The following is a 109,614-nucleotide window of genomic DNA, read 5'->3' as shown; positions in this document are numbered from 1 at the left end:
TCGAGGCCGAGTTGACCGGCCTGCGCGAAGACGCCCAGCAGGCGCGTGAGCGGCTCCTCGCGGAGGCGAAGCAGAGGGCGGACCGGGATCGTGACGAGGCTCGCCGGGCCGTGGAAGAGGCGAGTCGGCAACGGATCAGGATTCTCGAGCAACTGATGGGCGTATACCGCGACCTGGAAACAGTTCCGGACGCTCTCGAGGATGCCTACGAAGAACAAAAGAATGCGTCCGAGGCGGACTCTGCGGTGCTCTCGGACGAGAAAGTCAGCGCGGGCTCAGCGTCGTAAGGCAGCACGTCGGACACGACCGGTATTCTCGGCGCCGTGTCGACTCGCAGGCTATCGGCAGCCCAAGCTCGGCGGATAGCCGTTGCGGCCCAAGGATTTACCGACCCCCGGCCCCAAGCTGAGATCACCCGGGCACACCTCAAGCGGCTCATCTCCAGGATCCAAGTGCTGCAACTGGATTCGGTCTCGGTGGCGGTGCGGGCACACTACGCTCCGGTGTTCAGCCGGCTCGGCCCCTACGACCGTGACGTGCTCGACCGGGCCGCCTGGGGGCCCCGGTCGTCGCGGCTGCTGGCGGAGTACTGGGCGCACGAGGCCGCGCTGATGGCCGTCGAGGACTGGCCCCTGTTGCGCTGGCGGATGCGCCAGTACCGGCATGGCCGGTGGGGCACCCACATCGTCAAGGCCAACCCGCGGCTGGCCGACGAGATCATCGCCGCCATCGCCGAGCTCGGACCGAGCACGGCGGGCCAGATCGAAGCGCACCTGGCCGCCGAACCGCGCCGGAAGAAGGGCACCTGGTGGACGCGCAGCGACACCAAGTGGGTCGCCGAGGCGTTGTTCTCCGCCGGGGTGCTCACCACTGCCACCCGCGTGGGCTTCGCTCGCCACTACGACCTGGTCGAACGGGTACTGCCGGCCAGCGTGCTGGCCCGCGAGGTCGACGACGACGAGGCGATCCGCGAACTGACGCTGCGGGCGGCCACCGCGCTGGGCGTGGGCACCGAGGCCGACATCCGCGACTACTTTCGGCTGTCGGCCCAACAGGTCAAACCGGCGCTCGCCGCATTGGAAGCCGGTGGCGACATCGAGCCCGTCGACGTCGACGGCTGGTCCGCACCGGCCTATCTGCGGGCGGGCCGCACGGTGCCCCGCACCGACCGCGGCACCGCGTTGCTGTGCCCGTTCGACCCGCTCATATTCTTCCGCCCGCGCGTCGAGCGACTATTCGAATTCCATTACCGCATAGAGATTTACACCCCCGCAGCCAAGCGGCAATACGGCTACTACGTGTGGCCGCTGCTCATGGACGGACGATTGGTGGCGCGCGTCGACCTCAAGGCCGACCGCGCCGCCAACAGGCTGCAAGTCCTCGGTGCCTTCGGCGAGGCTCATCTTGCCGGCCGCGCCCCACGGCAAGGCGTCGCCGCGGCGCTGGCCGGTGAGCTGGCGTCCATGGCGTCCTGGCTGGGCCTAGGCGGTTTCAGCGTCGCCGGTCGCGGTGATCTGTCCGGCGAGCTGCACGCGGCCGCCAAGCGGGTCAGAGGCGCCGATCCGGTCGGCACGCTTTAAGGTGAGCGCCGTGGCCGAGATCGCGCCGCTGCGCGTGCAACTGATCGCCAAGACCGACTTCTTGGCGCCCCCCGATGTGCCGTGGGTCACCGACGCCGACGGTGGGCCCGCGCTGGTCGAGTTCGCCGGGCGCGCCTGCTACCAGAGCTGGTCGAAACCCAACCCCAGGACCGCGACCAACGCCGGCTACATCAAGCACATCATCGACGTCGGCCACTTCTCGGTCCTCGAACACGCGAGTGTGTCTTTTTACATCACCGGCATCTCGCGGTCGTGCACCCACGAGCTGATTCGGCATCGGCACTTCTCCTATTCGCAGCTGTCGCAGCGCTACGTCCCCGAGAGGGAATCGCACGTCGTCGTGCCGCCGGGCATGGAAGACGATGCGGAACTGCAGCAGATCCTGGCTGCCGCGGCCGACGCCAGCCGCGCCACCTACGCCGAGTTGCTGACGAAGCTGGAAGCGAAGTTCATGGTGGGGGAGCCCGGCGAAAAGCTAGGGGTGTTGCGTCGCAAGCAGGCCCGCCAGGCCGCCCGCGCCGTGCTGCCGAACGCGACTGAAACCCGCATCGTCGTCACCGGCAACTACCGAGCGTGGCGCCACTTCATCGCGATGCGCGCCAGCGAGCACGCCGACGTCGAAATTCGGCGGCTCGCCATCGAGTGCTTGCGCCAGGTGACGGGGGTGGCGCCCGCGGTGTTCGCCGACTTCGAGATCTCCACCCTGGCCGACGGCTCGGAGGTCGCGACCAGCCCACTGGCGACCGAAGCCTGACGCGCCGGCGCGCAGCTACATGGATGCTAATTGCCTTGCCGGCGCCAGGTAACCTGAACACCGTGAGCACGGTCGGATTCGACGCCCCAGCACGGTTGGGGACCTTGCTGACCGCCATGGTCACACCGTTTGGCCACGACGGCTCCGTTGACACCGCCGCTGCCGCACAGCTGGCCAATCACCTGATCGACGCGGGCTGTGATGGGCTGGTGGTCTCCGGTACCACCGGCGAATCGCCGACAACCACGGATGACGAGAAGCTTGAGCTGCTGCGCGTAGTGCTCGAGGCGGTCGGCGACCGGGCCCACGTCGTCGCCGGCGCGGGCACCTATGACACCGCGCACAGCGTGCGGCTGGCCAAGGCCTGCGCGGCCGAGGGCGCCCACGGGCTGCTGGTGGTCACGCCCTACTACTCGAAGCCACCCCAGAGCGGGCTGATCGCCCACTTCACCGCCGTCGCCGACGCGACCGAGCTGCCGGTGGTGCTCTACGACATCCCGCCGCGTTCGGTGATACCCATCCAGCCCGAGACGATCCGTGAGCTGGCCGCCCATCCGAACATCGTCGGAATCAAGGACGCGAAGGCCGACCTGCACAGCGGTGGGCAGATCATCGCCGAGACGGGCCTGGCCTACTACTCGGGCGACGATGCGCTGAACCTGCCGTGGCTGGCCATGGGCGCCACCGGATTCATCAGCGTGATTTCTCACGTGGCCGCCGGACAGCTGCGGCAAATGTTATCCGCATTCAGCTCCGGGGACATCGCCACCGCCCGCAAGATCAACGGCACCGTCTCCCCGCTGTGTGATGCGATGGCCCGCCTGGGCGGGGTGACGCTGTCCAAGGCGGCCCTGCGTCTGCAAGGTATCGACGTCGGCGATCCGCGGTTGCCCCAAATGCCCGCGACGCCAGAGCAACTCGACGAGTTGACCGTCGACATGCGTGCGGCCTCGGTGCTGCGGTGACCCAAGGAGTTTCCCGGAAGTGGATGTAGACCTCGCCCCGCCAGGCCCTTTGGCCACGGGAGGGTTGCGGGTCACTGCGCTTGGTGGCATCAGCGAAATCGGCCGTAACTTGACGGTTTTCGAGCACTTGGGCCGGCTGTTGATCATCGACTGCGGTGTGATGTTCCCCACCCATGACGAGCCCGGGGTCGACCTGATCCTGCCGGATCTGCGTCATATCGAGGACCGACTCGACGACATCGAGGCGCTGGTGCTCACCCACGCCCACGAGGACCACATCGGCGGCATTCCGTTCCTGCTCAAGCTGCGCCCCGACATCCCGGTAGTCGGTTCCAAGTTCACGCTCGCGCTGGTCGCGGCGAAGTGCCGCGAGCACCGCCTCAAACCGGTGTTCGTTGAGGTCGCCGAGGGCCAGAAGAGCAGTCACGGCGTGTTCGAATGCCAGTACTTCGCCGTCAACCACTCCATTCCCGACGCGCTGGCGATCGCCGTGCACACCGGGGCGGGGACGGTGCTGCACACCGGTGACATCAAGCTCGACCAGCTTCCTCTGGACGGCCGCCCGACCGACCTACCCGGCATGTCCCGGCTCGGCGACGCCGGCGTGGATCTGTTCCTTTGCGACTCAACAAATTCCGAGCATCCCGGCGTCGGGCCGTCGGAAAGCGAAGTGGGCCCGACGCTGCACCGTTTGATCCGCGGTGCCGACGGCCGGGTCATCGTGGCGTGCTTCGCCTCCAACGTGGACCGGGTGCAGCAAATCATCGATGCCGCAGTAGCGTTGGGTCGCCGGGTTTCGTTCGTCGGCCGATCCATGGTGCGCAACATGGGGATCGCCCGGGAACTCGGATTCCTGCGGGTGGCCGACTCGGACGTGATCGACATCGGCGCCGCCGAGATGATGCCCCCCGACCGGGTGGTGCTGATCACCACCGGCACCCAGGGCGAACCGATGTCGGCGTTGTCGCGGATGTCGCGCGGGGAACACCGCAGCATCACGCTGACCGCGGGTGACCTGGTGGTGTTGGCGTCATCGCTGATCCCGGGCAACGAGGAAGCGGTCTACGGCGTCATCGACGAGCTCGCCAAGATCGGCGCGCGCGTCGTCACCAATGCCCAAGCGCGCGTGCATGTTTCGGGTCACGCGTACGCGGGGGAACTGTTGTTCCTGTACAACGGTATTCGGCCGCGTCACGTTATGCCCGTGCACGGGACGTGGCGCATGCTGCGTGCCAACGCCAAACTTGCGGCCCGCACCGGCGTGCCGGAGGAGTCGATCCTGCTGGCCGAAAACGGGGTGAGCGTTGACCTGGTCGCGGGCAAGGCCTCGATCGCGGGCGCGGTGCCGGTCGGCAAGATGTTCGTCGATGGGCTGATCAACGGCGACGTCGGCGACATCACCTTGGGTGAGCGGCTCATTCTCTCGTCGGGCTTCGTGGCGGTAACCGTGGTGGTCGCGCGCGGTACCGGGCGTCCGGTCGGCCCGCCGCACCTGCATTCGCGCGGATTCTCCGAGGACCCCAAGGCCCTCGAGCCCGCGGTGCGCAGGGTGGAGGCCGAGCTGGAAGCGCTGCAGGCGGAAAACATCACCGATCCGAGTCGCATCGCCCAGGGCGTGCGGCGGACCGTGGGGAAATGGGTGGGCGAAACCTACCGAAGGCAGCCGATGATCGTGCCAACGGTCATCGAGGTTTAGTGGCGATCACGAGCGCGCCCGCGGCGATCACGAGCGCGGCCGCGGCGATCGCAAGCGCGGCCGCGGCTATCGCAAGCGCGGCGTAGCCGGGCGCAGCGGGTCGCCGCATCGTCCGAGCCGGGCGAATGGACGCACCTCCCGTTGTGGGCAGGGTCGCCATCATCAGGTCTGCGACTCCGTCAGATCTTCTCGGCGTAGGCCGACCACTCCAGTTGCGACGCTTTGAGTTTGCGGCCGGTGGGCTCGACATAACGATGGGCGAGCTCGTCGGGACCGGCCTGCTCCACCAGCCGCCAGCCGTACTCGTCGAGAAACGCCGCGACTTCGTCGGGCTCCAAGCCGAACTGCCATAGTTGCCGGCGCTGGCGCACATTGCGGTACAGCGTGCGGGTGCCATACCGGTTGGTGCCATCGATGAAATCGCTACGGACGTAGGTGAACACCAAACGGCTGCCGGGTGCGGTCGCGCGCAACCCGTCCAGCGTGCGCCGGACCGTCGCCTCAGAGAGGTATTGGGTGACGCCTTCGCAGATGAAGAACACCCGGTAGTCGGTGCGATAACCGTGCTCGGCCAGCGACGTGAGCAGGTCGTCGTGCTCAAGGTTCAACGCCACCAACCGAACCGACAGTGGCGGCTCGCCGAGCACCCGGCGGACCGTTTTGAATTTCCTGGCGACGTTCACCGGCAGATCGACCTCGAACACGGGGATGCGCACCCGCCGCGTCAGCAGGTACGCGCGGGTGTCCAGGCCCGCTCCGAGGATGACGACGGCGTCGATGTCGTCGCGCGACTCCGTGAGCTTGTCGGCGATGAAGCGCTTGCGGCAGGCCAGATTCGCCCACAATCCCGGGCCGGTGAACTCCGAACCGCGGATCATCAGCCGGCGAATTGGCGCGAACCGGGTCGCCCCGACGAGCCACCGCAGCGGTGCGGGCAGAAACAGTTCGGCGAGGTCGTCGTCGACCAGGCGGCGGCCTGCAGGCTCGTTCTGTTCGACGGCGGCCAGCACCATCGGGCCAAAAGCTGTCTGCGCAACCGGGTTCCGTGCCATGGCGATTACTTGTTCAAGAATCCCGCGTCGACGGGCAGGGTGACACCGGTGATGTAGCGCGCCTGGTCCGACACCAGCCACGCCACCGCATTGGCGATGTCCTCGACGTCCAGCACCTCCACCGGCATGGCGTTGCCCATGGCGCCCGGTGTCTGGGTCGCGGCGGCCATCTTGGCCAGCCACTCCCGGGTGAACTCGTTGTTGATCATCGGAGTCTCGACGCCGGACGGGTGAATCGAATTGACCCGAATCATTTGCCCGGCAAGCAGATTCGCGTAAACCCGCATTAGCCCGACCACCCCGTGCTTGGCGGCGGCGTAGCCGACGGAACCGGGATCCGGGCTGCCGACCCCGGCCAGCCCCGCGCTCGAACTGATCAGCACGATCGACCCGCCGGTGCCCTGCTTGACCATCGTGGGTATCGCGACCTTGATGGTGTGGTACACGCCGGTGAGGTTGACGTTGATGACGTCGTGCCAGCCGTCGTCACCGGATTGCATGGGTGCGATACCGGCGTTGGCCACCACGATGTCCAGGCGGCCGAACTCGTCCAGGCCCGCCTGCAAGGCGGCCGCCAGCGATTCACGGTCGCGGACGTCGCCACGAGCGGCCACGATGCGAGCGCCGGTGTCTTGCACCAGCTTCACGGTGGCGGCCAGGTCTTCGGGTGTGGCCAGCGAGTAGGGGACGCTGGCGATCTGGTCGCACAGGTCGACGGCGATGATGTCGGCGCCGTCGCCCGCCAGCCGCACCGCGTGCGCGCGGCCCTGCCCGCGGGCGGCGCCGGTGATGAAGGCGACCTTGCCCTTCAGCGGGCCTACCGGCGAGCGGGCCATCAGGGCCGCAACTGTCCTTTGGCCGGATCGCCCGCCGGGACCGGCTGCAGCATCTTGATGTCGGGGGCACCGGCCAGGTGCTCACCGGCCGCGGTGAACATCTTGGTGACCGCCGGCGCGGTGCTGTGCGCCTTGAGCGCCTCGGCGTCGGCCCACTGCTCGACGAAGACGAAGGTCTCGCCCGACTGGTGTAGCGAATACACCTGGCAACCCGGCTCGTCGTGCACTTCTTCGACCGCCCGCGTGAGGATGTCACGAACGGTGTCTACCGACTCAGGTTTGACAGTCAGGGTGGCGACGACAACGACGGCGGGCATTGATGGCCTCCTGGGGCGCTGTGGGGGTGAGCACGGCTTCTCGCAACCGAATGTCACCCTACTCACGCGATTTCGCACCCGAATAGCACCATGCCTGACAAGCGACACCGTTACCAGTGTGGCGGGTGGTGTAGATGATGTCGTTGCGACTACTCTTGCCGTCATGCCCAGTAAGACCGCCGCCCGCTCCAGAAGCCGAACGAGCAGGTCAAAGGCCACTTCACGCGCCACCGGAAACCGGGGTGCTCGGCCGGCGGCGCCCCGCAAGAAGGTCAGGAAACCGGCCGCCAGGCGGCGCAATCACGCGCCGCTGGTCGGGGCCGGCCTGACCTGCGGTCGCGCCATGCGCGCGGTCTGGCTGATGGCCGCCCGGGGGACCGGTGGCGCGGCTCGCTCCATCGGGCGGGCCCACGACATCGATCCCGGGCATCGCCGCGACGGCATCGCGCTGCTGTTGCTGGGCTTTTCCGTGGTGGTCGCCGCGAGTTCGTGGTTTCATGCCGCCGGACCAGTCGGCACCTGGGTCGACACGCTGCTGCGGACCTTCATCGGTGCTGGTGTGCTGGCGCTGCCGGTCGCCACCGCCGCGGTGGCGGTGACCCTGATGCGCACCGAACCCGACCCGGATGTGCGCCCCCGGCTGATCCTGGGCACCAGCCTGATCACGCTGTCGGTACTCGGTTTGCGCCACCTGTGGTCCGGGTCGCCGGGGGACCCGGAAGCGCGCCGCCGCGCGGCCGGTTTCATCGGATTCGCCATCGGCGGCCCGCTTTCGGACGGGCTGACGCCCTGGATCGCCGCGCCGTTGTTGTTCATCGGGTTCATGTTCGGTCTGTTGCTGCTGACCGGGACCACCATCCGGGAGTTGCCCGACGCGGTTCGCGCCATGTTCGGCACCCGGCTGGTCGGCGACGACGAGCCGTACGACTACGCGGACGAGTTCGACGACGGCGCCGAAGCGGACAACTACTACGACGACGCGTCTTCGATCCCCGAGGACGAGCCGCCGGCATGGTCGCCGGACGACGATGCCCAGGCCGCGCTGCAGGACGACATTCCGACCATGCCCGAACCCGCCGTCCAGTCCGCCCTGCCGGCCTTGCGGAGCCGCAAGCGTGGACGGTCGGCGGGCAAGCACGACACTGTGGAACTGGACCGCATTGTCGAGGGGCCCTACACGCTGCCCTCGCTCAGCCTGTTGGTGGCGGGCGATCCGCCCAAGAAACGCAGCGCCGCGAACAACGTCATGGCCGACGCCATCACCGAGGTGCTGACCCAGTTCAAGGTCGACGCCGCCGTAACCGGATGCACCCGCGGGCCGACCGTCACCAGGTACGAGGTCGAGCTGGGACCGGGCGTGAAGGTCGAGAAGATCACCGCGCTGCAAAAGAACATCGCCTACGCAGTGGCCACCGAGAGCGTGCGCATGCTGGCGCCGATCCCTGGCAAGTCGGCCGTGGGCATCGAGGTGCCCAACACCGACCGGGAAATGGTGCGGCTGGCCGACGTACTGACCGCCCCGTCGACCCGGCGCGATCACCACCCGCTGGTGATCGGGCTGGGCAAGGACATCGAGGGCGACTTCATCTCGGCCAACCTGTCCAAGATGCCGCACCTGCTGGTGGCCGGTTCCACCGGATCGGGTAAGTCCAGCTTCGTCAACTCGATGCTGGTATCGCTGCTGGCACGCGCCACCCCGGAAGAGGTCAGGATGATCCTGATCGACCCCAAGATGGTGGAACTCACGCCATACGAGGGCATTCCTCACCTGATCACCCCGATCATCACCCAACCCAAGAAGGCGGCGGCGGCACTGGCGTGGCTGGTCGAGGAGATGGAGCAGCGCTACCAGGACATGCAGGCGTCCCGGGTGCGACACATCGACGACTTCAACGAGAAGGTGCGGTCCGGTGTCATCACCGCGCCGCTGGGCAGCCAGCGTGAATACCGGCCCTACCCGTACGTGGTGGCGATCGTCGACGAGCTGGCCGACCTGATGATGACGGCGCCGCGCGACGTCGAGGACGCGATCGTCCGGATCACCCAAAAGGCCCGAGCCGCAGGCATTCACCTGGTGCTGGCGACCCAGCGCCCGTCGGTGGACGTCGTCACCGGTCTGATCAAGACCAATGTGCCGTCGCGGCTGGCGTTCGCCACGTCGTCGCTGACCGATAGCCGCGTCATCCTGGACCAGGCCGGTGCGGAGAAGCTGATCGGCATGGGCGACGGCCTGTTCTTGCCGATGGGCACCAACAAGCCGATCCGGTTGCAGGGCGCCTTCATCACCGACGAGGAGATCTACGCCGTCGTGACCGCCTGCAAGGACCAGGCCGAACCCGAGTACACCGAGGGCGTCACCACCGCCAAGCCCACCGGGGAGCGCACGGACGTCGACCCGGACATCGGCGACGACATGGACGTGTTCCTGCAGGCCGTCGAGCTGGTGGTGTCCAGCCAGTTCGGCTCCACCTCGATGCTGCAGCGCAAGCTGCGCGTCGGGTTTGCCAAGGCCGGACGGCTAATGGACCTGATGGAGACCCGCGGCATCGTCGGACCGTCGGAGGGTTCCAAGGCCCGCGAGGTGCTGATCAAGCCCGACGAACTCGCCGGAACGCTGGCATTGATCCGGGGCTCGGACGGCTCGGACGACGGGTCCGAATAGCGCCGAACGTGAACGCAGGGCGAGAAATCGGCTCAAATCGCGGCCTCAGATCACGCTCGGCGGGTTACAACACCAGCAGCATCCGCGAGTTGCCGAGGATGTTCGGCTTGACGTAGCTGAGGTCCAGGAATTCGGCGACACCGATGTCGTAGGAGCGGCACATCTCCTCGAACACCTCGGCCGTCACCGGCGTGCCCTCGATCTCGGTGAATCCGTGCCTGGCGAAGAACTCGGTTTCGAACGTCAACACGAACAGCCGCTTCAACTGCAGCTCGCGGGCGACCTCCAGCAGCCGGTCGACGATCGCATGGCCGATGCCGCGGCCGGTCAGCGCCGGGCTGACCGCCACTGTGCGAATCTCGCCCAGGTCCGACCACAGCACGTGCAGCGCCCCGCAACCGACCACCTGGCCCTCGTGTTCGGCCACCCAAAATTCCTGGACGGCCTCGTACAACGTCACGAGGTTCTTCTCCAGCAAGATCTTTCCCGCGTAGGTGTCGACCAACTGCTTGATCGCGGGAACGTCCGACGTTCGCGCGCGCCGAACCAGCGGCCGATGACGCTGCGGACTTTGGGTCACGGCTAACAGTATGGACATCTGCGACGGCTGCGCTGGTCAACCGTTATTCTGTTGCCGTGTCGGGGCAGCCGCAGACGGGTCCGGTGGCAGGCCGCGCAAACATCGCCAACCTCGCCAATACGCTGACCCTGCTGCGCCTGGTGCTGGTGCCGATCTTCCTCCTCGCCCTGTTCGCCGGGGACGGCCACCAAAACGGTTTCCGCGTGGTGGCTTTCGTCATCTTCGCGGCCGCGTGCATCACCGATCGGTTGGACGGCCTGCTGGCTCGCAACTACGGCATGGCAACCGAATTCGGCGCTTTCGTCGATCCGATCGCGGACAAGACCCTGGTGGGGTCGGCGCTGATCGGGCTCTCGATGCTCGGTGAACTGCCGTGGTGGGTCACGGTGGTTATCCTGGCCCGCGAATTCGGGGTAACAGTGCTGCGGTTGGCCGTGATCCGCCGCGGCGTCATTCCGGCCAGTTGGGGCGGCAAACTCAAGACCGTGGTGCAGGTCCTGGCCATCGGATTGTTCGTGCTGCCCCTGGCGGGGTCGTTTCGGGTGGCCGCGGAGGTGGTGATGGGCGCGGCGATCGTGCTGACCGTGATCACCGGTATCGACTACGTCGTCTCGACCATCCGGGAAGTGCGCCGCACGCCCGGCTGATTCCGGCGGCGCTGATCGGGAACCAGACCACCGCTGCCGGCGTTCACCTAATGAGCACCTGCCGGAGGCAAGCTGAGTACGTGCCGCGCAGGGCTGACTGGACGAAGGAGGGCGGGATGCCGCCATTGGTGCGCGAGGTCATCGGCGACGTGCTGCGCGAGGCGCGCACGACACAGGGCAGGACGCTGCGGGAGGTGTCCGATTCGGCGCGGGTGAGCCTTGGATACCTGTCCGAGGTGGAGCGCGGCCGCAAGGAGCCTTCCAGCGAGCTGCTGAACGCGATCTGCGATGCGCTCGACGTCCCGCTGTCGTCTGTTCTGACCCACGCGGGCGAGCGGATGGCCAGCGAGGAACAGGCGGCCGTCGGCGCCCCCACGGATGGGGCGGGCAGCACCAGCATCAAGGTCGTGATCCCGCCGGTCGCGTCGTTGGCGCTGGCCTGAGCGACGGGGACCGATCCCGGGTAAGGGGTGGGGCGATCGGCGCCGACCCGTTAAATTGAGCGACAGGCGCACAGCCCGTTCAGGCCCATCCGGGGACCATCCGGATCCTCAATAAGCGAAGGTGGAGCTAAGTCATGGCCAATCCGTTCGTCAAGGCGTGGAAGTACCTCACGGCGCTGTTCAACGCCAAGATCGACGAGCACGCAGACCCCAAGATCCAGATTCAGCAGGCCATCGAGGAAGCGCAACGCACGCATCAGGCGCTGACCCAGCAGGCCGCGCAGGTCATCGGCAATCAGCGCCAACTGGAGATGCGCCTCAACCGTCAGCTGGCGGACGTGGAGAAGCTGCAGGTCAACGTGCGGCAGGCGTTGACGCTGGCCGATCAGGCGACCGCGGCCGGTGACGCCGCGAAAGCCACCGAGTACAACAACGCCGCCGAGGCGTTCGCCGCCCAGCTGGTAACCGCCGAGCAGAGCGTCGAAGACCTCAAAACGCTGCACGACCAGGCGCTGGGCGCGGCCGCGCAGGCCAAGAAGGCCGTCGAGCAGAATGCCATGGTGCTGCAGCAGAAGATTGCCGAGCGCACCAAGCTGCTCAGCCAGCTCGAACAGGCCAAGATGCAGGAGCAGGTAAGCGCTTCGCTGCAGTCGATGAGCGATCTCGCCGCCCCCGGCAACGTTCCCAGCCTCGACGAGGTGCGCGACAAGATCGAGCGGAGGTATGCCAACGCGATCGGGGCCGCCGAGCTCGCGCAGGGCTCGGTGCAGGGCCGGATGCTCGAGGTCGAGCAGGCCGGCGTCCAGATGGCCGGCCATTCCCGGCTGGAGCAGATTCGCGCCTCGATGCGTGGCGAGGCCCTGCCGACCGGTGGGACGCCGGCCGCGGGGACCACCGCCGCCACTCCTGCGCCCGCCGAAAGCGCGGGCGGCTCGGTCACCGAGAAACCGCTTGGCCAGTAGTCGGAGCGTCGTGGCCGTGAAAGCGACACAGCCCGGCGCGTGGCGTGCACTGGTGCACCGCGGGCTGGCGACCGCGGCCGACCTCTCGGACCTGGTGGCCCGCCGGATCAGCGCGATCGCGGATCCGCGCGCACGCCAGCTGCGTCGCCGGCGCCGCGCGCTTCGGTGGGGCCTGATCTTCAGCGCCGGGTGCGTGTTCTGGGCGGCGGTGACGATGCTGCTCGCCGCCTGGGGATGGTTCGCATTGCTGCTGGAAATCACCGGAGGCATCGCGGTTTTCATGGCCATCCCGGCGACGCTGTTGCTCATGCGCTATCGCTGGCTACGATCCGATCCGTTGCCGGCGCCGGCCACTGTCGGCGTGCGCCGACTGCCGCCGCCGGGTTCGGCGGCGCGGCCTGCGATGTACGCACTGGGTGCCTCGGAGCGCGGATTTACGTCGCTGGTGGCCGTGATCGAGCGGGGCGCGATGCTGCCGGCCGCCGAGATCCGGGACCTGACCGCGGCGGCTACCAGGACCTCGGCGGCCATGGCGTCCACCGCCGCGCAGGTGGTGTCGATGGAGCGGGCGGCGCAGGCCAGCGAAGGATCGCGGTCGTATCTGGTGCCCACCATCAACGCGTTCACCGCCCAGCTCAGCGCCGGCGTCCGCCAGTACAACGAAATGGTCACCGCGGCAGCGCAATTGGTGTCCTCGGCGAACGGCGACGGATCCGCCACGTCGCAGCAGTATCGCGCCGAACTGGCCGACGCGACGGATCGCCTGGTTGGCTGGGCGCAGGCGTTCGACGAACTCGGCGGATTGCCGCGCCATCAGTGATCGGGCGACGCGGACAGATCAGAGAGTCTGTCTGAGCGACGGTATCGCCAATGCGGCCAGACCGCGCAGCAGCGCCTTAGTCATGTCGAACACGTCGACGTAGTCGCGCCACAGCGTGATCCGCCCGTTGTGGACCTCAAAGATCCCGCAGGCCCAGAACTGCAGCCGTAGTGGTCCGAGGATCAGCACGTCGGTGCGTTCGGTGAGCACCGCGGCGCCGTCTGCGGCGATACGGTGGATCTTGACCTCGAACCCGATGCGACCTTCCATGCGGCGCAGCAGTTTCGCTGTTCGGCGACCGCCGCGGACCCTCGACAGTCCGACATTCTCGTAGACGAGGTTGTCATCGAATGACGCTTCGACGGTTTCGAAGTCCGCGTCCTGCAGGGCGTTCAGAAAAGTCTCTACCGTGCGCGTGTTCGCGACGGCTGTGCCAGTTAGCTCGGTCATCTGGTCAGCGTAGGCGCGTGGCAATCGGGCGCTGTGGCAGGGTGAGCACGATGCGCGTCGCCGTGGTCGCCGGGCCGGATCCCGGGCATTCGTTCCCGGCGATTGCGCTGTGCCGGCGCTTCGCCGAGGCCGGCGACGAACCCACCCTGTTCACCGGTGCCGAATGGCTCGACGCCGCCCGTGGCGCCGGCATCGACGGCGTCGCGCTGGACGGGCTGGCGGCCACCGACGACGACGTCGACGCCGGGGCCAGAATTCACCGGCGCGCCGCGCGAATGGCCGTGCTCAACGTGCCGGCGCTGCGCGACCTGGCGCCCGACCTGGTGGTGTCGGATGTCATCACCGCCGGCGGCGGCATGGCCGCCGAGCTGCTGGGCATCCCGTGGATCGAACTCAACCCGCATCCGCTCTACCTGCCGTCGAAAGGACTGCCGCCGATCGGCAGTGGGCTGGCACCGGGCACCGGCATCCGGGGCCGGCTGCGCGATGCCGCGATGCGCGCGTTGACGGCGCGATCCGTGCGCACGGGCCTGCAGCAGCGAGCGGACTCGCGCGTCGAGATCGGGCTGCCGGCGCGCGATCCCGGGCCGCTGCGGCGGCTGATCGCAACGCTGCCAGCGCTGGAAGTTCCCCGCCCCGACTGGCCCGTCGAGGCCGTCGTCGTCGGGCCGTTGCATTTCGAGCCGACCGACCGGACCCTCGAGGTCCCGCCCGGGTCCGGGCCGGTGGTGGTCGTTGCGCCGTCGACCGCCGTGATCGGGACCGAGGGCCTCGCCGAGGTCGCGTTGGCGTGTTTGACGCCGGGCCAGACATTGCCGCCGGGATCGCGGCTGCTGGTGTCGCGGTTGGACGGACCGGAACTGACGGTGCCGCCGTGGGCGACGGTCGGGCTGGGACGTCAGGACGAATTGTTGGCGCATGCCGACCTGGTGATCTGCGGCGGCGGTCACGGCATGGTGGCCAAGACGCTGCTCGCCGGTGTGCCCTTGGTGGTGGTGCCAGGCGGCGGTGATCAGTGGGAGATCGCCAACCGGGTGCTGCGGCAGGGCAGCGCGCGGCTGATCCGGCCGCTGACCGCTGACGCGCTGGTGGCCGCAGTCAACGAGGTGCTGTCCTCGCCCCGCTACCGGGCGGCGGCGCGGACGGCGGCCGCCGGCATCGCCGACGTCGCCGATCCGGTCCGGGTGTGCCGCGACGCGCTCGCGGTGGCCGGATGACTAACGCACAATCCCCGCCGATTTATGCTTCAGCGGGAGGCACCCGATGAAGATCATCACGACGATCGCCGGCGCCGCCCTGCTGGCGGGGACCCTGGCCGGTGCGGCCGTCGCACGCGCCGACAGTCCCGAGGAACACCAGGCGTGCCAGTTGATGGACGATCCGTCCGCCGCCGAACAGGGACTCGCGCCGGCCGAATACGCCTTCATGCAGTTGCGCGCGACCATGTCGGCCCAACGCGCACGCGACGTGATGTCCATCGCGGTGCAGGAGGACTGCCCAAACCACATCATCGACCTGCCGGCCAGCTGGAGGTAGCCGGTTTCGGCAGTCCGAGGACTCAGGCTGGGTATGTTGACTGACGTGCGGCTGACTGAGTTTCACGAACGGGTAGTCCTGCGCTTTGGCGCCACCTACGGGTCCTCCGTGCTGGTGGATCACGTATTGAGCAGATTCGGCGGACGCACGGCCGCTCAAGCCATCGAGGCGGGGGTCGAGCCCCGCGACGTATGGCGGGCGTTGTGCGTGGACTTCGACGTGCCTCGGGAACAGTGGTGAGCGCGGCGAACTATTCGTATGCCGGGTAGGTGTTCTGCCGCAACACCGTGGCCAGGTGTACGGCGTTGCGGACCGCATTGCCGGTAGCGGATGCCACGGCTTCCGGCACGTCGTCCAGGTCGGTGTAGTCCGTGCCCTGCATGGCCTCGCCGTTCCAATAGGTGCATCCTTGCGCGGCGATCGAGAACCCGATGTCGTTGAGCGCCTGAAACAGGTCGGCGACGATCTTGTGCGCCCCGTCCTCGTTTCCGACGACCGCGGCCAGGGCCACCTTGCCCACCATCCGCGGCCTTCCCGCGTCGTCGGTGTCGGACAGCTCGGCATCGAGGCGCTCCAGGACGCGCTGCGCCACGCTGGACATGTGACCGACCCAGGTGGGCGTCGACACAATGACGATGTCGGCCGCCTTGATTGACCGGCCACTCATCACCCGGCCCCATGTCGGCTTCGACCCCCGGCAGCAGGGTCAGGTCGACGCACCGCACCTTCTCACCCTCGACGCCCGCGCTTCGCAGCTGATCGAGCAACTGGTCGGCGAGTAGTTCACTGCTGGACGGCGCCGGGCTTTTCTTCAATGAGCAGACCAGGGCGATGGCGCGCAGGGATTGCGTTGCGGCTGAGGACATGCCGGCCACATACCCTGACACGGCGACGCCAAACGGCCCGGGTCGTCCGATCGGCCCTACCGCCGCGTGCGGTGCAGACCGCAGTCGCCACACAACGAGCCCCCGGGCAGACGGTAAAAAAGGCAGCAGCTGCGACGCCTGAAGGCCGGCTGCGGACCGCGCAGGACACCGGATCCGGCCATCACGCCGGTGTCCAGCAGCGACCGGATCGTCCGCACAATCGCCGGCCGCAGGTCGGGCCGCGCCGAAAGCAGGGCCTGCCCGGCTCCGACCAGCGCCGAGGCGATGTTGCCCGCGAGCAGGGCGGGTGCCAGCTTGACCGGGAGCCCGCGGGCGAGCGGGCGCATGTGTTCGGTCACCACGATGCGATACAGCGCCTCGACCGCGGGAGAGGTGACGGGTTTTCCGACGGGTCGGGGCAGCCGCAGCTCTGCGCCACCGTCGGCGCGTTGCAGGTTTTCGAGGTCGGGCAGTACGCCGTGGGCGATCGCGCACGCGAGCACCGGTGACCACAGCCTGGCGGCGTGGCCGAGGTGAACGAGCGAGGCGCCGATCCGCAGGTCGTCGCTGCGGTAGCGCTGGACGGTGGCATCGATCAGGTCCGCGCAGCCGTCGGCGTAGGACCGCGCGACCGGATGCCATCCCGCCGCGTCACCACCCACGGTTAGCGCGAAAAAGCCACCGTAGGAGGCGATTTCGGCTAACTCGGTGGAGATGTCCATCGTTTCGCGACCCTCTTGGGAAATCCGGCCCCCGGTTGTCGTGAGCCGCGTCATGAGGGAGGCGCCGACGGCCGCACCGCTTTCCTCAGGCGTGCCGCTCGACGTCTTTCGGTAGCCGATGCTGCCACATCGGTGGCGCACGCGGCGTGTCGAACTTGAATCGAACACCTGTTCGGCTACTGTGGTGATCGTTCGCCAGCCAACTTGTCGGTGCCCTTCTCTAGTGTCACCGCCAACCGACCGATACCGGTCAGACGAACACCGACCATAGGAGAGGACCATGGCGCAAGCCCCCGACCGCGAGAAGGCTCTCGAACTGGCGATGGCCCAGATCGAAAAGAGCTACGGCAAAGGCTCAGTGATGCGTCTCGGCGACGAGACACGTCAGCCGATCTCGATCATCCCGACCGGATCCATCGCACTGGACGTGGCCTTAGGCATCGGCGGGCTGCCCCGCGGCCGGGTCGTGGAGATCTACGGCCCGGAATCCTCGGGTAAGACCACCGTCGCCCTGCACGCGGTGGCCAACGCCCAGGCCGCCGGCGGCGTCGCCGCCTTCATCGACGCCGAGCACGCCCTGGATCCGGAGTACGCCAAGAAGCTCGGCGTGGACACCGATTCCCTGCTGGTCAGCCAGCCCGACACGGGGGAGCAGGCCCTCGAGATCGCCGACATGCTGATCCGCTCCGGCGCGCTCGACATCCTGGTCATCGACTCGGTGGCCGCGTTGGTGCCACGCGCCGAGCTCGAAGGCGAGATGGGCGACAGCCACGTCGGACTGCAGGCCCGGCTGATGAGCCAGGCCCTGCGGAAAATGACTGGCGCGCTGAACAATTCGGGCACCACCGCGATCTTCATCAACCAGCTGCGCGAGAAGATCGGCGTGATGTTCGGCAGCCCCGAAACCACCACGGGTGGAAAGGCTTTGAAGTTCTACGCGTCGGTGCGCATGGACGTGCGCCGGATCGAGACGCTCAAGGACGGCACCAACGCGGTCGGCAACCGCACCAGGGTCAAGATCGTCAAGAACAAGGTGGCGCCGCCCTTCAAGCAGGCCGAGTTCGACATCCTCTACGGCCAGGGGATCAGCCGGGAGGGTTCGCTGATCGACATGGGCGTGGAGCAGGGTTTCATCCGCAAGTCCGGTTCCTGGTTCACCTACGAGGGTGAGCAGCTCGGCCAGGGCAAGGAGAACGCCCGCACCTTCTTGATGGAAAACGACGAAGTCGCCAACGAGATCGAGAAGAAGATCAAGGAAAAGCTCGGCATTGGCGCGGTCGTGACCGATGACGACGTCCTGCCCGCCCCCGTCGATTTCTGAGCCCTCCCGCGAAGAGCAGGCGCGGGCGCTGTGCCTGCGCCTGCTCACCGCGAGAGCGCGCACCCGGGCCGAGCTCCATGGCCAGCTGGCCAAACGCGGCTATCCCGACGACGTCAGTGAGCGGGTGCTCGACCGGTTGACCTGCGTCGGGTTGGTCGACGACGCCGACTTCGCCCAGCAGTGGGTGCAGTCGCGCCGATCGAACGCCGGGAAAAGCAAGCGCGCTTTGGCCGCCGAGCTGCGCAGCAAGGGCGTCGACAACGACGTGATCACCTCGGCGCTGGCCGGGCTCGACGCCGGCGCCGAACGGGATCGGGCGGAGCAATTGGTCCGGTCCAAGCTGCGCCGGGAGACGCTGGACGGCGACGATGCGCGGGTGGCTCGCAGGCTGGTGGGAATGCTGGCGCGCCGTGGTTACAGCCAGAACTCGGCGGGCGAGGTCGTTTTTGCCGAGTTGGCCGCCGAGCGGGAGCGCCGCCGGGTCTAGGCCCTTGACGTGCGGTTTCCCGTGCACCGACCCGTCGCCGTACCATGGCCCCGTGACTTCGATGGTGGCGCAGGCCGGCCGGACCGCGGATGCGGCGACCCACGCCGCCTCGCCGCGCACCTACCAAGTCCGCACCTACGGCTGCCAGATGAACGTCCACGACTCGGAGCGGTTGGCGGGCCTGCTGGAAGCGGCCGGATATCGGCGCGCGGCCGAGGGCGTCGACGCCGATGTCGTGGTGTTCAACACCTGCGCGGTACGGGAGAACGCCGACAACAAGCTTTACGGCAACCTCAGCCATCTGGCTCCGCGAAAGCGCGGCAATCCCACGATGCAGATCGCCGTCGGCGGCTGCCTGGCCCAAAAAGACCGGGATGCGTTGCTGCGCAAGGCGCCCTGGGTCGACGTCATCTTCGGCACCCACAACATCGGGTCGCTGCCAACGCTGCTGGAGCGCGCCCGGCACAACAAGGTCGCCCAGGTGGAAATCGCCGAGGCGCTGCAGGAGTTCCCGTCGTCGCTGCCGAGCGCGCGCGAATCCGCCTACGCTGCTTGGGTTTCCATCTCGGTCGGATGCAACAACAGCTGCACCTTCTGCATCGTCCCGTCGCTGCGGGGCAAAGAGGTTGACCGCAGCCCGCACGACGTCCTGGCCGAGGTTCGGTCGCTGGTCGACGACGGCGTACTCGAGGTCACGCTGCTGGGACAGAACGTCAACGCCTACGGGGTGTCCTTCGCAGACCCGGCCTTACCCCGCGACCGCGGCGCCTTCGCCGGCCTGCTGCGGGCCTGCGGCGACATCGACGGGCTGGAGCGGGTGCGGTTCACCTCGCCCCATCCGGCCGAATTCACCGACGACGTCATCGAGGCGATGGCGCAGACGCCGAATGTCTGCCCCGCCCTGCACATGCCACTGCAGTCCGGATCCGACCGGGTGCTGCGCGCGATGCGACGGTCCTACCGCGCCGAGCGCTACCTCGGCATCATCGACCGCGTTCGGGCCGCCATGCCGCACGCCGCCATCAGCACCGACCTGATCGTGGGATTTCCCGGAGAGACCGAAGAGGACTTCGCCGCCACGCTCGACGTGGTGCGCCAGGCTCGGTTCTCGGCGGCCTTCACCTTCCAGTACTCCAAGCGGCCCGGCACCCCGGCCGCCGACCTCGACGGGCAGATACCGAAAGCCGTCGTGCAGGAACGGTACGAGCGCCTGATCGAACTGCAGGAGGCGATCTCGCTGGAGGGTAACCAGGCCCTGATCGGACAGACCGTCGAACTGCTGGTCGCCACGGGCGAAGGCCGCAAGGACAGCCGCACCGCGAGGATGACCGGGCGGGCCCGCGACGGCCGATTGGTGCACTTCGCCGTCGACACGCCCGACGACACCACGGTACGGCCCGGTGACGTCATCACCACGGTGGTCACCGAGGCCGCGCCGCACCACCTGATCGCCGACGCGGGCATCGTCACGCATCGCCGCACCCGAGCGGGTGATGCTCATGCCGCCGGGCAGCGCCCGCGCGGCATCGGTCTTGGCATGCCCGCCGTCGGGCCGCCCGTCGGCCCGCCCGAACCCCTTGGATGTGCACTGTGAAAAAAGAGATGAACAACGACGACATGCAGCTCGGCGCCTTGCGGACCGAGATCGAGGCCGCCGAGCGCCGGGTGGCGCGCGGAATCGACCCCGGGCCACGGGCCTTCTTCGTGTCGATCCTGGTGTTCGTGCTGCTGGCGTCGTTCATCCTGCCGCACACCGGCGACGTCCGCGGCTGGGATGTGCTGTTCGGCAGCCACCACGCCGGCGCGGCCGCTGTGGCCCTGCCTTCGCGGGTGTTCGCCTGGCTGGCACTGGTGTTCGGTGTGGGCTTCTCGATGCTGGCGCTCGTGACGCGGCGCTGGGCACTGGCCTGGGTCGCGTTGGCGGGCACCGCCATTGCGGGCGCCGCGGGCATGCTGGCGATCTGGTCGCGTCAGACCGTTTCCGCCGGGCACCCGGGTCCGGGCTGGGGCCTGATCGTCGCCTGGCTCACCGTGCTCGTGCTCATCTACCACTGGGCCCGCGTGGTCTGGTCGCGCACCATCGTGCAACTCGCCGCCGAGCAGCAGCGCCGCCGCGTCGCGGCGGCGCACCAGTCGATCACCCTGCTGGATGGTCTGGACAACCCGGCGGCGCCCGCAGCCCCGGAAACCCGGGACGATCCCGGCACTGCGGGATCTGACCGCCGCTAGGGCTTGCGGGTCAGGGCCTCGACGGCCGCCTGGGCCCACTGTCGCCACTGCTCGGCGTTGGCTTTGGCCTCTTCGGCTTCCTTGGTTCGCCCCGCCGCCGCTGCCTTCTGAGCCTGCTGCTCGTATTGTTCGGCGCGGGCCTGGAATTGCTCGGCCCGGGCCTGCGCCTGCGGGTCTGACCAACCGGCGTCGCCGGCGTCGCGCACCTTCTTCTCGACCGCGCGCAGCCGCCGCTCCAACTCGGCGGACCGCTCGCGTGGGACCTTGCCGATTGCGTCCCACTTCTCGGTGATCGTGCGCAGCGCCGCGCGGGCTGCGTCGTGGTTGCTGGTGTCCAGCGTCTCCGCCTCGGCCAGCAGCGCCTCTTTGGCGGTCGCATTGGCGCGGAACTCCGCGTCCTTTTCCGCCGTCACAGCGTTGCGCGCGGTGAAGAACACGTCCTGAGCGGCCTTGAAACGACGCCACAGGGCGTCGTCGACCTCCCGGCTGGCCCGCCCGGCCGCCTTCCACTCGGTGAGCAGCTTGCGGAATTCGGCGCTGGTGGCGGTCCAGTCGGTCGAGTCGGACAGCGCTTCAGCCCGCTCGCACAGGCGTTCCTTGGCCTGGCGTATCCCCGAGCGCTCCCGGTCCAGTTCGGCGAAATGCGATCCGCGCCGCCTGTTGAAAGCCTCCCTGGCCGCGGAGTAGCGCTTCCACAACGCGTCGTCGACCTTGCGGTCCACTCCGCTGATCGTCTTCCACTCGTCGAGGATCGCGCGGAACCGGTCACCCGCCGCCTTCCATTGCGTCGCGTTGGCGGCCAAGTCCTCGGCCTCCGCGGCCAGCGCCTCCTTGCGGGCGGTCTGGGTGGCCCGATGCTCCTCGCGCCGCGAGCGGTCCGCGGCGATGGCCGACTCGGCATGTTCGACGATGGTGGCCAACCGGGCCGCCAGCGCGTCGATATCGCCGAGCACTGCAGCCGTCGGCAACGTCTCGGTCAACTCGGCCGCATGAGCCCGGATCTTGCGCGCGTCACCGGACCCGGAGGCCAGGCGCTCCTCCATCAGGGTGACCTCGGTGGCCAGGTCATCGAAGCGGCGGCCAAAATGGGCGAACGCCGCCTCCCGATCGCCGGCCTGCCAGGAGCCGACGACGCGCTCGCCGGCGGAGCTGACCAGCCATACCGTGCCGTCGTCGTCCACGCGCCCGAACTGGTGGGGATTGCTGGGCGGCGGCATCACCAGCGGGTGAGCGGTGGTGGGCCGCGCTGCCGGCCGGGGACCGGGACGGGGTCCCGGGCGCGGCGCGGGCCGAGCTGAATCGTCGCGAGGCTGGTCAGCCGTCATGCGCTCGTCACTACCCTTTCAACCGTTCCGCGCGGTCCATGTCCCGCGCGCCTGCCGCGCGTAGCGGCACCGTTTTCTGCGTCTGCCGGGTGCCCGTGGCCGGGTTCTCCCAATAGGTGCTTCAACAGTATTCAAGCAGCTTGCTCTGGTACGCGCCGCCACCTTGCCATTCCCGACCGGCCCGACGGCGGCGCGGCCACTTCGCCGGGTCCGCGCCGGCAGAGGGCCGTCCTGCTATCGCGTCGCGGCGTCGCAGTTTGTCGGACGCTGGTGAGTCGTCTTCGGTCTTTGGGGCATCGCACAGGAGCAAGCCGCTTCCGGCGAAACGCGGACGACTCGCCGACGATCAAGCCGATGTTTGTGACGCTTATCCCATTGCGCAGAGTGAGCCAAGCCCAAACGGCTGGCAGCGAAGGAGCTAGCGGGCGCACACAGCTACCTGTGTAGGTCTCTTAGAGTAATCCCACGAGTTACATAGATTGCTGAAGTAATAGTTGAACGGTTACCCGCGGCGCAACCAGCCAGGTGCTGAACGTCATAACTTTGTAGTTGAACTGAACGCGAATTGTGCGTGTATTTGCTTGCGCCACGGGGAAAGCTGGGTCGGACGGGTGTAAGCGGAGGGATCGATCATGTCAAAAGTTGATGTCGCGGCGTTACTTGCGTTGTGCGCGGCGCTGGCATCGGCGGTTGGCGACGTGATTCGTCAGCGTTCCGCGCACGAGATCACCGACAAGCCGGTCGGCCACCTGGAACTATTCCGCATGTCGCTGCGGGACACCCGGTGGTGGCTGGGCGGACTGGCCGCGATCACCAACTACAGCCTGCAGGCAGCCGCCCTGGCATGGGGTTCGGTCGTCATGGTGACCGCCCTGCAGGTGACGGCCCTGCTGTTCGCGCTGCCCATCTACGCGCGGCTCGTCAACCGCCGGGTGACGCCAAGGGAATGGACGTGGGCGCTCACCCTGGCCGCCGCATTGGCCGTCGTCATCACCGTCGGCGACCCAGCCGCCGGTCACCAGCGCGCGCCGCTGCAAGCCTGGATCATCGTCGCCATGGTTATGGTGCCGCTGCTGGTGGCCTGCGTGGTGGCCGCGCGACTGCGGGCCGGCAGCCCATTCTCGGCCGTGCTGCTAGCGGTGGTGGCGGGTTCGTCGTTGGCGCTGTTCGCGGTGCTGACCAAGGGCATCGTCGAGATCTCCGAGAACGGCCCGCTGGGCGTGCTGACATCGCCCGAATTCGTGCCCTGGCTGTTGGTGGCTCTGGCCGGGATGATCTTTCAGCAATCGGCTTTCCGCGCCGGCGCGCTGACCGCGTCGTTGCCGACGATGACGGTGGCCAAGCCGGTGGTCGCCGGCCTGCTCGGGGTGCTGGTGTTGGGCGAGACGCTGAACGCCAGCGGCCCCGAGGCCTTCCTACTGGTCGCGGCGGTGGCGGTGGTCTTCATCGCCACCATCGCACTGGCCCGCGGCGAGGCCGCCACCATCGACCGGGCCGATCGGGGGTCCGGTGGTGCCCCGCGAGAAATACCGGCCCGGACGGTGACCGAAGACGACGACTTCGGCCCACCCAGCGATCGTCTGATGGTGGCGGACGCCTTCCGTCATTGAGGTCCGGCGCTCGGACGGCCCGGCCAGCGTGAACTGATGCCCGGCCGCCAGCGCGGTCACGTTAGTTTGGTGGCGTGCTGAGCGCGATTGCGATCGTCCCGTCGGCGCCGGTCCTCGTCCCCGATCTCGCCGGAACGGCCACCGCCGAGGTGGCCGACCTGACCGCGGCGACGCTTGCTGCGGCCGCCCTGCTGCCCGACCGCTGGGTAGCAATAGGGACGGGGCCCGACGACCGGGTACTGAGTCCGGACCTGGTGGGCACCTTCGCAGGTTTCGGCGTGGACGTGCGCGTCCGGCTTTCCGCGCGAAGCGACGAGGCGGTCCCGCCGGTCGAGTTTCCGGTCTGTGCGCTGATAGCCGGGTGGGTGCGCGGCCAGGCGCAGCCGGACGCCAGCGCGCAGGTCCGGATTTACCGCACCGATCGCGAATCCGACGCAGCGCTGAGTCTCGGCAGACATCTACGCGCCGAGATCGATCGGGTGGCCCAGCCGGTCGGGGTGCTGGTGGTCGCCGATGGCGCCAACACGCTCACACCGGCGGCCCCTGGCGGATACCACCCCGAGTACGCCGACGCGCAAGAGGCCCTGGACGACGCGCTCGCCCTCGGCGATATCGCCGCGCTGCGCCGCCTGCCACCCCAGATCCTGGGGCGGGTCGCGTTTCAGGTGCTCGCCGGGCTGGCCGAGCCCGGACCGCGATCAGCCAAGGAGTTCTACCGCGGGGCGCCCTACGGGGTGGGCTACTTCGCCGGCGCCTGGCAGCTGTGACGGCCGCCGTGCGCCCCCTGGCCATCATCGGCCCAACCGGCACCGGCAAGTCGCAGTTGGCCCTCGACCTTGCAGAACGGGTCGAGCGGCTCGGCGTGGACGCCGAGGTCGTCAACGCCGACGCGATGCAGCTCTATCGCGGCATGGACATCGGCACCGCCAAGCTGCCCATCGACGCCCGCCGCGGCATCCCACATCACCAGCTCGATGTCCTCGACGTCACCGAAACCGCGACGGTCGCCCGCTATCAGGCTGCCGCCGCCGACGACGTCGAAGCGATCGCGGGCCGGGGCGCACTGCCGATCATCGTCGGTGGCTCCATGCTCTACATCCAGTCGCTCCTCGACGACTGGTCGTTTCCCGCCACCGACCCCGCGGTGCGCGCGCGCTGGGAGCAGCGGCTCGCCGAGATCGGGGTGGGCGAGCTGCACGCCGAGCTGGCCCGGCGCGATCCCGCCGCGGCCGCGTGGATCCTGCCCACCGATGCCCGCCGCACCGTGCGGGCCCTGGAAGTCGTCGAGCTGACCGGCCAGCCGTTCGCCGCCTCCGCACCGCAGATCGGCGCCCCCAGGTGGGACGCCGCAATCGTCGGGCTGGACTGCGACACAACACTTCTGGATGAGCGGCTGGCCCGGCGCACCGATGCCATGTTCGACGGGGGGCTGGTCGGCGAAATGATCGCGCTGCTGGACAAAGGCTTGCGCGACGGGGTCACCGCCTCGCGCGCGCTGGGCTACGCCCAGGTGCTGACGGCGCTGGATGCAAGCGGTCCGGCGGGCCCCAGCGCAGATCAACTGCGGGACGCGCGCGAGCAGACCTTCGTCGGCACCCGACGCTACGTCCGGCGCCAACGGTCGTGGTTTCGTCGGGATCACCGCGTGCAGTGGCTCGATGCCGGCGCGGAGGGCGGCGCACTCGTCGACGCCGCCATGCGGGCGTGGCGCCACGTATCCTGAGCAGGTGATCTTCGCGAAGGGCCACGGTACCCAGAACGACTTCGTGGTGCTGCCGGACCCGCAGGCGGAGCTGAGCCTGACCGAGTCGCGGGTGGCCGCGCTCTGCGACCGGCGCCGCGGCCTGGGCGCCGACGGGGTGCTGCGCATCACCACCGCCGGTGCGGCGCTGTCGGCCGGCGTGCTCGACCGGGTGCCCGACGGAGTGGGGGTCGGGGATTGGTACATGGACTATCGCAACGCCGACGGCTCCGTCGCCCAGATGTGCGGCAACGGCGTGCGAGTCTTCGCGCACTACCTGCGCGCCTGCGGCATGGAATCTCGCGACGAATTCGTGGTCGGGTCGCTGGCCGGCCCGAGGCCGGTCGCGGTGCATCGGGCCGATGCGACCACCGCCGACATTAGCGTCGACATGGGCAAGGCCAATGCCTTGGGCCCCGGCGAAGCGGTCGTAAGCGGCCGGCGGTTCGCGGGCCTGGCAGTGGATGTGGGCAATCCGCACCTGGCCTGCGTGGACCCACAACTGACCGCCGAGGCGCTGGCGGCACTGGACGTTGCCGCGCCGGTGAGCTTCGATCCGGCCCAATTCCCCGATGGGGTGAATGTCGAGATCCTCACCGCACCAGTCGATGGGGCGGTGCACATGCGCGTGCATGAGCGGGGAGTGGGCGAAACCCGCTCGTGCGGCACCGGAACGGTCGCCGCCGCGGTCGCCGCACTGGCCGGTGCCGGTGTGGCCACCGGCACCCTGACCGTTAGGGTGCCCGGCGGTGAGGTCGTCGTGACCATCACCGACGCCACCAGCTTCCTGCGAGGACCGTCCATACTGGTAGCCGAGGGAGAAATCAGCGAGGAATGGTGGGGCGAACAGCAGCGTTAATCAGATGCGCGACACCGTTTTCGCGTGCATCATCTCTTATTGCCTATGACAGAACCTGAATTTCATGACCGCGCTTCGGCAATCCCGGAGCCCAGCACGGGCGAACTCGCCCTCGAAGACCGGTCGGCGCTGCGCCGCGTGGCCGGCCTGTCCACCGAACTCACCGACGTCTCCGAAGTCGAGTACCGCCAGCTCCGGCTCGAGCGGGTCGTCCTGGTGGGCGTGTGGACCGACGGCAGCGCCGCCGACAGCGAGGCCAGCATGGCCGAACTCGCGGCCCTGGCCGAAACCGCCGGCTCCGAGGTGCTCGAGGGATTGATCCAGCGCCGCGACAAACCGGACCCGTCGACCTACATCGGTTCGGGCAAGGCCGCCGAACTCCGCGAAGTAGTGCTGGCGACCGGCGCCGACACCGTCATCTGCGACGGTGAACTCTCCCCGGCGCAGCTGACCGCGCTGGAAAAGGCGGTGAAGGTCAAGGTCATCGACCGCACCGCGCTGATCCTCGACATCTTCGCCCAGCACGCCACCAGCCGAGAGGGCAAGGCGCAGGTCTCGCTGGCCCAGATGGAATACATGCTGCCGCGGCTGCGTGGCTGGGGTGAGTCGATGTCGCGCCAGGCTGGTGGCCGTGCCGGCGGCAGCGGGGGAGGCGTGGGCCTGCGCGGTCCCGGTGAAACCAAGATCGAGACCGACCGGCGGCGGATCCGCGAGCGCATGGCCAGGCTGCGCCGCGAGATCAAGGACATGAAACAGGTCCGCGACACCCAGCGCAGCCGGCGGGTGCGCAGCGACCTGCCCGCCATCGCCATCGTCGGCTACACAAACGCCGGCAAGTCGAGCCTGCTCAACGCGCTGACCGGGGCCGGGGTGCTGGTACAGGACGCGTTATTCGCCACCCTGGAACCCACCACCCGACGAGCCGAGTTCGATGACGGCCGGCCGTTCGTGCTCACCGACACCGTCGGGTTCGTCCGGCACCTGCCCACCCAACTGGTCGAAGCCTTTCGCTCCACGTTGGAAGAGGTCGTCGACGCCGATCTGCTGGTGCACGTCGTCGACGGCTCCGACGTCAACCCGCTCGCGCAGATCAACGCGGTCCGCCAGGTTGTCTCCGAAGTCGTGGCCGACTATGGGGCCGACCACGACGGCGACGCGCCGCAGGAGCTGGTGGTGGTGAACAAGGTTGACGCCGCAAGCGATTTGACGCTGGCCAAGCTTCGCCATGCCCTGCCGGGCGCCATGTTCGTGTCCGCGCGCACCGGCGACGGAATCGACGCCCTGCGCCGCCGGATCGCCGAACTCGCCGTCCCCGCCGACACCGCCGTCGACGTGGTGATCCCGTATCACCGCGGCGACCTGGTGGCCCGGCTGCACGCCGATGGGCGCGTACAGCGGGAGGAGCACAACGCCGAGGGCACCCGCATCAGGGCCCGGGTTCCGCTCGCGCTGGCCGGCCGGCTGCGCGAGTTCTCCGCGCACTGAACGCGCATTCCCCCAGTTGAGCCGCGCGGAGCAGTGCTGCCCGACGCACCCGAGCCGACAATAGGTCAGCCCGCCGGCTGCCTACCAACCGTCTGGTTGGTATATGTTGGGCTGCAGTAACCCCAGTCGCCGGAGGTCTTTTATGAGCAGCGCCATCAAATACCAGCGCACTCTTTTCGAGTCAGAGCACGACCTGTTTCGTGAGTCCTACCGGGGCTTTCTCGAGCGTCACGTCGCGCCCTACCACGACGAGTGGGAGAAGGAGAAGATTGTCGACCGGGGTGTGTGGCTCGAGGCCGGCAAGCAAGGCTTCCTCGGCATGGCAGTGCCGGAAGAGTACGGCGGCGGCGGCAACCCCGACTTTCGGTACAACGCGATCATCACCGAGGAGACCACCGCCGGCCGGTACAGCGGCATCGGTTTCGGCCTGCATAACGACATCGTGGCGCCGTACCTGTTGGCGCTGGCCACCGAGGAGCAGAAGCAGCGCTGGTTGCCGAAATTCTGCACCGGAGAGCTGATCACGGCGATAGCGATGACCGAACCGGGAACCGGTAGCGACCTGCAGGGCATCAAGACCCGTGCGGTCAAGCAGGGCGACCACTACGTGCTCAACGGCTCAAAGACGTTCATCACCAACGGAATCAACTCCGATCTGGTGCTCGTGGTCGCGCAGACCGACCCGGAAAAGGGCTCTCAGGGTTTCTCGCTGCTCGCCGTCGAGCGGGGCATGGAAGGCTTTGAGCGCGGGCGCCACCTGGACAAGATCGGGCTCGACGCCCAGGACACGGCCGAGTTGTCGTTCACCGACGTCAAGGTGCCGGCCGAAAACCTGCTGGGCCAGGAGGGCATGGGATTCATCTATCTCATGCAGAACCTGCCGCAGGAACGCATCTCGATCGCCATCATGGCCGCCGCGGCCATGGAGCAGGTGCTCGAGCAGACCCTGCAATACACCAAGGAGCGCAAGGCTTTTGGTAAGCCGATCGGCAGCTTCCAGAACAGCCGCTTCGTGCTCGCCGAGCTGGCGACGGAGGCTACCGTGGTCCGCATGATGGTCGACGAGTTCGTCCGCCTGCACCTGGACCACAAGCTGACCGCCGAGCAGGCCGCCATGGCCAAGTGGTACTGCACCGAAAAGCAGGTGCATCTGATCGACCGCTGTCTGCAACTGCACGGTGGTTATGGCTACATGCGTGAATACCCTGTGGCCCGTGCCTATCTGGATGCCCGGGTGCAAACGATCTACGGTGGCACGACCGAGATCATGAAGGAAATCATCGGCCGCAGCCTCGGCGTCTAGCCTTTCGTTTTGCTGGATAGCAGACGCGCGATTCGGATAGGCGCGACGCTGTCGGCGCAGGGGCCTCCGGCACTGGCGGGACGCGATGGACATTCGTTCGTTGACTCGCACGTCGCTATTGCCGACGAACCGACCAATGCGTGCAATGGTCGGTTGTGCCGGGGTAGAGCGTGAATGCGCCGATGGCTCACGTACCGTCGGCCCATGGATTTCGGATATACCGACCGCGTGAGCACGCGTAGTCAGGCCCGCTATCGCGCCGTCCGCTCATGCGCGCCGCGCAGCCGCGGCCGGCGCAATTCTGCTGCGCGAGTCGGCAGTCCGGCCTCGTTATTCGATTTTGCCTTCCCGCCGCGTTGCCGTGCGGTATCCGCAACACCGCACGAACGGTGCCACGGCGGATCGCGATCGAGCCATGGGTCGGCATCATTTCGACATCGGTGTGGTATCCGTTTTTGTAAAATTCGTGATTTGACTTCGCATTTCTTGGCGGTTGGAGCAAAGTTATGCGAGCCCGACGATAAGGCTGGTTGTGCGCGGGTCCATTTCCGGCGCAAGTACCGCCCGCTCGCCGGTTATGCAGGCAAGGGCATAGCCGCAGGATGGGCCATGTCCGCCGGCTGGGAGGCTTGGTGAAGTGCAGAGAGGCCATATGCGCAAGCTGATCGGAAGCGCGCTGGTCAGCCTGACGACGACGGCATTGGCCGCGGTATTGCTGGCGCCCACCGCGATAGCGAGTCCGATAGGCGACGCCGAGGCCGCGATCATGGCCGCATGGGATAAGGCCGGCGGCGACACCTCGCCACTGGGCGCCCGTAGGGGCGACGTGTACCCGGTCGCTGATGGTTTCGCTCTGGACTTCGACGGCGGCAAGATGTTCTTCACCCCGGCCACCGGAGCCAAATTCGCCTACGGGCCCGTCCTGGACAAGTACGAGTCGCTGGGTGGACCGGCCGGCAGCGATCTGGGCTTCCCGGCCATCGACGAGGTTCCAGGCCTCTCCGGTCCGGACAGCCGGGTGATCACCTTCTCAGCCAGCGACAAGCCGGTGATTTTCTGGACGCCCGAACACGGCGCGCACGTGGTGCGTGGCGCACTCAACACCGCTTGGGACAAGCTGGGCAGCTCGGGCGGGGTTCTCGGCGTACCGGTCGGCGACGAGACCTACAGCGGCGAGGTGTCCTCCCAGAAATTCAGCGGCGGCCAGGTCTCGTGGAACCGGCAGACGAAGCAGTTCACCACCGAACCGCCGGCACTGGCCGACCAGCTCAAGGGCCTACAGGTAGCGATCGATCCGACCGCCGCGATCAACACCGCCTGGCGCGCGGCCGGGGGACCCACGGGGCCGTTGGGCGCCAAGCAGGGCGGGCAATATCGGGTCGGCGGGGACGGGATCGCCCAGAACTTCGCCGGCGGCAAGGTGTTCTTCACCCCAGCGACCGGCGCGAACGCCCTCGAAAGCGACATACTGGCCAAGTACGAGTCACTGGGCGGACCGGTCGGCAGCGACCTGGGCTTCCCGACCACCAACGAAACCGACGGCGGCATAGGGCCTTCCAGCCGTATCGCCACCTTCTCCGCGGCCGACAAGCCGGTCATCTTCTGGACTTCCGACCACGGCGCCTTCGTCGTACGCGGGGCGATGAAGACTGCGTGGGACAAGCTGCGCGCTCCGGCCGGAAAACTCGGTGCCCCCGTCGCCGACCAAGCCGTCAACGGCGATGTCATCTCCCAGCAGTTCACCGGCGGCAAGATTTCGTGGAACCGGGCAAAGAACACGTTCAGCACGGAGCCGGCCAACTTGGCGAAGCTGCTGTCCGGCCTGCAGGTGTCGGGTCAGGACCAGCCGAGCAACTCGGCTATGCCGCCGCACGCGAAGAAGTCCACCTGGCACTGGTGGTGGCTGGTTGCCGCCCTTCCGGTGGTGGCGCTGATCGTGCTGCTGGCGTGGGTGCTGTTCGTATGGCGGCGCCGCCGGCCCGACCACGAGGACGCCGCGGCCTACGCGCCCGGCCACGAGGGGTACTTCGGCTACGACGCCGACGAGCGCTGGGGACACGACGATTCCGACGTCACCGCCGACTCGTTTGGACAAGCCGCGCCGCGCCAGCCCGAACCGGAGCCGGAGGCCGGGCCGGTCGGCTGGCAACGTCAAGTTGCCGTCGGAGGCGACCACGGGTTCGACGAGGAAGACCCCGACGCGGTCGACACCGACTCGATCCCGGTCGTCTCCGAGGAGATGCTGCCGGAGGCCGCCTATCCCGATGCCGGGGACGACTACACCGACTACACCGACGCCGTTCCGGATGTCGCCGAGCCCGAGACGGCGGACGACGCCGCCTATCTCGACGCCGAGGATCCCGATGCCGGTTATGTGGAGGAGACGTATCCGGAAGACGAGTACCCAGACGTCCTTCCCTCCACCCCAGCGGACGACGATGCCGTGGCCAGCGCCCTGGAAACCGCTGAGCCAGAAGACGAATACCTCGACCTCCCGGAACCGGACGTCGAGCCCGCACCGGATGCCGCGGCCGACGCCGCGGTAGGAGCCGCCGTGGTCGCCGAGGCGGGCGTAAAGACTCCGTCACGAAGCGGTCGGCACGCCGCCGAGGACGCCTCGGAGAACGGTATGGCGGGACCGGACGGGCGACCCACCATCCACCTGCCGCTCGATGACCCGTACCAGGCGCCCGACGGATATCCCGTCAAGGCGAGCGCGCGTTACGGCTTGTATTACATGCCGGACAGCGACCTGTATCAGGACACGCTCGCCGAAATTTGGTTGTCCAGCGAAGAAGTCGCGCAGGCGAACGGCTTCACCAGGGCCGACTGACTGGGTCCGCTCCCGCGTCAGACCTTGCGAATAACCGTGACGACCTTGCCCAGCACGCTCGCGTCGTTGCCCGGGATGGGATCGAACGCCGGGTTGTGCGGCATCAGCCACACCTGACCGCCGGCGCGTTTGAAGGTCTTGACCGTGGCCTCACCGTCGAGCAGCGCCGCGACGATGTCGCCGTTGTCGGCGACGTTCTGCTGACGCACCACCACCCAGTCGCCGTCACAGATCGCGGCATCGACCATCGAGTCACCGACGACCTTGAGCAGGAAAAGCGTGCCTTCACCGACCAATTCGCGCGGCAGGGGAAAGACGTCTTCGACGGCCTCTTCGGCGAGGATGGGCCCGCCGGCCGCGATGCGCCCGAGCACCGGGACGAACGTGGGTTCGGGCAGGGCGTCCGAGCCGGCCACCTCCGTGGCGGGCACGGCCACGTCGTCGTCGGCGCCGCGGACATCGACGGCGCGCGGGCGGTTGGGGTCGCGGCGCAGGTATCCCTTGCGCTCCAGGGTCCGCAGCTGGTGCGCCACCGATGACGTCGACGTCAGACCGACGGCGTCGCCGATCTCCCGGATGCTGGGCGGGTAGCCGCGGCTGGTGACCGAGGCGCGAATGACATTCAGAATGGTTCGCTGCCGTTCGGTCAGCGAGGGATCCACGGAGTGCAGCCGGGCCTGGGGACCGGCCGATGAAACGTCGTTGATGTCGCCCATGCACTGAATGTAGCCGCAGCGCGAGCAAGAATCAAACATGTGTTCGAGTAGCGTGTCGCCGCTCGGTTCAGCTCGCTTAAAAGGCCCGAGGCCGATGAATCACAAGTGTGTAACTCTTCGGGATATCGGGTATTTGTTGCCTCGTGACAGTGGTAGAGGCCGACGAACTTGTCGGTGGTGTGATCTAGCGTTTGCTCGTGCGACACGCTTCGCTCAAATGTTCGGTTTCGAACATACAGGCGATTAGGGTCGAACACACGAGCGAGAGTTAGTTGACCGGAGGAACGAAGATGACAGTCATCCACCCGCCTGCGCCGCATACCAGCAGTCTTCGGCGCCCGATCAATGGACCCGTCCAGGGTGCTCGCTACGGACGGGACGGGCTGGCCCGGACCCGCCGGCCCACGCCGACGCGGCCGACGAATGCGGCCACGCGCTACGGCGGCACCGGGGTGGCGATGTCCGTCGCTCGCCACGGCAGGCGCGCCACCACCTGGGCATCGACCATCGGGCTGGCGCTGGCCGCCGGGGCAATCACGCTGTGGCTGGGTCTCGTCGCCAATGTCGGGCAGGTCCTCAACGGCGACTCCACGAACTCTGCGGCCCACGTTCCCGACCGGCTCGCCATCGTCCGCGTCGATGCGGGCGAGTCGCTTCAAGACTTCGCGCATCGCGTGGCGCCCGACGCGCCGACCACCCAGGTCGCCGACCGCATCCGCGAACTCAACGATCTACACTCGTCGAACCTCATGGCGGGACAGACCCTGATCGCTCCGGTCGGCTGAGCAACGTTGTGAAAAAAGGGCTATGGGCTGCGGATCCGGGATGCCAATGCCGAGTTCGTACGGCCGGCGGCTTCATTAGCTGTGTAGTTCGACGCGCGGGTACGCTCAAAGTCCAGCGGTACCTTGTCGGCGCGATGAAGGAGCGGTCATGCACTGTCCGTTCTGCCGCCATCCCGATTCGCGGGTGATCGATTCGCGCGAGACCGACGAAGGGCAGGCCATCCGGCGCCGCCGATCCTGTCCCGAATGCGGGCGACGCTTCACCACCGTGGAGACCGCGGTGCTGGCGGTGGTCAAGCGCAGCGGCGTCACCGAACCGTTCAGCAGGGAGAAGGTCATCAGCGGCGTGCGCCGGGCGTGCCAGGGGCGCCAGGTCGACGACGATGCGCTGAACCTGCTGGCCCAGCAGGTCGAAGACACCGTGCGCGCCGCGGCCTCACCCGAGATACCCAGTCATGAAGTCGGCCTGGCCATTCTGGGTCCGTTGCGTGACCTGGACGAGGTGGCCTACCTACGATTCGCCTCCGTGTATCGGTCGTTTGAGTCCGCGGACGACTTCGAACGCGAGATTCAGGCGCTACGCGAACACCGCGGAGTAGCAGCCCCAGGCTGACGGGTCGGCGTCCTCGGATTGCCCGGCTCCTCAGCGGGCTAGGCTCGGCTTCATGCCTCCTGACTTGCATCCCGACCTTGCGGCGTTGGCCCCGCTCCTTGGGACCTGGTCCGGCCAGGGTGCGGGCAAGTACCCCACCATCCCGCCCTTCGACTATCTCGAAGAAGTCGTGTTCGGCCATGTCGGTAAGCCGTTTCTCACCTACGGGCAGAAAACCAAGGCCGTCGCCGACGGCAAGCCGTTGCACGCCGAAACCGGTTTTCTTCGCGTGCCACAGCCGGGTCATCTCGAAATAGTTCTGGCGCATCCCAGCGGTATCACCGAGATCGAGGTCGGCACCTACTCGGTGAGCGGTGACCGCATCGAAATGCAGATGTCGACCACGGCGGTCGGTTTGACACCCAGCGCTAAAGAGGTGACCGCGCTTGGCCGTTCGTTCCGCATCGACGGTGACGAGCTCTCCTACACGGTGCAGATGAGTGCGGTCGGGCAACCGCTGCAGGACCACCTCACCGCCGTGCTGCACCGGCAGCGCTGAGCACGCAGGCGTCAGTCAAGTTGTCTCACACCGTCGTTGACGACCCGGCCGGTCACCCGGACCCAGCCCTCGGCGCTCCAGGTCGTGTCGATGACGGAGCCCTTGCCCTGGGTAATCCGCAGGCTCTGACTCAGGTAGTCGGTGATCCGCATCGCCGCCGAGCCGGTCGCCTCGTCCTCGACCACACCGAGGTTGGCCGCGAACATGCGCGCCCGCAGCGAGCCTGCCGCCCGGTCGGTCCAGGCCCACAGGTAATGCGCGGTGTCATCGGGATAGTCGGCCGGGTCGGCGGCGAGAACCTCGCCGGCCGAAGTGAATTCGTGCAGCGCGATGTCGGGCGCCCATTCCGCGCGAGCGTTGATGCTGGCGCGGTCGTCGTCGTAACCGACCGGCACGATCCCGGCCCGCACCCGCAGCGTGTTGATCGGCGAACCGATCTCGCGCAGCCACCACGTCGCGCCGACGGTCGGGTGGCCGGCGAACGGCAGTTCGGTTCGCGGGGTGTATATGGTGGCGTGCGCCGTGGTGGAGCCGGGGGCCGGGAGGTCGACGAAAACGGTCTCGCTGTAGCCCAATTGGGTTGCCAGCCGCTGCCGGTGCGCGGGCTCGACCTGGCCGGCGTCCACCACGCCTAGGGGATTACCGAAGTCGCCGTCCGAATCGGTGAACACCCGCAACACCGTCACGCCGATTCCCATGGGCCGACTGTACGGCGCCGCATCGGCCCACATCGATCGAGGTGATCAGGTGGCGCTGCGTTCGTCGGAACCGATGGCGTTCAGCACGGCGACGCGAGTGGGCGCGGGACCCGAGACGGCCTGCTCGCCACCGCCGGTGCGAAGCAGTTCGCGAAGACTGGCCTGGTCGTATTCGGCGGGGTCGGTGGAATCGATGAAGCGCTCGACGACATCGATGAAGCGGGCCGGGTCATCGTGGAAGGGGAAGTGGCCGGAGCCTTCGAAGATTTCGAGACGCGAGCCCGGCATCGCGGCATGCGCCATCCACGCATGCCGAACCGGAACCACCACATCCTTGGTGCCCCAAACGATCTGCACCGGGATGGCTTCGGTCAAATAACATCGGTCGAGCATGGTGACGATTTGACCGCGCCAATCCACCACGGCGCGCAGCGTCCGGCTGAACGCCGCGGACGCCGTCGGCTCGGGCAGGTCGTCGAGGATGCGCAGCACGTTGGGTAGATCGCGGCCCAGCCCGCTGCTGCCCAGCGCCATGCCCAGGACACGTCCCATGATCTGAACCGCCGGCAGCACCAGGGGCAACCGCAGCAGGGCGATCGCCTCACTGCCCATCGGCAGCGAGGCCCAGCGTAAGACGAAGTTGACGTCCTTGGTCACGCCGCCGGCGCCCACCAGGATCAGCCGTTCCACCAAATGCGGGAATTGGTAGGCGAATTGCATAGCCACACCGCCACCCAACGAGTGACCGATGATTGTGACCCTCTCGATGTCGAGCACGCTGAGCAGGTCACGCATCCCATTTGCGTACGCGGCCACCGAGTAGTCGGCGCGCGGCTTATCGGATTGCCCGTGGCCGAGCAGATCGGGGGCGATCACTGTGAACCGCTGGGCGAGCTTGGCCTGCACGGTATTCCACGTCGTGGAGTTGTCGCCGATGCCGTGGATCAGCAGAATCGCCGGTCCGGAACCGGCGATACGGTAGGCCCGGCGGTAACCGTGAATGGTGCGGTACTCGAGCTTGGGTGCGGTGACTTCACGCACCGGGCGGAGCGTGGCATTGCGCTTCCGCTCGGTCATATCGCCAACCTTGGTGTCGGGCCGGGCTAAGGGCGGTCTGGCTAGGGCGTCACGATGAATGGGTCAGGACTTGTCGTCGTCGTCGTACTTCTTCTCCGCCTGCTGGGCCAGAAATCGCTCGAACTCTGCGCCTAGCTCATCGCCGCTAGGCAGATCCTCGTCGCGAGTCAGTAACGATCTGTTCTCCTGAGCGTCGATGAAGGCATCGTACTGGCGCTCCAGCGCGGCCACCACTTGAGCGACCTCGGTGCTCGCTTCCACCTGCTCGTCGATCTTGGCCCGAATCACCTCGGCCGCTTCGGTTAACGCGGTCAGCGGAAGTTCTAGCGACGCGGTCTTGGCGACCTGCTCGAGTAACGCTTGCGCGGCGGCCGGGTAATCGGTCTGCGTGAGGTAGTGGGGGACGTGCACCGTGAAGCCCACGACCTCGTGCCCGTGCTGACCCATCCGGTATTCCAGCAGGTTGGAGGCACTGCCCGGCACCTGGATCTCGGCAATCCACGGCTGGAAGTTGGCGATCAACTCCGGGTTGTTCGAGTGTGCGGTCATGGTGGTCGGCCTGGTGTGCGGGACCGCCATCGGGACCGTTCCCAAGCCGATGGTCTGGCGCACGCCGAGGCGCTCGGCCAGCAGCCGCACCGCGGTGATGAAGCGCTCCCACTTGAGATCCGGTTCCATGCCGGCCAGCAACAGGAACGGTGTGCCGATCGTGTCGCGCATCGCGTACAGGCTCAGCTCGGGATCCTCGTAGTGGGTGAAGTGATCGGTCTTGAACGTCATCAGTGGCCGCCGCGAACGGTAGTCCAGCAATTCGTCGATCGCAAAGGATGCGACCAGCTCTGTGTCGAGCACCGCCTTGAGGTGCGCGGCCGCCAGCTTGATGGCATGGCCGGCGTCGGAAAAGCCCTCCAGGGCGTGCACCAGCACGGGGCCGCGGCCGTCGGACGTCGACAACTGCGGCGCCGGCAACTCGAGCTCGTACATGCCAGCCTGCCCTTGCTGGTACTGATCGTCTGGGTCCTGATGGTGAGCCATCTTCAATCGCCTCCTCTCGAGGGTCTCTTCAGGGTGCCCTACCAAGTGTCCCCCGAATCGGGCGGCACCAACATCTATCAGCGAACTTCGCATTCACGCTGTTAGCTGGAACGGGATAATTCTCACTCGTAATCCGCAAACGAGACCTCACGCGGGCCGCCCCCGACCCCCATACGCCGGCAACCCACGTGACGCACCACGATGTGCGCAAGTCGGCCTGCAGTGCATTGGTCAGGCATGATGAAGGCGATGCGCATTCGGATCCTGATGCTCTGCACGGTGGTGGGGGTGGCGATGTCGCTGACGTCGTGTCACCGTCCGGTCGATCACGTTTCGGGTGCGCCGGTGTCCCCTCCGCGCGTCGGCGGCCCGGTGCAGCGGCTCAGCCAGCCCGAGCAAAAGGCCGTCGCTGGTCCGGTCGAGCCGGATCGTCGCATCGGGGCAATTTTCATCGACGGCGGCCCGCTACACGTGTGCACCGGTTCGGTGGTGCATTCGCCGGGAGGCAACCTGATCATGACCGCCGCGCACTGCCTGGCCGGTGCTTCGCTGATCACCTTTGTTCCCGGTTTCGCCGGGGATGCCGCACCCGGCCCCGCCGATGTGTGGAAGGCCGACGCGGTCTACCTCGACCCACGCTGGACGGCCAGTAAAGATCCGCGCGCCGACTATGCGATTGCGCGGGTCAGCAATGACGCCCGCGCTCCCGTCGAGTCCAAGGCCGGCCTGGCGCTGACACTAGGTGTGACGCCGCCGCCGGGCAGCCGCGTCACCGTGCTGGGCTATCCGGCCGGGGTGGGCGGCTCGCCCATCGGGTGTCAGGCCAGCACGTCAGTCACCGACACCGGGTTTCCGGCCTTGGCCTGTGAGGGGCTGGTGGACGGCACCAGCGGTGCGCCCTGGGTCAGCGGCACCACACTGATCGGGGTGATCGGCGGCCTCGAGCGAGGCGGCTGCGCCGCCAACATGTCGTACTCGGCGCCGTTCGACGCGCAAACCGGCCAGCTACTGGCCCGCGCCGAGGCCGGCGGGCCCGGCGATCCGGTCCCGAACGACCTTCAAGACACCTGTTAGTGGTGATCGCCAGCGCGGCGGAGCCGGGCGTAGTGGGTCGCCACCCTGGGGTTAAATCCGGAACTGGTTGAGCGCCCGGACCTTATTCATCACATCGAGCGCCGCCACCTTGTACGCCTCGGAGAACGTGGGGTAGTTGAATACAGCGTCCACCAGATAATCGACGGTGCCGCCACACCCCATCACGGCCTGCCCGATGTGCACCATTTCGGTGGCGCTGGTGCCGAAAATGTGCACGCCGAGCAACTTGAGGTCCGTGGTGGACACCAGCAGTTTGAGCATCCCGTAGGAGTCGCCGGCGATCTGGCCGCGCGCCAGCTCCCGGTATCTGGCCACACCGACCTCGTAGGGGACTGAGTCCTTCGTCAACTCCACCTCGGTGGCGCCGACGTAGGAGACCTCCGGGATGGAGTAGATGCCGATGGGTTGTAACTCGGTGATGCCGTCGGAGGCTTCCCCGAACGCGTGATAGGCGGCCAGGCGTCCCTGTTCCATCGACGTCGCGGCAAGCGCGGGGAAGCCGATCACGTCGCCGACGGCATAGATATGGGGCACTTTGGTCTGGAAATTGTCGTCGACGAAGATCCGGCCTCGGTTGTCGGAATCCAGCTCGGCGTTGTGCAGATCGAGATGATCGGTCTGGCCTTGCCGCCCGGCCGAATACATCACCGTCTCCGCGGGAATCTGTTTGCCGCTGGCCAGGGTGGTCACGGTGCCCGCCGATCCGACGTCGACCGCGGTCACCTCCTCCCCAAACCGGAACGTCACCGCCAGGTCGCGCAGGTGGAACTTCAGCGCCTCGACGACCTCCGGGTCGCAGAAGTCGAGCATGTCGTCGCGCTTCTCCACCACCGTGACCTTGGTGCCCAGCGCGGCGAACATCGAGGCGTACTCGATGCCGATGACGCCGGCGCCGACCACCACCATCGAGGCGGGCAGTGATTTGAGATCGAGGATCCCGTCGGAGTCGAGCACCCGGTGTTCATCGAACTCGACGCCGGAGGGCCGCGCGGGCCGGGTGCCGGTGGCGATGACCACGTATTTACCCGTAATGGTTATCTTTTCGCGCCGCGACGGGTCCTCGACTTCGATGGTGTGCGGGTCGACGAAACGCCCGTGACCGATCAGCAGGTCGATGCGGTTGCGCATCAGCTGGTTGCGCACCACGTCAACTTCCTTGCCAATCACGTGCTGGGTTCGGGCCAGCAGATCGGCCGGAGTGATCTTCTCCTTCACGCGATAGCTCGCGCCGTAGAGTTCGCGCTGGCTCATCCCGGTGAGGTACAGGACCGCCTCGCGCAACGTTTTCGACGGGATGGTGCCGGTCTGGACGCACACACCGCCGAGCATCTGTCCGCGTTCGACGACGGCGACCGACTTACCGAGCTTGGCCGACGCGATGGCGGCCTTCTGTCCGCCGGGCCCGGACCCGATCACCACCATGTCGTACTCTTGCGCCGAACTCATGGCTTAAACATTAAGGCAGCACAACGCACAGTGCTGGGTTCATCCACAGGTCGGTTGCCGGGTCCGCGCACGTGTGCGCCGCTTGACGGTGGCGGCCGTCAGCGTGGGTGCTCATGACGACGCATCGAGAAGACTTCGAACTTTCCCGCCCCGGCGCACTCATCGCCGCGCTGCCGGCCGTCCTCGGCTTCGTTCCCGAAAATTCATTGATATTAGTGTCTTTGGGCGACGGGAGGCTCGGTTCGGTGATGCGGGTCGACCTTTCCGACGAGCTTGTCGATCGGCTGGGGCACCTGGCGGAGGTCACCGCCGCGGCGGCCCCCGAGGCCGTGATCGCGGTGATCGTCGACGCGGACGGGGCCTACTGTCCGAGTTGCAACGAGGAATACCGGCAGCTGTCCGCCGTACTCGATAAAGCGTTGTCGCAGCACAACATCGAGCTGTGGGCCACACATCTGGTCGACAAGGTGGCCCTGGGCGGCCGGTGGCATTGCGCCGAGGGCTGCGGTTCGAGCGGCCTGGTCGATGATCCCGCGGCCTCCCCGCTGGCCGCCGCGGCGGTCCTGGAAGGCAGACGGCTCTATCCGCGTCGCGCCGACCTGGAAGCGGTCATCGCGCCCGGCGATCCGGCGCGCAGCGACGCGCTGGTCGGCGCGCTCCGGCGGCAGGCCGCCCGGCGTCGCGCAGCGCATCGGGCGCATCCGATCCGCTGCACCCGTGCCGACCTAGAGACGGCGATGTCCGCCGCCACCCGGGTCGCGGCCGGGGAATCGCTGTCCGAAACGGAGTTGGCGACGCTGGGCTGCGCACTGAGCGACGCGCAGGTGCGCGACATGCTCTATGCCCTTGCGGTCGGGGAGAGGGCCGGCGAAATTGAATCGCTCTGGGCGCTGCTGGCGCGCACGTTGCCCTCGCCGTGGCGCGTCGAGGCGCTGGTGTTGATCGCGTTCAGCGCGTATGCCCGCGGCGACGGTCCGCTCGCCGGGGTGTCACTGCAGGAGGCGCTGCGCTGTGAGCCCGACCATCGGATGGCCGGCATGCTGGACACCGCCTTGCAATCGGGTCTGCGGCCCGAGGACATCAGGGACCTGGCGTTAACCGGTTACCGCCTGGCAAAGCGGTTTGGGGTGCAGCTACCGCCGCGCAGGCAGTTCGGGCGCAGGGCGGGGTAGGTGGCAGGAACAGCCCGGCTCAGACCTTCTCGACCTTGACCGCGTGCGCCATCTCGTGCGGCAGCGTGACGTTCTCGTGGCCAGGAATGACGATGGTCACCCCGGCGGAGCTCGTCTCGACGGTGACGCGCGCGTTGGGGACGACGCCGGCGTCCTTCAGCCGTGATATCAGGTCGATATCGCCCTGGACGTGTTCGGTCAGCTGGCGCACCACCACCGCCGCGGGCGCGCCAGGCGGCAACTCGGTCAGCCGGACCAGGGGACCGTCCTCGGACCAGGACTCGGGGCCCACGCCCAGGTCCAGAAGCCCGGGGATCGGGTTGCCGAAGGGTGAGGTGGTCGGGTTGTTGAGCACCTTCACCAGGCGACGCTCGACGTCCTCGCTCATCACGTGCTCCCAGCGGCACGCCTCGGCGTGGACCTCTTCCCAGGGCAGGCCGATCACGTCGACCAGCAAGCGTTCGGCGAGGCGGTGCTTGCGCATCACGGAAATGGCCAGCGCCCGGCCCTTGTCGGTGAGTTCGAGGTGGCGGTCACCGGCCACGTGAAGTAGACCGTCCCGCTCCATGCGCGACACGGTTTGGCTGACAGTCGGCCCGCTCTGATCGAGACGTTCGGCGATTCGGGCTCGCAACGGCGTAACGCCCTCTTCTTCGAGGTCGTAGATGGTCCGCAGGTACATCTCGGTGGTGTCAACCAGGTCGTTCATTCAGCACCCTCCGTCGACGCTGAGTCTACTTGCCCAGCTGCGCGAATGGTTGCAACGCCTCCCAGGCAAGCAGTATGCCCGCCGCTGGCGCGGCGGGCATACTGTCTGCTACCTAGCTTGGGTGGGCCTTAGCTCGCGTACGACCGTAGCCTGTCGGCGCGCTCACCGTTGCGGAGTTTCGACATTACGTCCCGTTCGATTTGACGGACCCGCTCGCGAGACAGGCCGAACAGCTTGCCGATCTGGTCCAGCGTGCGCGGCTGGCCGTCGTCCAGGCCGAAACGCAACCGGATCACCTGGTGCTCACGCTCGTCCAGAGTCGCCAACACGCTGCGGATGTCGGTGTGCAGCAGCTCGGCGATCACCGCGTTCTCGGCCGACATCGCTTCGGCGTCCTCGATGAAGTCGCCCAGCGGGGCTTCCTCCTCGGAGCCGACCGGCATGTCCAGGCTTACCGGGTCGCGGCTGTGCTCGAGCAGGTCATTGATTTTTTCGACCGGAATGCCGGATTCGGCGGCCAACTCCTCGTCGGTGGCCTCGCGTCCCAGATTCTGGTGCATCTCGCGCTTTATCCGCGCCAGCTTGTTGACCTGCTCAACCAGGTGAACCGGCAGCCGGATGGTGCGGCTCTGGTCGGCCATGCCGCGGGTGATGGCCTGACGGATCCACCACGTCGCGTAGGTCGAGAATTTGAATCCCTTTGTGTAGTCGAACTTTTCCATCGCGCGGATCAGCCCCAGGTTGCCCTCCTGGATCAGGTCCAATAGTGGCATACCGCGGCCCGTGTAACGCTTGGCCAGCGACACCACCAGACGCAGATTCGCCTCTAGCAGGTGGCGGCGCGCCGCCTGGCCATCACGAACCACGGCCTGCAGATCGCGTTTACGGTTCTCCCCGAGGCGCTTACGCGTTGCGAGCAGGTGTTCGGCATAAAGCCCGGCTTCGATGCGCTTGGCAAGTTCAACTTCGCCGGCGGCGTTGAGAAGTGCCGTCTTACCGATTCCGTTCAGATATACGCGCACTAGGTCCGCTGCGGGGCTTTGAGCATCCAGATCGCCGTCAAATCTGCTCGTGCTGGCGTTCGCCATAGCGACCTCCCGTTCGGCTTTGTTCTGTCATCGAGTTCAACGACAGATCAGCACTGAGAGTTCCCAGCGATTCCGTATCTCACACGCGTTGACGTGCAGAAATGTGCCGCTGACCTGAGAATGTCCTGAGAAGTCCGGTCGGCGGCACCATCGTCAGGGGAAACGGCGGCTAGCTGTGATCGGTTCCTTCACGGCCATCCGTCGGCCACTCCGGCTGCGGGTGGCGGAGTGGCTCCAGCGCGCGCCGTTCGCCCCGGGGGAACAGGGGGGCATGTCGGCGGGCACTGTCGAACCGGCGAGGCTCGTCGGCGCTGCGCGGCGGCCGATCGTTGGCGATCAGCACGGCCATCCAGGGCAGCGGGATTGACAGCGCGACGATCGCCAAGGAGATCAGCCCGTTGTGCCATGCGCCGTAAGCGACCGCGGCCAAGATGAGCGCCGGAATGCGGAAAGCCATCAAGGTCAGGTATTTACGGACCCGTGCACGGTGCTGCTCCTCATACGAGGTCGCCGCGGCGGTGATGAGCACTGGGCGGCTTTTGTTGCCGTCAAAGTCATCGAACCCCGGATCGGAGCCGTGCTTCATTTCTCCACTGTCCCACAACTCACCGATTCCGGCTCAGCCGGTTTCAGGGCCTGCAGGGCAGTGCACAATGTCAGGTATGCAGACCCAAACGATCGAACGCACCGACACCGACGAACGCGTCGACGACGGGACCGGCAGCGACACCCCGAAGTACTTCCACTACGTCAAGAAGGACAAGATCGCCGAGAGCGCGGTGATGGGCAACCACGTTGTCGCCCTGTGCGGCGAGGTGTTTCCCGTCACCAAAGCGGCCAAGCCGGGCTCACCGGTCTGTCCGGACTGCAAGCGGATCTACGACCGGATGAAGAAGGACTGATCAGCCGGGAGGCTCCGCCGGCGCGACGTCGCGTTGCGCGGTGATGGGATTCTTGGTCACGGGATTCGACAGCGTGTCCGCCGCCTTCGCCAGCGCGGGCGAGCGCGACAGCAGCCATCTGCGCAGCCGGTGCGCATGCGTCCTGGGCGCGGGGTATTCCTCCTGGATGGCGGCATTGAGTTCGGCGCCGATCATGATCGCGAAGCCGCCGAAGAACGAGAACAGCAGAAATGCGATCGGCGTGGACAGCGCGCCGTAGGTGTAGCCCGTACTGGTGATCCACTGCAGGTAGATCCGCAGGCCCAGGGTGGCGACCACGAACACCGCGGTGGCCAGCGCCGCACCGAAGATCAGCCGATGCGTCGGCAGCGGTTCCGGCAACGACACGCGGTACAAGATCACCACCCCGAACATCAAGGCGAGGATCAAGGCCGGGTAGTAGCCGTAGCGCAACACGTTGGCCAGGCTGACCGGGATGTGCTCACCGACCTTGCGCGGTCCCAAGACCACCAACGGCGCCGTCGCCACCACGAACACCAGCCCCACCACGTAGAGGAACAACGCGAACAGGCGCTGGCGCACCGGGTGGCGCAACGGCGTTTGGTCGTGCGCTTCGACCACGGAGTCAACGAACGACGAGATGGCCGACGACCCCGCCCACAACGAGATGATGAAACCCAGCGACACCACCTCGCCGCGGGCGTGGTTGGCGATGTCACGCACGGTCGGCTCGATGATCTCGTTGACCACGCTGCGAGAGAACACGCTGTGTGCCGTCGAGATCAGCTGACGCAGGATGCTGGGCAGCATGTCCGGCCCGAACAGCGGAGCCACATACGCCAGGGTGCCCAGCAGCCCGAGCAACAACGGCGGAAGTGACAACGCCGACCAGAAACCAGCCTGAGCCGACTCAGAGAAAATCGAGTCGTCCCAACTCTTAGAAAGAGTCCTCAGAGTGATTCGCCAAATGTGGTGGCGCGACGGTTTTGCGACCTGCTCGCTCATACCCGTCCAGCATTACCGAAGAACGCTCGCATCGCCCACATTGGCGATGGGCGAGTTCGTTGCGGACTAACTTTCGCTTATCTCCAGCACCGCGTCCTGCTCGGTCAGCTTCGCCTCGTGCTCGTTGGCGTGGTGTTGGCAAAAGAGAAGCTCTAGTCCTGAAGGCAGCTTGGCGCGTACACGAGCCGCGGCACCGCAGCGGTCGCAGCGGTCGGCTCTGGTCAGTTCTGGACTCGTCAGAGTTGCATTCATGGCTTCTCCGTTCTCGTACATTCACTTTCTCAGACGTATGGCGTTTTCGCCTTGTTCCCCGATCGTTATCGGGTGTGTCGTTTCTCACGGCGTGGTCAGGTTTGGTTTAAGCGGTGTCTAGGGTGTCCGGTTGTGACCTTCGCCCCCGATGTCCTGGTGCACCTGTGCGGCACCGAAGAGTGGGCGCTGGCCCGTCAGCGCGGCGGGATTCACCCGGGGACCGCTAGTGGCGGCGAGTTCATCCATCTGTCGACGCCGGAGCAGGTGCACCTGCCCGCCAACCGTCTCTACCGCGGTCGTGACGACCTGGTCCTGTTGCACATCGACCCGGCCCGGCTCGACGCGCCGCTGCGATGGGAGCCGGGAGTGGCAACGGATCCGGAGTCAATGTTGTTCCCGCATCTGTACGGTCCGCTGCCGGTGGCCGCTGTGGTCCGGGTCACCGCCTACCCGCCGGCAGACAACGGCGCATTCGCACCGATCGTGGGCGGCGAATCGGGTCAGCCGACATAGGCGTCGGCCTCGATCTCCACCAGCAGCTCGGGGGCGATCAGCGCCGACACTTCGACCATAGTGGCCGCGGGGCGTATCGAACCGAAGATTTGCTCGTGCACGGCCCCCACCTCGTGCCAGCGCGAGATGTCAGTGACGTAGATGCGGGTGCGCACCACATCGCTGAGCGTCGCGCCCGCTTGATGCAACGCGATCTCGATGCGGCGCAAAGCATCTCGTGTCTGAGCGACGATGTCCCCGGCGGGTCCGACGCCGGTTGTTCCGGCCACCGCGACATGCGGGCCGATCCGCACCGCGCGCGAATAACCCACCGCCGACTCGAAGGCGGATTCTCCAGAGACCAGGTTGCGGTTGGTTGACATGGGAGTCACCGTACGTCGGGGGTGCCGGTGGCGCAGCCGAATTCTCTGCTGGCAGCGGCCGTTCGACTGAGGCGCCGCAGTGAAAGTCGAAATAGACTGCACGCCAAGCATTCTGGAGTAGCAGCCGAAATTTGCTTGGCCGTCAGGGCCGGACGAGTGCAGCGGCCGAACATATCGGTTTCTCATCATGGCCGCTCATGAGTTACCTCTGATCGCCACCCGGACCGACAAGCATCGATTGAGCATCAGTTGTGTGGCGCATACATACCCATTTCTCGCTGGACGTGGCGCGGGAGAATCCGTGGCCTCAACATCGATTCATGTCGACTACGTTGCTATGTCCTGATCTCTGCCCCGAGTGCAGCTATCCCACGCTCGAGCCAGGTCTGTGCTACTTCTGCATCCCCACAGTTGATTCGTCAGTCATCGTCGTCACGACCCGTCAGGCCGGTTCGCGAAGCGTGCACTGACGTGCAATGTCGCTTGGCCGGCAGCGCGATCAGTACCTTCGCTGTGGCCGGCTGACTCAAAACGGCCCGCCTAGGGCCGCTGCGACGGCGATACCTGCATGTCCGCCGCTCAGTCCAGGTAGTCGCGCAACACCTGGGAGCGGCTGGGATGGCGCAGCTTCGACATGGTCTTGGACTCGATTTGGCGGATGCGCTCACGGGTCACGCCGTAAACCTGCCCGATCTCGTCAAGCGTGCGCGGTTGACCGTCGGTGAGACCGAAACGCAGCCGCACGACGCCCGCCTCACGCTCCGACAGGGTCTCCAGCACCGACTGGAGCTGGTCTTGGAGCAGCGTGAACGACACCGCGTCCACGGCCACCACGGCCTCGCTGTCCTCGATGAAATCGCCCAGCTGGCTGTCGCCCTCGTCACCGATCGTCTGGTCCAACGAGATCGGCTCGCGGGCGTATTGCTGGATCTCGAGCACCTTTTCGGGCGTGATGTCCATTTCCTTGGCCAGCTCTTCAGGCGTGGGCTCGCGGCCCAAGTCCTGCAGCAGCTCGCGCTGGATACGGCCCAGCTTGTTGATCACCTCGACCATATGCACCGGGATGCGGATGGTGCGGGCCTGGTCGGCCATGGCGCGGGTGATGGCCTGACGGATCCACCACGTCGCGTAAGTGGAGAACTTGTAACCCTTGGTGTAGTCGAACTTCTCGACCGCGCGGATCAGGCCCAGGTTGCCCTCTTGGATGAGGTCCAGGAACGCCATGCCCCGCCCGGTATAGCGCTTCGCCAGCGACACCACCAGTCGCAGGTTGGCTTCCAGCAGATGGTTCTTCGCACGGTCGCCGTCGCGGCAGATCCACACCATGTCGCGACGCTGCGCAGCGGGCAGTTTATCGCCGCGCTCCGTCATCTCGGTCATCAGCTGTGTCGCGTATAGTCCGGCCTCGATCCGCTTGGCCAGCTCGACCTCTTCTTCGGCGTTGAGCAGCGCGACCTTACCGATCTGCTTGAGGTAGGCGCGAACCGAGTCGGCGGAGGCCGTCAGCTCGGCGTCCTTACGGGCCTGCCGCAGCGCCTCGGACTCATCCTCGTCCCACACGAAATCGCCGGAGGCTTTGTCCTTTTCGCTGGGCTCGGCGATCTCCTCGTCGTCCTCTGCCGCAGCCTCGCCGCCCTTGGCGGACTTCGCAGCGGCCTCTTCCTCGCCCTCGCCGGCGTCCGCCTCGCTCTCATCGGAGTCTTGGCCGTCGGGCGCTACGTCGTCCTCGAGGTCGTCGAGGCTCAGGTCGGCCTCGATGTCGAGGTCTTCGACGGGCTCGACATCGAGGTCGGGTTCGCCGTCGAGATCCTCGACGGCGCCGTCGGCATCGAGGGCCTTGGGATCCGCCGGCCCATCCTTGGCCGCTTTGGTTCCGCGCGCCGCCGGCGCCTTGGCGCCGGCGCCCTTGGCAGCGGCGCGGGTCTTCTTGGGGTCGGCCGCTGGGTCGGCCTTGGACTTAGGGGTCGGCGATGCCGTCTTGGCGGCGCGTTTGGCGGGCGCCGAGCCGTTCGCAGCCTTGGCAGCCGGTCGCTTGGCGGGGGACGACGACGACTTCGTGGCGGTGCGTTTCACCGGCCCATCCGTCGCCGGGCTTGCTTTCGTCGCTGCCACTTACACCCCTTCGTTTGGGCTCACCTTCGGTGGGTATTGGGCATGGTTAACCGAAAGTGTCTGCTATGTCGATGTCGGCGTTGGTATCAGCGTGAGTAGTCGCACGCTGTCGGTTGGGCGTTCGCCGAGCACCATTGTAACGACAGTGCGCGGTACTACGGCTCTGCCGGGCGAAATCAGTGGGTCACGTCCGAGGTCGCGGCCATCGCCGCGCCGACGATCCCGGCGGTGTTGAGCAGGGCCGCGGCCACGACCGGGGTGCGGTTGGTCAGCAGCGGCAACCATTTGTCGGCCTTACGGCTGATTCCGCCGCCCGCGATGAACAGATCGGGCCAGACCGCGTTCTCGATGCTCACCAGCACCTTGGTCACCTGCTTGGCCCACCTTTCGTAGGACCAGCCGTTCTTCTCCTTCACCGAGGACGCCGCCCGCTGTTCGGCCTCCTTGCCGCCGACCTCGAGATGGCCGAACTCGGTGTTGGGGATCAGCGTCCCGTTGTGAATCACCGCAGAACCGATCCCGGTGCCGAAGGTCAGCAGCACCACCAGGCCCGACTGGTTTTTGCCCGCACCGTAATGCTCCTCAGCCAGCCCGGCCGCGTCGGCGTCGTTGAGGACGATGACGTCTTGACCATTCAGCTCAGCGCTGATGACGTCGCGCGCGTTGGTGCCGATCCACGCCTTGTCCACGTTGGCCGCCGTCTGCACGACACCGTGCGTGACGACTCCGGGATAGGTCACTCCGAGCGGGCCGGTCCACCCGAAAGTGTTGACCACCTCAGCGATGGTTTTGGCCACCGCCGACGGCGTCGCGGGCTGCGGGGTGAGCAGCTTGACCCGCTCGCCGATCAACCGTCCGGTGTCCATGTCGACGATGCCGCCCTTGATGCCGCTGCCGCCGACGTCGATGCCGAACCCGCGACGCTGTGGCCTGCCATCGCCGGCAGCGGTACCGGGCGTATCCGTGATCGAGTCGGTGCTGGTCATCGAATCTCCTCGGCGTGACTGGGCTGTCCGCTCACCTTAGCGCCGCGGCGGTGCGGCCCGTGGGCCTCTGCGCGAGCGTGGCGGCTGTGATCCGATAGACCGGTGACCCCTTCGAATGACGAGCTCGTGCGGCTGCGTTCCGTCGCTGAAACCTTGGCCGCGGAGGCCGCCGCGTTCGTGAGGCGTCGGCGGGCAGAGGTTTTCGGCGCCGACGCGGCCAGTGATGACAGTGGCGCGGTGCGATCGAAGAGCACCCCGACCGATCCGGTGACCGTCGTCGACACGGAAACCGAACGGCTCTTGCGCGACCGGCTGGCCGAATTACGGCCTGGGGACCCGATTCTCGGCGAGGAGGGCGGCGGGCCTGCCGATCCGGCGGGCACACCGGCCGGATCGGTCACCTGGGTGCTCGATCCCATCGACGGCACTGTGAATTTCGTTTACGGCATCCCCGCCTACGCCGTGTCGGTCGGCGCACAGATCAACGGTGAGTCGGTCGCCGGGGCGGTCGCCGACGTCGTCGGAAACCGGGTGTACTCGGCGGCGGTGGGGCTGGGTGCGCACGTCACCGATGACGAGGGGACGCAGTCGCTACAGAGCGCCGCCGTCGACGATTTGTCGATGGCGTTGGTGGGCACCGGTTTCGGCTATTCCCGGCAGCGCCGCGCGGCGCAGGCGGCACTGTTGGCGCGCATGCTGCCGGTGGTCCGCGATGTTCGTCGGATCGGCTCGGCGGCACTGGATCTGTGCATGGTCGCCTCGGGCCGCCTGGATGCCTTCTACGAACACGGTCTGCAGGTGTGGGATCGCGCCGCGGGTGCGCTGATCGCGGCGGAGGCGGGAGCCCGGGTGGTTCTGCCCGCGCCCGGCGTGGCCGGGGCCGGCCTTGCGCTGGCCGCCGCGCCCGGAATCGCCGACGAACTGCTGGCCGTTCTGGAGCGCTTCAACGGCACAGATCCGATTCTGGATTGACCGTCGGCGTCAGCAGCTGCTGGCGTGAATCTTGGCCAGCAGCGTGGGATCTGAGGGTTCGGTGGCGCCCGGACGCAGGGTGGCGAGCACGGCGTCGATGTCGTCGTTGTGGGCCAACGCGCTGAAGTCGGTGCCCAGGGAGAGGTCGACCGAGTCGTCGGCGCGGTTGTCGTTGAACAGCTCTGTGCACGGCGCGACCAGCCACACGGCGGCCGCGGTGGCCTGTCCGGCCGTGCCGAAACGGATTTGGCCCTGACAAGTGAGTCTGGTGCCCGCGTAGAGGGGGTCATTGGCGGCGGTGGGTTGCGCGAAGCCGAGGTCTTTCATGGCGCCCGCGACGTCGCCGGCCTGGCCGCCCCGGCCGCTGGCGTTGAGGACGCGAACTTTGGTGTCCGCCAGCTTGGCTGGCGTGACGTCCATCATGGCGCTGCGTGACACCTGCTCACCGAGCTGGGCCGGTGCCGAGCCGGCCGACTCCGGCGGCGGATTGCACACCGCGGCTTCGTGCACCCTTGCGGGGCGCGTCAGCGCGATCGTCCAGATCACCGCGGTGGCCACTGCGAGAACGACCACCGCGACGATCGCGGGCCGGGGGTTGCGGCGCCGAAAAGGCCGACCGTGCTTGTCAAACGCTGTACCCTCGGTGATTTGCGTGACCACAGGTGCACTCTAACCGCACGCTAAACCCACTGTTCAGAGACGAGCGCAAGGGTAAGAATAGGAGTGTGAGGTAAATCACACCTTAATGCACCGCGATACGGGCACGAATCATTTGGTGGATGCGTTCGACGCTGGTACAAAGCGATGCTTGGATATCGCGGGGATGCAGAGGCAATAGGGCAGGGGAAGAGATATGCCTACCGACTATGACGCTCCACGGCGCACCGAGACCGACGACGTTTCGGAGGACTCGCTGGAGGAGCTCAAAGCGCGACGGAACGAGGCGGCTTCGGCCGTTGTCGATGTCGACGAATCTGAATCCGCTGAGAACTTTGAGCTGCCGGGTGCCGACCTGTCCGGTGAGGAACTGTCGGTGCGAGTGATTCCGAAGCAGGCCGACGAGTTCACCTGCTCGAGCTGTTTCCTGGTGCAACACCGCAGTCGGCTGGCCAGCGAGAAGAACGGCGTGATGATCTGTACCGACTGCGCGGCCTGATAGCCGCACTCACCGTGTCAGTGCCGACAGCACTCGTTCGGGGTGACGGCAGCTCACCAGCCAGTACGGCGTCGGATCGTCCGGATCGTCGAGGACCGCAAGGATCATCGGTCCCACCCATGCCCTATGGAGGACGTAGGCCGCCGGGTCCAGCTGACGGCCCAACGCGGCGGACTTGGCCGAGGGCGCGATTTCCGCGGACCGGGAGATCGCGGTGATCGGCAGATGCGCCGGCCCGGCCCACAGCTGTGTTTCGCCCGGCGCCGCGGGGTCTTCGGTGACGCGGATCTCGATGCGGCCCAGCCACAGCAGCGCCGCGGCCGCGACCGCGAACAGCGTCGCGTACGGCCACCAGGTCGAGTGGCGGGTGACGCCCATGTTGAATTCGAAAGCGATGATGCCCGCCAGCGCGAAGGCCGGGGGCCACCACCACCACGGAACCCACAATCGTTCGCGATACCGCACGTTGTGCGGCGCGACGCGCGTATCGGACACGCAGTCAAGGGTAGTCTGTGGCCCCGTGTCGACCAGTTTGGCCATCGTCCGTCTTGATCCGGAGCTTCCGCTGCCCAGCCGCGCCCATGAGGGCGACGCCGGGATCGATCTCTACAGCGCAGAAGACGTGAAACTGGAGCCCGGGCGCCGCGCCCTGGTGCGAACGGGGATCGCGGTGGCCATTCCGTTCGGGATGGTCGGCTTGGTGCATCCACGGTCGGGACTGGCTGCGCGAGTTGGACTTTCGATCGTCAACAGTCCCGGTACCGTCGATGCAGGCTATCGCGGCGAGATCAAGGTTGCGCTGATCAACTTGGACCCGACTGAGCCGATCGTGGTGCACCGCGGCGACCGGATCGCCCAGTTGTTGGTGCAGCGAGTCGAATTAGTGGAGCTGGTCGAAGTCTCGTCGTTCGACGACGCCGGGCTGGCCGAAACATCCCGTGGCGACGGCGGTCACGGTTCCTCCGGCGGACATGCGAGTTTGTGATGGCATTCGGTAAACGCACACCCAAAGACGACGACACCCCCGGTGCCGACACATCAGCGGCGGACGAGGTCGCGACCCGCGACGCCGACGAGCCGGCGCCCGAAGAGCTCGAGGGCCCCTTCGATATCGAGGACTTCGACGACCCCGCGGTCGCCGAGTTGGCCCGGCTTGACCTGGGCTCGGTGCTCATTCCGATGCCGGAGGCCGGCCAACTGCAGGTCGAGCTGACCGAAACCGGTGTGCCCAGCGCGGTCTGGGTCGTCACGCCGAACGGCCGTTTCACCATCGCCGCCTACGCCGCGCCGAAAACGGGTGGCCTGTGGCGTGAAGTGGCCGGCGAGCTCGCCGAATCGCTGCGCAACGACTCCGCCCAAGTGAGCATCAAGGACGGGCCGTGGGGTCGCGAAGTGGTGGGCACCGCCGCGGGCGTGGTGCGCTTCATCGGGGTCGATGGCTATCGATGGATGATCCGCTGCGTCATCAACGGCTCGCAGGAGACGATGGAAGCCCTGGAGCAGGAGGCGCGAGCGGCCTTGGCGGACACCGTGGTTCGGCGTGGTGACACGCCGTTGCCGGTGCGCACACCGCTGACCGTCCAGCTACCCGAGCCGATGGCGCAGCAGCTGCGCGAAGCTGCCGCTGCCCAACAGGCCGCACAGCAGGACGACGCCCAACGGGCCGAAGGGCAACAGGCGCCGCCCAGCGAGCCGGCCGCGCGCCGCAGCGCCGACGGGTCGGCGATGCAACAACTGCGCACCACGACCGGCGGCTGACCGGCTACAGGTCGGCCAGCGCGCTCAGGCAGGCTGCGCCCAGGGCGGCGGGATCCGTCCCGATCTGATCCAGCGTCACCGTTTGCAGCGCCGCCCGCGGCGCTGCCGCGACCCAGTCGAGGCCGGCCTGCAACGGGTGGATCGGATCGTCGACCGCGGAGGCCACGCCCAGCGGCACCGCCAGTCCGGCCAGCTCGTCGCAGCTCGGCGCGACGTAGGCGGCCGCCTCTTCCATCGCATCCGGCAGATGTGGCCACTGCGCGCCCCAAGACCGGGTCAGCTCGTCGGCCAGCCACGGCGGGCTGGACGCCCGCATCTGGGTAGTGGTCGTCGCCAGCCCGTCGGTGCGTAACTGCGCCGCCGAATACCGCGCCGCAAGTGCCGCGGGCGCCGCCCCGGGCGCGCCCGTCCAGGCCGGCAGCGCGGCCAGCACCGCGACTGCCCGGTCGGGATGGGTCAGCGCCCAGGCAGCCGCCACCGCGGCGCCGATCGAAACCCCGCCCACGGCGATCGGCTTCGCACGCGCAGCGTCATCCAGCGCCGCCCGGTAGCCCTCGATCAACCGCTCGGGCCGCGGCCGCGGGGTCACCAGCACCGCGCCGATCTCGGACAGGGGGCGGGAAAATGCCCGGTGAACGTAGTCGTCGTCGGAGCCGGTCCCGGGCAACAACACCGTCGTAACACCGCGTAGATCGACCACCACCTCTAGATAGTGCCCCGCCGTTCACCGGCCCTCCAACACGACGTTTGAGTCAGTTGGCGCCGGGGAACCAACAGGTCTACGGTGTCCGTTGGCATAGATGGAAGCGTCGGGGCTTATCAGCATTTGTCAGGAGTGGCCATGGGGGCCCAAGGGTATCTACGCCGGCTCGGCCGTCGGTTGACGGAGGATCCGGAACAACTCGACTCGGAGGAGCTATCCGACGAGGTCGCAAGCACCGGCGCGCAACGCGCGGTTGACTGCGAGCGTGGCCAAGAAGTCACGATGGTGGGAACGCTTCGTAGCGTCGAGTGCAACGGCAGGGCCTGCGCCGGCGGGGTGCGCGCCGAATTGTTCGACGGCAGCGACACCGTCACGCTCGTGTGGCTGGGACAACGCCGCATACCGGGCATCGACTCTGGCCGTACCCTGCGAGTGCGCGGGCGCCTCGGCAAGCTGGAGAACGGAACCAAAGCGATCTACAACCCGCACTACGAAATTCAACGGTGACCGACCCTCAGCATCTGGGGTCAACCCCGCGCGAGTCGGGTTCGTCGGAACAAATGACCACCAACCGCATGAACCCGGAACGTCTGCTGGCTCAGGCAGGCGGGGTCAGTGGAGTCATTTATTCGTCGCTGCCGGTGGTGGTGTTCGTCGTCGTTTCGAGCGTGTCGGGATTGGTTCCCGCGATCGTGGCCGCGCTGGGGGTGGCGGCGCTGATCTTGGTGTGGCGGCTCATGCGCCGCGACTCGCCTCAGCCGGCGTTCTCCGGCTTCTTCGGCGTCGCGCTATGCGCGCTGATCGCCTATGTGCTGGGGGAGTCCAAGGGCTACTTCCTGCTCGGCATCTGGATGTCGTTGGTGTGGGCGGTGGTCGTCGCGGCGTCGGTCGTGATCCGCCGGCCGATGGTCGGCTACGCGTGGAGTTGGACCACCGGGCGGGGTGACGGTTGGCGCGAGGTGCCCCGGGCCGTCTATGCGTTCGACATCGCCTCGGTGGGCTGGGTGCTGGTGTTCGCAGCCCGGTTCGTCGTTCAGGGTTTGCTCTACGACGCCGATCGGACCGGCTGGCTGGCGGTGGCACGGATCGCGATGGGCTGGCCGCTGACCGTGCTGGCCGCGTTGGCGACCTACGCGGCGATCAAGTCGGCGCGACGGGCCATCGCCGCTGCGGGCGTCCCCGCGGTCGAGATCGAACCCGGTGCCGTTACCGACTGACCAATCCTGATGGTGGCGAACCGCTGCGCCCGGTCCGCCGCGCCGGCGATCGCCACTACTCGCCGGACGGACTGTGGCTGCCCAGTAGCAGCTTCTGCAGGTCCTCTTCCGCCTCGGCGACGGCGACGAACAGCAGCTCGTCGCCGCCCTCCAGCGGCTCGTCGTCCTCGGGAACGATCACCCGGGGCCCGCGCAGGATCGTCACCAGCGAGGTGTCCCGCGGCAGCTGCAGCTTGCGCACGGGCTTGCCGCCCCACGGGGTGTCGTCGGGCAGGGTGATCTCGACCAGGTTGGCCTGACCCTTGCGGAATTCCATCAGCCGCACCAGATCACCGACGGCGACGGCCTCTTCGATGAGGGAGGCCAGCATGCGCGGCGTCGACACCGCCACGTCAACCCCCCAGGCGTCGGTGAACAGCCATTCGTTGCGGGGATCGTTGACCCGGGCCACCACCCGCGGCACGGCGAACTCGGTTTTGGCCAACAAGCTAAGGACCACGTTGGCCTTGTCGTCACCCGTCGCGGCGACTACCACGTCGAACTCCTGCATGCGTACCGACTCGAGCAAGCTCAGTTCGCAGGCATCGCCCAGCCTCCAGTGCGCGGCCGGGATGGCGTCGACGTCGACGTGATCGGGATTACGTTCGATCAGCGTCACATCGTGGCCGTTGCCGATGAGTTCGCGGGTGACCGAGCGGCCGACGGCGCCGGCGCCGGCAACAGCTACCTTCATGTACGCCGCTCCTCGAGCCGCTCGTTCGAATTCGTCACAAGTCTTCGCTGGGCGGCAGCGCGGCGATGGCCACCGCCTCGGCGGCGCGGCCGGAGATCGCGGCGACGTACACCTGGTCGCCGGCTTGGATAACCGACTTGGGCTCTGGCAACACGCCGGCCCCGAAACGGATCAGGAACGCGACCCGGGCGCCGGTGGCCTGTTCGAGATCGGTGACGCGATGCCCGATCCAGTCCTCGTGCAAGACGACCTCGGACACGGCGACCGTGCCGGTGGGATCGCGCCACTTGGCCGTCTCGGACTCACGCAGCAGCGCGTTGAGCAGCCGGTCGGTGGTCCAGGGCACGGTCGCGATGGTGGGAATGCCCAACCGCTCGTAGACCTCGGCGCGCTTGGCGTCGTAGATGCGCGCCACGACCCGCTTGACGCCGAACGTCTCGCGGGCCAGCCGCGCGGAGATGATGTTGGAGTTGTCGCCCGATGACACCGCGGCGAACGCGTCCGCTTCCTCGATGCGTGCCCTCAGCAGTACATCTCGGTCGAATCCCTGCCCCAGCACCCGCTCGCCGGCGTATTCGGGGCTGAGCCGGTTGAAGGCGGTGCTGTCACGGTCGATGACCGCAACGTCGTGACCGATGCGCGAGAGCCCGTCGGCGACCGAAGAACCGACCCGCCCGCAGCCCATCACCACTACTCGCAACTTGAGGTCCTCTCGACCGCGTCCTGCGCCCTTCTCCGGTAACCCAACGTCGGCCAGCCGTTTCGGTCGGCAAACATTCTCCTACGAACGCTACCGCCAAACCCGTCTGGGCTTACTCTTGGCTCTCGTGTCCAAACTTTCAACCGCCACCCGTCGGTTGCTTATCGGTCGGCCGTTTCGCAGCGACCGGCTGAGTCACACGCTGCTGCCCAAGCGGATCGCCTTGCCGGTGTTCGCCTCCGACGCGCTGTCCTCGGTTGCGTATGCGCCCGAGGAGGTCTTCCTGATGCTCTCGGTGGCCGGGGTGACCGCGTACGCGCTGACGCCGTGGATCGGGCTCGCGGTGGCCGGAGTGATGCTGGTAGTGGTGGCCAGCTACCGGCAAAACGTCCATGCCTACCCGTCCGGCGGCGGCGACTATGAGGTGGTGACCACCAATCTGGGCGACACGGCCGGCCTCGTGGTCGCCAGCGCGCTGATGGTGGATTACGTTCTGACCGTTGCGGTCTCGACGGCCTCCGCGATGGCCAACATCGGCTCGGCGATTCCGATCGTGGCCCAGCACAAGGTCTTTTTTTGCGTGGTGTCCATCCTGCTGGTGATGGCGCTAAACCTGCGCGGCGTGCGCGAGTCCGGGTTGGCGTTCGCCATCCCGACGTATGCGTTCATCGTCGGAGTCCTGGTCATGATCGGCTGGGGGCTGTTCCGGATCTTCGTGCTGGGCAATCCGCTGCGGGCCGAGTCGGCGGGTTTCGAAATGCATGCCGAGCACGGCCAGGTCGTCGGCTTCGCGTTGGCGTTCCTGGTGGCGCGGTCGTTCTCGTCGGGCTGCGCGGCGCTGACCGGTGTCGAGGCGATCAGCAATGGCGTGCCGGCGTTTCAGAAACCCAAGTCGCGCAACGCCGCGACGACGCTGCTGATGCTGGGCGGCATCGCGGTGACCCTGCTGATGGGCATCATCGTGCTGGCCGAGAAGATCGGAGTCAAACTCGTCGAGGATCCCGCGAGGCAATTGGGTGGCGCGCCCAAGGGTTACTACCAGAAGACCCTGGTCACCCAGTTGGCCCAAACGGTGTTCGGCAGCTTTCACATCGGGTTCCTGCTGATCGCCACCGTGACCGCCCTAATTCTGGTGCTGGCGGCCAACACCGCGTTCAACGGCTTTCCCGTGCTTGGCTCGATCCTGGCGCAGCACAGCTACCTGCCCCGCCAATTGCACACCCGCGGAGACCGATTGGCGTTCTCCAACGGAATCCTGTTCCTGTCCGGGGCAGCGCTGCTGGCGATCATCGCGTTCCGCGGTGAGGTGACCGCGTTGATTCAGCTGTACATCGTCGGCGTGTTCATTTCTTTCACGTTGAGTCAGATCGGCATGGTGCGGCACTGGACCCGGTTGCTGCGCACGGAAAGCGATCCGCGGGTGCGGCGTAAGATGATGCGCTCGCGGGTGGTCAACACGGTCGGATTGCTATCGACGGGCACGGTGTTGCTGGTGGTTCTGGTGACCAAGTTCGTGGCCGGAGCGTGGATCGCCCTGTTCGCGATGAGCCTGCTGTTCGGACTCATGAAAATGATTCACCGGCACTACAACACGGTGAACCGGGAATTGGCGGAGCAGGCGGCTGCCCAGGAGAATGTGGTACTGCCCAGCCGTAACCACGCCGTGGTGCTGGTGTCGAAGCTGCACCTGCCGACGCTGCGTGCGCTCGCCTACGCGAGGGCCACCCGGCCCGATGTGCTGGAGGCCGTGACAGTCAGCGTCGACGACGCGGAAACGCGCGATCTGGTGCGCAAATGGGAAGACAGCGATATCAGCGTCCCGCTCAAGGTCATCGCGTCGCCGTATCGCGAAGTGACCCGTCCCGTACTGGAATACGTGAAACGGGCCAGGGAGGAGTCGCCGCGCACCGTGGTGACGGTGTTCATTCCGGAGTACGTGGTCGGCCATTGGTGGGAGCAGGTGTTGCACAACCAGAGCGCCCTTCGGCTCAAGGGCCGCCTGCTGTTCATGCCGGGCGTCATGGTCACTTCGGTTCCGTGGCAGTTGAGTTCGTCGGAGCGGCGTAAAACCCTGCAGCCGCACATGGCGCCGGGTGACGCTCGTCGGGGAATCTTCGATTGACCCGCGAATCGGCACGCGCGCCGCGCGCGGCGCCACCCCCGATGGGGGAGCTGACCCTGACCACCGATGCCCCGGCCAACGGCGGCAGTTGCGTCGCGCACCACGAAGGGCGGGTGGTGTTCGTCCGCTACGCCTTGCCTCGCGAGCGGGTTCGTGTCCGCGTCACCGCGGATCGCGGATCTTATTGGCACGCAGAGGTTATCGAGGTTATCGACCCGGCGGCCGGTCGCATCACATCGCTGTGCCCCATCGCCGGGGTCGGCGGCGCCGGCTGTTGCGATCTGGCGTTCGCCGCCCCCGAGGTGGCCCGCACACTCAAGGCCGAAATCGTGGCCAATCAGCTCGAGCGCCTCGGCGGGCATCGCTGGAGCGGAGAGGCCGAACCGCTGGCGGATTCCGCGCCGACGGGGTGGCGCACCCGCGTTCGGCTCGGCGTGGGCCCCGACCGCCGCCCGGGGTTTCACAGATACCACAGCGAGGAATTGGTGAGCGATTTGCGGTGTGCCCAGCTGGCGGGCGGCATGCTCGACCGGATCGCCGAAATCGATTGGCCGCCGGGCGCCCAGCTGCACGTGGCCGTCGACGACGACGGCGTGCGCCACGTGGTGCGCACGCTGCGGCAGGGCAGGCAGACCGCGACCAAGGTGGTGGAGGGCCGCTACGAGGCGGTGCAGCGCGTGGCCGGGCGAAGTTGGCAGGTGCCGGTGACCGCCTTCTGGCAGGCGCACCGCGATGCGGCCAACGTGTACAGCGAGCTGGTCGCCGACTGGGCGCAGCCCGCCGCGGGGATGCGCGCGTGGGATCTGTACGGCGGCGCAGGCGTTTTCGCGGCGGTGCTCGGCGCTGCCGTCGGGCACTCCGGGCGCGTGCTCAGCGTGGACACCTCGCGCGCGTCGACCCGGGCCGCCCGGGCCACCTTGGCCGATCTGACCCAGGTGCACATCGTCACCGACTCGGTGCGCCGCGCGTTGACGGCGCAGCGAGGGCGCGCCGACGTGGCGGTGCTGGATCCGCCGCGGGCGGGCGCCGGTCGCGAGGTCATCGACCTGCTGGCCGCCGCCGACGTCCCGCGGGTGGTGCACATCGGTTGTGAGGCAGCATCTTTCGCACGCGACATCGGAATCTACCGCGGCCACGGTTACACCGTCGAGAAGATCAAGGTGTTCGACGCGTTCCCGCTGACCCATCACAGCGAATGCGTCGCGCTGCTGACGCGCTAGGGAGGTTCTGGCGGCCCAGCGGGCGCGTCACCGCAATGGGGAGCGAGTGACTCTCACGACCGGTTAGACTGCGTCGCGGTGTGCCGGGAAGTCTGGTCGGCGATGTCGTTATCGACCGATCGAAAGGCGCGCGTGCTTACCCTCACAGAACGGCCCGTGGCTGTCGAGTCATGTCGATTGCGCGCGCGGCACGTCCTCACCCGGTCTCGAGCGCTGACATCGTGACCGAAACTCTGCGCTACGCGCTGATCATCTTGTTCTCCAGTGCGGTCGGTTTGGTTGCGGTGCTGGCGAATCGACTAACCGAGCGGGTCAAGATCCCGGTGCCACTACTCGTGCTGGGCGGAGCCGCCCTCGTGGTGCACGCCGTGCCCGCGGTGCAGCCTCCGTCCGAGCGAATCGTGGAACGGGTGATCACCATCGCGCTGGTGTTGGTGTTGTTCGACGGCGGCATGCACATCGGTCCTTCGCGCTTCCGCGCGGCGGCCGTCCCGATCCTGTCGGTGGGCGTCGTGGGCACCGCCCTCACCGCGGCAGGGGCGGCGCTGGTGCTGCACTACGTATGCGGAATCAGCTGGTTTCCCGCGGTGCTCGTGGCCACAGCAGTGGCTCCGACCGATCCGGCCGTGGTTTTCTCTGTGCTGGGCAAACGCGAGATCCGCGGCCGCAGCGGCACCATCCTGGAAGGCGAGTCAGGTGCCAACGATCCGGTCGGCATCTCCTTGATGTCCAGCCTGATCGCCGCCGGTGGTCTCAGCGCAGCCGGATTCGCCAGCGTGGGAACACAATTCGCTCTGCAGATGGCGGTCGGCCTGGCCGTCGGGGCGCTCGGCGGCCGTGTCCTACTCGTCTTCATGCGCCGGGTCGCGTTGCCGAGCGAGGGCCTCTACTCGTTACGAACGCTGGCATTCTGTCTGATGTTGTACGGCATCACGACGCTCGCGCACGGCTCGGGATTTTTGGCCGTGTTCGTGGCCGGCATCGTGATCGGCGACGCCCGCGCGCCCTACAAACCCGAGATCAAGCAATTCCACGCCGCCCTGGCGGGCCTGGCGGAAATCGTCGCGTTTGCCGTTCTCGGTTTGACCGTCGACCTCGATGTCCTTGGCCACCCCGAGGTATGGATTCCCGGGGTTGCCCTCGGTGTGGCGCTGACAGCGGTCATTCGTCCGTTGGCGGTGGGCTCTTGTTTGGTTCCCGTCCGATTAGAGCGAAACGAACGCATCTTCGTTCTGTTCGCCGGGCTCAAGGGTGCCGTGCCGATCCTGCTGGGCGAGTTCCTCCGAGCCGCACACGTCGCCGACGCCGAACGGCTGTACGGCATCGTCGTCGTCGTCGTCATCTTCTCAGTGCTGGTGCAGGGCAGCTCGGTACCCGGCGTCGCCAGACTGCTGCAGCTGCCCATGCGCACCGTCCAGACCCGGCCCTGGCAGATAGGCGTGCGACTGGCCGACGAACCGCAGGGGGTCCACCGCTTCAGCGTCGCGGCCGGCTCCGTTGCCGAGCGCTCCACAGTCGAAGGTCTCGGCGACCGGGTCGGTGACATCTGGGTGAGCATCGTGGTCCGCACCACCGGCCTGGTGCCGGTGCGAGGCGACACCGAACTCGAGGCCGGGGACGAAGTCGTCATCCTGGCGGATCCCGACCTCCATGACACGCTGGCGGATCTGTTCGGCCCCGCGCGGGAGCGGTGAATCCTGTTGTTCTCGTAAGCGCTGCGTAGACTGACTGGATGCTGGAACAGATCCGCGGGCCCGCTGATCTGCAGCACCTTTCCCAACATGAACTTCGCGAGCTGGCTGCCGAGATTCGCGAGTTCCTGATTCACAAGGTTGCTGCCACCGGGGGGCATCTGGGGCCGAATCTGGGCGTGGTTGAGCTGACGCTCGCCCTGCACCGGGTGTTCGATTCACCCCACGATCCGATCATCTTCGACACCGGTCATCAGGCCTACGTCCACAAGATGCTGACGGGCCGTTGCCTCGAGTTCGAGAGCCTGCGCAAGAAGGGTGGACTGTCCGGGTATCCGTCGCGAGCCGAGAGCGAGCACGACTGGGTCGAGTCCAGCCACGCCAGTGCGTCGTTGTCCTACGCCGACGGTCTGGCCAAGGCCTTCGAACTGAGTGGGCACCGCAATCGCCACGTTGTCGCGGTGGTCGGCGACGGCGCGCTCACCGGCGGCATGTGCTGGGAGGCGCTGAACAATATCGCCGCCTCGGGCCGGCCGGTCATCATCGTGGTCAATGACAACGGCCGCAGCTATGCCCCGACGATCGGCGGTGTCGCCGACCATCTCGCCTCGCTGCGGCTGCAGCCGGCCTACGAGCAGGCCCTGGCGAAGGGCCGCGACGCGCTGCGCGCGCTGCCGCTGGTCGGCAAGATCGCCTACCGCGTCATGCACAGCGTCAAGGCCGGCATCAAGGACTCGTTGTCGCCGCAGCTGATGTTCACCGACCTGGGGCTGAAGTACGTTGGCCCGGTCGACGGGCACGACGAACGCGCGGTGGAGGCGGCGCTGCGACACGCCCGCGGCTTCGGTCGCCCGGTGATCGTGCACGTGGTGACTCGCAAGGGGATGGGCTTCGCCCCCGCCGAGGACGACGAAGCCGAGCAGATGCATTCGTGCGGCGTCATCGACCCGGTCACCGGACAGGCGACCAAGGTCGCCGGACCCGGCTGGACGGCGACGTTTTCCGACGCCCTCATCGGCTACGCCAGGAAGCGCCGCGACATCGTGGCGATCACCGCGGCCATGCCCGGCCCGACCGGGCTGACGCCGTTCGGGCAGCAGTTCCCCGACCGCTTGTTCGACGTAGGCATCGCCGAACAACACGCGATGACGTCGGCGGCCGGCCTCGCCATGGGCGGCATGCATCCCGTGGTGGCGATCTATTCGACATTCCTGAACCGGGCCTTCGACCAGATCATGATGGACGTGGCGTTGCACAAGCTCCCGGTCACCATGGTGCTCGACCGGGCCGGCATCACCGGTTCGGACGGCGCCAGCCACAACGGCATGTGGGACATGTCGATGCTGGGCATCGTGCCCGGCATGCGGGTGGCCGCACCCCGGGATGCCTCCCGATTGCGCGAAGAACTCGGCGAGGCGCTCGAGGTCGACGATGGCCCCACGGCACTGCGCTTCCCCAAAGGTGATGTGGGTGAGGATATTCCGGCGATCGAGCGCCGCGGATCGGGCATCTCCGGTGTCGACGTGCTCGCGGTCCCGGCCAGCGGGTGCAACCACGACGTGCTCCTGATCGGCGTTGGCGCGTTCGCGCCGATGGCACTGGCCGTAGCCGGGCGACTACAGGACCAGGGGATCGGCGTCACCGTGATCGACCCGCGTTGGGTCCTGCCGGTTTCAGAGCGCGTTCTGGAACTGGCGGCCGAGCACAAGCTCGTCGTCACCTGCGAAGACAACGGGGTCAACGGCGGGGTTGGCTCGGCGGTGTCCGCGGCCCTGCGCGGCGCCGAGATCGACGTCCCGTGCCGCGACGTCGGACTGCCGCAGGAGTTCTACGAGCACGCCTCCCGCGGTGAGCTGCTGTCGGATCTGGCGCTGACAGACCAAGACGTGGCCCGCCGCATCACCGGCTGGGTCGCGGCGCTGGGCAGCGGTGTCACCGAAGCGGAGATCCGCGAGCACCTGGACTAAGTCGCGAGCGCGACGGGTCCGGGGGAGCGGCTGGCCCCCATTCGAAATCGACGCTGCCGCGGCCCTTACTCGAACTTTTCCGCGCTGGCGTCGATTTCGACGTCACCGTCCTGGGCGGGCGCGGGCGGCGCCTGCAGGGCCCGGGCCAGGGCGGGATCCACCAACTCCCGCTGCCAGGGCCGGGCCTGACCGGCACGCAGGAACGTCTCGACCGCGTCCAATGGGTCGGGCGTGGCCGTCCAGTCCCAGCAGAGCCGTCGCACCAGGTCCGGCGAGACCAGATTCTCGGTGGGAACGTGGACCCGCTCGGAGACCTGGGACAACGCCGAGCGGGCGGCCTCCAGCCGGGCGGCGGCCTCCGGTTTGCGCCTGCTCCACCGCGCCGGCGGCGGCGGACCGTTCGGCGGCTCGCTTTCCGGGGGTGGGTTCTTGGTCCGCCGGGCCTCATCCAGCGCCGCCAGCCACGTCGCGGCGCTGCGCCGCTGGTTGCGCCCACCGAACACGGGCAGCGCGACGAGCTCCTCGACGGTCGTCGGGTTGGCCAGCGCGGCATCGATGATGGCCGAGTCGGGCAGGATGCGGCGCGGCGCGATGTCGCGGCGCTGCGCGATGCGGTCGCGCGTCAACCACAATTCGCGGACCGCGGCCAGGCGACGCTGATCGCGCACCCGATGGATGCCCGACGTTCGCCGCCACCGGTCCCGTCGCACGGCGCCTTGGTCCGTCAAACCGACGTCGCGCAGGTAATCGAATTCCTGTGCGGCCCAATCGGTTTTGCCCTGCGCGGCCAGGACGTCGGCGATCGCCGTACGCAGCTCGATGAGCAGTTCCACATCCAGGGCGGCGTAGTTGAGCCATTCGGCGGGCAGGGGCCGCTTGGACCAGTCCGCCGCGCCGTGGCCCTTGGCCAGCCCGAAGCCCAGCAGCCGCTCGACCATGGTCGCCAGGTTCACCCGTTCGAACCCGGCCAGTCGTCCGGCCAGTTCGGTGTCATACAGCGCCGGCGGCCGCATGCCCACCTCGGCCAGACACGGCAGGTCCTGATCGGCGGAGTGCAGGATCCATTCGTCGTTGCTCAGCACCTCGGCCACCGGCCGGAGGGCCTCGAGCGGGTCGCCGCCGTGGCTCACCGGATCGATCAGCACGGTGCCGGAGCCGGCCCGCCGGATCTGGATCAGGTAGGCCCGGTTGGAGTAGCGGAAACCCGATGCACGTTCGGCGTCCACCGCGAAGGGCCCGTGCCCGCGATCCAGCCGCTGCGCGGCGGCCTCGATTTCGTGGACGCTCACCGAGATGGGCGGGACGCCTTCGGAAGGATGCGGCAGCGGGGTGGGTTCGGCGTCGGTGTCTGTGTCGCCGGGCGCGCTGCTACCCGGCCCGTCGGCCGACGGTTCACCCATGCTAGGCGCGTGACCGTGAGCTCAGGTCGGTGACTCCGGCTGGCGGTAGGCCCGCGGCATGCTCCAATACCTCACAGAACGCCTCGACATGCGCACCGACCGCCGGCGACGTCGCGGTCCAGGACGCGCGCAGCTCCAGCTGGTGGGCGCGCGGCGGCCCGGAGATGTCTCCGTAGCGCACCGATGTGGTGGCGGTGACGGTGCCGCCCAGGGCGACTACTTGTTCCATGCGTGACTCCAGTGCCTCGACTAGCCAGCTCCACGCTACTTCGGGCAGCAGCGGGTCGACCGCCTCGCTGGGGTCAAGGTCGGCCTGGATGTAGGCGACCATGCGGATGGTGCCGTCCCACGCGTCGGCCCCTTCGGGGTCGTACAGCAGGATCAACCGTCCGAAGGCGTCGCCTTCGGACCGCTCGGGGATGATGTCGCGATCGGGATGTTTGACCTCGGCGCCCAGCGCGTAACTGTGGGGGGCCAAGCGTTGCGGCGGCCTGATGGGTCCCAACTCGATCTCCGGCCGCACGACGACGGCGTTCATCGCCGCTACCGCCTCGCGGAATGGGGCCGGTTCGGATGAGGTCACTTCGCGCCGCTCCTGTTCATCCCGACCGCTTCGCGTCGTCACGGCACGGGTCACAGGGATCGACGGTAGACCTACTGCCCGACACGCCGCGACAGGCGCGCCGCGTTCAAACCCGCCGCGACCAAGCCGTTACCAGGCCTCCACCAAAGCTATATGTGCAGCTCAGGACGCAGTCAGCGGGCGAAACGAGCCTGGCGTTTCTCGCGGTGCGCGGCCAGGCCTTCCTGCACGTCGGGTCCGCTGAAACTGAGGAATTCCAGGCCCACCGAGGTCTCGAAGGTGGGGCCCATCATGCGATACCACTGGTTGAGGCTGCGCTTGGTCCACTGGATCGCGTTCTGCGCTCCCTGCGCCAGGTTCTCGGCGATGCCGGTGGCGGTGGACAGCACGTCGTCATCGTCGACGCAGACCGACACCAGCCCGATCCGGTCGGCCTCCTCGCCCAGCAGCGTCTCGCAGGTCAGCAGGTAGTACTTCGCCTTGGCCATGCCGACCAGCAGCGGCCAGCAGATCGCGGCGTGGTCACCGGCGGCGACGCCGAGCTTGGTGTGCCCGTCAATGAGCTTTGCGGTCCGGCCCGCCACCGAGATGTCGGCGAGCAGGGCCACCACCAGACCCGCGCCCACCGCGGGCCCGCGGATCGCCGAGACGACGGGCGTGTCGCAGTTGATCATGTTGTGCACCAGGTCGCGGGCTTCGCGCATGATGCGGATGCGGCCTTCATAGTCGTTGATGGTTTCGTCGATCAGGTCGAAACTGCCGCCGGAGGAAAAGGCCTTGCCTTCACCACGCACCAGGACGGCGCGCACGGCGGGATCTCGGTCGATCACCGGCCAGATGTCGGCGAGGTCGCGGTGCATCTGCGGCCCCACCGAATTCAGCCCGGGCGAGTCGAGGACGAGGGTCAGCACGCCGTTCTCCCCGAGCTCGCAGCGCAGGCTGGGAAACTCGTCGTAACTCGCAGGGGGCTGACTCACTGGCATTTCCGAGCTCCTGACGTCAAACGGTTGCGGTCGTCGATAGTACGCAGCGGCGTCGGGTGTTCTTCGGTCATGGCAGCATTGGGGCTGATGAGTACTCGCCGCGACCTTCCAGAGTCGCCGTATCTGGCGGCCGTGACCGGCCGCAAACCCAACCGGGTGCCGGTGTGGTTCATGCGGCAGGCGGGACGTTCGCTGCCCGAATACCGGACGCTGCGGGCCCAGACCGACATGCTGTCGGCATGCTTGGACGCCGAGTTGGTCTGTGAGATCACCCTGCAACCGGTGCGCCGCCACGACGTCGACGCGGCGATCTTGTTCTCCGACATCGTGGTGCCGCTGCTCGGTGCTGGTATCGACCTGGACATCGTCGCCGGGGTCGGCCCGGTCATCGAGTCGCCGGTGCGCACCGCGGCCGATGTGGCCGCAATCAAACCCCTTGAGCGGCAACGCGTTGTGCCGGTTTCCGACGCGGTGTCGTTGCTGGTGTCCGCGCTCGGCGACGTTCCGCTGATCGGCTTCGCCGGTGCCCCGTTCACCTTGGCGTCCTATCTGATCGAGGGCGGTCCCAGTCGACACCACGCGCGCACCAAAGCGATGATGCTTGCGGAACCGGACACCTGGCATGCGCTGATGGAGAAGCTGACCGCCATCACCGTCGGGTTCTTGCGGGTGCAGCTGGAGGCCGGGGTGGACGCCATTCAGGTGTTCGACTCGTGGGCGGGGGCGCTGTCGCTGGCGAATTACCGCACCTACGTGCAGCCGCACAGCGCCCGGGTGTTCGCCGCGCTGGCTGATTACGGGGTGCCGATGACCCACTTCGGGGTCGGCACGGCCGAACTGCTGGGCGCCATGTCATCGGTCGGTGCGAATGTGGTCGGCGTGGATTGGCGAACTTCCCTGCCCGACGCGGCCATCCGTGTGGCCCCGGGCACGGCGTTGCAGGGCAACCTCGATCCGGTGGCGGTGTTGGCGGGCTGGCCGGTCGTGGAACGCGCGGCGCGCGCTGTCGTCGACGACGGCCGCCGCGCTGTCGACGCCGGCGCGGCCGGTCACGTTTTCAACCTCGGCCACGGCGTGCTGCCCGAAACGGATCCCGGCGTGCTGACCAACCTGGTGTCGCTGGTCCACTCCCTATGAGTCCTCCCTCGTATTGCGTTGTGGGGGGCGGTATTTCGGGCCTTACCGCGGCGTATCGGCTCCGCATGGCCAGCGGCGGCGATGCGTCGATCACGCTGTTCGATCCGGGCGACAAGCTCGGCGGGGTACTGCGCACCGAGCTGGTCGGCGGGCTGCCGATGGATTTGGGCGCCGAGGCTTTCGTGCTGCGTCGCCCCGAGCTGCCGGCGTTGCTGGCTGAACTTGATCTGACTGAGCGCCAGCGTGTTTCGACCGGTGCACGCCCGTTGATCTACAGCCGGCAAGAGTTGCGCCCACTGCCCGCCGGCACTGTCGTCGGCATCCCGTCGTCGGCGGCGTCGGTGGCGGGACTGGTCGACGAGGCGACGGTCGCCCGCGTCGAGGCCGAACCCACGCGTCCGCTGGTGTGGGAGGCGGGCAGCGACCCTGCGGTCGCCGACCTGGTGGGTGAGCGATTCGGCGACCAGGTGGTGTCCCGGTCGGTGGATCCGCTGCTGAGCGGGGTTTATGCCGGTTCGGCGGCCACCATCGGCCTGCGCGCGGCCGCCCCGACCGTGGCGGCGGCGCTGGACCGCGGCGCCACCAGCCTGACGGACGCCGTGGCACAGGCGCTGCCGCCGGCCACCGGTGCGCCGGTGTTCGGGTCGCTCGAGGGCGGCTATCGGGTGCTGATCGATGAGCTGGTCGCGCGCGGTCGGCCGCGGTGGGTTCGCGCCGCGGTGTCGCGGCTCGAGCGTGCCGGCGCCGGCTGGGCGGTGATCGACGGCAACGGCACTCGCTGGTCCGCCGACGCGGTGATCGTGGCCGTGCCGGCGGGGGAGTGTAGCCGCCTGCTGGCGGAGATCGCCCCGCGCAGCGTCTCGGCCGCCGGGCGCATCGGCAGCGCATCGTCGGTGGTAATGGCGCTGGCCGTGCCGGGCGAGACCGCGTTCCCGGAGTGCTCGGGCGTGTTGGTGGCCACCGGTGAGCCATTGCGGGCCAAGGCCATCACGTTGTCGTCACGCAAGTGGGGTATTGGCGGTGACGCGCAACTGCTGCGGCTGTCGTTCGGGCGGTTCGGCGACCGCGTGGCGGCCGACACGCCCGATGCCGAGCTGCTGACCTGGGCGTTGGGTGACCTGGCCACCGTGTTCGGGTTGACCATCGCGCCCATCGACGTCCGCACCCGGCGCTGGATCGACGCGATGCCGCAGTACGGGCCCGGCCATGCCGGTCTGGTCGCCGAGGTGCGTGCGGGGCTGCCCCCGACGCTCGCGGTGGCCGGCAGCTACCTCGACGGCATCGGCGTGCCGGCGTGCGTCGGTGCCGCCGGGCGCGCGGTCGAACGTGTGATCAGGGCTATCGGAGACTTGGACGTGCAGGTGGCACGATAGGTTCCATGGCCAAGCTGGACTACGACTCGCTGAACTCCACGATCCGCTACCTGATGTTCTCGGTGTTCTCCGTTGAGCCGGGTGAGCTCGGTGACCAGCGGGACGACGTCATCGATGAAACGTCGACGTTCTTCAAGCAGCAGGAGGAGCGCGGCGTCGTGGTGCGCGGCCTGTACGACGTCGCGGGACTGCGGGCCGACGCCGATTTCATGATCTGGACCCACGCCGAACGGGTTGAGGCGCTGCAGGCCACCTACGCCGATTTCCGGCGCACCACCGCGCTGGGGCGGGCCACTTCGCCGGTGTGGAGCAGCGTGGCGTTGCATCGGCCGGCCGAGTTCAACAAGAGCCACATCCCGGCGTTCCTGGCCGGCGAGGAACCCGGCGCCTACATCTGCGTATATCCGTTTGTGCGGTCCTACGAGTGGTACCTGCTGCCCGACGAGGAACGGCGCCGCATGCTCGCCGAGCACGGCATGGCCGCGCGCGAATACAAGGACGTCCGCGCGAACACCGTCCCGGCGTTCGCGCTCGGCGACTATGAATGGCTGCTGGCCTTCGAGGCTCCCGAATTGCACCGCATCGTCGACCTGATGCGCGAACTGCGCGCCACCGACGCTCGCCGGCACACCCGCGAAGAGACGCCGTTCTTCACCGGCCCCCGGGTTCCGGTCGAGCAGCTGGTGAATGCCCTGCCGTGACGACCCCCTTCGACCCGAACGATCCCACCCGCTTCGAGGAGATGTACCGCGACCAGCGGACGTCGCACGGCCTGCCGGCCGCCACGCCGTGGGACATCGGCGGCCCGCAGCCGGTGGTGCAGCAGCTGGTCGCGGTGGGCGCCATCAGTGGTGAGGTGCTCGACCCGGGCACCGGTCCGGGGCATCACGCCATCCATTACGCGTCCAAGGGGTATTCGGCGACCGGCATCGACGGCTCGGCGGGAGCCATCGAGCGGGCCAAGGAGAACGCCCGAAAGGCCGGGGTTTCGGTCAACTTCGAGCTCGCCGACGCGACGAAGCTGGACGGGTTCGACGGCCGGTTCGACACGGTGGTCGATTGCGCCTTCTACCACACCTTCAGCACCGAGCCCGAGCTGCGCAGGTCCTATGTACAGGCGCTGCACCGCGCCACCAAGCCGGGGGCGCGGCTGTACATGTTCGAGTTCGGTGCACACAACGTCAACGGCTTCAAGATGCTGCGGTCGTTGTCCGAGAACGACTTTCGCGATGTGCTTCCCGACGGTGGCTGGGAGATCACGTACCTGGGCACGACGACCTACCGGGTCAACGTCAGCGTCGAGTCCATCGAGGCGATGGCCAAGCGAAATCCAGACATGGCCGATCAGGCCGAGAAACTGCTGGAGCGTTTCCGAGTGATCGAGCCGTGGCTCGAGGGCGAGCGGGCGCATGCCCCGTTCTGGGAAGTGCACGCCACCCGGGTGGACTGAGCGAGCGCCACGCCGCTCGCCCGGCCGAGGCATAAACCACGCATGTGCATCTGGGCGTGTCGTGTGCGTGGTTTATGTGTCGCGACCGCCCGGGACGGACCGCAAACGCCCGAGACGTGTCGCGAGCGCGGGACGGACGGCGGGCTACCCTCCCGTCGGCACCAGCCGAAGCGAGATGGAGTTGATGCAGTAGCGCTGATCCGTCGGCGTCGGGTAACCCTCACCGGCGAATACGTGGCCGAGGTGACTATGGCAGTTCGCGCACAGCACCTCGGTGCGCGTGGTGCCCATGGAATGGTCGGGCCGCAGGATCACCGCGTCGGATTCGGCCGGGTCGAAGAACGACGGCCACCCGCAATGCGACTCGAATTTCTCAGTGCTGCGGAATAATTCGGCGCCACAGGCACGACACTCGTACACGCCTTCGGTTTTGGTGTCGGTGTATTCACCGGTGAAGGGCCGCTCGGTGCCGGCTTGGCGCAGCACGTGGAATTCTTCCGGGCTGAGTTTCTTGCGCCACTCGTCGTCGCTCAGTCGCACCTTGGGCCGCGACACGTCGGGGGAGGTCATGCACCCACGCTAGCTCGAATGGCGGTGACCCGCCGCTTCCGGTTCCCCAACGCCTGCGGTCACCGCGTCGCGCTCGCGCTGGGCCGTCAGCCACGCGGGATCGATGCCGTCTTCCAGCCGGTTCTCGGCCTTGGCGTCCAGGTAACGGAAGACCAGCACGGTGAAGGCAACAATTAACAGCAGCGACCAGCCGTAGGTGATCTTGAGGTAATGCAGCGCTCGGCCGTAGCGCATGTATTTGTAGATCAGCCAGTCGTCCAGCGCCATGAAGCCGTAGATCCCGAGCCAGGCCGGCCAGTTGCGGATCAGCGAGTTGCGCAGCACCACCGTCATCAAGAACGGGAACAGCATCATCGAGTAGTAGCCCTGGGCCAGTGACGACACCAGGAAGGACCACAGCAGCAGCACACCCGACGAGCTGGCGAACCAGAACAGCGGGTCGCGGGTGCGGTAGTAGCGGTACAGCAGCCACATCGCACCGATCATCAGCAGGGTGAACAGGATTCGCATGAAGACGATCAGCCAGGTCGGCAGGCCGAAGTAGACGCCGTTGCCCTCGATGGAGCTGTTGAAGTAGTCCCGGGTGCCCAGGAAGTAGGGCACCGTTTTCGTGACGAAGTCCATGGGATCGCTCACCAAAGGCCACGCGGCCACGTTGACGACGACGGGCACCGCGATGGCCGGCACCAGCGTCCGCCACTGGCGATTCAGCAGCGGCAACAACAGCAGCGGGCCCAGCACCGGTTTGAGCGTGAGCGTCAGGCCGACCACCAAGCCGGCCCACCACTGGCGCCCGGCCCTTCCGTCCAGCAGCCACCGAAAGAACAGCACCTCCGCCAGCAGCACACAGCCGTTGATGTTCGTGAAAACCAGCGTGCTGGTCACACTCTCCGTACAGAACATCGCCAGCAGCAGCGCGGGCGCGGCGACCGAAGTCAGCGCGAATTTGAACATCCGCAGCAGCAGATACCAGGCGATCAGGATGGCCACGGTGTTGATCAGGATGAACAGGTAGCGCGACGGCGTGAAGGGCAGGTATCCGAACGGCGCCATCAACAGTGTGCCGCCCGGCGGGTACAGGTAGTGCGGGTCGACATAGTCGAAGTGTTCGTTGTAGATGTCCCAGCCGTGCCGGAAGTTGAGCACCGCGCGGTACACGGGTTTGAAGTCGTCGGTGATGTTGCCGTTGAGGGTGAGGATGATGCTGCGGTGCAACACCGACATGATGGCCACCGGCCACAACGCCGACCGCAGCACCGTCGACGTGTTCAGCGGGCCGGTGCCGGGTCTAAAGGCGGCCAGGGTCCAATCACGCAAGCCGGTTCGGGTCGATTCAGCTGCCGTCACCAGCGCACCGTACACCGGCAGCCACGCAAGCCGGAAAGCAGCGTCAGGCCGGGCAATAGGTGTCGGTGTTGGGCAATTTGCCGCTGTTGAGGTAGCCGATCAGCGGCGGGACGGCGCAGCCCGAGAAGATGCTGGCGCCGTGGCCGATGCCCTGCCACATGACCCGCTTGCTCGCCGCGTTGGCGTTGATGATGCTGGCCGCGGTCGCCGCGACGCCGTCGGTACCGACGATCGGGTCGTTTTGCACACCGAGCAGCAGCACGTCGACCTTGAGTGTCTTCGGTGTGGGCGGTGGCGAGCCGGTGGGCCAGTGCACGCACTTGACCAGGTTGAGCGCTGCGACGGTGCCGAAGTCGGGGTAGAGCTTGGCCCAGGCGACGACGAGTTCGCGAACCCGGTCCGGCGTGGGGCGATTGACCGCGTCGCTGCATACGTTGACGAACTGGCCGTCGGAGTCCTGGAGGGCGTTGGCGTGGTTGATCAGGTTGTTCAGCGCGTTGGCATCGCCGGAACGGGCGTCCGCGAGCGCGTTGGCCAGGTTGGTGGTGGCGTTGACGCGGCCGCCGGCGGGATAACCGAGCGCGACGGTGATCGCGTTGGCCACCTGTGCGACCGACACGCCGCCGGGGCCCTTACCCGCCCGGGCGTCGGCCAGCAGAGCGCTGACGGCACCCTTCGGGTCCGCACCCAGCGCACAATTCACGGCGATGCACTGCGCGGCGAAGGCGTCGAGTGCGGCCTGCTGTCCCTTGACCCGTTGCTCGGCGGCGGCCTCGGCGTTGGTGCCCAACGCGACCGGTGAATCGAGGATCAAGCGCGCCACCTTGTCCGGCCGCGATCCGGCGTAGGCCAGCGCCACCTGTGCGCCGTTGCCGATGCCGATCAGCGCGAGGGCGGGCACGTCCCACAGGGTGCGCAACCGCTCGATGTCGGAGGCGGCGTGCGCGTCGTCGTAGGACGACGCGTTCGGGCCGATCCCGACGGCGTCACCACAGTTGGTGGTCGCGGTGTTGGAGACGTCGGAGAGGTTGGCCACCGGGTCGTCGCCGGTCTGGAATTGCGACTGGTCGCGCATCTGCTGACGGTCGAATTTGTCGCGGCAGTCGATCGGGCTCGACATCCCGATGCCCCGGCGGTCGACGGACACGATGGGGTGGGTGGCGAGCACGTCGGCGCCCGCCCGCGACAGCCAGATCGGCAATTGCGTCGACGACGGCAGATCGGAGCCGGTGGTGAAGATCAGCGGGCCGGCGTCCTGGGGTGTCTGGTTCGAGCGGGCACGCACCACACCGATGCTGAGGCTGCCACCGCCCCCGTTGACCGGATCCAGGTCGGCGTCGTAGCTCGCGCAGTCCAGCCGGACACCGGCGGCGGCGGGAACCGAGGCGTCGGCGAACACCCGTGAGGTGCAGTCGCGCCACGCCAGGTCGTTTTTGGGTGCGGCGATCGCGGGTGGGCCGCTGGGCGGCGGCTTCGACGTCGCCGCCCCCTGCGGTCGCGCACCGGAATTGGTGGCGAACCTCGGGTCGGCGGCCAGGCCCGGGACGCAGCCGGCCAGCAACGCTGTCACCGCGACCAGGATCGTGGCACACGTGTACGGCCGGCTCATGCCGACCACAGTAGCTAGGCCTTGACGTAGCGGGTGTAAAGGTAGCCGGCGTCGTCGGTCAGGACATGGGCACACCGCATCTGGGTGAGCAGCTGGCCCGGGCCTGTCGCGATGCGTCGTGCCTGGCCGCCGACGAGGCAGGGCGCGATCGTCAGACACAGCTCGTCGAGCATGTCGCGCTGCATCAGCGAGTCCAGCAGCATCGGTCCGCCCTCGGTGAGGATGCGGCGCATGCCGAGTGCGCCGAGGGCCGCCAGCAGGGTGGCCTCATCGATCTTCCCGGGATCGCGGGCGGAGCAGTCGAGCACCTCGCACAGGCCGCTGAGCGCACGGCGCGTCTGCTCGGCCGCCGCGGTGCAGGTGAGCACCAGCGGCTGCACCTCAGTGCGGGTGAACACCGCCATGTCCCGGTTGAGGTGGCCCGATCCGGTCACCACTGCCAGCTGCGGGACCTCGCTCTGTCCGCGGGCCTGCCGCCGCTGCCGCGCAGCGACACCGACCTGCGCGCCGGAGTAACCCTCGATCCGCACGGTGCCCGCGCCCACCACGATGACGTCGGCGAGTTCACGCAGCAGGTTGAAGATGAACCGATCGCCCGGACCGCCCATCGCGCCGCTGCTGCCGCCCGAGGTGGCCCCGCCGTCGACGCTGGTGATGAAGTTGGCCCGCACCCACGTCCGGTCGTGTTCAGGATAGCCGTAGAGCCGCGCGAGATCGCGGTCGTCGAGTCCGCGTACCGAACCGAGCAGAGACAGCGGCGTCTCCGACGTCGCGGAGCTCGCAGAACTCTCGGGGCCGCCAGAGTCGGGCATGAGTCTGATTGCAGCACGCCGCTACAGTTCCTGCATGCACGGGTCCACCTCCGCGGGCGCTTCGGGCGACGTGGCTCACTTGGTGGATCGGCATCCGACGGTGTCGCCGGAACGGCTGATCGCCCAATTGCGACCGCCCCCGACCTTCGCCGAAGTGAGCTTCGCGACGTATCGGCCCGATCCGGCGGAGCCCACGCAGGCCGCCGCGGTGGTGGCGTGTCAGGACTTCTGCCGCCAGGCCGTCGAGCGGCGCGCCGGTCGTCGGAAGCTGTTGGGCCGGCGTGAGATTCTGCCCGGCGTCGGGCTGTACCTGGACGGCGGCTTCGGCGTGGGCAAGACGCACCTGCTGGCGTCGTCCTACTACCAGCTGCCGGGTGAAGGACCGGGCGGGCCACCGGAGGGCCCGGCTCCCAAGGCATTTGCGACATTCGGCGAGCTGACCCAGCTGGCGGGGGTGTTCGGCTTCGTCGAATGCGTCGACCTGCTGGCCAACTACACGGCGGTCTGCATCGACGAATTCGAGCTTGACGACCCGGGCAACACCACGCTGATCTCACGGTTGCTGTCGTCGCTGGTCGAGCGCGGCGTGTCGGTGGCCGCCACCTCCAACACGCTGCCCGAGGAACTCGGTGAGGGCCGCTTCGCGGCGCAGGATTTTCTGCGCGAAATCAACACGCTGGCAAGTATTTTCACCACCGTGCGGATCGAGGGACCCGACTACCGACACCGCGGCCTGCCGCCCGCGCCCCAACCGCTTTCCGACGACGAGGTGGCAGCGCGCGCCGCGCGGGTCGACGGCGCGACGCTCGACGATTTCGGTGCGCTCTGTGCGCACTTGGCCACCATGCACCCGTCGCGTTATCTGACGCTGATCGAGGGGGTCAGTGCGGTGTTTTTGACGGGCGTGCACGGCATCGACGATCAGAACGTCGCGTTGCGGCTGGTGTCGCTGACCGATCGACTCTATGACGCGGGTACCCCGGTAGTGGCCTCGGGTGCCAAGCTGGACAGCATCTTCAGCGAGGAGATGCTAGCCGGGGGTTATCGGAAAAAGTACCTACGGGCCATTTCCCGGCTCCTGGCGCTCACCGCCGCGGCTAACCCAGCTCGCGGAGCATGACATAGTCGCTTTCGACGTCGGTGCCCAGTTGAAAGGTCCTGGTGCCGCCGACGCTGAATCCGCTTTTGACGTAAAAGCGTTGGGCGCGTTGGTTTGCCCGGTTCACGCCCAGCCACACGCATCGAACGCCCCACTCGGTCGCAACGGCCAGCATGCGTTCCATCAGTGCCGCGGCGGCCCCGCTGGAGTGGCGGTCGGGCAGCACATACATCTTCGACAGCTCGGCCGCCGGGCGGTTGCGCACTGCTCGCTGCACACCGGGGTGATCGGAAACCCCGCGAACCAGCATGGCGTAACCGACAATTCGGCCGCCTTGGTGCGCGGTGACGATGGCGCGATCCGGATCGCTCAGATACTCGTCGAAGCGGTCTGCCGACAGGTCTGCTTCGATGAACGACGCGATGTTGTCCGCGCTCACCGCAGGCGGACATGCCAACGGAAAGGTCTGTGCCGCAACGGCAGCCAGCTCAAGGGCGTCACCGGGGCCCGCCGGCGCGATCTGCAACGTCGCGGTCAGAGGTTCCATTGCGCGAGGTGGTAGCCCGTCTTCTTGTCCAACAGGATGACGGCGGAGACGGGATCGCGGTAAGCGTCCCAGTAGACGCCGCCGCGCACGATCGCCCCGTTTGGGGCATTGACGAGCACATTGTCCAGCGCGTCGGGCGCATCGGAAGCCCGCGGCTTGTAGGCGTCGGCGTTCGGGGTCACGCCGTTGAAATCCATCACGGTCGCCATCACGTACGGGTTGGGCACCCGGATCGCGCGAATGGTCACGTCGGCGCGCTCGACGCTGCTGCCGGGGAAGCCCTTATAGGTGCCTTCGCGCGTGTAGCCGAATCCCGGCGGCGGGTCGCAGGACCCCACCCCGCTCACGGTGACGTCGGCGATGAACGTGCCGTTGTCCACCCTCAGCGTGTCACCGATGTGGCCGATCGGCGCGTCACCGGCCCACGCCCGGGGCATCGGAATTGCGGCGACAGCACCGGCAATGAGAACGGCGGACGCGAGCATCAGCCAGCGGTGCATCTTCGCCATGTCTGGCCTCCTTGGCGTCGTGGCAGGGACCCTCGCATGATCGCACACGCGGAAAGGCCGAAGGGGCGGGTCGGCGACACCGGTCAGCCGTCCGCGGCGGGGCCCGGAGCGACGTTCGGCCCGCCGGCGAGGGATTGCAGCGCCGTGAGCAGATCAGCCTCTACCCGGTCTTTGTCGACGCCGCCTCGGTGCAGCGGTCCGTCCCCGCCCTCCAGCTCCAGCAGCGCGAGCAGTTGGTGCTCGGTGCCGACGTAGTTGTGGCCCAGCCGAAGCGCCTCGCGCACGGCGAGTTCCAGCGCCTTGCGAGCCGGCCCGCTGAACGGAATGAGCTGTGGCGGTTCGCCATCCACGCGCAACGCGGTGATCGCTTCGGTCGCGGTGGCACGCAGCGCGCCGGTGTCGACGTTCTGCAGGTGCAGCAACACCGTCGCGAGGGCGGCGGCATCGCTGAGCACACCGAGCAGCAGGTGGTCGGGCGTGATCTCGCTGTTGCACGCTTCGTGCGCCGCGTTCTGGGCCGCCACCACCGCGCCCCGCGCCCGCGGGGTGAAGCGCGCGAATCCTTGTTCGACATCGACGGCGGCGGGCTCGGCGCGCGGCACGAACCGCTTCTGGGCGGCCTGCTTGGTGACGCCCATGCTCTTGCCGATGTCGGTCCAGGACGCTCCGGAGCGGCGGGCCTGGTCCACGAAATGGCCGATCAAATGGTCGGTGATCTCGCCGAGGTGCTCGGCGGCCAGGACGGCGTCGGCGAGCTGATCCAATACATCCGGGCGGGTCGCCTTGATGGCGTTGATCAGCTCGTCGAGACGGACCGGGTAGGCGATGCGGATGGGATCGGACATACCGTCAACCGTAAGTTGACGTAGTGTTGGAGTCAACCTTGGGTTGACGCCAGTGCCGAAGGGAGTGCGGACTATTGACCGCTCTGGGAGAATCTGTCAGTCATGAAGCCACTGCTCACGCTGTGTGGTCTGGCCGTCGTGATCGGCCTGGCCGCACCGGTGCACGCCGACAGCACCGACGACTCGTTCATCGCTTCGCTGCGGGCGGCGGGCATCACCTTTTCCGACCCGGGCAAGGCCGTAGGCGCGGGCAAATGGGTGTGCGACACCGTCGGTCAGGGCACGGAGATGCCCGATGTGGTCAAGACGCTGCTGTCCAAGAACTCCGCGCTGAGCCAGGACAAGGCCAACCAGTTCGCCGCCATCGCTGCCAGCACGTACTGCCCGAACACCATCACGACGAGCACGCCGAACGCCTAGTAGGCCGACGTGCCAACCGGCGGTGGGTTTGCGACAATCACTGCGTTATGCGATTTCTCCTGGGGCTGACCAGCCTCGCAGCCGTGATCGTCCTGGCCGCGCCGGTGCACGCGGACATCGACAACGATCAGGACTTTCTCAAAGACCTCCGCGACGCCGGTATCACCTATCAGGACGGCGGCAACGCGATCACCATCGGCAAGTCGGTGTGTGAGCTGCTCGACGACGGCCAGTCCGACGCGAAGATCGTGACGGACCTGCGTAACCAGAATCCGGCCTTTCAGGGCGCCGGCGCGGCCAAGTTCACCTATCTCTCGGCCGCCCATTACTGCCCGAAGTACATCACCGGCGAGGATCGCGGTCCCAAGCCAGACGGCGCCGCCGGCAACTGAGCCGATCCGGGCCGCGCCCCGTCTCCCCGGCCGTTGTCGTGGTCTTCACCGCGGGATACGCCTGGTCACCTAGGCGGCGCGGGCCGTCCACGTGAAGCTCTGCATCTCCGGGATTTCAGGCGTCAGCGCCGCAGCGACGCTGCGGCCGATCTGGTCGGCCGCCGCCAGCGGGGTGTCGGCGTTCAAAAAGCCTTCCACCTCAACGCGCAGCGTCCGCCCTGTCCACCTGGCCCGGGCGTGCGCATGCGTGACACCGGGGACCGAGGCGGCGACGGCCTCGGCGGTGGCGACAATGTGAGGGTCCACGCCGTCAAGCATGCGATGCGCGATGTCGGCGGTCACCTCCCAGGCGATACTGCAGATGAACCCGGTGACGACGATCCCCGCGACCGCGTCGGCCCAGCCCCAGCCCAGCGCCACGCCGACCAGCCCGACAACCGCGCCTCCCGACGACAACGCGTCCAGCCAGGAATGCTTGGCGTCGGCCACCATGGTCGCCGACCGAATTCGCCTGCCCACCACCAGCTTGTATCGCGCCACCAGCTGATTGCCGATCACGCCCACAACCGCCGCGCCGATGCCCCAACCCACGTAACCGGTGCCGCCGTGGCGAAGCAGCTTGGTGATGCTCTCGGAGCCGGCGACAACGGCACTGCCCCAGATCACCAGGGCCACACCAAGACCCGCGAGGTCTTCGGCACGTTCGTAGCCGTAGGGGTAGCGCTCGGTGGGCAGCTTGCGCGACGCGCGGAAGCCGATGAAGACCAGCGCGCTGGTGGAGACGTCCGACAGGTTGTGTAGCGCATCGCCCAGCAGCGCCACCGAGCCGGACAGCAGCGCGATGACCAACTCGACCAGCCCGGTCAGCGCGAGCCCGACGGCGCTGACGGCAACGGCGCGATTGGCCTGCCGGCGCTCGCCGGCGTCGTCCGCCGCGGTATGCAGGGGAAAGCTTGCCGCCGGGTCGCGGACCCCATTGATCACATGCATACCGCCAGCATGCCCGACTCACCGACGGCCCCCAAGTCTCGCGCTTACGCGCGTTCGTACACGGTCACCCGATCGCGTTGATCCCACCACAGCACCGGTTGACGGGAATCGACCTCGGCAAGTGTGTCTCGAGGATCGGTGCCCGGGTCCAGGTCGCAGCAGACGACACTCCACCCTGGTGAAAATATCTGGTTTGCACAATGTTTCGGGGCATCGATGCCGTTGCGAACGTTACCGGGCAGCCGGCGGATGTGAGCAGGCTAACTCTCGGCCGTCAGGCGTTGTTTCTGCTCCGCGATCACCGGGTTGAGGGGCGGTCTAGGGGTCGCGTACCCGATTGGCGCAGGGGCGTTGGGCAGCACTGATCGATTGAAATCCGTTGTGCTACAAGAGCTTAGCTCACATGAGCGGCGGCCCAGGAAGCAGCCAGATCACCGAGGGATCGATATCCTCCCTGTATTGCGGGCAGTAGACAGCTATCGACAGACCGACGAAATAGGCGGACTGCTTGACGGAAAGGCTCGTTTGCCTGGCCAGCTGGATTGCCAGCACCGATGCGTTCGGGTTGGTGGCAATGCTGGCGCACACCGTGCGCGCTTTCGCAATGGCATCGTCGTTGTCGGGCATGGTGATTCCGCCCTTGGACAACCCTGCGATGAACGCGTCGTCGCTATCATCCGCTGCCGCCGGGGCCGCGAAGACCAGCGCGGCGGTGGACAAAACAATCGCAGACAAGGTCGGCAACCCACGACCAACCTTCATCGAACTAAACGCCTCCCCTCTGTGCGAGGACCAATCGGCGGGCAATCAAGGACGACTTGAATAAACGATAGTCGCAATGCGTGGGTTCTTATCACAAGCTCGGGGGCCGGCTTGAGAGGTCAGGACGAGCAGTGGGTGGTCTTGCCCCGGCCATCCGGTGACCCCAACGTGGCCAGCGCGTCGTTCGCGGCTGCTGTCGCATCTGGACCCGAGCCGCTTTGAACCGACCGGCGAAGCGGTCGAACGCAACCGATCGCCACGATTGTGGGGATGATTGACCGCATTGTGCGCTCCTTGCGGTGGCAAGCAGAGCGAATTCAGCGCCGCGAAGGTTGACCGCGCGGGCAAATGGGCCGCCCCCGCGCCTACGGGCTACGAATTGTCTTCCGGGTCTTCGGCCAGGTAGGTGACTTCATACCAGCGTCGGGTCCGTTCGGCGTCGTAAGTTTCGGTCGCGGTTGCCACCTCGAGCCGAACATCCGTCAGATGCGGGTTGGCCACGCGGATGCGGTCTTCGAGCTCGGCGTGCAGGGCGGCGCCGGTCAGGCGGACATCCGCGACCGCTCTGCCGGTATATCTCGTCCAACTCACGTCACACATTTTCCTCTGGGACGGCGCCACGTGACATGGCCGGCCCCCGCACCTGCACGCGCGGGCCTTGGGAATGCTTCAGCAACTTATTGGTAACGTCCCTGGGGCGCGGCTACAACTAACGGCGCCGCGGCGTTTTTACCCCCGAGAAGGTCGCTCTGAAAGATACTGGCGTGGCAATGACGAGAATCATCTTCGAACACTCCGCGACCACGGCCAGCTCAGCCCAATGGACCTATGCTGCTGACTGCTGAACCTCGAGCTCGCCCACCTGGTTCAACGAACCGCCGCAAACCGCCGGCGGCACCGCACCAGGTGCCGTGAGAACCAGTGTTTTCCAATGGCTTCGGCCATCTCATCGTGGGACGCTGACGGTTTGACCGTGACCCTCAAACGCGTTGACGAACTGCAGCCTGGCGACAGGATCCGCATGAAGGTCGGGCACGCTACCGTGATAGCGACTGAACCCCTTGACGACGACCGCACCCTGATCACCTTCACGTACGGGACGAAGGGCCCTGCCGACAACGCTCTGACCGTGGACGTCCTCGACGAAGACGAGTGGGGCTGGTAACGCGAACCGCGTGCGCCGAGTCAATCGCCAAGAACCTTGTCGGCGACGGTCCGGCATACGACGATTGAATCGGCACGGCCTCGGAGGAGGGATTATGGCTTCACACTGTTTGAAGAGCCTCGCGGGTTTATCCGCCGCGTCGCTGACGATCGCCCTGTCGCTTCCGTCGACTGCTTTCGCCGACAATCCGTCCTGGAACGGCCAGTACGCGATCACGTTCATGGTCGGCCCCAAGGCCGGCACCAGCATGGCGGTCGGCGATCCGGAAACGCAGCACACCGAGACCTACGGATTCCGCTCGAGCTGCACCAACGGGAAGTGCGTCGCCACCATCGTCAGTGGTCCTCCACCCACCAACCCGACGGTTCCGCAGCCGGTTCAGTTCACCTGGGACGGGAAGTCCTGGTCGCAGGTCACCGACTTCCAATGGGACTGCATGATGCCCGATACCACGATCCAATGGAATCCGGCCCGGGCCGAGGTGCGCTACACGCCCCAACCAGACGGATCGCTCGCGGGGATTATGCACACCGACATCCTCAGCGGCGCGTGCCAGGGGACGATCGACATGGAAATGCGGGCCGAGCGCGTGTGAACCTGCTGTATCGGTATCCCTTGTGGCGCAGCGCTTCTCACCGATCCGATGCCTGGCCGTCGTCACGCTCAGGTGTGAACTTTCCAGCCCGCTAGTGGGGTGGGCGCAGCCGGGGCATCGGGATCATTGAACTCGATATATACGTCGCCTTGGTTGATGTTGCCGGCGTAGGCGATGAACCCGTGGGCGGTTTGGCCGTTGGTGACGCTACCCGTGCGCAGCGGCGGCATCTTGTTGATCTTTTGGTAATCGTTCAGGGACGAGCCTGCCTCCACATCCCTATTCGGGTCCTGCTTCCACGGGGAGGAGGCGGCGGTGACGGACGTCTGGCTGTAGTTGAATGGCACGTCGGACTTGCCGGCAACGGTGAGTTCGATGACGTTGCAACCCCCACCGCCGTAGCAGCCGGACGATACCCAGGTCGCGTTATTGAGTGTGACGTCGGCTGTCGCCGTGCTGTATTCCGTGACGTGAATGGTGGCGCCGGCTTTTGCGGTCGGGAAAGGCGACTGTTGAGCTGTCGGGTCGGCGGCTGCGTGGGGCGCGGTCAACCAGGCTGACAGCCCAAGCGCCGCTGCGAAAGCGCTCACGTGCGCGGATCTGGTCACCGCGCGAAGATAGCGCATCTGTGAAGTCCGGCGGGTCGGGCGCGGGCTGATTCGGCTCGAAAGGTCGGTTGCGGAACAAATCGATTTTCACTCCAATGCGCCCCCGTGGGCCTTACACTGGGCGGGAAATGACCGCCTATAGGACCGTCGTGGTCGGCACCGATGGCTCGGACTCGTCGCTGCGTGCGGTGGAGCGCGCGGGCGCGATCGCCGCGGAGCACGACGCGACATTGATTGTTGTGACGGCGCATACGCCTGTGCGCGAAGAAAAGGGTCGCTACGCTATCCCGCCGGGGAGCGACCACGGCGAGGACTACCGCTTGGTGGGTGAGGCGCCTTACTACGCGATCCTGCAGGACGCCCGGGAGCGGGCGCACAAAGCCGGTGCCAAGAACGTCGAGGAGAAGCCGGTCGTCGGTGCCCCGGTCAACGCGCTGGTGCAGCTGGTCGAAGAGGTGGCTGCCGACCTGCTGGTCATCGGCAACGTCGGACTCAGTAGCGTCGCCGGTCGGCTGTTGGGATCCGTCCCGTCCGAAGTCTCCCGCAGGGCCAAGACCGACGTATTGATCGTCCACACCAGCGGCTGAGGCATCCTTTCGCATCGTTCGGGGTCGGATTACGACGTCCAAGCTCAGCCTGCCGTTCACCAGAATGCGGCAGAATGATGCGCGCCGTGACCGCAGCAGACGGCTGAATTAATCCGCCCGGCCGGTGATGGCGATATTGTTTGGACGTTGGCTAAGCGCCCACACCTGCGATGAGGGGCATGTCCTGATGAACGCGAATGGCGGCAAGCGATACGCGTTCAGGTCGCGCTCTACGGGGTTCCGTCGAGCAATGCCGAATGAACCGTCAAGGGAGTGTGCCACCAATGACAGAAATTCGATGACGGAGCGATATTTAAGAGCCGACGTCAACCTTTCGTGGCATTTGGTCTGGTTGTTCGCGATACTGGAAGGTATCACAGTTCCTTTACTGTCTTTATTCTCGCAGGGTGGACCTAAAGTAGGCCAAGCTTCTCGGACTGCGACTGCTGCTGGACAGTTCGCGGCGTTCGCAAGCAGGATGCTTCTTGTTGGTATCTATGGGTTGGTCATAGGCTTCGTCGGGGCGTCGATAATTTGTTTGTTGTTGAACCGGATCGTTTTTCCAAAAATCAAAATTCGGCTGGGTGATGCGGTCATAGCGCGCGTTCTCAACCCCTTGATCGTGGGAATCTGGGGCGGCGTATTACTAGCAGTCATCTTCTGGATACAGCTATGTATCGCTCATTTTCTTACCTTTCCGTTGGTAGTAAATTTGATGATTTTTGGCTTCGTCTCCGCGGCAGGCAGCGTCCTGCTGACGGGTTCGCTTTATTCTTTCGCGATAAAATTTTTGCCGCACTTGGGGATAGAATTAACTACCGGACAGCAGCGGTTTCTGTTGTTCAAAATTCCAGTGGCGTCGTTTGCTGTCTTGGTCGGAGTCTATGAAGGGCTGGCTGCGCCCATTCTCCAACGCTGGGAACTGGCACCTCAACATAAAGTGTTGATGGCATTGCTGGTGGGGATTTCAGGCGGTGCGTTCAGTAGTTTAATCGTCGTCGCGCTGGCTCATTTAGGCGCGATTAAAAAGCGCATGTGGCTAGATTTTGCCGTGATGGACGAGTCGAGCCACCATTAGGACAAAGCACCGGGTCACAGCCCATTCGCGGTTCAGCACGTCCCCATTCGGCAGCGCATCCGCCACGTCTATGAGAAAGCGGCGGCCAACGTGGTCACCACATCCGCTCGCGCCCACGGTTGCCCAGCGGAGTGGGTCAGGTCGAAATGGGGTAGCCCGTAATAACGCATAGTCCGAACTGGGAGAGAAGGACACGCTGGTGAGCGCTGCGAATAAAGCCCGGAACAAGGTGGACCAGGTCACGGGAAAAATCAAGGTCGCGTTCGGCCGCGCGACCAACGATCCAGTGTTGGAGGCTGAGGGCAGAGCTGATCAGCGGGCGGCTCACCTGAGAGACGCGGGTGAAAAGGTCAAGGACGCATTCCGTCCGCGACGGCCCCGTCAGATACCTCGACGGCGTCGACCAAGATAGCCAATTAACTCGCGGGCGAAATCCAGTCAGCCGACAGCGGCGAAGCTGCTGGCGACTTTGCCGGCCAGCCCAGTGCGACGTCAGCGGTGAGTCGTCGCCCGCCTGCACTGGTGCGCTCGATGTCCGACCCGTGTGTTGCCCACACCATCCGATGCCGCCATTAGAACAACGACATCTGCAGCGCCGAGGCGGCTCAATTACTTCATCAAGGCCGAGCTTGGTGCCCCAAGGTCGATCGTTATGCAGCCCGACGACCCCAGCATCACACCGGTCAACACCGCGACCAGTGCGGCGCCTTTCAGAATCTTCTTGCTTGCGCTCATCGGTTTCGCCTTTCTGCTGGTAGAGATAACCGTGGCAAAAGCTCCCGCCGGTGAGCTGATGTTATCGCGCTCTTTTGACATGTGCGCAATATTGCGCAAATCGCGCAAACGCTCTGTTAATAACTCGGCGGCGTGAATTCAGCCCCACCACCAAGTCCGTGGATTTGCGATAGGGCTTCGGTGTCCCAAACGCGGTATTCGTCCACCCGGAGATCATGCAGGCTCAAAGGGAAAACAACCGCCGCGGCGTTGCTCCCAGCCGCGTAGAGCTGTTCCGGCCATACCCGCAGGCGACGAGTAACGCTACCAATTCATCAAAGGGACAACGGCTTTGCCGCGCTCCCGGGGTGGGCGACTATCGCCCTGGTCGCACCGTTCCCGCGGACGTCGCCGGCTTGGGAATGATGCGGCGACGTCGAACGCGTCACGGTAAGCCCTGGAGATGCTGATCTGCCGACGCGATGACACCATAAGCGGGTGAGTGGGCAGATCTGCATGGGTTGCGGCCTCAAGACCCGTCGCTCGTATGGTAGGTGGCCGGATCAGCATCCGTGGGCGACTGCGGCGTTCGCGGCCCTCGTGAGGGTCGCGAGGAGCGTCGACTCAAACAATCGGGGTCCGACGGCGGCAATGTTGTTGGTGGTACCGGCAACGCTCATCGGCTTGGCCGTGGTCGCTGCGTACCCGCTGGTGTTCGTGCCGTTGTTGATTCTCTTGGGTGTGGCTCTGGTGGTGTTGGTCAGCAACGAGGAAACCAGACGCAACCCAGCGTGTTGGCGCGGAGACTGCCCGGCGATGCACTCCAGTCGATAAGCCGCCAGTCCCTCGAAGTGGCCCGCCGGGACGGGAAATCGAAGTTGCCTGGACGATTTAAAGCTCAGCCTTTCCTGGACTCAGCTCGTTGAACCGCTGCCAGCATACGATCGCTGAGGTCCAGGCATTCTCTTTCCCCCACGCCGCCGTTGACGGAAAACCCGATCTGCCGTATCTGAATAGCGAATCGGCGTAGATCATCACAAAGCTGCTCCACTGACCCCCCTTTTGTGCTGCACGCTTCCACGATAGGTAGTGAACGAGTGTTCGCCCAACCCATAGCAGGATTCTAAACGTGACGTTGGTCACTTCGCCGCATGAGTTCCACTCGATCCTCTGCGCATCATCTGAGGGGGGCAACGGCCCGCGAGGCGCCCACGCAGCACGAGGAAGTGCCGCCACCAGCCGAAGCCACGGAGTAGCGTCATGCGCGCACGGCGGTTGAAGGAGCGCAGATGGAGCTGCATCTGTCGGGAAAGATTGCCGTCGTCACCGGGGCCAGCAAAGGCATCGGTTTCGCGGTGACCAAGGCCCTCGTCGACGCGGGCGCGCATGTGGTAGCCGGGTCACGGACGCCTGGTAAGGGGCTGCCCCTGCTTGAGGAAAGCGGGCAGGTGTCGTATGTGTCGGTGGACCTTACCCAGCCCGGTGCTGCCGAAGAACTGATCGCGGCGGCGAGCCGCCGCGGCGGGATCGACGTTTTGATCAACAACGTCGGCGGCGCCACGGTCCGGCCGGATGGACTCGCCGGCATTTCGGACGACGAATGGCAGAAGTCGTGGGATCTCAACGTGATGGCTGTCGTCCGCCCGACCCGCGCGGCGCTGCCAGAGATCGAGCGGCGCGGGGGCGGTTCGATCGTCATCGTCAGCTCGATCAGCGCCTATTCGCCTGGCCCGAACACCTACGACTACTGCGCCGCGAAGGCAGCCGTCGCCAACTTTGCCAAGGCATTGTCAAAAGATCTGGCGCCGAAAAACATTCGCGTCAATTCGGTCAGCCCGGGCGCGGTGTCGACCGAGAAGTGGATGGAGCGGGGTGGGATGGCCGACGGGTTCGCCGCGGTCAAAGGTCAGACGGCCGACGAGGTCAGGGCGGAGCTCGCAAGCTCCGCGCCAACGGGGCGGTTCACCACTCCGGAGGAGGTCGCCGACCTCGTTGTGTTCCTCGCCAGCGACCGTGCGGGAAATGTCACCGGATCCGACTACCGCATCGACGGCGGATACGTCGCCACCGTTTGATTGCCATCGGCACATCACGCCGCAGCCGTCTTACAGCAGCACACATCCGCCGTGACTATCGATCGCAGCGGCTCGCTCTGCTCGGAGCCGCATGGTGAAGCGCCACCGCCGCCACTCGGAAATCAATGGTCTCGAGTCCGCCGACCGCTCAATTCCACAAAACGCGAGACACCCTGTGGCCCCGGGAATAGCCTCGAACTAGGTACGGGCCCCCCACTACCTGCACAGATCCCCGGCCCCGCGCCAAACGGTGCCCCGAAAGCGTCGTCGAAGACCTGTCCAATTGGCGGGGATGGTCCTACCTGCAGGGCGGCCCACCGGGGGCCGCGACCACAAAAGGAACATCATGACTCCGACCGATCACCTCGACCGCACCACTGAGCCCAAACTGACGAAATTCGCCGCCAGAATTCTGCTTGCCGCTGGGTTGGCGATGGCGGTGATGGGACTGACCGCGGCCACAGCCAACGCAGACCCCGCCTCGCCGAATCCACCCCGACCAAACCCGACGGCATCTCAAAATCCGCACTCAGAATCGGGCCTCTGTAATCAAACCGGGGCGGTCCCGCGTAACGCCCCGTCGCCGCCCCCTGGCTACTGCGGGTAGGGGTCGACGAATGAACTGGATGACGTTGGTGGGCAACGCGCTCGTACCGCTTGCATCCGTGATTTCGAGCGCCGCCGTCGCGATCTGGACGAAGCGTATCGACGCCAGGAATAAGGTGGCAGACCGCCGTCACGAACGTGTCCTCGATTTCGAGAAGCGGGCGGCCGATGACAAGAAGGCCGTATTGAAGTCGCTGATCTCCGCGACCATATATGTCAAACGCGCGGCACAATACGAGGGGTCCGGCACCGCCGAGGAGATCGCCAGCCAGCGCCGCGCCGAGGCCATCCGAGAGCTGTATGACTTCCGCATGCGGCTGGGCCTCGACGATGGGGTAGCCGAGCTGATGGTCTACGCCGCACCACCGGTGCGTGACGCGGTAAGTCTCCTGCTCGACCAGTGGGATCGTCAGTTCCGCGAGCACGGCTACTCACTGACCCAATTGGATTCATGCAAGCGGCAATTGGCGCAGACCACTGCCTGCCCTGCCCCGCAGGAGGACGTGACCGTGTACTACGAGGGCGAGCTCAAGTGGTCCGAGCTGAGGAAGGTAGAGACGGTGTGGCTGGACAGGTTGGGCCGGGAATCGGATCTCGACCTCGACGCGCTCGTGGACCTGTGCGATCGCACCCTAGAGGCCGCGCACCGGGACTTGCGCGGCGGATACGGGCTTGAGTACTGACTGTCGGACGTCGACGACCCGAGCGTGAACCCCGGGAACACGGGTTAATGTCGTTGCGCTGCAGGGCAACTGCTTGAGTAAAAGCGCCCTCGGCGGCCGCTTTGTTGACCGCCGAGAGCTAGCAGCGCTGGCGGTGCTAGCCCCGCCGCGCTGCTGAACACTGCCTACCCATCCCGCAGCTTTGAAGAAACGTCGCCAGAGTGCGGGTCTGCCAACTCCGGGGTTTGATCATGCAAAAGGTACGCGCGTGCCAGAATCGGGTTGCGCAATCGATGCCGAATCGCATAATTTATGCAACGTGGGTCACGCCACACATCCGGGCCGATGTGGCGCACACCCCAGGCATCAGGGGAGGCGGTCGCAAAATTTTGCGGCCGGCCGGGACGAAGGATCAGCTCGTTGTTAGCAGAAAGACGGGCCGCACGGCCCATAAATCTTGCGCCCGCAAACAGCACGTCGGGCGCTGGGCCCACGGACGATCGCGCTTGGGTATCGAAGGCGCTCTGTAGGGGAACAGATCCCGACGCACTATTTGTGCGGGGGGCCAAACAGCGTGAGGCTGCGGTTATCTGCCGTCGGTGCCCAGTGATGACAGAGTGCGGGGCCGAGGCGCTGGATAACAGGGTTGAGTTCGGGGTGTGGGGCGGCATGACGGAGCGTCAGCGCAGGGCTCTGCTTAAAAAGCATCCCGAGGTGGTGTCGTGGAGGGATTTTCCGACACGCGCGAATGCTCGCTCCGCCGGATAGCAGCCACGAATTGGCGGGGGCGTCAATCGAGCACCGCGTCTGCCACGTCGATTCGGCGGCACGGCATTTTGACTGGCACCGCTAGTCAGGACGGAAACTGCGGGCAGTAGTACTCGATAGCCAGGTCCACGAACGCGGCCGGACTGGAGAAACGCGCGACCCGGTCTGTGTGAGCGATCTCTTCGGTTGCCTGTCCATTCTTCCGGGCCGTGCAGACCCAGTGCGCAGTCTGAATCGGGTCTACCGATAGGGGCACCACGACATTGTTGTCGCGGAGGGCGACCAGGAAGCTGTCATCGTTTGGTGACGCGTTTGCGTGGCCAGGTGTGCAAATGGCGACCGCACAGCAGGCGATGGGAGCGATTATGTGCTTCCTCATGGTCGGTTCCCTTCGTATCTGCACCAATAGTCACCATTGGCGGCCATACCGCGCAACCGCCTTCCTTTTACGGTTCCGCTAGTTCGGATCAGGTCGCAGGTCAACAAACGCGAGGTGCAGTTCGCCAATCCGCCATGGACCAAGCGGCGCCGAATCACTAGGCCGCCATTGAACGCCTAACACAGGTACTCAACTACGCACGCACGAGAGTCCGGATGGGCAGATTATCGATTCGTCCCGGACAGCGGCATCGGTTAAAAACGTCGAATACCTTGAGTTCGAAAAGCGGGGACTGGCATGAGCAAAGATGAGCTGACACAGCGAGCCAAACATCTCATGCACGCGGCGGACCGAGGCGACGCCGACGCGGTTTGGCGACAGGCCGGGGCCGGCGCCAGATCACGTTGGCGTCGGCGCGAATCCTGCGCAACCCAAGGCGATTTCGAGTCAGTCGGCAGCCGTGACGGTGCTGCATCTTTGTCGGCCAGCTGACTTCTGTGTCAGCGCGCAGTCGTCACAGGCGGCTTGCACCGGTGCGCACGATCTACGACCGGGGCAACGTCTGACGGCATGCATGCCGTCGCTGCCGACCTTGGGAGCAGGCGCGACAGTCCTAGGCGCCGCGGCCAGCGAATTACTCTGTTGCGACTTTGGTTGGTCCTCCAAGGTCGATCGTTATGCAGCCCGACGATCCCAGCATCACACCGGTCAGCACTGCGGCCGCTGCAACAGCTTTCAGTATTTTCTTGCTGCTCGCGCTCATCGGTTCACGCCTTTCTGCTTCTAGAGCTACCCAACGGCAAAGAATTACCGTTGGCTAGCTGATGTTATCGTGGTCTTTTGACGCATGTGCAGTAATCTGCAAACCGCCGGAAAGACTTTTGGGACCACGGAACTACGCGCGAATGCGACCGCACGTCAACTTCTCGAAACGAATCGTTTGGATCGTGCGGGTTCGACATCGATTGGAAAACCTGATCGAGATCGGGGCAATATGCAGCCTGCGTTGCGTCCTTGAATGCGACCATCTGCGCACCAGGCATCACACCCTGAGCTTGCAACTCACCACGGACTTTTGGCGGAATTGTGAAAATTCTGGCTCCAGAGCAATAGCCTGATCGCTCAGCTCCCGGCGCTCACTCCAGTAGCGCGTCCGCCAGTCGAATCGACGGCAGCCGCCCGCCCCGCTCCCACCCCGCACGGCGGAGCCGCCACAATCTCGATGTCGCGCCGGAGCTTATGGCGAACAGCATCGTCAGCACGTCACGCTGCTTAATCCCGCACGGTTAAACAGTTCCGTAAGCGGGGATCTGCCGGATCTCTTCGCCGATGGCGAGCACTGCGGCGCCGAGCGCCTCAAGGTATTCCGCTTCCTTTAGCTGAAGTGTTGAAGTAGTTGAAACGCCCACGCTCATATGAAATAGGCGAAAAGCGTTCAGGTTTTTCTGTGCTTTGTACTCATCGAGCGCAGAGCGAAGTTGCTCGATGGCGGTGTTTAAGTCATCCTGGCTCATCTTTGCCTCTCCTCCGGTATCGCGGTTCGTGACCCTCTGAGCCTAGGACTGCGTGGCGCGCGACACCGGAGATTGAGGTAAGCGGCACACCGTTGCCTGCCACGCGCAGCGTATTGGTGGCGTGCGAGGCTTGAAGCTGGCGAGCGCGCTAGTTGTGCGCCGACTCCCGTTCGGTCAGGTTCAACATTCGCGGCGGACGCGCTTGTCTTGACGGCCTCAATGCCCTTCTCGGCACTCGCCTTTGTCTTGTAGCCCCGGCCGGCAATGGTCTCGCAGTTAGCGGCCTTTAGGTGGAACCGAAAATTGCCGGGATGGTCCGTGCTCAAGCCGAGGGTGTCAGTGACGATCAACTTGTGGTACGCGATGAAGTAAGGGGAGCAAATAACGCGTGAAAGAGCGCGGAGGCACTGAGAAACCGGAAGATCTGGGTTGCTGTATCGGTCCGTCGCCCCGCCCAAGTGGCACCGAAGTTCTCTCGCCCGAGTGTGTACAAGGCCCCAGCAGAACCACGAGCTACCAGGAGTGCTTGCAAGGTTCCGATCATGCGTCGGTATGGCTCCTTGGTGGCCGGGTCGCCGCTGGCGCCCGACCGGCCGCTCGTTCGCCAGTGTCAGCGTAGAAGATCCAGCGGGCGCCCCCAGAATGATTTCAGAATCGAGGGCAGGCGCGGCGGCCGGAGTCGATGGTCTCGATGTCGCGCCCGAGCTGTAAGCGCCTCGGGGCGGGGCTCTTAGCCGGATTCGCGGATGTGGCAGGTAGGAGTGCGTCTGCTGTGCGATTCTGCAGGGATGTCCGCTCTTGCGGCCGCTGCTCCTTCTGGGGTGGTGACGTTTCGCTTGGCGAAGTTCGCGGACCCGTTCTGCCCGATCAATGGCCTTTCCCAGACCCGTGGGCTCCTATAGTGAGCACGCACGCTGGCAGCTACCGCTGCGCCGCGTATCGGGTCCCGCCATAGCGGGCACGGCGGTCGCCGGCCTCACACACTATGGCGTGCCCGTCTACCAAGGCACCTCGACGCTGGAAAGTCGACGAAGCGTCGAAAGGCATTGGCGCAGCGAGCGTAAACGGTGAGGGTTCCCCGCATTCCGGCCGCGATAGTCTGCAACGACGGAATGCCACTCGCTCCGTAATGAATTGTCGAATCAGAACGGTGAAACGTTTTCGATGCTGACGAACATTCCGTGCCCGGTTCCATCGTTGGTGAAGCGAGTGCCGTCGCTGCCGGGCAGGATCGTCCAGCCTTGAATGTGGTAGGTCTGGCCGTAGTTGAGGACAAGGTCGTTTTGCGGCTCACCGCCACCGCCAATGTTGCCGTCGTCCCAATTGAAAGCACCTGAGGCATGCGCTACTGCCAGATCTAGATGCAGTCCGGACGGACCCACGGGCGCTTGGGGGAAGCCCGGTCCATGCTCGCAGGCGACTGCTGGGCCTCCGTCGTGGCCTTGATCATTGGCCATCACCAGACAGCGCATTACGCCCGACTCAGTCCGAACATATTGCCCTGCATCCGCAATTGCCAACGGCGCGGAAAACGATATTGATCCGATGACGGCCGCGGTGACTACTGCCGAGGCAGCGAAAATTGCACGAAACCCCATGCTCCCAAACCTCGTTATCAGCGGCGGTAGCGTTTGGCGACGTGCCCGATACGTCGAGTAGGAGCGTAAACGCTCGTGCAGCTAGTTACATCAAGATTGGTGAATTCGCTGTCGCTGTGCGCCGTTAGCAGTTGTGAAGCGCGATGTCCTTACCCACAGAAGGGTCGTAACCGCGGCTCACGACGTAGTTGGCCACGGCGGAAATGCAGTCGCTTTTCTGACTGGTCGTGACAATGTCCGCGACCGCCGCGCACGTAGCGTCACGGTAGGGGCCCGCATGGTGCACTTCCTGTGGAATGAGCATGTTGCCGAGTTCGCAGTAGGCATCAGCGTGCGCCGTGGGAACGGCCCCCTCTAGATCATTTCTTGGAAGCGACCAAAACCACCGCGAGCGAAGCGAGCGCACGCTACATTTCCCTGCGACCTCACAGCGAGGTCACCATCAGAAGGGATGAAAGACATCGTGATTCGCGCGCTAGTCGTCGCCGCCGGTGCCGCAGGGATTATCACCGGGGCTACGGTTACTGCCCCCTTTGGCGTCCATCAGTTTGCGGAGATGACTGACGTGAGCCAAGACGGGCATAAGGGGATTTGCGCGTGAACCAACCAGTTATCACAGGAAACGATGACGAGTTTGTGGTGCCTGTCGTGCCCACCACCCTTGCCGTGTACCGCAACTTGCGTATCGGCTTGGCCATCACAGCTGTCATGCTCACGGCGTCGATCATTATTCAAAGCACATATATGCGAAGGCCAACAGGCAAAGACTGCTGGCAAGGAGCCCTCAGCGAGTACTTTTACACCTCCGCGCACAGCATCTTCGTCGCCGGGCTCGTGGGACTTGCGACGCTGTTCTTCGTCTACCGAGGGAGCACCGACACGGAGAACGCTCTACTGACACTGGCTGGTGTTGCTGCGCTGACCGCAGCGCTGGTACCGCAGCGGGAAAGCTATATCAAGTTATGCACGCCGCCGCCTCTCTTTATCCCGGACGAGGTCAAAGTAGCGGTAGCGACCGTGATCAGGCCCAACCTGGTGGCAATCGTCGCGGCTCTCGCTGTGGCGTGGCTAATCACGTTGTTCCAGCACCATTACGACCGGAGGAACGAGAACGGCGACAAAATCCTGCAGAAGAAGAGCCCTGGGGGAAAGTGTGCGCGGTTCGTTCTCTGGCTGGTCGTGGTGGTCGGTTTGATCGCCCTTTGCACCCCTAAGGTTGACTCACGAGACTATGCGCACGGCGCGGCTGGGGTTTTGCTGCTCTCATCCTTCATCGCCACCGTATTCGCCACCGCAGTCGTCGCCAGCCGAGAGACACACTCGCATTGCATCTACAAGGTCTTTTACTGGGTGTGGGCCGTTGTGATGCTGTTGACATTTTTCGGAATACTGGCGGTGCACTTAAGGTGGCCCATAGTTTTCGGGGACCTGTGGGGCACTTACGTTGAAGGCGCGGTGCTCTTGGAATTCTGCGTGTACTGGGTGGTCCAAACTTTTGACCTGTGGGATGACCCTGACCGCAGGTATCGGCTGTCGCCGGATGACCGTAAACGGCTTGCGCAAACGTACGTGCGTAGCGAAAAAGAATCTCTGGGCGCGAAGATCATGTCTTTTCTGTAGTGCTGCCCGTCGGCGAGTATGCGACTCGACCGGCTAGCTCCGTCAATGGGGGATTAGAATTCGTCCGCGAACCCTTGGACAATCATGCTCGAACTTGTTGTGCGGCAATGTAATTGCGGTAAAATCGAAGGTATGACCATCCCGCCACCCCCATGCCCCCTCAAAAGTTGGCGTGGCCGCTCGCGGTGGTGACGGCAATGGGTCGGAGTTCCATTGGTTGCGGAGTATCCTTCCGCTTCGCTCCGGGCCGCCCCGTCGACAGTGCCAACGTGCAGCTGCGCTTCTCTGTGTTGGAGCGCGCCGTTGTCGGCTGGGCCGGGCGGCTGGCGCCCAAGGCAAAACCAATCAGCTCAGAAGACAAGTACGGTTGACGCAACGGGCTAACGAGATGCGGAATGAACTTTGTGGCGCACAGGGGTAGGAAACACGAATGAACTTGTGGGCCTCCGCGTTCGACGACATGAACGCGATCGACGGCAATTACGACCGACTCACCCTTGACCAAAAGCTCAAGGTCGCGGAGATAAAAGCCTACTTGACATCGGGCAGGGGCTTTCGCTTATTCAGGACTCTGGGATCAACCCAACATGGAGTCCGTGTGAACGCAATGTCTGACCAGGTGCGGGCGCGGTATCGCTAGTTGAGCAGGCTCAGATACTCCGGGCAGTACGCAGTCACGGCGCCGGTGTGATGCCTTTGGCGATGGCGAGGGGGATGCTGGGGTTGCTTGTCATCCCCGCGCGCATTGACTCGTCGGCGCTGAACTCGTTGGCGAAATCGTCGCAGATTAAATGCCCCTCACGGATAGCGCCCGCACGGTGGACAGGCTGTATTCCAATCCGCTCAAGGCCTTGTGGGTAGACCTCATCCGGCGTGGGCGGTGCCTCGGCGTCGTTCAGCCGGTCAACATCGCCGGCCGCAGCGTTCAGCGCCCGCGCCAGTTGGCGAGCCTGCTCGCTGCTCAAGTCGTCAAACCCAAGATCCTTATCAACGAAGATGAATCGCTCGACACTGCCATCGCCGTGCTGCACGCCGTCGACAGTGACCGCGCCGGCTCCAAACCCCCACGAGCTGCTAACGAAGCGGCGGTAGGCGTTGGGGGAGCCGTCCGGGGCAGTGGGACCTGCTGCCATTCGTAGACACGTAGTGCGCCAGCGGGTTTGGGGAAGGTGTTTGCGGCCATGACGACGATTCCTCTCCGAGTCGATCGGTCGAAACCCGGAGGGCTATTGCATGACTATTGCATGACCACTGGTGAGTCTATCTAGATACCGCGTCTCACCTGCATAAACTCTGGTGCGCGATACTGGGATTGAACCAGTGACCTCTTCCGTGTCAGGGAAGCGCTCTCCCGCTGAGCTAATCGCGCCGAGAAACCCAAAAATTGGAGGTGGAGACGGGAATCGAACCCGTGTGCACGGCTTTGCAGGCCGTTGCCTCACCACTCGGCCACTCCACCGTTGGGGTCCATGCCACTTGCACCTTCGAGCGGATGACGGGATTCGAACCCGCGACCCTCACCTTGGCAAGGTGATGCGCTACCAACTGCGCTACATCCGCGCGCCTCGGACGAGATCGTCGCCCGGTGCGAAGCACGACGATAGTCCACGTGAGCGGGCACATACAAATTTCTCGGTACAAGCCGTGTCCAGGCTAGCGCGGCGACCTGGCACACGATGCGGCCGGTATCGTCATGGCTGGCGCGTGCTAATCTTCGACGTCGTTCGCCGTCTCGGCGCCGGTCCCGTGGCTCAGTGGGAGAGCGTCCGCTTCACACGCGGAAGGTCGCTGGTTCGATCCCAGCCGGGACCACAAATCAATCCGGGTCATCGGATGGTTGGCCTCTCATCGACCAGTTCCCGACTCCCTGTTGTCGAACGCTCTTTACCGGCGCGGGCCCAGGCGCCGCTCCGGTCTCTCCAGACACCCACTGAACCACGGCGCCCTTGCCTGATCGCGCCCGCTAAGCCACCATGAAACTGCATGAGTAAGGTAACCCTAACTACCGAGCTGCCGATCCCCGCCGACACCGCCGCCGCGCTGGCGCGCAAGCCTGAGCTGATGCGGCACGTCCTCAGCCCGGTGCTGCGGGTCTACCGCCTCGACGTCCCGGAACGAATCGAGGTCGGCACGCGGGGGTCGGCGCGGTTCTGGTGGTTCGGGGTGATCCCGGCCTGGACGCACCACCTCACCATCAAGCGGCTCGAGCCGACCGAGATCTATACCAACGAGCACGGTGGACCGGTTCGCACCTGGAACCACCGCCTCACGTTCGAACCCATCGACGAGCGCAGCTGCCGCTACACCGACGAGATCGAAACAGACGACGGCCTGCACGGGCTGCTGACCCGCGCCTTCGTCCGGGTCGTGTTTCGCCACCGGCACCGGCGATGGCGCAAGCTCGCGCAGATCCTCCGCTGACAACGCACCAGAGAGGACGGTGAACCATGACCGGCGATTACGAGGGCGTGGGCATGCTGAAACTCGAATGTCCGCACAGTCATCCCGTCGGGCGCGTTCTCAAGGACGCCCCTCATCAGGCGGTGCAGTTCGACCCCGGGGCTCAGTTCGGGCCGCGCCGGTTCTGGCCGGACGAAGACGAACAGCCGAACTTCACGACGCTGTGCAGAATCTGCGATAAGCCGGTGGGAGACACCACGTCCGCCCTGCAAAGCAAGCTGGCCTTGGTGGTAGCCGACTCCTCCGCGACCACCGAGACGGCCACGCTGCCGTACGTGTAGTCGCTTACACCGCGGATACCGTAAGAGCTACAGTAGCGGCGTTGCGGCGTGGCGCATCCGCGGCGACGCCGACCCGAGAGGAGTCCCGTGGCGCTGACACCGCAAAGCACCCCCCGTCCACCCGAAGGCGATTGGCTGGGTACGCCGTACCTGCGCTTCGAGCGCCAGGGGCCGATCGCGGTCTGCACCATCGACCGGCCCGACGCACGCAACGCCTTGAGCCCGGCGATGTATTTCGGAATCCGTTATGCGGTAGGACGTCTCAACGAGGACCCGGATCTGGCTGGGCTGGTGCTGACCGGCACCGGCGACGTCTTCGCGCCCGGTGGCGACATGGGCGGCGGGGGAGGCGAGGACAACTGGATCACCTTCGGTTCCGCGCTCGGCATGGACGTGACGCCCTTCGATGCGGTCCGCACCTCGGGCAAGCCGATCGTCTCGGCGGTCAATGGGTTATGCCAGGGCGGCGGATTCCAGATCGCGCTGTGCAGCGACCTGTCGGTGGTGAGCGATCGGGCGACCTTCCGGGTGCCCGAATTGTTCCGCGGCTACGCCGATACCTACTACAGCCAGGTGCTCACCCGCGTCATCGGACCGGTGCGCACCCGCGACCTCATGTTCACCGGTCGGGTGCTCACCGCGGTCGAAGCCCTCGACTGGGGCTTGGTCACCCGGGTGGTTCCGCACGAGGGGCTGCTGGATGCGGCGAAAGACATACTTACGCAATGCTGCCGAACTGCCCCGCGCGCCCGTGGCGTCATCAAGTCCAGCATCGACAGCTATCTGGGTCTCTATGACCGCATCGGCATGACCGCGAGCCTCTCCGACGCCGAAGCCATCGAAGGGTTCCGCGCGTTCAAGGAACGCCGCTCACCTGACTGGGTGCATCCGGAACTGCGTGTTGAGGGACGCCTGTAGAGCGAAGCGCCGCGACGCACCAAGCGAGTACTCATATGCCCCGCGCCCGGCCGCGCCAAAACGGTTCCCGCAGCTGAGTTTTCAAGATTTTTCCGCTCGCGTTGCGGGGCAGCTCCGGCACGAAGTCAACCGTGCGCGGGCATTTGAAGCGGGCCAGCCGCTGTCGGCAGAATTCGATGATGTCGTCGGGGTCGATTCCGCCTCCGGTCACCACGATCGCCTTGACGGATTCGCCCCAGAAGTCGTCGGGCACCCCGATCACCGCGGCGTCCTCGACGGCGGGATGCTCGATTAGCACGCTTTCCACCTCGGGGCCGTACACATTCTCCCCACCCGTGATGACCATGTCCTTGATGCGGTCTTCGATGTAGACGTAGCCGTCGGCGTCCAGGCGCCCGATGTCGCCGGTGCGAACCCAGTCGTCGGCGGTGATGGTTTCGGCCGTCGCGTCCGGGCGGTTGAGGTAGCCGGTCATGTTCTGGTTGCTGCGTACCCACACCTCGCCGGATTCCCCGGGCGGCAACGTGTTTCCGTTCTCTGGATTGACAACGCGAATCTCGCAGCCCAGCACCGGCTTTCCGGCCGCCAGCTGCAACTCGGGCCGCGCCGCATCGCGGTGATCGTCGTCTGACAGCGCTGTGACCGCGCCGCACAGTTCCGTCTGCCCATACACCTGCACGAATTTAGTGTCGGGCCAGGTGGATAGCGCTCGATGCAACAACGGCAGCGGCATCGGTGCGGCGCCGTAGACGATATAGCGCAAGCCGGCGATGGCCGCAGCCGCCGCCTCACCCGCGTCCAGGAACCGGGCGATCACCGGCGGGACGAAGAACGCGTGGGTCGCTCCAGCGCGCACAGCGCCGATCAGCGTAGCGGCGTCGGGCTCGCGGGTCATGAATGTCGGTGCACCGGAACGGATTCCAAACAGCGCATAGCCGATTCCGCCGACGTGGAACAACGGCATGGCCACCAGGTTCGCCTCGCCCTCGGCGAACGGAAACGCGGGGGCCAGGTTCGACGCGTGATTGACCAGCGCACGTTGACTGAGCAGCACGCCTTTGGGGCGTCCGGTGGTGCCGGAACTGTAGATCACCAATGCCGTCTCGTTCTCATCGACGCTCAGGTCGGCTCGCGTCGGTACCGCCGCGGCGAGCAGCGATTCGTACTCGTCGCCGATCTCGATGATGCGGTTTACGCCCGGTACCCGCTCGGCGGCCGCCTCGGCCGCGGCACGCAGCTCAGCGCCGACCAGAAGCATGCGGGCGCCGCTGTCGGCCAGGACGTGGACGAGTTCGTCGCCGATCACCCGCCAGTTGACGACGGTGGTGACAACACCGATGGAGGCGGCGGCGATGAGCACTTCGAGGCAGGCGGGGTGGTTCTTGTCCAGGAAGGCCACGCACTGGCCCCGCTCGAGACCGGCGGCGCGCAGCGCGCCGGCGGTGCGACGAATCCGCGAGCTCCACTCGGCCCAGGACCACTGGCGTTCGCCGAAGCGGATGGCGATCGCGTCGGGCCGCCACTGTGCGTGGCGCTCGACGATGGCGGCGAGCGTTTCCGCAGCGCCGGTCGTCGTGTCAACTGGTGGCATGAACCCTCCGCGTTCGATTTGTTCTCACTCGTCATACCGGATGCGTTGCGCACGGTCATACGCGCCCGGTTCTGCGCACGCGACGCCGAGGCGCCTTCGCGGGTCCCTGGCGCCTCACTCCATGGAGCTGATCATCATTCCACCGTCGCCGGCGGCTTGGGTGGTCGCGCTGCTGTCCTGGCGAAAGTCGATGAACGCCGATCGGCCGTTCGAGGTGTTCAACAGCTCGGTGAACGTGCCGATCACCGGAATCGAGCCCTGCGGGTTCACCACGGTCGCGGTGTAGTTGACTGAGGCTTCCTGTTGAAAGTTGGCCCCTGACAGCGCCTTGGTGTCGGGCGGGTTCAGGCGGTTCACATCGGTCAAGATGGCCGAGGCGCCGGCGGTGAAGTGGTCGATGTCGGCCTGCAGGAGCCCGGCGGCATCCGTGGCGGCCGCGGGCTTGACGGTGATCCGCAGCTGCGCGCTGGTGTCGGCGTTGTTCAGCGCCACCCAGTTCGGGCCGCGATTGCCGAGCGTCCAGCCGGGCGCGGGGGTCACCGACACGCCCGGCGCGATGGCAATCGCGTCGTCGGAGGTCAGTGCCGGCGTGGCAGTGGGCTCGACCCGGTTGGCGGTGGAGGCCAGGACGACCACGCCGGTCACGGCGGCCGCGCTTAGCAGCCCGACCCGACGGGCAAGGGCCCCAGGCTGAGTTGTTGACATCACCATTCCTAACGCCGCCGGACGCCGCGAAATTAGCCCGCTGGCTTATCGTGCTCCAGCTGCGGCGCCAATGTCCAAGATGGGTTTGCTTTAGCGGTGACGCAACCCGCCTGTCGAGCCGGCGAATGCATTTGTAAAGCTAACGGCGCGAACGTGTGTCACCATGACGGGGCTGACCGGCCTGACCGACCCAGACAAGGACCCGACGATGGTGAACCCCGACCGCGCCCGTTCCCGCACCTTCGTCGTGACCGGCGCCGCGTCGGGAATCGGGCTCGCCACCGCGCGGCGGCTCTTGGCCGAGGGCGGCAGCGTGATCGGCGCCGACCTGGCCATCCCGCCCGATGACCTGGGCCCGCGGTTCAGCTTCGTGTCCGCCGACGTGACCGACGAAGCCGCGATCGCCGCGGTGTTGGCCGCCGTGCCGGACCGCCTCGACGGCCTCTTTCACGCCGCCGGTGTCGCGGGCGGAGGCCCCGTGCACCTGCTGGAGCGCGCCGAATGGGACCGGGTGATCAAGATCAACCTCACCGGCACGTTCCTCATCGCCAAGGCGGCGCTGGCCAGGATGATCGACCAACCTCGAGCTGACGGTGAACGCGGCTCGATCGTGACGGTCGCCAGCGTCGAGGGCCTGGAGGGCACCGCCGGCGGCAGCTCGTACAACGCGGCCAAGGGCGGTGTCGTGCTGCTGACCAAGAATATCGCGCTCGACTACGGACCCAGCGGCATCCGGGCCAACGTCATCTGTCCCGGCTTCATCGAAACGCCCATGGCGCACAGCGTCTTCAGCATCCCCGGCATGGAGGGTGCACTGGCCTCCATCACCAAGGAGCACGCGCTGCGGCGGCTGGGGCAGCCGGAAGAGATCGCCGCTATGGCCGCCTTCCTGCTGTCTCCCGACGCCTCGTTCGTCAGCGGCCAGGCCCTTGCCGTCGACGGCGGCTACACCGCCGGTCGCGATCACGGTGTTGTCGAACTCTTCGGCTTTCCCGACTGATCCAACTAAGATTCGTCCATGAGCGGTGCACTTACTCCTGACGAGGCGATCGAGGCGATCCGGGGCACCGGGGGAGCCCAGCCCGGTTGTCGCGCACTGCACGCCAAAGGGACCCTGTATCGCGGCACGTTCACCGCGACCCCGGACGCGCTCATGCTTTCGCGCGCACAGCATCTCGATGGTTCGACCGTTCCGGCGCTGATCCGCTTCTCCAACGGGTCGGGCAACCCCGAGCAGCGCGACGGCGCGTCCGGTGTGCGCGGGATGGCGGTGAAGTTCACCCTGCCCGACGGCTCCACCACCGACGTCTCGGCGCAGACCGCCCGGCTCTTCGTCTCCAGCACGCCCGACGGCTTCATCGATCTGCTCAAGGCGATGCGGCCGGGCCTGACGACGCCGCTGCGCATGGCCAAACACCTGCTCACCCATCCGAAGCTGCTCGGCGCGTTGCCCATCCTGCGGGAGGCGAGCCGCATCCCGGCGAGTTACGCCACCACCGAATACCACGGCTTGCACGCCTTCCGTTGGATCGCCGCCGACGGCGGCGCCAGATTCGTTCGCTACCACCTGGTTCCGACCGTATCCGAGGAATACCTGTCGGGATCCGATGCCCGTGACAAAGATCCGGACTTCCTCACCGAGGAGCTCAAGGCCCGCCTCGACGGCGGGCCCGTGCGGTTCGATTTCCGGGTGCAGATCGCCGGGCCCACCGACTCGACGGTGGACCCGTCAGCGGCCTGGCAGAGCACGCAGATCGTCACCGTCGGCACGCTGGCGATCACCGGCCTGGACACCGAGCGTGAGCATGGCGGCGACATCGTGGTGTTCGACCCGATGCGCGTGACCGATGGCATCGAGCCCTCCGACGATCCTGTCCTGCACTTTCGGACCCTGGTGTATTCGGCCTCGGTGAAGCTGCGTACCGGTGTGGAACGCGGCGCCGAAGCTCCGCCCGCCTGACCCGCAGCGCCCGGGGCGATGGCCGCTCGCGCTCGAAATCGGCGGCAAGCTAATGTTTTTCTTCGGTGTCGCCATTCCAGATGTTCCTCATATGCCTGGCCGGGCTGGGGGCTGGTGCGATCAACGCGCTGGTCGGGTCCGGCACCCTGATCACCTTCCCCACGCTGGTCGCGCTCGGCTACCCGCCGGTGACGGCGACCATGTCGAACGCGACGGGTCTGGTCGCCGGCAGCGCCTCGGGCACCTGGGGCTATCGCACCGAGCTGCGCGGTCAGTGGGATCGGCTGCGATGGCAGCTCCCGGCATCGCTGGCCGGCGCGGTTCTGGGCGCCTATCTGTTGCTGCACCTGCCCGAGCGGGTGTTTGCCGAGATCGTCCCGGTGTTGCTGGTGCTGGCGCTGGTGCTGGTGGTTGTCGGGCCGCGGATCCAGGCGTGGACGGCCCGCCGCGCCCAGGAGGCGGGACGGGCGCCCGAGCACGTCAGCCCCCGCCGGATGGCCACGCTGGTGTTCGGTACCTTCGCCGTCGGCGTCTACGGCGGCTACTTCACCGCCGCACAAGGCATCCTGCTGGTCGGCCTGATGGGTGCGCTGCTGCCGGAGTCGGTGCAGCGCATGAACGCGGCCAAGAACTTGCTGGCACTGGTGGTGAATGTGGTTGCCGCCGTTGCCTATACATTGGTGGCGTTCGACCGGATCAGCTGGCCCGCGGCGGGGCTGATCGCGGCCGGCTCACTGATCGGCGGGCTGCTCGGGGCGCGTTACGGGCGCCGGTTGCCGGGCAACGCGCTGCGCGCCATCATCGTGGTCGTGGGTTTGATCGGTCTGTATCGCCTGCTCGCCGTGGCGTGACGAGACATCATGTGCGACAACGTGATTGACCCGCGCAAGGCATTCCTCAACTCAGCGTGGCCCTGGCGGCTTCGGTGATGACGTCGCGCACGTCATGGTGTTTGCGCCACGCCCGCAGCTGACGCATCGCCCCGTTACCGTCCGATAGGACGCGCTCGAGTTCGCCGACGACGCCGTCATATTCGCCCAGCGACTCCAGCGCGGGGCGCACCCGCTGCACCAGCGCTCCCAATTGCTCACCGGCCCGGACCGCACCGCATCCGTGGACCAAATCCAATGCGTGACCGGATAACCCGTCGTGAGCGGCCTTCCAGTACGCCGCGCGTAGCGCACCCGGCGGCAACCGCCGCGCGTCATCGGGCGAGTCGAGCGCGGTCATTACGGCCGCCCTGATCAGGGTGGCAAGCAGCACCGTCTCGGCGACCGTGGCCGGAACGTCGGCCACCCGGACCTCCACGGTCGGAAAGTCCGCCGAAAGACGTATGTCCCAATAGATCATGTCCTTATCCAGGATCACCCCGGTGTCGACCAACATGCGCACCGCATCGTCGTATTCGTCGGGTGAGGCGAAGAATGGCGGCGCTCCCGCCGCGGGCCAGCGCCGCCACAGCACGCTGCGCCAGCTCGCGTAACCACTGTCCGCGCTGCGATAGACCCGCGAATTCGCCGACAGCGCAAGCAAAGACGGCAGCCACGGGCGCAGCCAATTGCTGACATGGACGGCCGCGGCACGATCGGGCACCTGCACATACACGTGGCAGCCGCAGATGCCCTGTTCGTGCGCGATCATTCCGAACTGTTCGCCGATCTTGCGGTAGCGCGGGGTGTCGGTGACGGGAAACTCGTGCGGTGTGGCCGGCGGAAGCCCGCAGGCCAGCAGTCGGACACCGGCGGCCTCGGCGGCCCGCGCCGCGGTGCGCCGCAGCCGGCTCAATTCCCCACCCAGTTCGGCGCTGGTCGAAGCCACCTGCGAGGTGGTCTCCACCTGGCAGCTGCTCAGTTCGAGCTGCAGCGTGACGCCTTGCCGCTCGGCCTCCGCGGCGACCGCGGCGTTGTGCGGAGCGGGCTCGCCGGTTTGTGGGTCGACGAGCAGAAATTCTTCCTCGGCACCAATGGTGGGATGGTCGCCCATGAGCCGATTTCGGCCCTGGGAGCTATCGGCGGGCGGCTGCCGAGAGGGCGGAGTCGACGGTCGGGTAGATCGGCAGCACGCCGCTCAGACCGCAAGCGTCGACGATGCGTGTGACGATCGGCGCGCAGCTCACCAGGCGCAGGTCGATGCCGCGTTCCCGGCACCTCTTGGCCTCTTCGGCCAGCACCTCGAACGCGCAGCAGCCCATGAAGTCGAGTCCGGTCACGTCGACGACGAAGGGGCCGGGCTCGGCGACGCCGCTGGCCGCCTCTGACACCAGGTGGCGCCAGGTGTCCTCGTTGCAGGCGTCGATCTCGCCCCCGGCATAGATCACCACCGACGGGCCGCTGCGATCCGCGGTCGCCCGCAGCGTGGAATTGGGGTCGCCGAGTTCGTAGACGAGTTTCGTGCTCAGCGCCAAATGGCTGGTGGGCATCGCTTCAATGACGGAATTCATGATGGACCCCCTGATCGAAAGGCGCCGAGACGCCTCGATGGATGCCCGTCCTAATGTCTGAAGACAGACTTTTCGTCTTGCGTGAATCTCTTTTCTATAACGAGACAGGTCGGTCTGTCTACCGGCGGGGGCTAAGAGTACGTTAAGTCCTGTATGACAACACCCGATGTCGCAGCACCCAGCGCGTCGCCTCGCGAACGCCTTCTTACCGCGGCCTATGAGCTGTTCAGTCGGCGGGGCATCCGCGCGGTGGGCACCGATGAGGTGATCGCCCGGGCCGGTGTCGCCAGGGCGACGCTGTACCGCCATTTCTCGAGTAAGAATGACCTGGTGCTGGCCGTGCTGGAACGCCGCGAGGAGATCTGGACCCGCGGTTTGATCGAAGAGCAGTCGCGCCAGCGCGGCAGTAGCCCTGAGGAACAGTTGCTGGCGATCTTCGACGTGATGCATGACTGGTTCCAGCTCCGCGATGGCTACGAGGGTTGCTCGTTCATCAACGTGCTGCTCGAGGTCGGACCCGATCACCCGGCCGGTCAGGCCTGCATCACCCACATCGATCACGTCCGTGACATCGTGCGGCGCCGCGCCATGGCGGCCGGTCTTACCGACGTCGAGGACTTCGCCTCGTCCTGGCACATTTTGATGAAGGGCGCGATCATTCTGGCCGCCGTCGGGGATCCGGACGCCGCGCTGCGCGCCCGCAAGATGGCCCGTGCCCTGATCGACGAACACCGGCCGCCGCTGGTGGCCGATACCGACGAGGCCGTGTAGTCAGACGGGGTCGGACGCGCCTGCGCCGGTCTTGCGATAATGCTCGGCCTCTAATTCCGCGATCATCCGAGATGTGCGTTCCCGCAACAGGATCGCGGCAGTCAGCCCGACCACGACGGCGATCACCAGGCCGATCCAGGAGAACCGTTCCAGCCAGCGTTCGGCCGCGATTCCGGCGTAGTACACCAGCGCGGTCGTGCCACCCGCCCAGCAGATGGCGCCCGACACGTTGGCCGCCAGGAACCGGCGATAGTGCATCTTCAGCGCCCCCGCCAGCGGGCCGGCCAAAATCCGTAGGAGCGCGATGAACCGGCCGAGAAAGACGGCGCGAGCACCCCAGCGGTTGAACAACTTTTCCGCGAGCGCGACGTGGCCGGGGCCGAAGTGTCTCGGAAAGCGCCGGCCGAGCCGGTCGAAGAGCGGCATGCCGAATCGGCGTCCGATGGCGTAGCCGATCGAATCGCCGATCACCGCGCCCATCACCGCGGCGACGCCCACACCGAGCGGATTGACGGCCAGGTCATGGTGCGACGACATCAGCGCCGCGGTCACCAGCACGATCTCACCCGGCAGGGGAATGCCCAGGCTCTCGATCCCGACCACACCGCCGACCACCAGATAGACCGTGATCGGTGGAATCGAGTGCAGCAGGGGCTCCAGATTCATGCGTCAAGGATGCCTGACCGGCCGCGGATCCATGGTCTGAGGTGTGCGCTGGAATTCGCTCGGGGTGCCCAGCCCTTCCAGCCACGGACGCTTGGGCTCGCGCCCGTCGTAGGAAGACAGCCCGCGCAACCGCCGCCAGATCCAGGGGAAGAAGCTCTCTCGTGTCCAGCGCAACTGCTCGTACGTGCCGGCCGCGAAGAAGCGCTGGGTGGGGTCGAGTCCGCCGCGGGCCCAATCATGGTTGGCGTCAGGCAAATCGAGCGCTTCGGCGGCCGCGGCGGCGAACAGCATGTGGCCCTTGCTCGACGCGTGCACCCGGTCAACGGACCAGGTGTCCAACTCGCGCATCGAGGGAGCGTTGTACAAGTCGACGAGCCGGAAATCGTAGCGATCGGCGGCGGCGCTGATGACCCGGTTGATGCGGGCGAGCCGCCCCGCCACCAGGCGTCCCAGCGGGAGGAACTGCGCAACGTTCGGGAAGGTCGTCGTCACCACCGTCGCGCCGGATCCGGCCAGCGCGGCATAGATGTGCTCCAGGTCTGCCAGGGCCGGCGCGAAGGATCGTCCGGGCTGGATGACGTCGTTCATCCCGGCGCAGATGGTGATCAGGTCGGGCCGCATCGCCAGTGCCCGCGGAAGTTGCTCGGTGAGCACGTGGCTGATCCGTTTTCCGCGGATCGCGAGGTTGGCGTACTGCAGACCGGGATAGAGCGAATCGATGGTGACCGCGAGCCGGTCGGCGAATCCGAGCAGGCCGACGGTGTCGTCGCCGTCCCACAAACCCTCGGTCTGGCTGTCACCGATGGCGACGTAACGGTGATATCCAGCGTGAATAGCCCCGCTCACGATGCCGAGAATAACTGAAGCCGCGCTTATTACTGGTTACCGTGGAGCCATGCCACACAAGCGTGAGTCGGGCGCCAAGGACGCCACGGTGGCACCAGGCGCCGATCCGCTCGCGCCGCAGTATCCGATCGAGTCGGTCGACAACGCGCTCAAGCTGTTGCTGTTGTTGGGTGAACAGCCCCAGATCCGGTTGAGTGAGGCGACGCGCTATCTGGGCGTGGCGTCATCGACCGCGCATCGGTTGCTGGCGATGCTGGCCTATCGCGGGTTCGTTCGGCAGGACCCGGTGTCCAAGGCGTACCTACCCGGTCCGTCGTTGACCGGGGTGGCGTTCGCGATCTTCGGCCGCATCGACATCGCGCGATCCGCCGCGCCCGTCATGCGCGCCCTCAGCGAACAACTGCGCGAAACGGTGCACGTCGGCATGCTGGACGGGGCCAGCGTCCGATTCGTCGCCGCGGTCGAGGGGCCGGCCGCCGTGCGGGTGGCGTCGCGGCTTGGCCGCGTTATGCCGGCCCATTGCACCTCGACGGGCAAGGTCATGCTGGCCCAGTTGCCGCACCCGGAATTGCGTGCGCTGCTGCCGCGAGAGCGGCTGAAGCGCATCACCTCGCGCTCGATCGGCACCCGCACCGCGTTGGAAGCCGAGCTCGTCGATATCCGCGAGCGCGGCTACGCCACCAACTGCGAAGAGAGTGAGGAAGGCGTCGCCTCGGTTGCCGTGCCGATCCCGACCCGCGCACCCGGGCTGCGGCTCGCGCTCAACGCCGCCGCGCCACAACACCGGCTGGAAGCCTCCCGGTATCCGGCGGTGGCCGCCGCACTTGTTGCGGCCGCCAAGGAGATTGGGGATCAGCTCGGCTAGCGTCCGGCAAGCCGTGCCACTTCGTGGCGCCAGGCCGCCTCGGCGGTGAACGCAGACCCCAAGTCCGGCAGGTCATCCCAGTCCGCGTCGTCGATGTCGCGCAGCGCGGCGCCGGTCGCGAGCACCCGCAGCGACATCCGCGCCAGCGCGTCGAGGCCGATCACCTGCAGCACGGCCTGGGGCACTGTGGCGGCGGCGCTGGTGATTCCGTGTCCGCGGCAGATCACCACCGGCCGGTCGCGCATCGCCGCCACCATTTCCTTGCCCAGGCGCGAATTTCGGATCAGCACAGCTCGTTCGTAAACGGGAACACCGCCGCGCGCCAACCAGGCGCCGGGAATGTCATAGGCGCCGTAGATCGGCCGGAGCGTGATGCCGGCCAGGTCGGCCGCGACCACGTTCGGTGGATGTAGGTGCGCGACCGCGACATGCCCAGGGTCGGCCAGCATGGTCTCGATGTGGATCGACAGTTCGTTGGGCACGCGATACCCGTCGAGTTCGCCTGGGGCACCGGCGGTACCGTCGAAGGTGATCAGCCGGATGTCACTGGGTCGGGTGAATGCCACCCCAATGTCGGTATCGCTTCGGCAGCGCACCAACAGGCGCCCGTCGCCGACGCGCAGGCTCAGGTGGCCGAGGATGCCGTCGACCAGTCCGCGGGCCGCCGCGACGCGACACCCCTGCGCCACCAGAGCGCGCTGCTGCTCGAGGTCGGTCATCGCGGCGCGCCCAACCCGAATCCGCCGTCGGGCCGCACGGTTTCGCCGGTGATTCCACGCGACCGCTGGGACGCCAAAAACACGTAACTCCACGCGTGGTCCGCGCCGGTGAGCGCGACATGCAAGGGACTGCGCGCGGCGACGTCTGACGCCCGGTCCGGCCCGTCGTCCAGCCGAGTCTCGCCGAGCCCCAGGCTGGACAGGCCGCGCAGGTCGGTGTTGAGTGTGCCGCCAGGCGCCACCCCGTTGACCCTGATGTCCGGGGCCAGTTCGTGCGCCAACGCCGAAACCAGCCCGCGCACCGCGAATTTCGAGGCGACGTAGAGCGCCCCGCCGCGTCCGGGATAGAACGACGACGCGGACTCGGTCAGCACGATCGAGGAACCGCTCGCGTTCCGCAGCGCCGGAAGCGCGGCCTTGACCGACAGCAAATGGCTGAGCACGTTGGTGCGAAACATTTCGTCGAACGCGCCGGGGAGTGCGTCGGCGCCGATGTCGCTCACACCTCGATAGAAGTCGAAGACCCCGACGCAGTTGACCAGGGTGTCCAATCCGTCGAAGGCATCCACGGCGGCGGCGACGGCGCGGTCATTGGCCTCGCGCGTGGTGGCGTCGCCCTCGACCACCGGAACCTGAGGCAGCTGTTGCCGCAACTCCTCGCACTTGGATGGATCTCGTTCCAGCACAGCAGTATTGGCACCCTCTGCGCCGAAGGCCGCCACCACGGCACGGCCGATCCCGGAACCGGCCCCCACCACCAGGGCTCGCTTGCCCTCCAGCCAGCCGGTCATGGTGCAGGTTCGGTGTCGTCGGGCAGCAGAGGCGCATGGGAATTGCCTACCATGGCGGCCAGCGTCCGAGGGTTCTGCCAGGTCAATGCCTCGACCTCGAGCGCGTCGAGGGTGATCCACTGTCCGGATCGCGGCGCGGCGATCAGCAGGCGCGATCCGTTGCGGGTGTCGACCCGGTGCACCATGACCTCGGTGAATTCGTTTGCGACGCTGATCGGTTCGCCGACCGCACCGTCGAGCAGCTGCTGCAGCTGATCGTTCATAGGAACACCGCCAGGTTCTGCATTCTCAGCACCGACTCGTCGGCGATAATGGTGCGGCGGGCCAGCTTCCAGCGATCATCGCACCAGCGCAATACG

The 109,614-nt window shown here is 66.5% G+C and carries 120 protein-coding genes, 4 tRNA genes and 1 pseudogene (2 of these 125 cut by a window edge); 67 read left to right on the top strand and 58 right to left on the bottom strand.

What is annotated here, in order from left to right; genetic code table 11:
- The 5 genes from AC5Y4F_RS14565 to AC5Y4F_RS14545 form a co-directional block, all read left to right on the top strand.
- Positions 1-287: the 3' portion of a cell division protein DivIVA gene (locus AC5Y4F_RS14565; protein ID WP_499997440.1), read on the top strand. Its footprint begins 424 nt before the window's first position; only the last 287 of its 711 coding nucleotides appear in the window; its start codon lies beyond the left edge, outside the window; the stop codon is at positions 285-287.
- Positions 288-323: 36 nt separating this feature from the next.
- Positions 324-1,580, top strand: coding sequence for a winged helix-turn-helix domain-containing protein (locus AC5Y4F_RS14560; protein ID WP_067935909.1), 1,257 nt, complete (start codon positions 324-326; stop codon positions 1,578-1,580).
- A 10-nt stretch (positions 1,581-1,590) separates the two neighbouring features.
- A complete protein-coding gene (gene thyX / locus AC5Y4F_RS14555) occupies positions 1,591-2,355 on the top strand; it encodes an FAD-dependent thymidylate synthase (RefSeq protein WP_499997439.1) in 765 nt (254 codons plus the stop codon).
- A gap of 62 nt (positions 2,356-2,417) precedes the next feature.
- Positions 2,418-3,320, top strand: coding sequence for a 4-hydroxy-tetrahydrodipicolinate synthase (gene dapA / locus AC5Y4F_RS14550; protein WP_499997438.1), 903 nt, complete (start codon positions 2,418-2,420; stop codon positions 3,318-3,320).
- Positions 3,321-3,339: 19 nt separating this feature from the next.
- The gene (locus AC5Y4F_RS14545) at positions 3,340-5,016 is read left to right on the top strand and encodes a ribonuclease J (RefSeq protein ID WP_067935903.1); all 1,677 of its coding nucleotides are present in this window, start codon (positions 3,340-3,342) and stop codon (positions 5,014-5,016) included.
- Positions 5,017-5,195: 179 nt separating this feature from the next.
- Here the strand turns inward: AC5Y4F_RS14545 and AC5Y4F_RS14540 are convergent, their stop codons facing one another.
- From AC5Y4F_RS14540 to AC5Y4F_RS14530, 3 genes are read right to left on the bottom strand one after another with little or no spacing between them, the layout of a single operon-like run.
- Positions 5,196-6,068, bottom strand: coding sequence for an SAM-dependent methyltransferase (locus tag AC5Y4F_RS14540; protein ID WP_499997437.1), 873 nt, complete (start codon positions 6,066-6,068; stop codon positions 5,196-5,198).
- A gap of 5 nt (positions 6,069-6,073) precedes the next feature.
- A complete protein-coding gene (locus AC5Y4F_RS14535) occupies positions 6,074-6,904 on the bottom strand; it encodes a mycofactocin-coupled SDR family oxidoreductase (RefSeq protein ID WP_499997436.1) in 831 nt (276 codons plus the stop codon).
- On the bottom strand, positions 6,904-7,221 hold the full coding sequence (locus tag AC5Y4F_RS14530) for a putative quinol monooxygenase (protein ID WP_067935895.1): 318 nt from the start codon (positions 7,219-7,221) through the stop codon (positions 6,904-6,906). The genes AC5Y4F_RS14535 and AC5Y4F_RS14530 overlap by 1 nt, the downstream gene beginning before the upstream one ends.
- A gap of 163 nt (positions 7,222-7,384) precedes the next feature.
- Here AC5Y4F_RS14530 and AC5Y4F_RS14525 point away from each other — a divergent pair, with 163 nt between their 5' ends.
- Positions 7,385-9,883, top strand: a complete 2,499-nt coding sequence (locus AC5Y4F_RS14525; RefSeq protein WP_499997435.1) for an FtsK/SpoIIIE family DNA translocase — start codon at positions 7,385-7,387, stop codon at positions 9,881-9,883.
- A gap of 64 nt (positions 9,884-9,947) precedes the next feature.
- Here AC5Y4F_RS14525 and AC5Y4F_RS14520 read toward each other — a convergent pair whose 3' ends face one another.
- Positions 9,948-10,481 carry an amino-acid N-acetyltransferase gene (locus AC5Y4F_RS14520; RefSeq protein WP_067935892.1) on the bottom strand — a complete coding sequence of 178 codons (534 nt, stop codon included), beginning with the start codon at positions 10,479-10,481 and terminating at the stop codon, positions 9,948-9,950.
- A 38-nt stretch (positions 10,482-10,519) separates the two neighbouring features.
- Here AC5Y4F_RS14520 and pgsA point away from each other — a divergent pair, with 38 nt between their 5' ends.
- The 4 genes from pgsA (at position 10,520) to pspM (ending at position 13,335) form a co-directional block, all read left to right on the top strand.
- Positions 10,520-11,110 carry a CDP-diacylglycerol--glycerol-3-phosphate 3-phosphatidyltransferase gene (pgsA, locus tag AC5Y4F_RS14515; RefSeq protein ID WP_082947653.1) on the top strand — a complete coding sequence of 197 codons (591 nt, stop codon included), beginning with the start codon at positions 10,520-10,522 and terminating at the stop codon, positions 11,108-11,110.
- A gap of 116 nt (positions 11,111-11,226) precedes the next feature.
- The gene (clgR, locus tag AC5Y4F_RS14510; protein WP_067935887.1) at positions 11,227-11,553 is read left to right on the top strand and encodes a transcriptional regulator ClgR; all 327 of its coding nucleotides are present in this window, start codon (positions 11,227-11,229) and stop codon (positions 11,551-11,553) included.
- Between the two features lie 134 nt (positions 11,554-11,687).
- Positions 11,688-12,515: a phage shock protein PspA gene (gene pspA, locus AC5Y4F_RS14505; protein ID WP_499997434.1), complete on the top strand. Its 828-nt coding sequence runs from the start codon at positions 11,688-11,690 to the stop codon at positions 12,513-12,515.
- A gap of 10 nt (positions 12,516-12,525) precedes the next feature.
- Positions 12,526-13,335 (top strand): phage shock envelope stress response protein PspM, encoded by an 810-nt coding sequence (gene pspM / locus AC5Y4F_RS14500; RefSeq protein ID WP_067935881.1) that lies wholly within the window; start codon positions 12,526-12,528, stop codon positions 13,333-13,335.
- Between the two features lie 18 nt (positions 13,336-13,353).
- On the opposite strand, the gene AC5Y4F_RS14495 is transcribed toward pspM, so the two are convergent.
- Positions 13,354-13,785: a limonene-1,2-epoxide hydrolase family protein gene (locus AC5Y4F_RS14495; RefSeq protein ID WP_067935878.1), complete on the bottom strand. Its 432-nt coding sequence runs from the start codon at positions 13,783-13,785 to the stop codon at positions 13,354-13,356.
- Between the two features lie 50 nt (positions 13,786-13,835).
- Between AC5Y4F_RS14495 and AC5Y4F_RS14490 the strand changes: the two genes are divergently transcribed.
- Genes AC5Y4F_RS14490 through AC5Y4F_RS14480 form a run of 3 tightly spaced genes read left to right on the top strand, consistent with a single transcriptional unit; the run spans position 13,836 to position 15,561 of the window.
- A complete protein-coding gene (locus AC5Y4F_RS14490) occupies positions 13,836-15,002 on the top strand; it encodes a glycosyltransferase (RefSeq protein WP_067935875.1) in 1,167 nt (388 codons plus the stop codon).
- Positions 15,003-15,048: 46 nt separating this feature from the next.
- Entirely contained in the window at positions 15,049-15,321 is a 273-nt protein-coding gene (locus tag AC5Y4F_RS14485; protein ID WP_499997433.1) for a hypothetical protein, read from the top strand.
- A gap of 45 nt (positions 15,322-15,366) precedes the next feature.
- On the top strand, positions 15,367-15,561 hold the full coding sequence (locus tag AC5Y4F_RS14480; RefSeq protein ID WP_499997432.1) for a DUF3046 domain-containing protein: 195 nt from the start codon (positions 15,367-15,369) through the stop codon (positions 15,559-15,561).
- Positions 15,562-15,571: 10 nt separating this feature from the next.
- Here the strand turns inward: AC5Y4F_RS14480 and AC5Y4F_RS14475 are convergent.
- Positions 15,572-16,187: pseudogene (locus AC5Y4F_RS14475) on the bottom strand (flavodoxin family protein).
- A gap of 56 nt (positions 16,188-16,243) precedes the next feature.
- Entirely contained in the window at positions 16,244-16,909 is a 666-nt protein-coding gene (locus AC5Y4F_RS14470; RefSeq protein ID WP_499997431.1) for a (2Fe-2S)-binding protein, read from the bottom strand.
- A 280-nt stretch (positions 16,910-17,189) separates the two neighbouring features.
- Here AC5Y4F_RS14470 and recA point away from each other — a divergent pair, with 280 nt between their 5' ends.
- From recA to AC5Y4F_RS14450, 4 genes are all read left to right on the top strand, one after another.
- A complete protein-coding gene (gene recA / locus AC5Y4F_RS14465) occupies positions 17,190-18,230 on the top strand; it encodes a recombinase RecA (protein ID WP_067351039.1) in 1,041 nt (346 codons plus the stop codon).
- Positions 18,196-18,717, top strand: coding sequence for a recombination regulator RecX (recX, locus tag AC5Y4F_RS14460; RefSeq protein ID WP_067935863.1), 522 nt, complete (start codon positions 18,196-18,198; stop codon positions 18,715-18,717). Before recA ends, recX begins: the two co-directional genes overlap by 35 nt.
- Before the next feature lie 61 nt (positions 18,718-18,778).
- Positions 18,779-20,311: a tRNA (N6-isopentenyl adenosine(37)-C2)-methylthiotransferase MiaB gene (gene miaB / locus AC5Y4F_RS14455; RefSeq protein ID WP_197520597.1), complete on the top strand. Its 1,533-nt coding sequence runs from the start codon at positions 18,779-18,781 to the stop codon at positions 20,309-20,311.
- A gap of 8 nt (positions 20,312-20,319) precedes the next feature.
- On the top strand, positions 20,320-20,946 hold the full coding sequence (locus AC5Y4F_RS14450) for an Rv2732c family membrane protein (RefSeq protein ID WP_369829710.1): 627 nt from the start codon (positions 20,320-20,322) through the stop codon (positions 20,944-20,946).
- On the opposite strand, the gene AC5Y4F_RS14445 is transcribed toward AC5Y4F_RS14450, so the two are convergent.
- Positions 20,943-22,271 (bottom strand): DUF349 domain-containing protein, encoded by a 1,329-nt coding sequence (locus AC5Y4F_RS14445; protein WP_499997430.1) that lies wholly within the window; start codon positions 22,269-22,271, stop codon positions 20,943-20,945. The two genes, AC5Y4F_RS14450 and AC5Y4F_RS14445, sit on opposite strands and share 4 nt — an antisense overlap.
- Positions 22,272-22,903: 632 nt before the next feature.
- Here AC5Y4F_RS14445 and AC5Y4F_RS14440 point away from each other — a divergent pair.
- The 7 genes from AC5Y4F_RS14440 (at position 22,904) to AC5Y4F_RS14410 (ending at position 32,102) form a co-directional block, all read left to right on the top strand.
- Complete coding sequence (locus AC5Y4F_RS14440) at positions 22,904-23,881, top strand: DMT family transporter (RefSeq protein WP_067935852.1); 978 nt, start codon at positions 22,904-22,906, stop codon at positions 23,879-23,881.
- A gap of 74 nt (positions 23,882-23,955) precedes the next feature.
- The gene (locus tag AC5Y4F_RS14435; protein ID WP_067935851.1) at positions 23,956-24,648 is read left to right on the top strand and encodes a class III extradiol ring-cleavage dioxygenase family protein; all 693 of its coding nucleotides are present in this window, start codon (positions 23,956-23,958) and stop codon (positions 24,646-24,648) included.
- Positions 24,649-24,656: 8 nt separating this feature from the next.
- Positions 24,657-25,604, top strand: coding sequence for a tRNA (adenosine(37)-N6)-dimethylallyltransferase MiaA (gene miaA, locus AC5Y4F_RS14430; RefSeq protein WP_499997460.1), 948 nt, complete (start codon positions 24,657-24,659; stop codon positions 25,602-25,604).
- Positions 25,605-25,608: 4 nt separating this feature from the next.
- On the top strand, positions 25,609-26,481 hold the full coding sequence (dapF, locus tag AC5Y4F_RS14425; protein WP_067936215.1) for a diaminopimelate epimerase: 873 nt from the start codon (positions 25,609-25,611) through the stop codon (positions 26,479-26,481).
- Positions 26,482-26,526: 45 nt separating this feature from the next.
- Entirely contained in the window at positions 26,527-27,966 is a 1,440-nt protein-coding gene (gene hflX / locus AC5Y4F_RS14420) for a GTPase HflX (protein ID WP_067935849.1), read from the top strand.
- A 142-nt stretch (positions 27,967-28,108) separates the two neighbouring features.
- Entirely contained in the window at positions 28,109-29,269 is a 1,161-nt protein-coding gene (locus AC5Y4F_RS14415) for an acyl-CoA dehydrogenase family protein (RefSeq protein WP_067935847.1), read from the top strand.
- 652 nt (positions 29,270-29,921) lie between these two features.
- On the top strand, positions 29,922-32,102 hold the full coding sequence (locus AC5Y4F_RS14410; RefSeq protein ID WP_067935844.1) for a sunset domain-containing protein: 2,181 nt from the start codon (positions 29,922-29,924) through the stop codon (positions 32,100-32,102).
- Between the two features lie 17 nt (positions 32,103-32,119).
- On the opposite strand, the gene lexA is transcribed toward AC5Y4F_RS14410, so the two are convergent.
- A complete protein-coding gene (lexA, locus tag AC5Y4F_RS14405) occupies positions 32,120-32,818 on the bottom strand; it encodes a transcriptional repressor LexA (RefSeq protein WP_067935841.1) in 699 nt (232 codons plus the stop codon).
- A gap of 290 nt (positions 32,819-33,108) precedes the next feature.
- Between lexA and AC5Y4F_RS14400 the strand changes: the two genes are divergently transcribed.
- The 3 genes from AC5Y4F_RS14400 to AC5Y4F_RS14390 all read left to right on the top strand — a co-directional run bounded on the left by AC5Y4F_RS14400 (position 33,109) and on the right by AC5Y4F_RS14390 (position 34,754).
- Complete coding sequence (locus AC5Y4F_RS14400; RefSeq protein WP_067935838.1) at positions 33,109-33,603, top strand: LysM peptidoglycan-binding domain-containing protein; 495 nt, start codon at positions 33,109-33,111, stop codon at positions 33,601-33,603.
- Positions 33,604-33,751: 148 nt separating this feature from the next.
- Positions 33,752-34,216 carry a transcriptional regulator NrdR gene (gene nrdR / locus AC5Y4F_RS14395; RefSeq protein ID WP_067935835.1) on the top strand — a complete coding sequence of 155 codons (465 nt, stop codon included), beginning with the start codon at positions 33,752-33,754 and terminating at the stop codon, positions 34,214-34,216.
- 52 nt (positions 34,217-34,268) lie between these two features.
- On the top strand, positions 34,269-34,754 hold the full coding sequence (locus AC5Y4F_RS14390; protein WP_067935830.1) for a peroxynitrite isomerase: 486 nt from the start codon (positions 34,269-34,271) through the stop codon (positions 34,752-34,754).
- A gap of 11 nt (positions 34,755-34,765) precedes the next feature.
- Here the strand turns inward: AC5Y4F_RS14390 and AC5Y4F_RS14385 are convergent, their stop codons facing one another.
- The 3 genes from AC5Y4F_RS14385 to AC5Y4F_RS14375 form a co-directional block, all read right to left on the bottom strand.
- On the bottom strand, positions 34,766-35,452 hold the full coding sequence (locus AC5Y4F_RS14385) for a PhzF family phenazine biosynthesis protein (protein WP_067935824.1): 687 nt from the start codon (positions 35,450-35,452) through the stop codon (positions 34,766-34,768).
- Between the two features lie 45 nt (positions 35,453-35,497).
- Complete coding sequence (locus AC5Y4F_RS14380; protein ID WP_067935821.1) at positions 35,498-36,529, bottom strand: alpha/beta fold hydrolase; 1,032 nt, start codon at positions 36,527-36,529, stop codon at positions 35,498-35,500.
- 63 nt (positions 36,530-36,592) lie between these two features.
- Positions 36,593-37,564 carry a proteasome assembly chaperone family protein gene (locus tag AC5Y4F_RS14375; protein ID WP_067935818.1) on the bottom strand — a complete coding sequence of 324 codons (972 nt, stop codon included), beginning with the start codon at positions 37,562-37,564 and terminating at the stop codon, positions 36,593-36,595.
- Between the two features lie 237 nt (positions 37,565-37,801).
- On the opposite strand from AC5Y4F_RS14375, the gene AC5Y4F_RS14370 reads away from it, so the two are divergent.
- Positions 37,802-38,638, top strand: a complete 837-nt coding sequence (locus AC5Y4F_RS14370) for a trypsin-like serine peptidase (RefSeq protein ID WP_067935815.1) — start codon at positions 37,802-37,804, stop codon at positions 38,636-38,638.
- Between the two features lie 51 nt (positions 38,639-38,689).
- Here the strand turns inward: AC5Y4F_RS14370 and sthA are convergent, their stop codons facing one another.
- Entirely contained in the window at positions 38,690-40,105 is a 1,416-nt protein-coding gene (sthA, locus tag AC5Y4F_RS14365) for a Si-specific NAD(P)(+) transhydrogenase (protein WP_067935814.1), read from the bottom strand.
- Between the two features lie 113 nt (positions 40,106-40,218).
- Here sthA and AC5Y4F_RS14360 point away from each other — a divergent pair, with 113 nt between their 5' ends.
- Entirely contained in the window at positions 40,219-41,277 is a 1,059-nt protein-coding gene (locus AC5Y4F_RS14360; protein WP_067935813.1) for a DUF4192 domain-containing protein, read from the top strand.
- 19 nt (positions 41,278-41,296) lie between these two features.
- On the opposite strand, the gene AC5Y4F_RS14355 is transcribed toward AC5Y4F_RS14360, so the two are convergent.
- The 3 genes from AC5Y4F_RS14355 to AC5Y4F_RS14345 form a co-directional block, all read right to left on the bottom strand.
- A complete protein-coding gene (locus tag AC5Y4F_RS14355) occupies positions 41,297-41,986 on the bottom strand; it encodes an iron-dependent transcriptional repressor DtxR (RefSeq protein ID WP_067935812.1) in 690 nt (229 codons plus the stop codon).
- A gap of 128 nt (positions 41,987-42,114) precedes the next feature.
- A complete protein-coding gene (sigB, locus tag AC5Y4F_RS14350; RefSeq protein WP_067127016.1) occupies positions 42,115-43,074 on the bottom strand; it encodes a sigma-70 family RNA polymerase sigma factor SigB in 960 nt (319 codons plus the stop codon).
- A gap of 169 nt (positions 43,075-43,243) precedes the next feature.
- Positions 43,244-43,678: a DUF3099 domain-containing protein gene (locus AC5Y4F_RS14345; RefSeq protein WP_197520586.1), complete on the bottom strand. Its 435-nt coding sequence runs from the start codon at positions 43,676-43,678 to the stop codon at positions 43,244-43,246.
- A 58-nt stretch (positions 43,679-43,736) separates the two neighbouring features.
- Between AC5Y4F_RS14345 and AC5Y4F_RS14340 the strand changes: the two genes are divergently transcribed.
- Complete coding sequence (locus AC5Y4F_RS14340) at positions 43,737-43,976, top strand: DUF3039 domain-containing protein (RefSeq protein ID WP_067935806.1); 240 nt, start codon at positions 43,737-43,739, stop codon at positions 43,974-43,976.
- Here AC5Y4F_RS14340 and AC5Y4F_RS14335 read toward each other — a convergent pair whose 3' ends face one another.
- Complete coding sequence (locus tag AC5Y4F_RS14335; RefSeq protein WP_067935802.1) at positions 43,977-44,981, bottom strand: YihY/virulence factor BrkB family protein; 1,005 nt, start codon at positions 44,979-44,981, stop codon at positions 43,977-43,979. It abuts the gene before it with no gap.
- 66 nt (positions 44,982-45,047) lie between these two features.
- Entirely contained in the window at positions 45,048-45,233 is a 186-nt protein-coding gene (locus tag AC5Y4F_RS14330) for a DUF7455 domain-containing protein (protein ID WP_082947666.1), read from the bottom strand.
- Between the two features lie 132 nt (positions 45,234-45,365).
- On the opposite strand from AC5Y4F_RS14330, the gene AC5Y4F_RS14325 reads away from it, so the two are divergent.
- Positions 45,366-45,746 carry a DUF952 domain-containing protein gene (locus AC5Y4F_RS14325; protein ID WP_067935801.1) on the top strand — a complete coding sequence of 127 codons (381 nt, stop codon included), beginning with the start codon at positions 45,366-45,368 and terminating at the stop codon, positions 45,744-45,746.
- Here the strand turns inward: AC5Y4F_RS14325 and AC5Y4F_RS14320 are convergent.
- The 3 genes from AC5Y4F_RS14320 to ppgK all read right to left on the bottom strand — a co-directional run bounded on the left by AC5Y4F_RS14320 (position 45,734) and on the right by ppgK (position 49,206).
- Positions 45,734-46,108 carry a RidA family protein gene (locus tag AC5Y4F_RS14320; protein WP_499997429.1) on the bottom strand — a complete coding sequence of 125 codons (375 nt, stop codon included), beginning with the start codon at positions 46,106-46,108 and terminating at the stop codon, positions 45,734-45,736. The genes AC5Y4F_RS14325 and AC5Y4F_RS14320 overlap by 13 nt on opposite strands.
- Before the next feature lie 579 nt (positions 46,109-46,687).
- The gene (locus tag AC5Y4F_RS14315; RefSeq protein WP_156750089.1) at positions 46,688-48,220 is read right to left on the bottom strand and encodes an RNA polymerase sigma factor; all 1,533 of its coding nucleotides are present in this window, start codon (positions 48,218-48,220) and stop codon (positions 46,688-46,690) included.
- Between the two features lie 176 nt (positions 48,221-48,396).
- Positions 48,397-49,206, bottom strand: a complete 810-nt coding sequence (gene ppgK / locus AC5Y4F_RS14310) for a polyphosphate--glucose phosphotransferase (RefSeq protein ID WP_067935764.1) — start codon at positions 49,204-49,206, stop codon at positions 48,397-48,399.
- A 102-nt stretch (positions 49,207-49,308) separates the two neighbouring features.
- On the opposite strand from ppgK, the gene AC5Y4F_RS14305 reads away from it, so the two are divergent.
- Entirely contained in the window at positions 49,309-50,178 is an 870-nt protein-coding gene (locus tag AC5Y4F_RS14305) for an inositol monophosphatase family protein (protein WP_067935762.1), read from the top strand.
- A 9-nt stretch (positions 50,179-50,187) separates the two neighbouring features.
- On the opposite strand, the gene cei is transcribed toward AC5Y4F_RS14305, so the two are convergent.
- On the bottom strand, positions 50,188-50,838 hold the full coding sequence (cei, locus tag AC5Y4F_RS14300) for an envelope integrity protein Cei (protein WP_499997423.1): 651 nt from the start codon (positions 50,836-50,838) through the stop codon (positions 50,188-50,190).
- 193 nt (positions 50,839-51,031) lie between these two features.
- Here cei and AC5Y4F_RS14295 point away from each other — a divergent pair, with 193 nt between their 5' ends.
- Positions 51,032-51,334 carry a DUF4193 domain-containing protein gene (locus AC5Y4F_RS14295; protein WP_036468275.1) on the top strand — a complete coding sequence of 101 codons (303 nt, stop codon included), beginning with the start codon at positions 51,032-51,034 and terminating at the stop codon, positions 51,332-51,334.
- Positions 51,335-51,343: 9 nt separating this feature from the next.
- On the opposite strand, the gene AC5Y4F_RS14290 is transcribed toward AC5Y4F_RS14295, so the two are convergent.
- A complete protein-coding gene (locus AC5Y4F_RS14290; RefSeq protein WP_067935756.1) occupies positions 51,344-51,829 on the bottom strand; it encodes a DUF3093 domain-containing protein in 486 nt (161 codons plus the stop codon).
- A 25-nt stretch (positions 51,830-51,854) separates the two neighbouring features.
- On the opposite strand from AC5Y4F_RS14290, the gene dut reads away from it, so the two are divergent.
- Together dut and AC5Y4F_RS14280 are read left to right on the top strand one after the other, a co-directional pair.
- A complete protein-coding gene (gene dut / locus AC5Y4F_RS14285; protein ID WP_067935755.1) occupies positions 51,855-52,319 on the top strand; it encodes a dUTP diphosphatase in 465 nt (154 codons plus the stop codon).
- The gene (locus AC5Y4F_RS14280; RefSeq protein ID WP_499997420.1) at positions 52,316-53,092 is read left to right on the top strand and encodes a DUF3710 domain-containing protein; all 777 of its coding nucleotides are present in this window, start codon (positions 52,316-52,318) and stop codon (positions 53,090-53,092) included. Before dut ends, AC5Y4F_RS14280 begins: the two co-directional genes overlap by 4 nt.
- A gap of 4 nt (positions 53,093-53,096) precedes the next feature.
- Here AC5Y4F_RS14280 and AC5Y4F_RS14275 read toward each other — a convergent pair whose 3' ends face one another.
- The gene (locus tag AC5Y4F_RS14275) at positions 53,097-53,795 is read right to left on the bottom strand and encodes a hypothetical protein (protein WP_067935749.1); all 699 of its coding nucleotides are present in this window, start codon (positions 53,793-53,795) and stop codon (positions 53,097-53,099) included.
- A 138-nt stretch (positions 53,796-53,933) separates the two neighbouring features.
- Between AC5Y4F_RS14275 and AC5Y4F_RS14270 the strand changes: the two genes are divergently transcribed.
- Positions 53,934-54,302, top strand: a complete 369-nt coding sequence (locus AC5Y4F_RS14270) for an OB-fold nucleic acid binding domain-containing protein (RefSeq protein WP_067935746.1) — start codon at positions 53,934-53,936, stop codon at positions 54,300-54,302.
- Between the two features lie 53 nt (positions 54,303-54,355).
- Positions 54,356-55,012, top strand: a complete 657-nt coding sequence (locus tag AC5Y4F_RS14265; RefSeq protein ID WP_067935743.1) for a DUF3159 domain-containing protein — start codon at positions 54,356-54,358, stop codon at positions 55,010-55,012.
- 55 nt (positions 55,013-55,067) lie between these two features.
- On the opposite strand, the gene AC5Y4F_RS14260 is transcribed toward AC5Y4F_RS14265, so the two are convergent.
- Both AC5Y4F_RS14260 and AC5Y4F_RS14255 read right to left on the bottom strand, forming a co-directional pair.
- The gene (locus AC5Y4F_RS14260) at positions 55,068-55,745 is read right to left on the bottom strand and encodes a potassium channel family protein (protein ID WP_499997415.1); all 678 of its coding nucleotides are present in this window, start codon (positions 55,743-55,745) and stop codon (positions 55,068-55,070) included.
- Between the two features lie 34 nt (positions 55,746-55,779).
- Complete coding sequence (locus AC5Y4F_RS14255) at positions 55,780-56,445, bottom strand: potassium channel family protein (RefSeq protein ID WP_112710436.1); 666 nt, start codon at positions 56,443-56,445, stop codon at positions 55,780-55,782.
- A gap of 127 nt (positions 56,446-56,572) precedes the next feature.
- Between AC5Y4F_RS14255 and AC5Y4F_RS14250 the strand changes: the two genes are divergently transcribed.
- From AC5Y4F_RS14250 to dxs, 4 genes are all read left to right on the top strand, one after another.
- The gene (locus tag AC5Y4F_RS14250) at positions 56,573-58,567 is read left to right on the top strand and encodes an APC family permease (protein WP_067935735.1); all 1,995 of its coding nucleotides are present in this window, start codon (positions 56,573-56,575) and stop codon (positions 58,565-58,567) included.
- 41 nt (positions 58,568-58,608) lie between these two features.
- A complete protein-coding gene (locus tag AC5Y4F_RS14245) occupies positions 58,609-59,787 on the top strand; it encodes a class I SAM-dependent RNA methyltransferase (RefSeq protein ID WP_067935734.1) in 1,179 nt (392 codons plus the stop codon).
- 221 nt (positions 59,788-60,008) lie between these two features.
- Positions 60,009-61,481 (top strand): cation:proton antiporter domain-containing protein, encoded by a 1,473-nt coding sequence (locus AC5Y4F_RS14240; RefSeq protein WP_067936205.1) that lies wholly within the window; start codon positions 60,009-60,011, stop codon positions 61,479-61,481.
- A gap of 38 nt (positions 61,482-61,519) precedes the next feature.
- Positions 61,520-63,445 carry a 1-deoxy-D-xylulose-5-phosphate synthase gene (dxs, locus tag AC5Y4F_RS14235; protein WP_067935731.1) on the top strand — a complete coding sequence of 642 codons (1,926 nt, stop codon included), beginning with the start codon at positions 61,520-61,522 and terminating at the stop codon, positions 63,443-63,445.
- A 65-nt stretch (positions 63,446-63,510) separates the two neighbouring features.
- Here dxs and AC5Y4F_RS14230 read toward each other — a convergent pair whose 3' ends face one another.
- From AC5Y4F_RS14230 to AC5Y4F_RS14220, 3 genes are all read right to left on the bottom strand, one after another.
- Positions 63,511-64,845, bottom strand: coding sequence for an HRDC domain-containing protein (locus AC5Y4F_RS14230; RefSeq protein ID WP_067935728.1), 1,335 nt, complete (start codon positions 64,843-64,845; stop codon positions 63,511-63,513).
- 1 nt (position 64,846) lies between these two features.
- The gene (locus AC5Y4F_RS14225) at positions 64,847-65,482 is read right to left on the bottom strand and encodes a DUF3000 domain-containing protein (RefSeq protein WP_156750088.1); all 636 of its coding nucleotides are present in this window, start codon (positions 65,480-65,482) and stop codon (positions 64,847-64,849) included.
- Between the two features lie 119 nt (positions 65,483-65,601).
- Positions 65,602-66,411 carry an enoyl-CoA hydratase/isomerase family protein gene (locus AC5Y4F_RS14220; RefSeq protein ID WP_067935726.1) on the bottom strand — a complete coding sequence of 270 codons (810 nt, stop codon included), beginning with the start codon at positions 66,409-66,411 and terminating at the stop codon, positions 65,602-65,604.
- Positions 66,412-66,498: 87 nt separating this feature from the next.
- Between AC5Y4F_RS14220 and hemE the strand changes: the two genes are divergently transcribed.
- Genes hemE through AC5Y4F_RS14200 form a run of 4 tightly spaced genes read left to right on the top strand, consistent with a single transcriptional unit; the run spans position 66,499 to position 70,371 of the window.
- Entirely contained in the window at positions 66,499-67,548 is a 1,050-nt protein-coding gene (gene hemE / locus AC5Y4F_RS14215) for a uroporphyrinogen decarboxylase (RefSeq protein WP_499997403.1), read from the top strand.
- Positions 67,545-68,921: a protoporphyrinogen oxidase gene (locus AC5Y4F_RS14210; RefSeq protein WP_499997399.1), complete on the top strand. Its 1,377-nt coding sequence runs from the start codon at positions 67,545-67,547 to the stop codon at positions 68,919-68,921. Before hemE ends, AC5Y4F_RS14210 begins: the two co-directional genes overlap by 4 nt.
- 5 nt (positions 68,922-68,926) lie before the next feature.
- A complete protein-coding gene (hemQ, locus tag AC5Y4F_RS14205) occupies positions 68,927-69,622 on the top strand; it encodes a hydrogen peroxide-dependent heme synthase (RefSeq protein WP_067935721.1) in 696 nt (231 codons plus the stop codon).
- Complete coding sequence (locus AC5Y4F_RS14200; RefSeq protein ID WP_067935718.1) at positions 69,619-70,371, top strand: class I SAM-dependent methyltransferase; 753 nt, start codon at positions 69,619-69,621, stop codon at positions 70,369-70,371. Before hemQ ends, AC5Y4F_RS14200 begins: the two co-directional genes overlap by 4 nt.
- A 144-nt stretch (positions 70,372-70,515) precedes the next feature.
- Here AC5Y4F_RS14200 and msrB read toward each other — a convergent pair whose 3' ends face one another.
- From msrB to AC5Y4F_RS14180, 4 genes are read right to left on the bottom strand one after another with little or no spacing between them, the layout of a single operon-like run.
- A complete protein-coding gene (msrB, locus tag AC5Y4F_RS14195) occupies positions 70,516-70,926 on the bottom strand; it encodes a peptide-methionine (R)-S-oxide reductase MsrB (protein WP_156750102.1) in 411 nt (136 codons plus the stop codon).
- A 24-nt stretch (positions 70,927-70,950) separates the two neighbouring features.
- Positions 70,951-72,303 (bottom strand): arabinofuranan 3-O-arabinosyltransferase, encoded by a 1,353-nt coding sequence (gene aftC, locus AC5Y4F_RS14190; RefSeq protein WP_499997397.1) that lies wholly within the window; start codon positions 72,301-72,303, stop codon positions 70,951-70,953.
- Positions 72,304-72,331: 28 nt separating this feature from the next.
- Entirely contained in the window at positions 72,332-73,897 is a 1,566-nt protein-coding gene (locus tag AC5Y4F_RS14185; protein WP_499997393.1) for an alpha/beta hydrolase, read from the bottom strand.
- 14 nt (positions 73,898-73,911) lie between these two features.
- The gene (locus AC5Y4F_RS14180) at positions 73,912-74,709 is read right to left on the bottom strand and encodes a pyrimidine reductase family protein (protein ID WP_067935709.1); all 798 of its coding nucleotides are present in this window, start codon (positions 74,707-74,709) and stop codon (positions 73,912-73,914) included.
- Here AC5Y4F_RS14180 and zapE point away from each other — a divergent pair.
- A complete protein-coding gene (gene zapE / locus AC5Y4F_RS14175) occupies positions 74,708-75,829 on the top strand; it encodes a cell division protein ZapE (RefSeq protein ID WP_499997389.1) in 1,122 nt (373 codons plus the stop codon). The two genes, AC5Y4F_RS14180 and zapE, sit on opposite strands and share 2 nt — an antisense overlap.
- On the opposite strand, the gene AC5Y4F_RS14170 is transcribed toward zapE, so the two are convergent.
- From AC5Y4F_RS14170 to AC5Y4F_RS14160, 3 genes are all read right to left on the bottom strand, one after another.
- Positions 75,807-76,355: a GNAT family N-acetyltransferase gene (locus tag AC5Y4F_RS14170; protein ID WP_499997386.1), complete on the bottom strand. Its 549-nt coding sequence runs from the start codon at positions 76,353-76,355 to the stop codon at positions 75,807-75,809. The two genes, zapE and AC5Y4F_RS14170, sit on opposite strands and share 23 nt — an antisense overlap.
- A complete protein-coding gene (locus tag AC5Y4F_RS14165; protein WP_156750101.1) occupies positions 76,343-76,855 on the bottom strand; it encodes a hypothetical protein in 513 nt (170 codons plus the stop codon). The genes AC5Y4F_RS14170 and AC5Y4F_RS14165 overlap by 13 nt, the downstream gene beginning before the upstream one ends.
- Before the next feature lie 92 nt (positions 76,856-76,947).
- Positions 76,948-77,709, bottom strand: a complete 762-nt coding sequence (locus tag AC5Y4F_RS14160) for a Clp protease N-terminal domain-containing protein (protein ID WP_499997381.1) — start codon at positions 77,707-77,709, stop codon at positions 76,948-76,950.
- A 102-nt stretch (positions 77,710-77,811) separates the two neighbouring features.
- Between AC5Y4F_RS14160 and AC5Y4F_RS14155 the strand changes: the two genes are divergently transcribed.
- Together AC5Y4F_RS14155 and AC5Y4F_RS14150 are read left to right on the top strand one after the other, a co-directional pair.
- Positions 77,812-78,129, top strand: coding sequence for a DUF732 domain-containing protein (locus AC5Y4F_RS14155; protein ID WP_067935693.1), 318 nt, complete (start codon positions 77,812-77,814; stop codon positions 78,127-78,129).
- Positions 78,130-78,176: 47 nt separating this feature from the next.
- On the top strand, positions 78,177-78,521 hold the full coding sequence (locus AC5Y4F_RS14150; protein WP_499997379.1) for a DUF732 domain-containing protein: 345 nt from the start codon (positions 78,177-78,179) through the stop codon (positions 78,519-78,521).
- A 69-nt stretch (positions 78,522-78,590) separates the two neighbouring features.
- Here AC5Y4F_RS14150 and AC5Y4F_RS14145 read toward each other — a convergent pair whose 3' ends face one another.
- The 3 genes from AC5Y4F_RS14145 to AC5Y4F_RS14135 form a co-directional block, all read right to left on the bottom strand.
- Positions 78,591-79,511, bottom strand: coding sequence for a cation diffusion facilitator family transporter (locus tag AC5Y4F_RS14145; RefSeq protein ID WP_499997377.1), 921 nt, complete (start codon positions 79,509-79,511; stop codon positions 78,591-78,593).
- A gap of 399 nt (positions 79,512-79,910) precedes the next feature.
- A complete protein-coding gene (locus AC5Y4F_RS14140; protein ID WP_067935683.1) occupies positions 79,911-80,273 on the bottom strand; it encodes a DUF732 domain-containing protein in 363 nt (120 codons plus the stop codon).
- A gap of 372 nt (positions 80,274-80,645) precedes the next feature.
- The gene (locus tag AC5Y4F_RS14135; protein ID WP_067935679.1) at positions 80,646-80,864 is read right to left on the bottom strand and encodes a hypothetical protein; all 219 of its coding nucleotides are present in this window, start codon (positions 80,862-80,864) and stop codon (positions 80,646-80,648) included.
- A 340-nt stretch (positions 80,865-81,204) separates the two neighbouring features.
- Here AC5Y4F_RS14135 and AC5Y4F_RS14130 point away from each other — a divergent pair, with 340 nt between their 5' ends.
- Positions 81,205-81,438, top strand: coding sequence for a hypothetical protein (locus tag AC5Y4F_RS14130; RefSeq protein ID WP_067935676.1), 234 nt, complete (start codon positions 81,205-81,207; stop codon positions 81,436-81,438).
- 94 nt (positions 81,439-81,532) lie between these two features.
- A complete protein-coding gene (locus AC5Y4F_RS14125; protein ID WP_067935673.1) occupies positions 81,533-82,033 on the top strand; it encodes an Rv2253 family sensor-like surface protein in 501 nt (166 codons plus the stop codon).
- 68 nt (positions 82,034-82,101) lie between these two features.
- Here the strand turns inward: AC5Y4F_RS14125 and AC5Y4F_RS14120 are convergent, their stop codons facing one another.
- Positions 82,102-82,623 carry a hypothetical protein gene (locus AC5Y4F_RS14120; protein WP_067936199.1) on the bottom strand — a complete coding sequence of 174 codons (522 nt, stop codon included), beginning with the start codon at positions 82,621-82,623 and terminating at the stop codon, positions 82,102-82,104.
- A gap of 146 nt (positions 82,624-82,769) precedes the next feature.
- On the opposite strand from AC5Y4F_RS14120, the gene AC5Y4F_RS14115 reads away from it, so the two are divergent.
- The 7 genes from AC5Y4F_RS14115 to AC5Y4F_RS14085 all read left to right on the top strand — a co-directional run bounded on the left by AC5Y4F_RS14115 (position 82,770) and on the right by AC5Y4F_RS14085 (position 89,131).
- Positions 82,770-83,228, top strand: coding sequence for a universal stress protein (locus AC5Y4F_RS14115; protein WP_067935671.1), 459 nt, complete (start codon positions 82,770-82,772; stop codon positions 83,226-83,228).
- A gap of 298 nt (positions 83,229-83,526) precedes the next feature.
- The gene (locus AC5Y4F_RS14110) at positions 83,527-84,306 is read left to right on the top strand and encodes a hypothetical protein (protein ID WP_197520584.1); all 780 of its coding nucleotides are present in this window, start codon (positions 83,527-83,529) and stop codon (positions 84,304-84,306) included.
- 199 nt (positions 84,307-84,505) lie between these two features.
- Positions 84,506-84,718, top strand: coding sequence for a CsbD family protein (locus tag AC5Y4F_RS14105; RefSeq protein ID WP_499997373.1), 213 nt, complete (start codon positions 84,506-84,508; stop codon positions 84,716-84,718).
- A gap of 240 nt (positions 84,719-84,958) precedes the next feature.
- Positions 84,959-85,177 (top strand): hypothetical protein, encoded by a 219-nt coding sequence (locus tag AC5Y4F_RS14100; protein WP_499997371.1) that lies wholly within the window; start codon positions 84,959-84,961, stop codon positions 85,175-85,177.
- Between the two features lie 1,132 nt (positions 85,178-86,309).
- Positions 86,310-87,095, top strand: a complete 786-nt coding sequence (locus tag AC5Y4F_RS14095; RefSeq protein WP_067935657.1) for an SDR family NAD(P)-dependent oxidoreductase — start codon at positions 86,310-86,312, stop codon at positions 87,093-87,095.
- Positions 87,096-87,712: 617 nt separating this feature from the next.
- On the top strand, positions 87,713-88,384 hold the full coding sequence (locus AC5Y4F_RS14090) for a hypothetical protein (protein ID WP_231986381.1): 672 nt from the start codon (positions 87,713-87,715) through the stop codon (positions 88,382-88,384).
- A gap of 399 nt (positions 88,385-88,783) precedes the next feature.
- Positions 88,784-89,131: a WhiB family transcriptional regulator gene (locus AC5Y4F_RS14085; RefSeq protein WP_499997369.1), complete on the top strand. Its 348-nt coding sequence runs from the start codon at positions 88,784-88,786 to the stop codon at positions 89,129-89,131.
- An 85-nt stretch (positions 89,132-89,216) separates the two neighbouring features.
- On the opposite strand, the gene AC5Y4F_RS14080 is transcribed toward AC5Y4F_RS14085, so the two are convergent.
- The 4 genes from AC5Y4F_RS14080 to AC5Y4F_RS14065 all read right to left on the bottom strand — a co-directional run bounded on the left by AC5Y4F_RS14080 (position 89,217) and on the right by AC5Y4F_RS14065 (position 92,622).
- The gene (locus AC5Y4F_RS14080; protein WP_067935654.1) at positions 89,217-89,510 is read right to left on the bottom strand and encodes a DUF732 domain-containing protein; all 294 of its coding nucleotides are present in this window, start codon (positions 89,508-89,510) and stop codon (positions 89,217-89,219) included.
- Between the two features lie 1,286 nt (positions 89,511-90,796).
- Positions 90,797-91,024, bottom strand: coding sequence for a hypothetical protein (locus tag AC5Y4F_RS14075; RefSeq protein ID WP_067935648.1), 228 nt, complete (start codon positions 91,022-91,024; stop codon positions 90,797-90,799).
- Positions 91,021-91,350, bottom strand: coding sequence for a YegP family protein (locus AC5Y4F_RS14070; protein WP_499997459.1), 330 nt, complete (start codon positions 91,348-91,350; stop codon positions 91,021-91,023). Before AC5Y4F_RS14070 ends, AC5Y4F_RS14075 begins: the two co-directional genes overlap by 4 nt.
- An 816-nt stretch (positions 91,351-92,166) precedes the next feature.
- Positions 92,167-92,622, bottom strand: a complete 456-nt coding sequence (locus tag AC5Y4F_RS14065) for a hypothetical protein (protein ID WP_156750083.1) — start codon at positions 92,620-92,622, stop codon at positions 92,167-92,169.
- Between the two features lie 597 nt (positions 92,623-93,219).
- Between AC5Y4F_RS14065 and AC5Y4F_RS14060 the strand changes: the two genes are divergently transcribed.
- On the top strand, positions 93,220-94,242 hold the full coding sequence (locus AC5Y4F_RS14060; RefSeq protein WP_067935643.1) for a hypothetical protein: 1,023 nt from the start codon (positions 93,220-93,222) through the stop codon (positions 94,240-94,242).
- A 674-nt stretch (positions 94,243-94,916) separates the two neighbouring features.
- Here AC5Y4F_RS14060 and AC5Y4F_RS14055 read toward each other — a convergent pair.
- The 4 genes from AC5Y4F_RS14055 to AC5Y4F_RS14040 all read right to left on the bottom strand — a co-directional run bounded on the left by AC5Y4F_RS14055 (position 94,917) and on the right by AC5Y4F_RS14040 (position 95,802).
- Positions 94,917-95,273, bottom strand: coding sequence for a hypothetical protein (locus tag AC5Y4F_RS14055; RefSeq protein ID WP_499997366.1), 357 nt, complete (start codon positions 95,271-95,273; stop codon positions 94,917-94,919).
- 263 nt (positions 95,274-95,536) lie between these two features.
- A tRNA-Val gene (locus AC5Y4F_RS14050) sits at positions 95,537-95,611 on the bottom strand.
- A gap of 16 nt (positions 95,612-95,627) precedes the next feature.
- A tRNA-Cys gene (locus tag AC5Y4F_RS14045) sits at positions 95,628-95,701 on the bottom strand.
- 28 nt (positions 95,702-95,729) lie between these two features.
- Positions 95,730-95,802: transfer RNA gene (locus AC5Y4F_RS14040), tRNA-Gly, on the bottom strand.
- A gap of 180 nt (positions 95,803-95,982) precedes the next feature.
- Here AC5Y4F_RS14040 and AC5Y4F_RS14035 point away from each other — a divergent pair.
- From AC5Y4F_RS14035 to AC5Y4F_RS14020, 4 genes are all read left to right on the top strand, one after another.
- Positions 95,983-96,054: transfer RNA gene (locus tag AC5Y4F_RS14035), tRNA-Val, on the top strand.
- A gap of 171 nt (positions 96,055-96,225) precedes the next feature.
- Entirely contained in the window at positions 96,226-96,663 is a 438-nt protein-coding gene (locus AC5Y4F_RS14030; RefSeq protein WP_067935595.1) for an Rv1443c family protein, read from the top strand.
- Between the two features lie 26 nt (positions 96,664-96,689).
- Positions 96,690-96,983, top strand: coding sequence for a hypothetical protein (locus tag AC5Y4F_RS14025; protein ID WP_499997361.1), 294 nt, complete (start codon positions 96,690-96,692; stop codon positions 96,981-96,983).
- A 93-nt stretch (positions 96,984-97,076) separates the two neighbouring features.
- The gene (locus AC5Y4F_RS14020; RefSeq protein ID WP_197520595.1) at positions 97,077-97,901 is read left to right on the top strand and encodes an enoyl-CoA hydratase/isomerase family protein; all 825 of its coding nucleotides are present in this window, start codon (positions 97,077-97,079) and stop codon (positions 97,899-97,901) included.
- Positions 97,902-97,932: 31 nt separating this feature from the next.
- Here AC5Y4F_RS14020 and AC5Y4F_RS14015 read toward each other — a convergent pair whose 3' ends face one another.
- Both AC5Y4F_RS14015 and AC5Y4F_RS14010 read right to left on the bottom strand, forming a co-directional pair.
- Positions 97,933-99,492, bottom strand: coding sequence for a long-chain-fatty-acid--CoA ligase (locus tag AC5Y4F_RS14015; protein ID WP_499997357.1), 1,560 nt, complete (start codon positions 99,490-99,492; stop codon positions 97,933-97,935).
- 114 nt (positions 99,493-99,606) lie between these two features.
- A complete protein-coding gene (locus tag AC5Y4F_RS14010; RefSeq protein WP_067936194.1) occupies positions 99,607-100,197 on the bottom strand; it encodes a hypothetical protein in 591 nt (196 codons plus the stop codon).
- 208 nt (positions 100,198-100,405) lie between these two features.
- Here AC5Y4F_RS14010 and AC5Y4F_RS14005 point away from each other — a divergent pair, with 208 nt between their 5' ends.
- The 3 genes from AC5Y4F_RS14005 to AC5Y4F_RS13995 all read left to right on the top strand — a co-directional run bounded on the left by AC5Y4F_RS14005 (position 100,406) and on the right by AC5Y4F_RS13995 (position 103,008).
- The gene (locus AC5Y4F_RS14005; protein WP_067936192.1) at positions 100,406-101,197 is read left to right on the top strand and encodes an SDR family NAD(P)-dependent oxidoreductase; all 792 of its coding nucleotides are present in this window, start codon (positions 100,406-100,408) and stop codon (positions 101,195-101,197) included.
- A gap of 18 nt (positions 101,198-101,215) precedes the next feature.
- Positions 101,216-102,157 carry a catalase family peroxidase gene (locus tag AC5Y4F_RS14000; RefSeq protein ID WP_067935584.1) on the top strand — a complete coding sequence of 314 codons (942 nt, stop codon included), beginning with the start codon at positions 101,216-101,218 and terminating at the stop codon, positions 102,155-102,157.
- A 65-nt stretch (positions 102,158-102,222) separates the two neighbouring features.
- Positions 102,223-103,008 (top strand): sulfite exporter TauE/SafE family protein, encoded by a 786-nt coding sequence (locus tag AC5Y4F_RS13995; protein WP_067935581.1) that lies wholly within the window; start codon positions 102,223-102,225, stop codon positions 103,006-103,008.
- Positions 103,009-103,054: 46 nt separating this feature from the next.
- Here the strand turns inward: AC5Y4F_RS13995 and AC5Y4F_RS13990 are convergent, their stop codons facing one another.
- Complete coding sequence (locus AC5Y4F_RS13990; protein WP_499997349.1) at positions 103,055-104,140, bottom strand: glutamate--cysteine ligase; 1,086 nt, start codon at positions 104,138-104,140, stop codon at positions 103,055-103,057.
- Positions 104,141-104,162: 22 nt separating this feature from the next.
- Positions 104,163-104,597, bottom strand: coding sequence for an anti-sigma factor antagonist (locus AC5Y4F_RS13985; RefSeq protein ID WP_067935576.1), 435 nt, complete (start codon positions 104,595-104,597; stop codon positions 104,163-104,165).
- A 153-nt stretch (positions 104,598-104,750) separates the two neighbouring features.
- On the opposite strand from AC5Y4F_RS13985, the gene AC5Y4F_RS13980 reads away from it, so the two are divergent.
- On the top strand, positions 104,751-105,368 hold the full coding sequence (locus AC5Y4F_RS13980) for a TetR/AcrR family transcriptional regulator (RefSeq protein WP_067935572.1): 618 nt from the start codon (positions 104,751-104,753) through the stop codon (positions 105,366-105,368).
- Here the strand turns inward: AC5Y4F_RS13980 and AC5Y4F_RS13975 are convergent, their stop codons facing one another.
- The gene (locus AC5Y4F_RS13975) at positions 105,369-106,034 is read right to left on the bottom strand and encodes a DedA family protein (protein ID WP_067935568.1); all 666 of its coding nucleotides are present in this window, start codon (positions 106,032-106,034) and stop codon (positions 105,369-105,371) included.
- A 3-nt stretch (positions 106,035-106,037) separates the two neighbouring features.
- Complete coding sequence (locus AC5Y4F_RS13970) at positions 106,038-106,880, bottom strand: SGNH/GDSL hydrolase family protein (RefSeq protein ID WP_499997343.1); 843 nt, start codon at positions 106,878-106,880, stop codon at positions 106,038-106,040.
- Between the two features lie 49 nt (positions 106,881-106,929).
- On the opposite strand from AC5Y4F_RS13970, the gene AC5Y4F_RS13965 reads away from it, so the two are divergent.
- Complete coding sequence (locus AC5Y4F_RS13965) at positions 106,930-107,745, top strand: IclR family transcriptional regulator (RefSeq protein ID WP_499997342.1); 816 nt, start codon at positions 106,930-106,932, stop codon at positions 107,743-107,745.
- Here the strand turns inward: AC5Y4F_RS13965 and phtC are convergent.
- The 4 genes in view from phtC to AC5Y4F_RS13945 are tightly spaced (each overlapping or abutting the next) and all read right to left on the bottom strand, a layout consistent with a single transcriptional unit that may run on beyond the window.
- Positions 107,742-108,464 (bottom strand): 3,4-dihydroxyphthalate decarboxylase, encoded by a 723-nt coding sequence (gene phtC, locus AC5Y4F_RS13960; RefSeq protein ID WP_067935559.1) that lies wholly within the window; start codon positions 108,462-108,464, stop codon positions 107,742-107,744. The two genes, AC5Y4F_RS13965 and phtC, sit on opposite strands and share 4 nt — an antisense overlap.
- Positions 108,461-109,255: a 3-(cis-5,6-dihydroxycyclohexa-1,3-dien-1-yl)propanoate dehydrogenase gene (hcaB, locus tag AC5Y4F_RS13955; protein ID WP_499997340.1), complete on the bottom strand. Its 795-nt coding sequence runs from the start codon at positions 109,253-109,255 to the stop codon at positions 108,461-108,463. The genes phtC and hcaB overlap by 4 nt, the downstream gene beginning before the upstream one ends.
- On the bottom strand, positions 109,252-109,518 hold the full coding sequence (locus tag AC5Y4F_RS13950) for a dihydrodiol dehydrogenase (RefSeq protein WP_067935553.1): 267 nt from the start codon (positions 109,516-109,518) through the stop codon (positions 109,252-109,254). Before AC5Y4F_RS13950 ends, hcaB begins: the two co-directional genes overlap by 4 nt.
- Positions 109,515-109,614, bottom strand: partial view of a 3-phenylpropionate/cinnamic acid dioxygenase subunit beta gene (locus AC5Y4F_RS13945; RefSeq protein WP_067935551.1) — the 3' end only. Its footprint extends 440 nt past the window's final position; the window shows 100 of its 540 coding nt (coding positions 441-540); its start codon lies beyond the right edge, outside the window; the stop codon is at positions 109,515-109,517. The genes AC5Y4F_RS13950 and AC5Y4F_RS13945 overlap by 4 nt, the downstream gene beginning before the upstream one ends.

This window comes from Mycobacterium sp. NGS56, assembly GCF_059812425.1.
Note: the sequence above shows the minus strand (reverse complement) of the source record. Positions and strands in the feature narration are given on the sequence as shown.

Coding starts and splice junctions, on each gene's coding strand:
- AC5Y4F_RS14490 (WP_067935875.1), top strand. CDS start 13,836: ATGCGCGTCGCCGTGGTCGCCGGGCCGGATCCCGGGCATTCGTTCCCG.
- AC5Y4F_RS14385 (WP_067935824.1), bottom strand. CDS start 35,452: ATGGGAATCGGCGTGACGGTGTTGCGGGTGTTCACCGATTCGGACGGC.
- AC5Y4F_RS14390 (WP_067935830.1), top strand. CDS start 34,269: ATGCCTCCTGACTTGCATCCCGACCTTGCGGCGTTGGCCCCGCTCCTT.
- AC5Y4F_RS14495 (WP_067935878.1), bottom strand. CDS start 13,785: ATGACCGAGCTAACTGGCACAGCCGTCGCGAACACGCGCACGGTAGAG.
- AC5Y4F_RS14260 (WP_499997415.1), bottom strand. CDS start 55,745: ATGAAGGTAGCTGTTGCCGGCGCCGGCGCCGTCGGCCGCTCGGTCACC.
- AC5Y4F_RS14165 (WP_156750101.1), bottom strand. CDS start 76,855: ATGCACCGCTGGCTGATGCTCGCGTCCGCCGTTCTCATTGCCGGTGCT.
- dxs (WP_067935731.1), top strand. CDS start 61,520: ATGCTGGAACAGATCCGCGGGCCCGCTGATCTGCAGCACCTTTCCCAA.
- recX (WP_067935863.1), top strand. CDS start 18,196: ATGACGACGTCCTGCCCGCCCCCGTCGATTTCTGAGCCCTCCCGCGAA.
- AC5Y4F_RS14210 (WP_499997399.1), top strand. CDS start 67,545: ATGAGTCCTCCCTCGTATTGCGTTGTGGGGGGCGGTATTTCGGGCCTT.
- AC5Y4F_RS14445 (WP_499997430.1), bottom strand. CDS start 22,271: ATGACGGCTGACCAGCCTCGCGACGATTCAGCTCGGCCCGCGCCGCGC.
- AC5Y4F_RS14270 (WP_067935746.1), top strand. CDS start 53,934: ATGGGGGCCCAAGGGTATCTACGCCGGCTCGGCCGTCGGTTGACGGAG.
- AC5Y4F_RS14080 (WP_067935654.1), bottom strand. CDS start 89,510: ATGAGGAAGCACATAATCGCTCCCATCGCCTGCTGTGCGGTCGCCATT.
- AC5Y4F_RS13965 (WP_499997342.1), top strand. CDS start 106,930: ATGCCACACAAGCGTGAGTCGGGCGCCAAGGACGCCACGGTGGCACCA.
- phtC (WP_067935559.1), bottom strand. CDS start 108,464: ATGACCGACCTCGAGCAGCAGCGCGCTCTGGTGGCGCAGGGGTGTCGC.
- AC5Y4F_RS14150 (WP_499997379.1), top strand. CDS start 78,177: ATGCGATTTCTCCTGGGGCTGACCAGCCTCGCAGCCGTGATCGTCCTG.
- AC5Y4F_RS13980 (WP_067935572.1), top strand. CDS start 104,751: ATGACAACACCCGATGTCGCAGCACCCAGCGCGTCGCCTCGCGAACGC.
- AC5Y4F_RS14170 (WP_499997386.1), bottom strand. CDS start 76,355: ATGGAACCTCTGACCGCGACGTTGCAGATCGCGCCGGCGGGCCCCGGT.
- AC5Y4F_RS14520 (WP_067935892.1), bottom strand. CDS start 10,481: ATGTCCATACTGTTAGCCGTGACCCAAAGTCCGCAGCGTCATCGGCCG.
- AC5Y4F_RS14330 (WP_082947666.1), bottom strand. CDS start 45,233: ATGAATGCAACTCTGACGAGTCCAGAACTGACCAGAGCCGACCGCTGC.
- miaB (WP_197520597.1), top strand. CDS start 18,779: ATGGTGGCGCAGGCCGGCCGGACCGCGGATGCGGCGACCCACGCCGCC.
- AC5Y4F_RS13950 (WP_067935553.1), bottom strand. CDS start 109,518: ATGAACGATCAGCTGCAGCAGCTGCTCGACGGTGCGGTCGGCGAACCG.
- AC5Y4F_RS14535 (WP_499997436.1), bottom strand. CDS start 6,904: ATGGCCCGCTCGCCGGTAGGCCCGCTGAAGGGCAAGGTCGCCTTCATC.
- lexA (WP_067935841.1), bottom strand. CDS start 32,818: ATGGGCGACATCAACGACGTTTCATCGGCCGGTCCCCAGGCCCGGCTG.
- AC5Y4F_RS14095 (WP_067935657.1), top strand. CDS start 86,310: ATGGAGCTGCATCTGTCGGGAAAGATTGCCGTCGTCACCGGGGCCAGC.
- AC5Y4F_RS14125 (WP_067935673.1), top strand. CDS start 81,533: ATGGCTTCACACTGTTTGAAGAGCCTCGCGGGTTTATCCGCCGCGTCG.
- AC5Y4F_RS14100 (WP_499997371.1), top strand. CDS start 84,959: ATGCAGCCCGACGACCCCAGCATCACACCGGTCAACACCGCGACCAGT.
- hemQ (WP_067935721.1), top strand. CDS start 68,927: ATGGCCAAGCTGGACTACGACTCGCTGAACTCCACGATCCGCTACCTG.
- AC5Y4F_RS14375 (WP_067935818.1), bottom strand. CDS start 37,564: ATGGCTCACCATCAGGACCCAGACGATCAGTACCAGCAAGGGCAGGCT.
- AC5Y4F_RS14015 (WP_499997357.1), bottom strand. CDS start 99,492: ATGCCACCAGTTGACACGACGACCGGCGCTGCGGAAACGCTCGCCGCC.
- AC5Y4F_RS14355 (WP_067935812.1), bottom strand. CDS start 41,986: ATGAACGACCTGGTTGACACCACCGAGATGTACCTGCGGACCATCTAC.
- AC5Y4F_RS14000 (WP_067935584.1), top strand. CDS start 101,216: ATGAGCGGTGCACTTACTCCTGACGAGGCGATCGAGGCGATCCGGGGC.
- AC5Y4F_RS14130 (WP_067935676.1), top strand. CDS start 81,205: ATGGCTTCGGCCATCTCATCGTGGGACGCTGACGGTTTGACCGTGACC.
- sthA (WP_067935814.1), bottom strand. CDS start 40,105: ATGAGTTCGGCGCAAGAGTACGACATGGTGGTGATCGGGTCCGGGCCC.
- AC5Y4F_RS14370 (WP_067935815.1), top strand. CDS start 37,802: ATGATGAAGGCGATGCGCATTCGGATCCTGATGCTCTGCACGGTGGTG.
- sigB (WP_067127016.1), bottom strand. CDS start 43,074: ATGGCGAACGCCAGCACGAGCAGATTTGACGGCGATCTGGATGCTCAA.
- AC5Y4F_RS14340 (WP_067935806.1), top strand. CDS start 43,737: ATGCAGACCCAAACGATCGAACGCACCGACACCGACGAACGCGTCGAC.
- hcaB (WP_499997340.1), bottom strand. CDS start 109,255: ATGACCGGCTGGCTGGAGGGCAAGCGAGCCCTGGTGGTGGGGGCCGGT.
- AC5Y4F_RS14115 (WP_067935671.1), top strand. CDS start 82,770: ATGACCGCCTATAGGACCGTCGTGGTCGGCACCGATGGCTCGGACTCG.
- AC5Y4F_RS14145 (WP_499997377.1), bottom strand. CDS start 79,511: ATGCATGTGATCAATGGGGTCCGCGACCCGGCGGCAAGCTTTCCCCTG.
- AC5Y4F_RS14470 (WP_499997431.1), bottom strand. CDS start 16,909: ATGGACATCTCCACCGAGTTAGCCGAAATCGCCTCCTACGGTGGCTTT.
- zapE (WP_499997389.1), top strand. CDS start 74,708: ATGAGTCTGATTGCAGCACGCCGCTACAGTTCCTGCATGCACGGGTCC.
- pspA (WP_499997434.1), top strand. CDS start 11,688: ATGGCCAATCCGTTCGTCAAGGCGTGGAAGTACCTCACGGCGCTGTTC.
- AC5Y4F_RS14415 (WP_067935847.1), top strand. CDS start 28,109: ATGAGCAGCGCCATCAAATACCAGCGCACTCTTTTCGAGTCAGAGCAC.
- nrdR (WP_067935835.1), top strand. CDS start 33,752: ATGCACTGTCCGTTCTGCCGCCATCCCGATTCGCGGGTGATCGATTCG.
- AC5Y4F_RS14320 (WP_499997429.1), bottom strand. CDS start 46,108: ATGTCAACCAACCGCAACCTGGTCTCTGGAGAATCCGCCTTCGAGTCG.
- AC5Y4F_RS14025 (WP_499997361.1), top strand. CDS start 96,690: ATGACCGGCGATTACGAGGGCGTGGGCATGCTGAAACTCGAATGTCCG.
- AC5Y4F_RS14485 (WP_499997433.1), top strand. CDS start 15,049: ATGAAGATCATCACGACGATCGCCGGCGCCGCCCTGCTGGCGGGGACC.
- AC5Y4F_RS14155 (WP_067935693.1), top strand. CDS start 77,812: ATGAAGCCACTGCTCACGCTGTGTGGTCTGGCCGTCGTGATCGGCCTG.
- AC5Y4F_RS14265 (WP_067935743.1), top strand. CDS start 54,356: ATGACCACCAACCGCATGAACCCGGAACGTCTGCTGGCTCAGGCAGGC.
- AC5Y4F_RS14110 (WP_197520584.1), top strand. CDS start 83,527: ATGACGGAGCGATATTTAAGAGCCGACGTCAACCTTTCGTGGCATTTG.
- ppgK (WP_067935764.1), bottom strand. CDS start 49,206: ATGACCAGCACCGACTCGATCACGGATACGCCCGGTACCGCTGCCGGC.
- AC5Y4F_RS14065 (WP_156750083.1), bottom strand. CDS start 92,622: ATGGGGTTTCGTGCAATTTTCGCTGCCTCGGCAGTAGTCACCGCGGCC.
- AC5Y4F_RS14400 (WP_067935838.1), top strand. CDS start 33,109: ATGACAGTCATCCACCCGCCTGCGCCGCATACCAGCAGTCTTCGGCGC.
- AC5Y4F_RS14230 (WP_067935728.1), bottom strand. CDS start 64,845: ATGGGTGAACCGTCGGCCGACGGGCCGGGTAGCAGCGCGCCCGGCGAC.
- AC5Y4F_RS14005 (WP_067936192.1), top strand. CDS start 100,406: ATGGTGAACCCCGACCGCGCCCGTTCCCGCACCTTCGTCGTGACCGGC.
- AC5Y4F_RS14295 (WP_036468275.1), top strand. CDS start 51,032: ATGCCTACCGACTATGACGCTCCACGGCGCACCGAGACCGACGACGTT.
- AC5Y4F_RS14185 (WP_499997393.1), bottom strand. CDS start 73,897: ATGAGCCGGCCGTACACGTGTGCCACGATCCTGGTCGCGGTGACAGCG.
- AC5Y4F_RS13975 (WP_067935568.1), bottom strand. CDS start 106,034: ATGAATCTGGAGCCCCTGCTGCACTCGATTCCACCGATCACGGTCTAT.
- AC5Y4F_RS14450 (WP_369829710.1), top strand. CDS start 20,320: ATGAACAACGACGACATGCAGCTCGGCGCCTTGCGGACCGAGATCGAG.
- AC5Y4F_RS14360 (WP_067935813.1), top strand. CDS start 40,219: ATGACGACGCATCGAGAAGACTTCGAACTTTCCCGCCCCGGCGCACTC.
- hemE (WP_499997403.1), top strand. CDS start 66,499: ATGAGTACTCGCCGCGACCTTCCAGAGTCGCCGTATCTGGCGGCCGTG.
- AC5Y4F_RS14010 (WP_067936194.1), bottom strand. CDS start 100,197: ATGTCAACAACTCAGCCTGGGGCCCTTGCCCGTCGGGTCGGGCTGCTA.
- hflX (WP_067935849.1), top strand. CDS start 26,527: ATGACAGAACCTGAATTTCATGACCGCGCTTCGGCAATCCCGGAGCCC.
- AC5Y4F_RS14440 (WP_067935852.1), top strand. CDS start 22,904: ATGTCAAAAGTTGATGTCGCGGCGTTACTTGCGTTGTGCGCGGCGCTG.
- AC5Y4F_RS14530 (WP_067935895.1), bottom strand. CDS start 7,221: ATGCCCGCCGTCGTTGTCGTCGCCACCCTGACTGTCAAACCTGAGTCG.
- recA (WP_067351039.1), top strand. CDS start 17,190: ATGGCGCAAGCCCCCGACCGCGAGAAGGCTCTCGAACTGGCGATGGCC.
- AC5Y4F_RS14090 (WP_231986381.1), top strand. CDS start 87,713: ATGAACTGGATGACGTTGGTGGGCAACGCGCTCGTACCGCTTGCATCC.
- AC5Y4F_RS14540 (WP_499997437.1), bottom strand. CDS start 6,068: ATGGCACGGAACCCGGTTGCGCAGACAGCTTTTGGCCCGATGGTGCTG.
- AC5Y4F_RS14335 (WP_067935802.1), bottom strand. CDS start 44,981: ATGAGCGAGCAGGTCGCAAAACCGTCGCGCCACCACATTTGGCGAATC.
- AC5Y4F_RS14525 (WP_499997435.1), top strand. CDS start 7,385: ATGCCCAGTAAGACCGCCGCCCGCTCCAGAAGCCGAACGAGCAGGTCA.
- AC5Y4F_RS14140 (WP_067935683.1), bottom strand. CDS start 80,273: ATGAAGGTTGGTCGTGGGTTGCCGACCTTGTCTGCGATTGTTTTGTCC.
- AC5Y4F_RS14075 (WP_067935648.1), bottom strand. CDS start 91,024: ATGAGCCAGGATGACTTAAACACCGCCATCGAGCAACTTCGCTCTGCG.
- AC5Y4F_RS13985 (WP_067935576.1), bottom strand. CDS start 104,597: ATGAATTCCGTCATTGAAGCGATGCCCACCAGCCATTTGGCGCTGAGC.
- AC5Y4F_RS14410 (WP_067935844.1), top strand. CDS start 29,922: ATGCGCAAGCTGATCGGAAGCGCGCTGGTCAGCCTGACGACGACGGCA.
- AC5Y4F_RS13990 (WP_499997349.1), bottom strand. CDS start 104,140: ATGGGCGACCATCCCACCATTGGTGCCGAGGAAGAATTTCTGCTCGTC.
- AC5Y4F_RS14160 (WP_499997381.1), bottom strand. CDS start 77,709: ATGTCCGATCCCATCCGCATCGCCTACCCGGTCCGTCTCGACGAGCTG.
- AC5Y4F_RS14030 (WP_067935595.1), top strand. CDS start 96,226: ATGAGTAAGGTAACCCTAACTACCGAGCTGCCGATCCCCGCCGACACC.
- AC5Y4F_RS14180 (WP_067935709.1), bottom strand. CDS start 74,709: ATGCCCGACTCTGGCGGCCCCGAGAGTTCTGCGAGCTCCGCGACGTCG.
- AC5Y4F_RS14220 (WP_067935726.1), bottom strand. CDS start 66,411: ATGCCAGTGAGTCAGCCCCCTGCGAGTTACGACGAGTTTCCCAGCCTG.
- AC5Y4F_RS14245 (WP_067935734.1), top strand. CDS start 58,609: ATGGGGGAGCTGACCCTGACCACCGATGCCCCGGCCAACGGCGGCAGT.
- clgR (WP_067935887.1), top strand. CDS start 11,227: ATGCCGCCATTGGTGCGCGAGGTCATCGGCGACGTGCTGCGCGAGGCG.
- AC5Y4F_RS14380 (WP_067935821.1), bottom strand. CDS start 36,529: ATGACCGAGCGGAAGCGCAATGCCACGCTCCGCCCGGTGCGTGAAGTC.